The sequence below is a fragment of the Sphingobacteriaceae bacterium genome, from assembly GCA_016715905.1.
Classification (GTDB): Bacteria; Bacteroidota; Bacteroidia; order B-17B0; family Aurantibacillaceae; genus Aurantibacillus.
Genome location: JADJXI010000005.1, coordinates 230,687 through 346,029, shown reverse-complemented (window position 1 = coordinate 346,029; position 115,343 = coordinate 230,687). Strand labels below are relative to the sequence as shown.

The window sequence follows — 115,343 nt, the reverse complement described above, 5'->3', positions numbered from 1 at the left end:
TCCAATAAGGGTAAATTAGCATATTACTGATTTTGCTTTTGAGTAGGGGGGTTTGATTTTCAGGTTTACCCACTACTACTTTACTCTTTAACACCAAAGTATCTAATTTCTTTTTTTTGTACCACTCCCAAACATGTAGATCAGCAGAAGGTATATTTACTACAGCATATTTTTCAGGATATTTTGCAGGTTCCCAGCGCCAACGCTCTAAGGCCATTTCCATCTGCCGAATGGTAGTTTCCTTACTAAGATTCAATGCTTGCTTGGTGTATTTCCCTAATTTTCCATCCGGATCCAAATTAAATTTCTTTTGAAAAGACTTTAATGCTTTCGCTAATTTCAAACTATCATTCAGTTTAAGGGAATCATTATAATCGCCGGTTGCTCGTAATCTTTCGATTAATTTATTTCTCCACTCGACAGTGTCTTGTATTCCTACAAATGAAATACTATCCCATTCCGCATCTTTGTTTTCCATTAAATAATTGCGGAATGCTTTTTGTAAAAATTTATAGCCTAAATGTTTTGGTTCTAAAGAGTCATAAGCCTGTTTTATTTTTTTGTTTTGGATTCCCGATTTTAATATAGAAATCCAATTGGTATCTAACTTTTGTGGCCTCCATTCTTTCAGCAGGGTATCGGGGTTAAACCTTCCCTTGTTTAAATGTGCGCCAAATTTGAAAAAAGCATCTTTACTATACACTTCAAAAGCCGCCAGGCAGGAAGCATTGTAATATTTTTCGGTACTGTCATAAAAGTTTTTCTGCAATGAGTCTAGGGTTAATGCATGGTAATCTGGCGCAAACAATCCATACATTCTGCTATTCTTAATTACAGAAAACAAACTATCGCCTAAAGGAGATATCCTTCCGTTCTGCGTAAAATAAATACTATCCGGATTAAATATTCTTCCAAAAAAACGATACGTGTATAAACTATCGTTATTTATAATTAATAAGGTGTCGCCAAATGCGCTGTTATAATAATGTGCCAATTCTTCAAGCACCTCCTTGTTCACATTTTGAACTTTTTTAACCGGAATTTTTATGATTTCTACCTTTTTTTCTTCCTTACAAGACTGAAAAAAAAACAAGAGAATAGTTAATATGCCGACAATAATTCTCAAAACAATTTACATCTAATTTAATGTAAATTATTTAGTCTCCTTCACTTTTTTAACTGTTTTAAGATTTAATAAATTCATAGGATTACTCCCCAAGTCTTTAACATGATGATGAACAAGACGCACTACTTGATCATAATACAAGGGGATTACAGGAGCATCCTCAATAATCATTTGATCCATTTTCTGATAAAGTTCAATTTTTTTCTGATCATCATTTTCAATTTGTGCGGTTTCATACATTTTATCAAACTCAGGATTGTTATAGTGAAAATAATTTACACCTTGCGGAGAAAAATTTTTGCTATAAAATAAGCTCATGAAGTTTTCCTCATCGGCATAATCACCTACCCATGATTTTTTAAACATAGTGTATTCGCAACTGTTTACGGCCTGTTTTAACACCGTAGGTTTTTCAATACTCACCTGAATTTTTATGTTATTTTCTGATAACTGTGCCTGAATAAATTCAACTTGTTCCTTATAATTATCTGTTGCGTACATGGTAATTTCAGGCAGTCCTTTACCGTTTGGAAATCCGGCTAGCGCCAATAATTCCCTTACTTTATCCGGGCTGTAATAATAGCCTTTTACTTTAGCGGTATCGTAAGAGCGCATTCCCATTGGAATAAATCCGGCATGTGCAGGCTCACCTACATTGCTACGTAAATACTTAATCAATTTATCGCGATCAAAACCGTAATTGATGGCTTGTCGAACAGCTTTTAAACGCAATGGTGAATTTTTTACAATAGGAATACTTTCATCAATTAAAAATCCTATATAATCCGTTTTTAAAAAGGTTTGTTTTTGCAAATAAAATTTTTGTGCGTACGAATCTTTTAAGTCGCCATTCTTATCCAATACCTCATTGGTATTAAAAGCATCTGCACCACTTAACATATCAAACTTACCTCCTAACAATTCCATAAATGCTGTTTCCCTATCGCGTACAAATGAAACCGAGACTGCATCCAAATAAGGTAAACTCTTATTATTTTCATCCACTTCATAATAATTTGCGTTACGCAATAAAATCAACTTAGTTCCCTCTTCCCACAATTTAAAAACAAATGGGCCGGTGCCTACCGGGTTTCTTCTGAAATCTTGCTTATAATAATCTATTGCTTCATATGGAATAACACTAAAAAACTTCATGGTTAAAATGCTTAAAAATGCAGCAAAAGGTTGTTTCAGCGTTATTCTAAATGTACTGTCGTCAAGGGCTTCAAAACCTTTGTAATTGGTTTTTTCAGTTCGATCTATATTACTTAATAAAGTTGTTGCGCTGCTTACCTTAGGATCATATAAACGATCAAAACTAAAAACAAAATCCTTTGCATTTACTTTTCTACCCCTTCCACCTTCAAAACAAGGGTTATCGTGAAAAAAAACATCGTTTCTCAAATGAAATGTATACACCAATCCATTTTCGCTAATACTGAATTTATGGGCCAGGCCGGGTATTACATTCATTTTATCGTCCATTTGTACCAACCCGTTAAATAATTGATTAACCGGCCAGATATTTTCAAAATTAATCGCCTGTGCAGGATCTAAAGATGAAATTCCGGCCATTTCATTATAACTGAAAATGGTTTTATCATCCTCTTTAGGTTTTGACGTACATGCGCTTAAAAAAAGTGCGCAGCTTATAATTAACAACAGGGTATACTTAGGCATAATACAAATATGCCGAATAGAACATATACCTCATGTTGGTTATTCATGCAATTATGCACAAGAGCTTGTGAAAAGGATTAAGGAGCGGTAGCGGCAGGATCTTCCTTCTTTTTGGCTGCATCAAAGTCAAAACTAATGGAAATACGCCAAGTTCTTTGTAATGGATTGTTTAGCACGGTTGGAATTAGATAAGATCCGTCTATATTGATGATACTGTATTTTACTCCGGCACCAAAGGTAAAAAACTGACGGGAGCCTTTAGTTTTTGGTTCGTAAAAATAACCGGCTCTGAAGGCAAATACGTTGTTGTACCAATACTCAAAACCATTGCTGATATTGATTTCCTGCATTTCTTCTTTCATACCTCCGGGCGCATCATTAAAGGATTGCAAAATACCCTGAGCCACCGGAACATTTGGATTTTTCCCGGCTAAAATTACTTTTTCATTTGTGGCCGGATCGGTTACATATAATAATTGACCGTTGGCGTCAACCGAATACTGATAAATAGGAGGGGTTGGAACCAATAACTTATTAAAATCTAAATAATACCCAATAGTATTGTAATCATCTAAACTTACTTTTAATCCACCGCCCAATCTCAGGTTCATGGGAATAAAATTCTGATCATTTGAATACTTAATTTTTGCACCTACATTAGTAAATGCCAAACCACCATTTATAATGGCTTTTTTACTTCCTAAATCCACAAAATTACTTTTGTAAAACATGGTTAAATCTACTGCAACCGTACTAGCCGCATTCCCTTGACTACCATTAAAGAAGACTCTGCTAATGCTGGAATTAATATAACGACCGGCTAATCCTAAAGAGAAATTCTTTGATAGTTTTTGAGAAAAAGCAAGATCCATGGCCCACTCATTAGGGGTATAATCACCGGTTTTAACTCCGGTGGCATTGGTTAATTCAATATTTCCCAAACTAAAATATCGTAAAGAACCGCCAATTGCCATATTTCCCTTTTTATCTAATTTACCATATCCTGATAAATAATATAAATTAATGTCTGGCACGAGTAATCTTAACCAGGGAGTAACCGTAAATCCAAATCCAAAACGTTTTTCTGCGAATGCCAGTTTACTGCAATTCCAATGTATTGAATTAATATCGGGATCAGTAGCCACTCCAACATCTCCCATAGCACCTTGTTTGCTATCCGGACTAATTAATAAAAACGGAACAGCTGTAGTTATTGGATTAATTGTTTGTCCGGATAAAGATTGCGCGCTGATTTGCGAAACCAATCTGTTTGAAAGGAAAATCAAAACAAAAATATATATACTTAATCTCATGTACCGGATATAATTTTGGGGAAGCTAATTTACTAATTTAAAATTACTAATTTCTCTGTTTTTTCTGCTTTTTTACTGTCTTTGTCGAGTATGGCCACTTTGTAAATATAAACTCCTCTACCTAATTTATCGCCAAAGTCATCTCGGCCATCCCAATCAATTCCTTCGGGCCTGAAACCTTCACAAGTAACTGATTTTTGTAGCGTTTTTACCAGCTTTCCGTTAATAGTAAATACCTGTACGGTTACTTTTAAGGGTTCACAAGCTTGATTATGTTCTAAGTAAAATTTAGTGGAAGTGGTAAACGGATTAGGATAATTAAGTACATGCTTAAGCGCTAGCTCAGCTTTAGGTGCAACAACAAAATCTATACTCACTTTATTGGAATTATTCTGAATATCCCAAGCTTTAAAAACCAATTGATGATTTCCTTCTTTTAATTCATCAAAAGGAAAACGAACGGTTCCGGCTTGATACGTGTTTAGATTGGCTTCGTAAAAATCATTTAAAATAAAGGGCTTATTGGATTCGCCATCAAGCACAGCAGAAATATCATGTCCAATACTTGTGCCAATGGTATTAATTCCACTGCTGTCGGTTAAGTTGGCGTAAAGTATAGGTTTTTCATTGGTGGTACCTCCGTTTACGAATCGGGAGTCATTTAAAAACACTTCAATTTGCGGACCTTCATTATCTACCACGGTATTGTTTGAACCTCCGCCCACTACCACATTGGTATATGCCCCGTTGGCTTCTAAAATTCCATTAGATGCATAATAACTTATTTTTCCTGGACCATAAGCAAAACTGATGTCTTTTGGAACCATAAATGTAAAAGTGAAGTCTCCATTTTTTACCTCTGTTTTTCCACGGAACAAAACATTTTTTTGCAAATTAAAATAATAAGGTAAACCGGGCGTAACATAATAAGAACCTTCATCGTTCAACAGGCAAGTTATTTTAGTTTCCTTATCAAATACTGTAGGATAAACTAAGCCATTAAAGTTTGTGAGCTTATTCCCTAAAGTATCGGATATATATCCTTTCACCGTAACTTTTGCCAGTGCTCCCAAGGTGTCTGAGCTGGAAGGACTCAAAGTATTTGTATTAATCATGGTAGTAACCACTTTTTGATCAGGCACAGCTAAAGTTATTGCAGGATCACCAATTAGATGAAAGTTAGAGTAATTGAAATTTTGATTCAAAGTATCTTTTGTTCTTCTAATGATATCACCTAAACAAGGTCTTTTTCCATCAGGTAACTTTTTAAACATATAATCATACAATGCTGTATTTAAAGTTAAATTAGAATGAGAAAATGCCAAGCGACAAGTAGTAAAAAGGCTGATGGCTCCACCTTTACTGTTTAATAAACAAAATTCACCCGCTGAAATTCTGCCCGGATCATCATAGCGTGTAAATTCACATGTAGCTGTAACAAACAAACTTAATCGGTTAAAATTTTCCCAGTTATTAATGGTCTCTAAATCAACCAAACGTTCGGCAGTTAATCCAACCTCTCCGCCATGACCGGTGTAATTAAAAATTAAAGCTCCTTTTTTCAATCTTTTTTCCAAATCCGTTAATGCATCCGGATAGCGTTGTCCGCCCGGCGTAGAAAATTGCTGATAAGAATCGAGATAAATTTTATCTAAATTAAAACTCGGATGAGAATTTTTTATTTTTATAGCTAATTTATCGGCGTCGGCCATGTGCGTACTGTAATCTTCATCATCACCTAAAAAGATTATCCAGTTTTTCCAATCGCCAAAAACCGAAGTTTCTCCTGCTGTACAATTCGCCGGAACCGGATCTGCAATTTTAAAATCACTTTCTTTTTTGTAATAATTTTCAATTTTTGCTGTAACTGCATCTGCTTCTGCAATATTTCTACTCACAATGCGACCTACTCCGATATCCAATGACCCAATAGATTCAGGCGTATTACCTTCATTGAGATCCATCAAAGCGAAAAAATCATCTGTAGCTAAACTTTGAAGTGGCGAGAGGGAGAATGGACTTTGATAGGTAGGAATTAGCGCACTATTTGATTCCAAGCTTAAATTTTTATTATCATAAGATCCATCGCCAAATAATAATACATATTTTGGTTGTTTACCAGTGCTGAAATTACGTGTATACAACATTCTAATAAAATCACGAATGGCACATACATCCGGCATACCACTGCTGAATTCATTATAAACTTGATCTGTAGTAACTATAGCATATGATAATCCTTCGTTTTGATTATGTAAGGTAGCCAAACGTTGTGCATGAGCAACAAAAAGCGGATGAGTAACAATAATGTAATCAGCCTGCGCGATACTGTGTAAATTTTGATTTATGACTTCACCTTCAAAAGATGGCGCATAATAATCATTAGCCGGACTAACAGCATATTCCATTAATGAATCGCTAGGTGCTGTAAATTCAACACTACCGGCAAAGCTGTTGTAATCTTGTATAAAAGGATTTATATAGTCGGTTACATTCCAAACACTAAGCGAAGAACCAATTGGATTAGCAATTACGTATTTTGCTAATAAGCCTGCGCCCGTTGTTAATCGCGAATCTCTAAAATTAAACTGCTTGTCGGCAACTAACGTTCTTCTTGCATTAATGATAATTTTATCTAACCAACCTATACTAGCTGCAGTTAACTTAACCACATTAATGGCTATTGCACTACTGTTATTGTTTTGTACTTTTTGAAAATTAGACTGAACGTTGGCATAGGATGCCAGGTAGTTTGAAACGTCAACACCAAAAGTTTTCAAATTAAAATTCAAACCGTTTCCGTTTATATTAAAAAAAGTTTCAGTTGATGCGCGTCCGGCAATTGTGCCCTCGCAAATTAAAGAATCACCTACCACAAAATTACCATCTGTAAAACTAAATCCATATGAAGTATTGATATCAAAATACTCTCCAAAAAACTGACGTCCGCTTTTCATGAAATTGATTGAATTCTCTTCATGAAAATTTAAATAATCATAAGTGTTGGTAGTTGAAAAAGCAAGGCCTGAAGAGCTAGGTTGATTGAGCATTCTTTTTCCGGGTCCGATATCACAATTTAAATAGTAATAGGCCTTGTCAGAATACATACTTTGTTCATAAGAGAACTTTATGCCGTTACCTGTGTTCTTTTTCCACTTGATATTATCCTTGGCATAAAATAAAATATAATCTTCTTCATTAAATACATTATCACTTTCACCAATCACCTGAATTGAATTCTCCTCTAAGTCATCGTATCTGAAGGCTGCATTTGATTCGGGCAAGGCCACTCCCCCATTGCCATAAATTCTTATATTTTTAGGGTTAATCGACGCAACATTAATTCCGGCCTTTATTAAAAATGATCGGTCTATTTTATAAATTCCATTTTTAGTGATTGACATTTTTATCCATTTACCACCCGCCAAAATAGAGTTGTTTTTAAAAGAAGACGTTGCCTTTTGTTTAGCTCTTCTGTTTTCACTGGTGGTCTGCCAATTCACATCGTATTCAATCAATTCTTCAATTTCTCCTGTTTTAGTCTTGCGAAAAGGGTGAATCTTATGGGAATTCAAATTTGAGTGGCCAGCCAAACTATTTAAAGGTTCGGCAAAAAAATCGTTTTGTAAATAACTGGAATAGAACTTATTAATGATTACTTGCTGTTCTGCTGTAACCTTATTTGCTTTTTTAACTATAAGTGTAGGAATTGCGTTAACATCGTAATCCGTTCTTTTGGAAATAAGGAAGTAAGGGAAATTGTTTTTAGAATTATCATACTGAACATCAGTCATTTCTAATTTTAAAACAGCCGTATCTGCCAAACTTTGTCTTGTTATTCTAGAAGAGCTGATTTTTGTGTTAATATCTTGTTTTTCAGATAAATACACATTTTTTTGTCCGAAAATGAAAGAGCTAGAAAAAAAGAAAAATAATATGCAAATACGATTCAATGATAGTGAATTAGAATATGACAAACGGTCGAACAAATCGATAAAATAACGTATTTATAATTTAATTATTGTTTGGTTTTTGTTTTTGTGTTTAAAAATGAATTAATATATTTGTAGGATTAGGTTAACAAATTTTATGAATCCACGTATTCTGTTACCGTTATTGTTGTTTACTGTATGCTTTAATGAAATAAAAGCTCAGGATCCTCAATTTACGCAATTCTATTCTAACCCAATTTACCTAAATCCTGCTTTTGCCGGTACTGCCAGATGTCCGAGGATTTGCATGAATTATCGTAATCAATGGCCCAATATTTCCGGTCCTACTTATGTTACTTATTCAGGTGCATTTGATATGCATATTGATGCTTTAGCTGGAGGTATTGGAGCGCTTGTAACTACCGATGATCAAGGAAATGGTACTTTAAAAACTACAAACTTTAGTTTAATGTATGCCTATCATGCTGTTATTAATCGTGAGTTTTCATTAAAGTTTGGATTACAGGCAACTTATCTTCAAAAAACACTAGATAAAACCAAATTAAATTTTGGCGATATGATTGATGCTAGAAGAGGTTTTGTTTGGAATACACAAGAAGTTGTTCCTTCTCTGAGCAAGAAAAATGTAGACTTTTCAGCGGGTGTTCTAGGTTTTAGTAAACTTTACTTTTTTGGAATAGCTGTTCATCATATTAATCAACCAGATGAAGGTTTATTAGGCTTTTCAAAACTTCCGGTTAAGTTTACCGGACATGCAGGCGCTATGATTCCAATCGGGGGCCGCGGAAGTGACCAATTTTTATCGCCGGGTATATTATTTCAGGCCCAACAAAAATTCCAGCAATTAAATTTAGGGCTTCAGTACATAAAAGGTCCGTTTGTGGCCGGTTTATGGTATAGAAATTCAGACGCTGTTATTGCTGTAGTAGGTATTCAAAACAACAATTTTAAGTTTGGGTATAGTTATGATGTAACAATCTCAAAATTAGCGGGTAACACTGCCGGATCGCATGAAATTTCGTTGCAGATTCAGTTCGAGTGTAAAAAGAAAAGTAAGAAATACAGGACCACAAGTTGTCCTTCATTCTAAATATATTGTAACCTTTTTAAAAATTAAACGTTATAGCGTTAATTATAACCGGTGATACTATGAAAATCAAATGGATAAAAAATCGCAAAACAATGGCCTTTTTAACTGCCGCTGTTTTGTTTTCATGTTCTCAGGAGCGTTCTCCAGTAACAGGATGGGCTTATAATGATCCTATGAATGGAGGTTTTGAAAAACCTCCATATGAAGAACAAGAAACTGGTCCTGGCCTTGTGCTTATTGAAGGCGGAACATTTACTATGGGCCGTACTGAGCATGATGTAACTTATGAATGGAATAATACAGGAAGAAGAGTAACTGTTTCTTCGTTTTATATGGATGAAACAGAAGTAAGTAATTTTTCTTACCTTGAATACTTATGGTGGACCGGAAGAGTTTTTGGACCTACATTCCCTGATATTTATTACAAAGCCTTACCTGATACATTAGTATGGCGCGAAAAACTAGCATATAATGAGCCATATGTAGAGTATTATTTACGTCATCCGGCATACCGTGATTACCCTGTTGTTGGTGTAAACTGGTTGCAGGCTAATGATTTTTGTGCATGGAGAACTGATCGCGTAAACGAATTCATTTTAATTCGTGAAGGTTTAATTGATCATGTACCAAACCCTTCAGACCAGGATTATTTTAGTACAGAAGCTTATTTATCGGGGAAATGGCAAGGACAATTGAAACAAAAATTACCTTCATTTGATGAACAAAATCCAGAGAGAGATGTTCGTATGGAAGATGGTATATTTTTGCCAAAATACCGCCTCCCAACTGAAGCTGAATGGGAATATGCATCATACGGTTTAATTGGAAACACAATTGGTGAGCGTATTACTGATAGAAGAATTTATCCTTGGAACGGACATGGAGTTCGTAATGCTACCGATAATTATTTGGGTCAAATTAATGCAAACTTTGTAAGAGGTGCGGGTGATTATATGGGTGTAGCCGGGTATTTGAATGATAATGCTGATGTAACTGCGCCTGTTTACTCTTACTGGCCTAATGATTACGGTCTTTATAATATGGCCGGTAACGTTTCCGAATGGGTAATGGATGTATATCGTCCAAATACGATTCAGGACGCTGATGAGTTTCGTCCTTTCCGTGGTAATATTTTCACAACACAAAAACGCGATAGTACCACTTTAATTGGTGGAATGGGTGGAGAAATTCTAACGAATGTAGATGGACCAATTTATCAGAAGTTTAAACACAAGGTAAATGAGCCGTCTGCTCATGGTGTCACTGCTGATCCTATTGAAGTAACTGACAGTGTACTTACCATCATGACAAATGAGGCAAATGGCAATAATAATGCATCGCCGGATGGTAAAGCAGATATTCCGGGTCGTGTACAATGGAGAGAGGTTTCTACTGCCATTTCAACGGATAATTTGGATGAACGTCGTAATTATAAAACAGCAGATTATATCAATTATTTAGATGGTGATGTAATGTCAAGTATTTATTATGAAGATGGTGAAGATGCTTACGGCTCAAGAGGTGATAAGATTATGTATGAATACGCAAAAACATCTTTAGTAAATGACAAGGCCAGAGTATTTAAGGGTGGTAGCTGGAGAGATCGGGCATACTTCCTAAATCCGGGTACAAGAAGATTTTTAGATCAGCGCCAGTCTACAGCTTGGCTAGGATTCCGGTGCGCAATGGTGCGCGTAGGTAGTCCGGTTGGTTTAGGCAAATAGTTTTGTTGATAAATTTGATAAAACCCCTGAGTGAATTGCTCAGGGGTTTTTTATTTTGTACTGTGGCGATTCCTACCCCATTACCTGAGCTTTATAAGGCCTTTCTTGAATGTGACATGCAAGTGTGTACAGATACAAGAAGTATCACTAATAACTCATTATTTATTGCTTTAAAGGGTAGTAATTTTAATGCGAATACGTTTGCATTAACGGCACTTGAAAATGGCGCTAAATACGTGGTAGTTGATGAACCGGAATATCAAACTTCATCCAAACACTTTTATGTAAACGATTGCCTTAAAGCATTACAACAATTATCCAACTATCATAGGAAACAATTTACAATTCCGGTATTAGGGATCACGGGTAGTAATGCAAAAACCACACATAAAGAATTAATCAATGCAGTATTAAGCGAAAAATTTAATGTGCTTTATACGATGGGTAATTTAAATAATCATATCGGTGTTCCTTTAACTCTACTTCGTTTAAGAAAAGATCACCAGTTCGCAATAATTGAAATGGGAGCTAACCATCAAGGGGAAATCCATGAATTATGTCAAATAGCAGAGCCAACGTATGGACTGATTACTAATATTGGGAAGGCTCATCTTGAAGGATTCGGAGGAATTGAAGGGGTTAAAAAAGGAAAAAGTGAATTATATCGCTTTATACAAAAAACAAAAGGCAAAATTTTTCTGAATGGTGATGACGAGGTGTTGCAGGAATTATCCTATGGTCTGGAAAAATTTACGTATGGTAGAGGCTTACAAAATGACATTCTGGGCAAAGAGGATTCAACAAACGCATGCGTGAGTTATCGTTTCTGTGCCAAATCTAATTTCACAAATTGGGATAATATTCAAATACTGCACACAAAAATAACAGGTCAATATAATTTCATCAATTTATTAGCTGCATCGGCTATTGGTATTTATTTTGGAGTAAATGAAGAGTTAATAAAAACTGCGCTCGAAAAATACGAGCCCAACATGAACCGATCACAACTTGATAAAACAAATAAAAACACTTTAATTCTAGATGCGTACAATGCCAATCCGGACAGCATGAAAGTAGCTATTGAAAATTTCGCTTCTTTCCCCGCTGAAAATAAATTACTTTTATTAGGTGATATGTTTGAATTAGGAGAATACAGCGCATTAGAACATAAAAAAATAATAGAACTCATTAAGGAGAAGCAATTCAAAAATGTTTGTTTTGTAGGAGGCGAGTTTTTTAAATTAGCTGAAAATTCCTACCTGTTTTTTAATTCAACTGCAACATGTTTAGAATATCTTAAAAATAAAAATATTGCCGGAGCAACAATTTTAATCAAAGGTTCGAGAAGTATGAAAATGGAAACATTAAAAGAAGTATTATGATGAAGAAAAAATTTGCTCAAAATAAGTTAATCGTTTTTATAATGATCTCCATGCTCTTGGGAATTTTGGTGGGTTATTTGATAAATGTGAATATTAATCATCATCCCTTTTCCATTGATAGATCCATACTTACTTCAGTGAAATCAGAATCAGCTAAAATTGAATTAGAGCAAAAATTTGTTCAATTAGAAAAGAGTTATTTAGTGAGCTATAAAAAAAGCATAGCTTCTAATTTTTCAATCCTGAGTGATATTTTTCTTCATCTTATAAAAATGATAATAGCGCCGTTAGTTTTAGCTGTTTTAGTAGTTGGCGTGGCAAAGGTTGGTGATTTTAAAAGTGTTGGAAGAATTGGAATAAAAACAATGCTCTATTTTACCACAGCCACATTAATTGCTTTAGCACTTGGCTTGGTTATTGTTAATTTATTTGAACCCGGAAAAGTAATGCATTTAGATTTACCTGCAGCCAATGCAGATACCGGCATAAAATCAAATGCACAAAGCGCCAAAAATTTCCTAGATCACATTATTCCCGAAAGTGTGATTCGATCAATGGCTTCAAATGATATTTTACCCATTGTAGTTTTTGCTTTATTTTTCGGAGTAGCAGCTGCAGGAGTTGGCAAAGCAGGCGAACCTATAATTAAAGCATTCGATAGTTTGTCTCATGTTATGTTTAAAGTGACGAATTTCGTTATGAGCTTTGCCCCCATTGGTATTTTTGGAGCTTTAACCGCTGTGGTTATTCAACAAGGATTAGATGTATTAAGTGGATACCTTTATCTAATCTCCTGTTTTTTTGGTGGACTGCTTTTCTTTGTATTTGTTGTATTATTTGGCATAAGTGCACTTTTTAAAATTAAATTTTTCAAACTTCTTAAAGATATTAAAGAACCTATTTTACTTGCTTTTAGCACCGCAAGTAGTGAAAGCGCTATGCCTAAAACCATTGAAGCCCTGGAATCGCATGGAATTAGCAATAGAATTGTAAGTTTTGTTTTGCCTTTGGGTTATTCATTTAATTTAGATGGAAGTATCATGTATATGACATTTGCAACAATTTTTATTGCGCAAAGTTATGGGATTGAAATTGGTTTTGCTGATCAAATTCAAATGATGTTGATTTTACTATTAACCAGTAAAGGTATGGCCGGTGTACCAAGAGCCTCTTTGGTGGTGATTGCCGGAATGCTAACCCTATTTAAAATTCCAGGTGAAGGTCTTTTACTTTTACTTGCTGTTGATCAATTGCTTGACATGGGAAGAAGTGCCACCAATGTTGTAGGAAATGCCGTAGCAAGTGCTGTGGTTGCTCGAATGGAGGGAGAGAAATTTTAATTTACTGCCCTATGGTTGATGTACCATCTTTGTTCACATTTCGTAAACTAAAAGTAATAGGATATGTAGTTTTATACCTTACATATTTTCCATTTAATTGAGCCGGAATCCACTTAGTTTTCTGAATCAAACGAACTGCTTCTTCGGAACAACCACCATTCACTCCTTGTTTGATATTTATACCTGTAACATACCCATTTGTTTCAACAACAAACTCAATAACAACTGTTCCTTCTATGCTTTTCTCAACAGCTAATTTTGGATATTCGATTTGGGAAAGAATAAACTCACTTATACCATCTTCCCCGTTTTTAAAATATTCCGGCGACCTATCCGCCTTACTATAAATTACAAACGAACTATCTGCAGGTAAATTTTTTAATTTGAGTTTACTCGCTTGTTTGAAATATTTAGAATATCTATCCGGTAAAATTTTCACTGCATACCAATATGACCAAGGAGAGGCGGCTGCACTTTGCGTACGATAAAAAGAAAAATATTTAAACAATCGGGCAACTTCCAAACGAACTAAATTATTTACATTCTTCTGAAACTTAGGATTAACAGCTCTTCCTATAGAATCTAAATCGAAAAAGACCACTACATCTATAGGGTCCTTGTAGTTTAAAATTGATTTAGAAAGAGTCAATTGAGTCTCTACTATTTGTTCATGTGCAATTTTACCGCCGATTAATTTGGCTTCGTATTCCGGTGGAGTAATTAATTCCTGACTAAAGAAAGTCGAAGAAAAAAACAAACACAATAATAATAAAATATATTTCATAACGAAAGGTAAAAAATAATGCATCCAAAACAAAACCTTTTTAAAAAGTATACGTAAAATAATGCATAAGAGCTTCGCCGGCTTAGTACTTAAAAACAAATGGCGTAACCCAATTAAATAATAACCTTAAACATTGATAAATGAAAAAATTAATCTTTTTAAAAAATATTTGTTATGAAAACAAGAAATTTATTTTCAACATTGCTGGCACTTGCCCTCTATATGACCGTGAGCAGTCAGACACAAAACCACCAAGCTGAGAGAAGAACACTACAAGTACTTGGAGGTAATTCTATTCAAAAAACACAAATAGCAAAAACAACACAAGACATTGAAACAAACGCTCCTCAAAATTCCAAAATTACAGAAGTCGCTGTAAAAAAAGTATATCCTACGCTCATTAGCGAAGAGAAATCAATTGCAAAGGATAACAGCAAAAAAGAAACGATCGACAACAATACCTTTAATTATTTTAATAATGCCAATTGTTATAATTCTGCGGCATTTATTGGCCAACTTCTTGAACAAGCAGAAGCCCTAGTATTAGTCGAGAACACATTAAGACATGAAGCTGCATTAAAATCCGGTTCTGACAAAGCTCACTTATTAAAATCTGCAAACGAAATTCAAAAGCAATCTGAACTTAAATTAATCCAGGCTTCGGAAATTGCAGGAAAATTAAATCTCGAAAAATACAACAAAAATCAAATGACGGTTACTCAACTATCTGAATTCACACACGCCTCAGACCGACTTGTTGAAAAAGTGAATGAATTGAGTGATATTGCGTCTTTTGAAATTAAAATGGCAAAAGAATTACGTCAAGAAGCTTACGCCATGCACAGCACCTCTTCTAAATTAGGCGTTTTAAATAACGCAGAAGAAAAAGAAGTAAGCGCTTTAACTTCACAAGAAAAAGCCATCTCTATTCTTCAAAAATATGCAAATTTTACCGGTAGTAATTTAGCCGAAGAAGTGGCTACCAAATAATTGCAAATAAATAATAATCAAAAAAAGTCTTGTTCCAAATAACAAGGCTTTTTTTTTTAAAATTCGCTCTTTAAGTGGAATTGAATGGCTGGGAATTTTTCAGATGCCATTTGCAAAAGCCATGCGCTTTCTGCTAAAAATACAAACCTACCCTCTTTATCGATTGCTATATGCGCACTTCGATCAGTCATAAATGCATCCAAACTTTTTTTATCATCACAACTTATCCATAACGCCTTATATAAATTTAATTGCTCAAATGATGCGCTTGCATTATACTCGGCTTTCAATCGATGTTGTATAACTTCAAATTGTAAAGCGCCAACAGTTCCTATTATTTTTCTTCCATCCACTTTGCGAGTAAACAGCTGGGCTACGCCTTCATCTGTTAATTGCTCTAATCCTTTTTGTAATTGTTTTGTTTTCATAGGATCCATATTATTTACAAATCGGAAAAGTTCCGGAGAAAAACTTGGTATCCCTTTATAGTAAAACTTAGCGCCCTCGGTTAAAGTATCACCAATTTTAAAGTTGCCTGCATCATACAAACCAATTACATCCCCAGGATAAGCTTCATCAATAATAGATTTTTGCTGTGCCATAAAAGCTGTTGGGTTACTAAATCTCAATTCCTTTTTATCACGTACATGATAATAATATTTATTCCTTTCAAACACACCGGAACATATTCGCAAAAAGGCAATCCGATCTCTATGCTTAGGATCTAAATTGGCATGTATCTTAAAAATAAACCCGCTGAATTTTTGATCAGTTGGCTTTATAATTCCCATATCAGTTTCTCTATCTTTGGGCGAAGGAGCAATACTTACAAAACAATTCAATAATTCTTGAATACCGAAATTATTTACTGCACTTCCAAAAAAAACAGGACTGATTTTTCCATCCAAATAATCTGCAATATTCAGTTCGTCATATACGCCATTCAATAATTCTACGTCTGCCCTGAGCTGAACAGCAAAATCTTCTCCCACCTTTCTATCAATTGCCTTATCCTCTATATCCTTAATTTCTATAGCCTCTTCCACAGTAGTTTTACTATCCCCTGTAAATAAATTAAGAGAATGTTGGGTTAAATCATATACTCCTTTAAAAGATTTACCTATACCAATTGGCCAGGTCATTGGCCTTACCTTAATCTTTAATTCTTTTTCTATTTCATCTAATAAATCAAAAGGGTTTTGTCCTTCTCTATCCAACTTATTGATAAAAACAATAACAGGAGTATTTCTCATTCGACAAACCTCAAGCAGTTTTCTGGTTTGCGGTTCAACACCTTTAACACAATCAATCACCATAATTACACTATCCACGGCGCTTAAAGTTCGGTAGGTGTCTTCGGCAAAATCTTCATGCCCCGGCGTATCCAAAATATTCACCTTATAATTTTTATAATCAAAGGCCATTACAGAAGTGGATACGGAAATTCCTCTTTGCTTTTCTATCTCCATGAAATCGGAGGTAGTAGCTTTTTTAATTTTGTTAGATTTAACTGCACCTGCTGTTTGTATAGCGCCACCAAATAGAAGCAATTTTTCAGTTAATGTGGTTTTACCCGCATCCGGATGCGCAATAATGGCAAATGTTCTTCTTCGGGCTATTTCTTCGGCAGTGGTCAATTTTCTAAATAAGTGGCAAATATAAATATTTATGCTGCTTACTTGTTAATTAAATCCATTTTAGACTCACACTTTTGTCGATAAAGTGCTGTTTTCAACCTACGAACTTACTTAAATGCAAAATAAAATTTTATATTTGCTACTTTAAAACTATGTTGTAATGCGAATATTTTTAATCTTATTTACTCTTACTATTTTCAGTCATAATTTATTTTCTCAGGTAAAAGCCGGCGGAACCTATAAAGAATATTTTATGGAAGGTTCATACCTCATGCTTGAAGAGAATTATATTCAAGCTAAAGATAACTTCCAGGCGGCTTATGAGATTGATTCCACCAGCGCTAATATTCATTACCTGATTGGAGTATGTTATTTACGTTCGGCTACACAAAAAGCATCAGCCGAAAGACATCTTGAAATGGCTGTAAAAAGTGTAAACAAGGGTTATAAAATTGATGATTACAACGAAAAAAGTACGCCCCCTCTTGCCCACTTTTATTATGGCCAAGCTTTACATATCAATTATAAATTTGAAGAGGCTTTAGAACAATACAATAAGTTTGAAAAATTTGTAGGCCCTAATGATAAAGATTGGAAGAAAATGCTGGAGCACCACCGCATGTATTCTAAAAATGCTAAAACTGCAGTTGAAGGTCCAATAAATATTAAAATTACAAACCTAGGCGATAGCATTAACAGTATTTATCCTGAGTATAGTCCGGTTTTAAGTTCTGATGAACGCATGTTAATTTATACGACAAGAAGACCTAATACTACAGGAGGTTTAAAAGATTTTAGCGGGCAATACAATGAAGATATTGTAGTAAGCTATAAAGATGATCAAGGCAATTGGAGCTCTCCGCAATCCATTTCCGAAAACATCAATACCAGCGGAATGGAAGCTTCTATTAACTTATCAGCCGACGGACAAACCCTCATTATGTATAAAGATATTGGAGAAGGAATGAGCGGGAATATTTACTACAGTACTTTTGATGGGAAAGGATGGACAGCCTTAAAAACATTTGGTTCTGACGTAAACTCAAAATATCACGAATCGCATGCTTGTTTGAGCGGCGATGGACATGTTTTATTTTTTGCATCAGATAGACCGGGCGGTTATGGCGGAAGTGACATTTACAGATGCCTGAAATTACCTAACGGACAATGGAGTAAAGCGTTTAATATGGGTCCTACAATTAACACAGAATACGATGAAGACGGAGCCTTCATTCATCCCGATGGACATACTTTCTTTTTTGCATCCAAAGGCCACAAATCCATGGGTGGCTATGACATCATGTTTGCTACGTTAAACGAAGAAGATAGATTTGATTATGTAACCAATATGGGCTACCCGATTAACACCACAGATGACGATGTGTTTTATGTGACTTCACCTGACGGCAAAAGAGGATATCTATCATCTGCACACGAAGGAGGATTTGGCGAAAAAGATTTGTACATGATTACTATTGAAGGAACAAAAGAAAAACCATTGGCTTTATTTAAAGGACAAATTATTCCTGCGGAAGGTGAAAAACTTCCTGAAGATTTAATCATTCAAGTAACCAATAAAAACACCGGTGAAATTGTTGGTACTTACCGCCCTAAAGTGGTAAACGGCGTATTTTCAACGATATTGCCTCCGGGGGTAGAGTATAATTTTTCTTATCAGTCCGGTGATGGTGAAGAGTTTTATAATGAAGATGTTTTTGTAAGTGAAGAATTGACCTATCAGGAAATTAAACGCGAAGTTAATTTAGAGCCTGTAAAATTAATGGGTAAAGTAAAAGCAAAACATAGCACAATTAAACTTAATGCTGTTGTTTTTGATAATGCTAAAACGAAAAACCCTATGGTTGGTGCTCTACTTTCATTAGAAGAAGTAGGTGGTGAAACAAAAACATTTAACGTAAATGAAAAAGGAAAGTTTGACGGTATTGAATTAGAGCCGGATAAAAAGTACAATTTATATGCAGAAGTAGATGGTAAAAAATCTTTAACCGGAAATATTGACACGAAGGGCATTAAATCAGGTAAAGTAATTCAACAATTAGTTTACATGACAGGAAAACCTGAAGCAAGTCAACCGGCCTCAAGTGAAATCACTTTGGATATAGTGGTTAAAAATGTGAAAACTAAAAAAACAATTGCCAATGCACTTGTAATTATTACCGGAAAGAACGGTGAAAAACAAGAACTGAATACCAATGAGAATGGACAAATAAGCAATGTGAGCCTAGAAGCTGAAAACAAATACACACTAATGGCCAGTATTGAAGGTGCACATGCTGAACCCTTAACGGTAAACACCAAAGGAATTAAAGGGTCAAAAAAAATCACCAAAACAATTTTAATAACACAAGATGTTGTGGCAACAACGAATGATGGACCCAGCGGAACTGCCTCAACAAACACATCTGCTTCCCGTTACGAATTTTATTTTAAATACAATCGCAACATGAATGAAGAAGATGAAAGCTGGACAGCTTTTATTGACAGAATTGTGGAGTTAAGTCAAAAAAGAGTTGTGAAAATTAATATCCGTTCAAGTGCTTCTCGTGTACCAACACGTGCCTTTAAAAATAACAAACAACTGGCCAGCTCACGAGCAATGAACTTACAAAAGAAAATTATTGAAACCGTGAAAGAAAAAGGTGGAAAAACAAATCGCTTACAATTTGTGAGAGACCCACGCGTGGCCGGACCGAAATATCGCGGAGATCACGATCAAAGAGAGAAATACGAAAAACACCAATATGTAAAGGCCAGAGCTAAATAAAATTTAACCCTTCCCATCTACCGGAAGGGTTTTTTATTGGCAATATTTTCGCTAAAAGTATAGGACTTATTCCGATAAGAAATTTATCTTTGCTTCTCAAAATTACCATTAAATATGCCTAGTATTTCAAACAAAGCAGTGGCTATGCCGGCTTCTCCCATCCGAAAATTAGTTCCGTACGCTGAAGCGGCAAAAAAAAAGGGAATTAAAATATATCATTTAAATATTGGACAACCGGACATTGAAACGCCGGATACTTTTTTAAATGCCATAAAAAATAATAATTTAAAAGTTATTGAATACAGTCATAGTGCCGGAATAGAAAGCTACCGTAAAAAACTATGCGGATATTATGAAAAATATTCTATTCATCTTCATGAAAATGATATTATCATAACTTGCGGCGGTAGCGAAGCTATTGCTATTGCCATGATGACTTGCTTTAATCCAGGAGATGAAATTATCATTCCTGAGCCCTTTTATGCGAATTATAATGGATTTAGTTGTGCTGCTAATGTAACCGTGAAGCCGGTAATTAGTAAAATTGAAGATGGCTTTGCTTTGCCCCCAATTTCAGAATTTGAAAAATTAATTACGCCAAAAACAAAAGGCATAATGATTTGTAATCCGGGAAATCCAACCGGTAAATTGTATAGCAAAAATGAATTACTGGCTTTAAGGGATTTGGTAAAAAAGCACGATTTATTTCTACTGAGTGATGAAGTGTATAGAGAATTTTGCTACGATGGCAATGAATATTACAGCGTTATACAGTTGGAAGGAATAGATAATAATACAATTTTATTGGATTCGGTTAGTAAACGATACAGTGCATGTGGTGCTCGTTTAGGCGCTTTGATTACCAAAAATAAAGAAGTAATAGCCTCAGCTTTGAAATTTGCTCAAGCTCGTTTGAGTCCTCCTACTTATGCACAGATTGGAGCAGAAGCTGCAATTGATACTCCGCCAAGTTATTTTGAAAAAGTAATTCAAGAATATATTGCGCGAAGAAATTTTTTAGTTGAAGCTATAAATAAAATACCCGGAGTTTTTTGTCCAAACCCAAGCGGCGCTTTCTATTGTATCGCCCGATTACCTATTGATGATTCTGATAAATTCTGTCAATGGCTCTTAGAAGAATTCTCTTACGAATCACAAACTGTTATGTTTGCACCGGCCACCGGTTTTTATTCTACTAAAGGAGCGGGGAAAAATGAAGTACGAATTGCCTACGTATTAAATTTAGCCGATTTAAAAAATGCCGTTAAATGTTTAGAAGAAGCGTTAAAAATTTATCCCGGGAGAACAAATTAATGAAAACCAAAAAATTAAATATTCACATTGCCCTTTTAGTATTCTATTTGGTTGGTATTATTTTGTGTACATCATGCACGGATGAAAAAACCCCTGTTCCAACAAATCCCGATTCTATTCCTCCAAAAAAAGAAATGGGTTATCAAATTAGTAAAGATCCTGTTGTTGGGAATGGCGAAGGTTTTGCCGGTATATTTAATGTTCCTGAAATGCTTGCACTTTGCGTAAAAGATTCGGCGCCTGAAAAAGAATTGGCTTTGCGTTATGCACAAGCCTTTACTAAACTGGAAATGGAATTATTAAAATTAGAAATTAATTCTAAAGGTTCTCCGGGATCAATTGCCTACAACAACAATCCCATGAATTTTGTATTTGAATGCATTTATTTAATTGACAGCATACCCAAAAAACAACCTAAAGATTGCCAGGTTGTGGTATTAGAAGCCAGCACCATGTACATATATAATTTTTACGGAGAATATAAAAATTTGTATCTGGCGTATGAACAAATTAAAGATGATTTGAAAGCGCATCATTTAGAACAGGTTGGGCCTATGCGTGAATTCTATGTGACTGATCCAGTAAGAGAAAAAGATTCAACCCAATGGCTCACCCGAATTCTGGTGCCCATACAATTTAAAAAGTAAGTAGTGTTGATTAAGTTGGAAAATCTTGATTAGTACAGCTATTTACTCTTTTGAGTTACTGCTCTAAACTCGTATTTCAATTTAATTATCCGAATGGATTTATTGATATAATCACGAACAACCAATGAGCTCAATAAATTATCTGAACTATTGGTAATATAACTTAATTCTTTTTCCAGTACTTCATTTTTATACTGCTTTTCAGTTAGCAACTCATTATTTGCATCGTATTCATAGGTGATTTTAATTGTAATTTCCTTATTGGCATTTCCTTTAAAAATTGCTGAGCTCAAATGTGAACCAACGTATTCATAATTTTTTTCTTGTTTAATCCAGGCTGCTGCAGTGTAATACTCCGTTGTGCTTTTTGTTCTCCCCAAACTGTCAAAATAAATAATCTGCTGCTTATACGGACGTTGTTCGTTGTTTAAATGAAAACAATGTAATTGTTGATCGGAATATTTTTTATAAACAAAACTATCCTGACTCAATAATAACTGTCCCCCTAATATAAAAATAGATTTATCGGTGCTATTATTCGTTTCCCGATAACGCATTTCTTTCACCAAATTATTCAATGAATCATACCTGTAATATCTGCTTTCATAAAACAAAGCACCATCATGATATCTTTTTAAACTTAAATTAGCTTTATTATAAAAATAGGTTGTACTAACCGTATCATATAAATATTCACTCTTCGTTTCAGTAACCGTGTGATATCCTTTTTTTCCTTTATTATGAACACTAGCCGTAATTTGCTTTTCAATGGTTTTCACTATTGTGGTGTAATAAAATCGGCTTAATTTTCCATTGGTATCAAACTCATAGGTCTCCACCAAATTTTTATCCACAGCAATTTCAAAATCCTTTTTATCTACAATCTCAAAAGTAATTTTGTTTACGTTTTTCTGCTTAATTAACTCGGCGTTGAAATTATGTGTTTTCTCAAAAGCGGTTTCAGGAGTTGGAATTAAAATTTGAGACTTTCCGCAAAGAAAAAGAAATACAAAAGCGCTATTTAATATGGTCTTCAATTCGTTTTTTAACATCGGTCGCCTTTTCCAATGGTAAATCGCAAGTATTGTTTTTACAAACATAAATTAGGGTTTTACCCGATACATACCTGTTTTTAACCAAAGGCAAGGATTCCTCACCTCTTGCTGTTGCTAAAATCGCATTTGTTATGCCCTGTTTTGAGACTTCCTGAATCATTTCATCAACATGTTTACCAACAATTGCTATTTCAAAAAACGGATATAATTCAAATAAGGCTAGTTGTAACCAATTGCTATAACCCGGCGGATATCGCTTGGCTTCTTCCATAACATGGGCAAGCATTGAATTTGCCCTTTCAATATACACAGAGATCCCAAAATACTTTCCCATTTTAAATAAATTCAAGGCCATTTGAGAATTGGAAGAAGGGATTACATTATCAGAAATCTCTGTGGTTCGAAGCATTAAGTCACCTTTTGAATCGGCATAAAATAACAATGAACTTTCCGGATTATTAAACTCTTTCAAAGTAAAAGAAACTAACTGCTCAGCTTTAATTAAATAATCCCTATTTGAGGAAATAACATAAACGTCCATCAAAGCAGAAATAACAAATGCATAATCATCAAGCATTGCGTTTACCTTACAGTTTCCATTTTTGTATATCCTCCACAAACCTCCATCTTCTCTATACATTTGTTTTAGGATGAAAGAAATGATATCAATAGCCGTTTTTTTATATTTTTCTTTACCAGACATTAAAAAAGCTTTACAAAAAGCAGAACAGGCTAAGGCATTCCAGGCTGTTATCGTTTTATCATCTAAAAGGGGTTTGGGTCTTTTTTGTGCAAGTACCAGCAATATACCGCGACACCGATTATCTATCTGTATTAATTCATCAATTGAAATTCCATGTTTTAAGGCGAGTTCATTTCGTTTGGGATTTCGCATCAAAATATAATTTCCATCTTCCCAATATCCAACTTCATTTACAGAATACAATTCGGCAAACAAATCAAAATCATCTTTTAAATGCTGTTTTAATTCTTCTTTTGTCCACACATAATATTTCCCCTCTTCTCCTTCACTATCTGCATCATAAGCCGAATAAACACATCCCTCCTTACCCATCCATTCATCCTCAATAAACAATAATGTTTGTTCGGCTACATTTTTAAACTGCTCATTTCCGGTTTGACAATAAGCTTCCAGGTATAAACTAATCAGCTGTGCATTATCGTACAACATTTTTTCAAAATGAGGCACTTTCCAATATTTATCTACACTATATCTCGCAAATCCTCCTCGTAACTGATCGTAAATACCCCCATCGCTCATGTGTTGCAAAGTTTGCTTTACATGTTTTAGAACCTCATCATTCTTAGTTATAATAGCGTAGTTTAATAAAAATTGATAATTGCCCGGCATGGGAAATTTAGGAGCTCGGTTATCACCACCGTATTCCAAATCGAAACCGGATTGCCATTTTCTAATTAGCGCATTCAACTCTTCCCGGCTTAAAACAACATTTTCATTTTTAGAAGTGTTTAATAATTCGGCCTGTTTCATACCCGCACTTAACTTTTCGGCATATTCCTCCATTTTTGAAGCTTCCTTACGGTAAACCTGCTCCAATTGCATTAAAATATTTTTCCATTCTTTTTTATTAAAATAGGTTCCCCCATAAACCGGTTTTCCGTTGGGCAGGGTAAAACAATTTAAGGGCCAACCGCCATGACCGGTCATTAATTGAACCGCGCCCATATACAACATATCAATATCACTACGCTCTTCACGATCTACCTTTATACACACAAAATTTGCATTCATGATATCAGCAATTTCCCGGTCTTCAAAACTTTCTTTCTCCATTACATGACACCAATGACAAGCACTATAACCTATGCTAAATAAGATCAATTTATTTTCAAATTTTGCCTTGGCTAATGCTTTTTCCGAATAAGGCAACCAATGCACCGGATTATAGGCATGTTGCAATAAATAAGGACTACTTTCATGGATTAAACTATTCGGAATTTCAGACATAGAAAATTAATATTATTGTAGGAATTAACGTAAATTTACTCAGGCTTTCTGTTATTAAAAAACATATTTCGTTATTTTTGACAGATTGCTAAATTTAGTATGAAAAAACTCTATTGGATAATACTCATTGGCGTAGCATTAATTGTTCTTATTATTACCGTTCAGGTGATGAGAGGCACAGCGCCCATTGAAATTTACACCGAAAAAGCCGGTACCCGAGATATTATTGAAATTGTATCAGCCACCGGTAAAATACAACCTGAAACTGAACTTAAACTCAGCAGTGATGTAAGTGGTGAAATAACAGAAATGTTGGTTAAAGAAGGTGATTCCGTTAAAAAAGGAACCTTATTATGCAGGATAAAACCAGACTTATATGTAAGCGCTATAGACCGAATGAATGCTACGGTTAATACCACTAAGGCAAACCTAAGCACTGCTAAAGCTCAATTAGAACAAGCCAAAGCCACTTTAATAAATGCCGAAAGTAACTTTAATAGAAATAAAAAACTTTTAGAGCAAAATGCAATTTCTCAAATGGAATTTGATGCATCCAAAGCTCAATACGCTTCTGCTAAAGCCAATGTAGACGCCTTGGAAGCCGGAGTAAATGCCGGTGTATACAATATTCAAAGTACCGAAGCTTCATTAAAAGAAGCGAATACCAATTTAGAAAAAACATTTATTTATGCTCCGGTGGATGGAACCATTTCTAAATTAAGTGTAGAGAAAGGTGAAAGAGTGGTTGGCGTTAGTGGCATGCAAGGCACAGAGATTTTGCGTTTGGCCAACCTTAATGAAATGGAAGTGAGTGTTGAAGTGAATGAGAATGATATTATCAAAGTACACAAAAATGATACTGCTATAATTGAAGTTGACGCTTATATGGATAAAAAATTCAAAGGTGTTGTTACTGAAATTGCTAATTCCTCCAATAGCAACGGCATTTCAATTGATCAGGTTACCAATTTTGTGGTGAAAATCCGCCTTTTACGTGATTCTTACAGCTATTTAATTACCGCTCGCAATCCTGTACCCTTTCGCCCGGGTATGAGTGCCAGTGTTGATATTCAAACTACGCGTGTTAACCGAGTAGTTTCTATTCCAATACAAGCCGTAACTACCCGAAATGCAGATACACTTAAAATGAAAGAGGAGGATGAATGGGCAGCAAAAGTAAAAAATGAAAAAGAAGAAAAAGCGAAACAAAAAGCAGAAAAAAAATTGGCGGAGATTGTTTTTGTAATGGTTAATGGTACAGTAAAACAGAAAATTGTAATTACAGGTATTCAAGATAATGATTTTATAGAAATTAAAAAAGGATTGGAAAATAATGAAGAAGTAATTTGTGGCCCTTATAGTGCTGTATCTAAAGTATTAAAAGAAGGAAGCAAAGTTAAATTAGTGAAGAAAGAGGATTTATATAAAAGTGAACTTTAATTGCCTTACATCCTCCACATAGAAACTGCTACAACTGTTTGTTCAGTTACTTTAAGTCATGAACACCAAATTCTTTCCACTAAAGAAATAAACACCGGTTATACACACGCCGAAAATTTACATGTTTTCATTCAGGAAATCCTTAAAGAAACAAATATTCAAACCTCACAACTGCATGCGATTGCCATTAGCAAGGGACCCGGGTCGTACACCGGACTTCGGATAGGCACCAGCTCAGCCAAAGGATTAGCATTTGCTTTACAAATTCCATTAATTGCAATTGACACATTAAAAGCATTGTCGGTGTCTGTTTTAAAAAAAACAGATAAAGAAACACTGCTTTGCCCGATGTTAGATGCCAGAAGACAGGAAGTGTACACAGCAATTTACGACATTAACTTAAAAGAAATTATTTCGCCCTGTGCGCAAATTGTTACTGACGAAAACTTTAGTTTTTTTCAAATGAACAAACCCATTGTTTTTTTTGGGGATGGCATGGTGAAACTTCAACCTGTATTGGAAAAAATTGATAATGCATCTTTTCTAAAAAACATAGTGCCTTCAGCCGAAAACATGGTGGAATTAGCACTTAGTAAATTCAAACAAAAAGAATTTGAAGATACCGCCTATTTTGTTCCGAATTACATGAAAGAATTTTACACCACATTTAAGAAATAAATAGTTTTATGCGGATGAAAAAATTATTTTTTTTACATCTCTTCTTATACATCTTTAATAATTCAACTTCGCAAATTTTAACTGGTGTAATTCTTGAGGCAAAAAGTAATTCTCCTGTATCATTTGCATTAGTATATTGTGATAAGAATAAAAACAGCTTAAGTTGTGACGCAGATGGAAAATTCAGCATTGCAATAAGTAATTGTGATAGCCTTCACATTCGGATGTTGGGTTATGAACGAAAATCCATAGCATTACAAGGAATAAATTTGAACCAAAAAATTATCGTTTCACTCAAACCGGATGGTATAGGATTGAATGAAGTGGTTATTTTACCCGGTGAAAATCCGGCGCATAAAATAATTCGAAAAGTAATCAAAAACATGCCCAAGTACGATATTGCTAATTATCCATTTTATTCCTGCAACACTTACGCTAAAACGTATTTTACCTTATCAGATAAAAACGGAAACGAAAATTTTTATTCAGAAATGAAGCCTAACGAAATGACAAAAACACTGAACAGGCATTATTTGTTTTTCATTGAATCTGTTACTGAAAAAAAATACAATTATAAAAACAAACATCAGGAAAAAATTCTGGCGTCTAAAGTTTCAGGATTAAAGCAATCTCCATTTGGCGCTTTCGCTACGCAATTGCAATCCTTTACTTTTTATGATGAAAACATTGAATTAATCGGAATTAAATATTTAAATCCCTTAATCAAGGGAACATTTAAAAGATATAACTTTTACTTAAAAGATACTTTGCTACAAGATAAAGACACTATATTATTAATTAGTTTTCAGCCCAAAAAGAAAATTCATTTTAAAGCCATGCGTGGAGTACTTTTCATTAACTTGAAACATCATGTTTTGTATAAGGTGCAGGCCGAACCGGCAGAAACAGAGAAGAATAGTGCCGGAATAAAAATTCAACAAACTTATAAGCAAATTGACTCTACTCATTGGTTTCCTGTTCAGTCTAATTCAGAATTATTAATGTCTTCTGTGAATTTGTCGGAAAATCAAAGCGACAAATCAACCGTGATAAAAGGAGTTAGTAAAGTTTATGTAAATGAAATAAATTTAGACTCCATCATTCGATTTAAAAACAAAAGTGTACAGATTATCACCGATGAAAATGCGCACAGCAAAGATGAATTATTTTGGCAAACACATCGTGTGGATTCTTTAAATTCAAAAGAGAAGGAATCTTATAAAGTAATTGACAGCATTGGCAAAGTAGCTAACCTCGATCGGAAAATGATTTTTTTAAATACTTTAATAAATGGCAAACTTCCTATTGGCTATTTTAATTTAGATTTAATGCATATTCTTCGAATAAATCAATACGAAGGAGCCCGATTAGGATTGGGAATAAGCACTTCCGATAAAATATCACGATGGATTTGCATTGGTGGTTATGGAGGATACGGTTTTATAGATCAACAATTAAAATATGGATCTTTTTTAAGAATAAATTTAGATAAACATAAACGAAATTTTATGGAGGCTCAAGTTTTCTCTGACATTGAAGAAAGCGCAGGTACATTTTATTTTGGAGAAAACAACTCTTTAATGAATACTCAAAAATTAAGAGCTTTATTAATTGAAAAAATGGATAAAGTTAACTCCGCTGCATTTCAAATTCAACTGCAGCCTTTTGCCGTACTTCGCACAAACGCTTTTTTAAAAGTGAAAGAAAGACGTTCTGACTTTGGTTTTAAAAAAGATAGTTTGCCAAGCGCATATAAATTCGTGAACAACACCGCAGGAATTCAGCTCCGATTTAGTCCCGGAGAAAAATACATAGAAAATTTTGGGAAATTAATGCCCGTTCAAAATAAATGGCCGGTCATCTATTTGAATCTTACAAAAAGTATACCTGAACAAATAGATGTATATCAAGGGGAATTTGACTATTCCAAAATCGATCTAAAGATAAATCAGGTAATTCAAAATAAAATACGCGGATACTTTTCTTACGAAATTCAAGCCGGTAAAGTATTTGGAGATGTCCCCTACTCTTACCAATACAATAACACAGGTTCCCGTGTTAAAGTTTTTTCGTTGAGTATTGAAAACACGTTTGAAACGATGTTTCTTAATGAATTTATCAGTTCTGAATACGCTTCCATTTTTTTATGTTGGAATTCGGGGAAATTATTTAAAGCAGGCAGTAAATTTAATCCAGAGCTTGAATTGGTTCACAATTACGGGATAGGAAATTTAAATAACAAAGCTCAATTAAGAATTGTAGAATTGAACGACATGAGCAAAGGTTATACCGAAGCCGGAATTCGGATTAAAAATCTGTTCAAATCTAATTTCAGCACCTTTGGTGTTGGTTGCTTTTATAGATACGGAAACTACGAGTATGAAGAACCCCTGCAAAATTTAGTGGTGAAATTAGCTCTTGGGTTTGCATTTTAAAGCATCTAACCTGTCCTAATATTGTACTTTCTTTACCTCAAATTAGAATCTCTTCACCTCAAAAACCTGGCTTAACTTCACCTTATCTCAAACTATAATGTAATTTTATGAGGTGATAACGACAATGAATAAATCCATAATTTGGCACATTGCAGCTAGTATATGCTATTTATTATTACCGGGCATATTACATCCCGAATTTTCACTCGACTTTCATTTTGTTCATAATATACATTTTCAAAAAACATTCTTTGTAAGTGCTTGTGTACTCGCCTTTTTTTATTTCCATTATTATTTTCTTATACCGAAGATTTATGAAAAAAGTCAAGCTGTACTTTATGTACTTTGTTTAATAAGTATTGCAGCTTTGATTTGTACGTTTGCCATTTATTACTTAAAAATATTTGGTCATCATAACAGACATATATCTCGCACGGAAATAGATTTTCGGGGCGGTATTCGAAAAGTGCCAAAGCTTAAAATTCTTGCTGAAATTTTTCAATTCATACCACCTTATCTCGCGGCCATTTTCCTTTCTTTTTTGATTAGAAGTAGAATTAAATTAAAAGAAACCACCGAAGCTAAATTAAAAAGTGAACTTAATTTGTTGAAATCCAAAATTGATCCTCATTTTTTGTTTAACAGTTTAAATACAATTTACGCGTTGTCATTAGACAACTCCGTTAAAACTTCCGATGCGGTTATGAACTTATCAGAAATGCTTCGTTATGTACTTTATGAAACTTCAGAAGATAAAGTTCCTTTGAGTAAAGAACTAAAATACATTGACAGTTATATTGAATTAAACAGATTGCGCTTAAGTAATAATATTCAGCTTATTTATCATCGTCAAAATATCGGTGCAGAAAATGAAATTGCTCCGTTGGTGCTTTTACCCTTTATTGAAAACGTTTTTAAACACGGAATGGATACTGAAAAAAATCATATCTTAAAAATTGAAATTCTTGCTAACGATTCAAAGATTGAATTACAAACTTCTAATCCTATTCATTTATCGGAAAACTTAGATGAAAACCGAGGAATTGGAATTGCGACAACCTTAAAAAGATTAGACTTATTATATAACAATAAGTATTCGTATACGACCCGCAAAGAAAATAATAATTATTATCTTCAACTCATTATTCACTTAAAATGATCAAGGCAATTGCCATAGACGATGAACCCCTGGCTTTAAAGGTTATTCAGGGATTGAGTAATCGATCAGGCGCCGTTGATTTGATAGAAACTTTTACTAATCAGCAAAAAGCCAAGGAATTTCTATTTAGTCAACCGGTTGATTTATTATTTCTGGACATTCAAATGCCTGCTCAAAATGGAATATCATTTTATAAAAGTTTAAACATTCAGATTCCCGTAATTTTCACTACAGCCTATAGCAATTACGCTATTGATGGTTTTAACCTGGATGCTGTAGATTACTTGCTCAAACCCATTTCACAAGAACGATTTGATGAAAGCCTAAAAAAGGTAAAACGCACTTTAACTTCAAAAATCTGCTGAAACTAATTTATTTATTCAATTAAAAGCCGATCACTTTATACATAAAATATATTTAAGTGAAATAAAATTTATTCAATCGGACGATGACTATGTAAAAATTCATTTTATTGCCGCCAAGCCTAAACTTTTTAGGATAACCTTAAAAGAACTTCAGGCCATGCTTCCTGAAAAAGAATTTATACGCATACACCGGTCTTATGTATTACCGATTAAAGCCATTACTAGAATAGGAAGTAAATGTGCATTTGTGAATGAATTGGAGTTTCCCGTGGGGTCTAATTACGAGAGTGACCTGAAAATAAAATTCAATTCGAACACCTAATTTAGAGACTAAAACACCTCAAGTTTTAGTAATTTCACCGCTTTTCTATTTATTAATCTGCTTTTTTATTTACATTTACTTAACTTTAATTTAATTTGTTTATGAGAGCTTTATTTCTGTTAATCGCCTTGTTTTTCACAGGGTATTTTTATTCGCAAAAATGGCCGGGGTTAACTTTATACAGTAATGGAAATGCTACATCAGCTTATTTGGTAGATACAAACAATGTAAACGTAAAGGTGTGGAGCGGATTATCTGGGGGAACAGGATATTCGTCCTACCTAACACCGGGCGGCACTTTAGTTAGAAGCGTGAAAGAAAATAACGCTGTTTTTTCAGGAGGAGGATCGTCCGGCCGTATTCAGAAAGTTGATTACAATGATAATTTAGTTTGGGATTACATATATTCATCAAATACCTTTTATTCACATCACGATCATTGTCCTATGCCCAATGGCAATGTTCTATTAATTGCCTATGAATTAAAAACACAAAGTGAAATTATTGCAGCAGGGGGGCCATCTACATTAACAACCATGTGGCCTGATCATATTGTAGAAATTCAACCAACCGGGGCAACTACCGGAAGTATAGTGTGGGAGTGGCATGCTTGGGATCACTTGGTACAAAACGTGGATAATTCCAAGGCGAATTACCAAACATCCATTGTTGATCATCCGGAGTTAATTAATATTAATTACGATACTAAAAAAGACTGGATGCATTGCAATGGAATTGATTATAACCCCATGCTCGACCAAGTAATTTTAAGCGCGCATAACTTACACGAATTTTATGTAATTGATCATAGCACCACCTCGGCCGAGGCTGCCGGTCATACCGGAGGCAACAGTGGCAAAGGCGGGGATATATTATACCGTTGGGGAAATCCTCAGGTATATCAGGCTACCGGAACCAAAATATTTAATGTAGTTCACGATGCGCATTGGATTCCGGAAGGTCATCCCGATGCGGGAAGAATGGTTGGATTCAATAATCAAGGGATCTCGCCTACTTCATCCTGTGTAGATCAGGTAATCCCACCGGTAAGCGGTTATAATTACACCATTGCAGCAGGTGCTGCCTATCAACCTGCCTCTTATTCAGATCGATTAAGCGGAATTGGTTACACCAGCAATGAAGGAAGCGCCGAACAACTACCCAATGGAAATCAACTCATCTGTTTAGCTATTCCCGGCAAAATTTATGAATTCACCCCTGCCGGTGTACCTATTTTTACTATTTCAACCGGAGCTAAATCTTCTCAGGCTCATCGTTACTCAACCTGTTACGTGAATAATCCCGCACCTGCGCAACCCAGCATAACGGTTAACGGCAATCAGTTAACATCTACTTCCGCCACAACTTATCAATGGTACCAAAACGGAGCGCTTATTTCCGGTGCTAATTCACAAAGCTATACCCCCTCAGGAAATGGAATATACGTAGTGAGAACGACTGATATTAACGGCTGCGTTTATGTTTATTCAAAAGGAACATCTTTTGTATTATCCCAAGATGAAAAAACAATAAATCCATTTAATGTTCAGGTTATACCAAATCCAAATAATGGAATTTTTAAATTGAATATTGTTGGTCCAAAAATTATTTCACTTAGTGTTCGGGTTTTTGATTGCTTAGGAAAACTTGTTTATGAAAAATTGAATGAACAAAATATTGACTTGTCTGAATTAAATGAAGGTCTTTACACTATACAAATACAATTAAACAATCACAAACCAATTTATTCAAAAACAATCATCTCAAAATAAATCTTTATGCCAAAAAAATTACTGCAACTAATTCTGCTTTTTTTAATCATTCATTTAAATGGCCTCGCGCAACAATGGAATGGTTATACGTATTACAGCAATACCAATTCTACAACCGGATACTTGATTGATACCAATAGTGTAAATATTAAAACATATACATTTAATGTGGGTACTGGATACTCTACGCATTTTATGCCCGGCGGCGATTTTGTGAGATCTTGTCGTTATCCGTCCAATGTTTTAACCGGTGGCGGTATGACCGGACAATTACAAAAACTGGATTATAACGGTAATTTACTATGGAGCTGGGTCTATTCTTCCGCCACTTATTGTTTACATCACGATCACTGTATTCTACCAAATGGTAATATATTGGTGATTTGTTATGATGTGCGCGATGCCAATCACCTTGCCAACGTTGGATCAACGTCTACCTTAACTTCCATGCAATCTGAAAAAATAATGGAATTAAAGCCTATCGGTTCTAATTCCGTAGAGGTAGTGTGGGAATGGAAAGTTTGGGATCATTTAGTACAAAACGTAACACCTACCTTAAGCACTTATCAGTCGTCGATAGTAAACCATCCCGAGCTTTTCAATATCAATTATCAACCTAAGAAAGATTGGTTGCATATGAACGGAATTGATTATAATCCCATTTTAGATCAAATAGCATTTAGTTCGCATAATTTAAATGAATGGTATATTATTGATCACAGCACTACAACTGCAGAAGCTGCCGGTCACAGCGGAGGAAATGCAGGTAAAGGCGGAGACTTATTATATCGTTGGGGAAATCCTGCTGCTTATCAGGCAAGCGGCACAACTATTTTAAATGTTACTCACGACGCCCATTGGATTCCTGAAGGAATTAGCAATGCCGGAAATATTTCCGGCGTTAATAATAAAGGTGTAACATCTCCAAGTAATAAAACCTGTGCCGATGAAATTGTGCCTCCGCGCTCAAATTATAATTATACAATTAATTTAGGATCTGCATTTAGTCCATCTACCTATGTTTACCGTCATCAATCAAGCGGTTATACCAGCAATATGGGAAGCGTTGAAGAATATCCGAATGGAAACCGCATGATTTGTTTAGCTACGGTTGGAAGTATTTATGAAATTGATGCCGCAGGAAATACATTATGGACTAAAAGCACATTAGGTAGCTGTCCGCAAGCACATCGTTATACTACCTGTTATCTAACAAATCCGGCGCCGGCACAACCTAGTATTTCTTTGGTAGGTAATGATTTGCAGTCCACTACAGGCGTTACTTACCAGTGGTATTTAAACGGAAATTTAATTTCAGGTGCTACCAATCAACTTTACACGCCAGCACAAGCCGGAATTTATGTAGTACGTACCACGGATGTTAATGGTTGTGTATATGTTTATTCACCCGGATTTCAATATGGTGCTCCAATTGGAATAGCTGAACAAAAAATTGACGATCTCATTCAAATTTATCCAAATCCAACTTCCGGGGAAATCTTCATTGAAACGGAATTGAAGGAATTTGAATATAAACTGATAAGCATTACCGGCGCGTTAATACAAAGTGGGAAAAATGAAGGAAGTGTAAATTTAACAACTTACGAAAGCGGCCTGTATTTTTTACACATTATTTCCAACGTGAAAGGGAGTTTTGTTAAAATGATTTCTGTCACTAAGTAAGATTTTAATTAGATTTCGCTTGACATTTATTTTATTTACATTAACTTTAACTAAATAAATAATACATGATAAAAAATTTACAAAGGATTTTCATACTAAGTTTAGCTTTACTTATTACAAACAAAGTAAAATCGCAACAACAAGAAGGATTAACCGTTTATTCCCTTCGGTCATCGAATTTAGTTCGATTAATTGATACCAGTGGTGTTATTGTAAAAACATGGGTAACCAATCAACCCACCCGATATTCTCAATACCTTGAGCCCGGAGGGGTGTTAGTGCGAACCTGTGGAACGGCCTATACCATACCGGGCGCTCATGGGGGAATGTTTTCACACGTTCAAAAATGGGATTATGCCGGAAATTTGATTTGGAACTGGCAATATTCAACCTCTACCTATTGCGTTCACCACGATATTGCCATCATGCCTAATGGAAATGTGTTAGTAATGGTTGCTGAAGTAAAAACACCAATGCAATTCGCAGCTGCAGGCGGTACTTTAACCGGCCCGGCCTATTTTTACAATGAAAAAGTGATGGAGGTACAACCTACCGGATTAACTACGGGGAATATTGTTTGGCAATGGGACATGTGGGATCACCTAGTGCAAAATGTTAACCCTTTAGGCGCAAATTATCAGCCCAGCATTGTAGATCATCCTGAATTACTGAATATAAATTTCAATGTGCAGTACGATTTAATGCATATGAATGGAATAGATTACAATCCGGTTCTTGATCAAATTGCACTTAGTTCGAGATATAAAGATGAGATATATATTATTGATCACAGCACTTCAACCGCCGAAGCGGCTACGCATAGCGGTGGAAATTCCGGTAAGGGTGGCGATTTCCTTTACCGTTGGGGAAACCCTGCAGCTTATCAAGCTGTTGGTCCAAAAATATTAGATGCACCTCACGATTCTCATTGGGTACCGGAAGGTTCTGTTGATGCCGGTTATTTTGTAGGATTAAATATAAGTGGTGTTACAACACCAAGTGCAAGAACTTGTGTAGATAAAGTATTAACGCCTAGAACAAATTACAATTATACTATAAGTCCGGGCGCTGCTTTCACTCCTAGTAATGCCAGCAAAAGATATATGTCGCCAGTTCAAATTGCGGGTTACAGTAATTCCCAACAGTTAAAAAATGGAAATCAAATGATGTGTTTTACTACCGGAAATATTTGGGAGGTGGATACCGCAGGAACAATTATTTGGTCAACTTATGTTGGACCGGGATTTTCCCCACAAGCACATCGTTATTCAGCTTGTTACATTAATAATCAGCCCCTGCCCCAACCTATCGTGTATAACTCCGGTGGATTATTAACGACCACCACTGTGGCATCGGAATACCAATGGTATTTAAACGGAAATTTATTGTTTGGTGTGACCAGCCCTATGATACTTCCAAATCAAAGCGGAATTTATGTGCTGCGTATTACCGACCCTAATACATGCGAATACCAATTTTCGCCCGGTTATAAATACACTTATATTCCTCCTCAACCTGTAGGTATTAATGATCATACTGCTGAGTTAAATACACTGCAACTTTATCCAAATCCTAATACCGGTTTATTAAATATTACCATGGAAAATTTAAGCCAGTACAGCGTTGAAATTTTTAATATCGGAGGTGAACGAATTTATAACGGAGAAAATATTAAACAAATTGATTTAAGTAATTTTTCAGACGGCCTGTACTTTTGCAAAATAACCGCTGAAAAAAATAGTATAACTAAAAAAATAACTTTAATAAAATAAAACAAAATGAAAAAACACAACTGGTTAATTCTTTTCGCGCTATTCATTTTTGGAAGCGCTTCAGCGAAAAAAGTAAAATTTGCAGTAGATATGGGTTCTTATACAATTAGCCCAAATGGTATTCATGTAATGGGTGATTTTCAGGTAGCGGCAGGCTATTCCTTAAACTTCGACCCGGCATCCATCCTAATGACACAAGTTGGTGCAACAACTATTTATACTGTGATTGTTACTTTGCCAGCATTTCAAAAATATGAATTCAAATTTGTTAACGGCGATCAGAGTTATGAAGTAGAATTTGTACCTGAAAAAGCAAGAGTAGGTTATAATTTTAATGACAATCGATGGATGTTTGTTGACTCTCTCCAAAATGACACTTCTTTTTTAGGAGCAGTAAAATTTAGTGAGAATTCACCGGCCGGTAAAACTCTTTTACGCTATGTAGTGGATATGCAATACGCTACTCCTGTTCCAACCACCGGCGTGCATTTAGGAAGTACTTATCAGGGAAATGATCCGGCCACAACCAGATTAACTAACTTAGATGGAACCAAATATGAAATTATTGCTTATTTGAATACGGGAGTACAATCCTTTAAGTATTATAATGGTAATAATGCCGGCACTACGGAAACTGTTCCGGGCGCCTGTGCTACAAGTAGTTTAAGAACTCATAATTTACAAGCCGATACTATTTTACCAACTGTATGTTTTTCTAGTTGCACTGCCTGCATGGCACCACCGGCCAGTATTTCCGAAAACTCAATACAATTCTCCCGTTTAAAAATTTCACCAAATCCGGCTTCTGATTATATAAACATCATTAAACCCAATCAAAATTCGGGTACTTTAGCTATTGTAGACATCAGTGGGAAATTAGTAAAAGAAATAAAGATCGAAGATGAATTAACAGATTCAGTTAATATTGATATTTCTGATTTGTCCAATGGCGTTTATCAGATTTATTTTGGAAGTCAAAACCAATATTTTCACACTAAGTTGATTAAAAATTAATGTGAATCGGCTTTCTTTAAATCACTTATCATTACAAACAAGGTGCATTAAATTTTGCACCTTGTTTTTATTGTTTAGTTTACATACTAAGGCGCAAACCTTTTATCAATTAGACAGTATACAGTATATTGAAATTTATTTCTCACAATCCAATTGGGATTATCAATTGGATACTGCTAAATCAGGGAGTGAAGCTTATATCAAAGCTGATTGGGTAAAAATTAACGGAGAATTATTTAACAATGTAGGCGTTAAATATAAAGGCAATAGCTCCTATAACATCGCTTCCATTAAAAATCCGTTTCATATTGAATTAGACACCTATCAGGAACAAAATTACCAAGGAATTACAGATATTAAATTAAGTAACAATTATCAGGACCCTTCATTTATTCGTGAAGTATTATCTTACAACCTATTAAGTAACTACATGGATTGTTCTCGTGCAAATTTCGCCAAGGTTTATATTAACGGTGAATATTATGGCGTATACACCAATACGGAAAGCGTAAATAAAAAATTATTTACTAATTATTTTTATTCGGCAGAAAACACAAGTATTAAATGTAATCCAATCACTAATCCCGGAACCACAACCAAATGCAATCTTCGTTATTTGGGAAGTGATAGTTCATTATATACTAATTTTTATGAGCCGGATGAAAATAGAGGATGGAATAAACTCGTAAAACTTTGCGACTCAGTAACCAATTACCCATCCTCTTTAAAAAATAATATGGATGTAGATAGGGTAATTTGGATGCTCGCGTTTAATAGTGCTTTAGTTAATTTAGACAGTTACTCAGGCGCATTTTGTCAGAATTATTATTTGTATCAAAATGATGAAAATAAATTTATTCCCGTTATTTGGGATTTGAACATGAGTTTTGCCGGATTTCCTTTTGTGGGGAGCAGTACAGTTAGTTTAGGGAGCGCAAACATATCACAGTTAACACAATTATCGCCCAACATTCATGCTACAGATATACACTGGCCACTAATCAATAGAATTCTTGAAAATTCTACCTATAAGCGTATGTATGCCGCCCATTTAAAAACAATCATTAACGAAATGATTGCCACCGGCACTTATACTCAACTCGCTACCACTTTTCAAAATCTGATTGACACTTCTGTACTCTCCGATACACACAAAACCTATTCTTATACTAATTTTCAGAACGGACTTAATGCTAATGTGAGTGTAGGCTCATACTCTGTTCCCGGTATTCAAACTTTAATGAATGGTAGAAACGCGTATTTACAAACACAACCTGAATTCACTTTACAAGCCCCTTCCCTCTCCATCATAAGCAATTCAAGTCCGTCCTTATTTTCAAACATTTATTTTAATGTTACCGTAAATAACGCAACTAACACCTGGCTTGCCTACAGAACGAGTGGAAAAAATAGTTTCACCAAAATTTTGATGACCGATGACGGAAATCAAAATGACGGAACAAGTGGTGACGGAGTTTTTGGCGCAAGTTTTATCTTAAACAGTAACCATATTGAATACTATTTTTACTCAGAAAATAATGATGCCGGAATATTTTCTCCGGCCAGAGCAGAACATGAATTTTACGAAATAAATTTATGGCCCACTCCTCAGGTTGGCGATTTGGTCATTAATGAGTTTTTAGCAAATAACGAAAGTGATGTGAAAAACGAATTTCATTTGGCAGAAGATTGGATAGAATTATTAAATACCTCCAACAACACAATAAGTTTGAGTAATTGTTTTTTAAGTAATGAAGACGATACACGTTCCAAATACACCTTTCCTCTTACCACAACCTTAGCGGCCAAAAGTTTTCTGATTGTGTGGGCAGACAATATGTTGCTTCCCGGAAACCAATTGCATGCACCTTTTAATTTGGATGAAGATGGGGGAAATGTAATACTCACTTACGGGTCGGGGAAAATTATCGATCAATATGCCTACCCTAATCAAGCCAAAGATATATCCAGCGGAAGATGCCCGGATGGGCACGGACCTTTTTTATCACAATCTTTACCAACCTACGCTCAATATAATTGCGTAGTAGGAATTGGTGAAAATTTAATACAAACAAAACAATTAATTGTTTATCCGGTTCCCTCAGATAAATACTTAAATATTAAAAGTGCTTTAAAGTCGGATCAAATTCATTTGTACAACATTAACGGTCAGTGTATACTTACTAGAAATATAACAGCTATAGATCAAATTGATGTATCTGATTTACCAAATGGCATGTACTTTTTAAAGAACAGAAATAATGAATGTAAAAAAATCATCATCCAACATGAATAAGATAAAATATACAACGGTAATACTATTGAGCTGCTTGATCCTGGGGATTCAATCTTGCAAAAAAACGGCCGGAGAAGGCGGCACTTCTTCCATAAAAGGCAGCATTATAGTGGAAGACTGGAATAAATCCTTCACCATTAAAAACGGTGAATACCCGGGTATGGATGAAGATGTTTATATTATTTATGGAGATGATGTTAATTATGGTGACAGAACTCGTGCAAATAATAACGGTGAATTTGAATTTAAGTATCTTCGCAAAGGGAAATACAAAATTTACGTTTATAGCGAAGATAATAAATTACAAGCGGTATCCGGAACAATTTCCGTTGAAAAAGAAATAGAAATCACAAATAACAAAACTCAGTATAATATTGAGCAATTCAGAATATACAAGTAAAATGTCAAAAATTTATATTATACTTCTGTTACTAACAACTAACCTTTTCTTGTGTGCTCAGAAGAAAAAGGAAATAAAGAAATTAGGAATACGTTCGGTTACGGTTACCGATATACAGGGCAATAAATCTATCACGGATAGTAAAACCATTTACGATTCCAAGGGACAGATATTAGAAGAGATTAATTATAATAAACAAGGCACACTTAAATCGAGTATTAAATATAAATACAATAAAGAAGGCGATGTAATAGAGGAAAGCGAATACAATGAAAATAACGCATTAAAAGAAAAACGAACATTAAAATACAATGTTTTAGGTGAAAAAATAGAAGAAATTACTTCTGACGTGAATAATAAACAGATAAAAAAAGTAATTTATAGCTATGACATGAAGGGTTTGAAATCCGAGAAAAAAATATATGATGCCAATAACCAACTCATTTCTACTAAAAAATACCTTTACACATACAAATTAAGCAAAACTGAAAGCGACTGAAGATATATTAAATAAGTATGCTAAAATAACGCTTAAAGAAATGGAAGGCGTTAAATTAATGAACAGAACAGATACCAAATTCTGTTTTACAGCTAAACATTTAAATGAAATTCTTACAGAATTACAAGATCAATACAATTGTGTAGAAATTGAATCAAAACGCATTTCAACTTACCAAACTGTATATTATGACACTTCTGAATTTAAATTATATCTGCAACATCACAATGGAAAATTGAACAGATTTAAAGTAAGAAAGAGAGACTATGTAGATTCTAATCTATCTTATTTAGAAATAAAACAAAAAAACAACAAAGGCAGAACAATAAAAGTCAGAATTAAAACACAATCTGCAAATTTACAAGATGATAAAAATAGTGAGTTTATCAGCCACAATTTACCGTTTTCTCCTTCACAGTTACTTCCTGTCATTCGAATTGATTATGGTAGAATAACATTGGTAAACAAAATCTCAATGGAAAGAGTAACTATTGATCTTGGATTGAAATTTATCAAGAATGGAAACACGATTTCCATGGATGATTTGGTTATTGCAGAAGTAAAACAAGAAAAGAAAAACAAATCACCTTTTATTCAAAGTATGTTAAAGAGGAGAATTTTTGAAGGTGGAATAAGTAAATATTGCATGGCAATTGCACTTACCGAACCTAAAATCAAGGCCAATAATTTCAAAGAAAAAATAAACACACTCAATAAAATTACAAAAAATGACCTTACTGCAAGTAGCTACAGAAGCGTTGAATAATGAGATAATACCTCAGGACACCAGCGAACTTATTAAAATGCTCGAAAAATTTTCAGCCAGATTTACTATTAATATTATTTCGGTATTTCTGCTTATCCGATTAATTTATTACAAAACATACAAAAACAGCGAGTACTTCTTTACTTATTTTATTTTTAATATCGTAATATTCTTAATCAGTTTTTTACTGAATAAAGTAGAATTGAGTATGGGGGCGGCATTTGGTTTGTTTGCGGTTTTCAGCATGCTTAGATACAGAACAGAGGACATCAGTATAAAAGACATGTCCTATTTATTTCTAGTAATAGCCATGGGCTTAATTGCCGCCGTTACAAAAATTAAAAATACTTCTGATACTTATGAGTATCTCTTTTTAGGGTTAATTAATGCTTTGATATTAGCAATTACCTACTTAATTGAAACAAATATATTTTTCAAAAAAGAATCCTCTAAAATTATCAATTACGAAAATATTGAATTAATAAAAGAAGAAAATAGAGAGAAATTGATGGAAGACCTCAGAATCAGAACCGGCATTCCAATTCATAAAATTACAATAGGAAAAATTGATTTTTTACGCGACTCAGCACAGATAAAAGTATATTATTACGAAAAGAAATAATGATTAAAAAAGGGGGCATAATTTTATTGGTATTTACAACTTTAATTGTAAAGAGCCAATACTATAATGAAGATGCCTCATTATGGTTGAACGCTGAAATTGAAAAAGAAATTTCCAATTCAATGGATTTGCGCTTTAAAATTCAAAACAGAATAAATAACAATTTTAGTCAGTATAGTGCCGGTTCAATTTCAGCAGGTATAAAATATAAACTGAACAAAAATATTCATTTTTCAGCTGATTACATGCTGAGAGAAAAGAAACGAATAGAACAAACATTCAGCACCAGGCATCGTTTTTACGCAGCTATCTATATAAGAAAAAAAATTAATAAAATTCAATTCACCTATAGAAACCGAATACAAGCTCAATTAAAAAATTACAATAGCAGCGAGAAAGGAAAAACTCCCTCTATATATAATAGACATAAGCTAAAGGTAAAATATGAGTTGAACAAAAGAATTGACCTTTCTGCTTCCCATGAAATTTACGTACCACTATTTAAAAATAATCTCATAACAGATAGGTTCCGTTCCGGAATAAGTTTATGTTATAAAATAACGAAGAAAAGTTCCTTAGAAATAGCTTTCTATTACCAACAGGAACTTTTTGCAAACAGACAATTGCGTAAAGATTTTATTTACGCCATTATTTATCAAATTGCCCTATAATCTTTTAAGTAATATCAGTCTCATTTATTTTAATTATTGTAAATTTAACCTGAACTAATTCCGGATTAAATGAACTTAATTTTAGAAACAGAAAGGTTTATTCTGAAAGAAATTAATATAGAACATGCCGATGACTTATTCGAAATGGATGCCAACCCGGCCGTTCATCAGTTTATTGAGAACAAACCACTAAAAACAAAAAAGGAAATTTATCCAATTATTGAAATGATTAGGGCTCAATACACAAAATTCGGAGTTGGCAGATGGGCTGTTATACAAAAAACAAATAAGGAATGTGTAGGCTGGGCCGGTATAAAATTTTACGCCGAACCCATTCATACCTACCTGAACTTTTATGATTTAGGTTACCGATTTAAACAAAAATATTGGGGAAAGGGATTTGCTACTGAAACGTCGAAGCAAATCGTTCATTATGCCTTCCATACACTCAAGCTAAATCAATTAAATGCGCATGCAGATGAACAAAATATAAAATCAAATAAAGTATTGCTTAAATGTAATTTTGAATTGAAGGACAATTTTTTATTGGATGGGAAGAATATTAATTGGTACGAATTATCAAAATCTAAACCCGGTAAATGAATTTACTTCAAAGCATAAACGCAAATTCAAAAAAATGGATTTATATACTTGGCGGACTTGGAGTAATGGCCCTTGTTTTATTTGAGGCCCGGGGTGAAGGCGACTTTAATATTTTCTTAAATGCATCCAAAGATCTCTTAACCGGTAAAAATATTTATACAGAAACTTACTATAAATGGTATCACTATTATTACGATTTAAGTTTTGCATTATTTCTTTACCCTTTCAGTTATTTTCCATTTTATATCGTAAAAGTATTGTGGCTGTTTGCTAATGTTTTTTTCACCTTTAGAATATGGAAAATCATACAATATTACTTATCATTTGAAAAATCAGGATTAAACAATAAATTGCTTTTCAGCTTACTTTCTTTTGCTTTTGCCTTGCCCTTTCTTAGAGATAACTTTCATTTGGCGCAAGTAACTACTTTTATTTTGTATTTATGTTTTGAGGGAATTTTTTTTCTAGAGAAAAATAAAACACTAAAAGGTAGTTTACTAATTGCATTAGGAATAAGTATCAAATTACTTCCCCTTATTTTAATACCCTACCTTATATATAGAGGAAATTTTAAAGCCATAGCTTATATTTTACTTTGGTTTATTGTTCTGGCTATTTTTCCCGCAATTTTTATAGGTATTGATCAAACCATCTTTTTACTTCATCAACGCTGGATTCTATTAAATCCAGGCAATACAGAACATATTTTAGACACAGCTGAAAGAAGTTTTCACTCCTTATCTACCTTGTTTGCTACTTTATTTATTAAAGACTGTGGTGACATTTATGCCCTTAAAATTCCCAGAAACATTGCAGATGTCTCCATTGAAAATTTGAAAATATTGATTAATACAGCTCGAGTAGTACTTATTTTGTTATCGTTATACTTTTTTAAAACAAGGCCTTTTCATAAAAGCAAGTCCAACTTAAATAAGCTATACGAATTGTCTTATCTATTTCTACTCATACCCTTAATTTTCCCGCATCAACAATTTTACGCTTTCTTATTTACTACTCCGGCATGCATTTATTTGCTTTATTATTTTTTCAGGAAATATAACTCTGACAACATCAAGCAAGCTAATTCATTTCGAAGAAGAAAAATAACATTAATAATCTTATTGATTATAATATTTAGTTTAACCGGAAGTCATTTCTATTTAGGTCAGTTTAATGATTATTATGATCATTTTAAAACTTTAACCTATGGCGCTTTACTTATTATTCCTGTACTAGCTTTTTGTAGTCCTGAGAAACTAAATGAACAAACCCGATTAATAGAGAAAAATTAAATAGTGAACAACAAGAGTTCTTCCCATAATTTTTTTACCGGTAGTCCCATCACGTTATAAAAACTTCCTTCAATTTTTTCGATACCCACAAATCCAAGCCAATCCTGTACACCATATGCACCGGCCTTATCATATGGCTTGTAAGTATTCAGATAAAAAGCAATTTCATTATCGTCAAAATTTTTGAAGTATACATGACTCGCATCGTAAAACGTTTTCGATTTGCCTTGGGTTTTTAAGCATACCGCGGTATACACTACATGCATTTTACCACTAAGCTCTCTCAGCATTGTCATTCCCTCTTCAAAATCAGCAGGCTTATTATAAACCTTCTTATTACACCACACAATGGTATCCGAAGTAATCAGCAATTCTTTCTCAGTAGAAAATGTATAAGCTTTTGCCTTTTGTTCAGCCAGATAAACACAAATTTCATGTTCTTGCAAATTCACAGGCCATTGCCCTTCATCCACATTCATTGGTTTAACAGAAAAATTAAATCCTAAGCTTTTGAGAAGCTCCTGCCTGCGCGGTGAAGCCGAACCCAAAATAATATCGTATGGAAAATTTGAAATAAACTTTTGAATATCCATATTAATAATAGAAATAAATAATACTAAAACTTAATCCAAAAAGCATGATGACTTTTAGCAACAAACTAAGTCGTTTAAACTGAAGTGAAGATTTAGCCTTTATTAAAAGAAATTCTAAAAGTAGTAATGGTGAAATTAGCAAAGTTGAAATATATATAATTTGTATACTCATAATGATTCGATTTGCCTTAAATGTATTGTAAACTACAAACATTAATAAAATTGTTACAATAAGCAGTATGAAAAAAGCAGTCATTTTCGCAAATGGCTTCCCCCATTTTATAGGTAAAGTTGCTCCTCCAGTTTGTTTATCACCCTCAAAATCTTCAATGTCTTTTAGAATTTCACGGGCTAAACTGGTTAAGAAGGCGAAAATTGAAAATATTAAAATTACTTTAAAACTTTTCAAAATAGCAATAGAATGTATTGCATTAAAATCAGGTATTAGTTTTTCCATCAAACCAATTTCATAAACAAGCGGAATAAAAGAAACAGCAGCAGTAAGTATCGAAACCACTATATTTCCGATCAATAATGATTTTTTGAGATTGGTGCTGTAAAACCAAAGTAAAGCAGCAGCCGAAAAATGAAAAATAGAAAGGCGCAGGTAACCGGCTTTTAAAGAACACCAAACTCCCAAAAGTAATCCGGCAATTGTAAAAGTCAGATGCATAATAATAGCTATTCGCCTCTTTATCACTTTATCTAAAACAACGGTGTCCGGATGATTAATCAAATCAGTTTTAACATCAAAATAATCGTTTATTACATATCCAGCCGCGGCAATTAAAATAGTACTGAAAACTAACACTCCAAAAAACCGGTCATTCACAAACAAATTTAAATCATGGTCTGATAAAACTTTTTGTAAAACAAAATACCGTAAAAAGTATTGAGTTAATGCTATCATGATAAGATTTTCTATTCTTACCAGCTTTAGAACAGCGATATATGGATTATTTAAAATTTTGCTCATTTATTTCACCATTGAGAAATTTCCCAAGTGCCCTGGGCCCTCATTATTTGTTCAATTATATCCCTTACACAACCTTCTCCGCCTTTCGCCTTTGATACGTATAAGCTAATTTCCTTGATTTCAACTGCTGAATCGGCCGGACAAACGGCTAAACCGGCTGCTTGCATAACTTCATAATCCGGCAAATCATCACCCATATAAAGTACTTCATTGGAAGTTATTGAATTTTCCTTAAGATATTGATTAAAACAGTCTAATTTATTTTTTACATTAATATAAATATCCTTTATTCCGGCTCTGGTTAATGCCGCTTTAACTGCAATATTATTACCCCCCGAAATCACTACAATATTATATCCCTTTTTTATTGCTAAATGCAAAGCATAACCATCTTTGCCATACATATTCCTTACCATTTCGCCGTTTTCGAGAACCAGCACTTTACCATCTGTAAATACCCCATCAATGTCAAACATTAAGGTTTTTATACGACTCAATATTTTTTTATAGTTTTCCTTTTCCAACTTTTTTTTGAATTAATGTTGTTATTGCATTATAAACTTCTAACAATTCTTTTTTATTTTTTAATTTCTGCTGATGTAATTTAATGGTTTCTTTATCATTCCTGATTGCCGGGCCGGTTTGTGACTTTAATGCTCCTAAGTTAATGGCTTTTTCAAGGGTTTTTAATTGCAAGGGTACAAATAAATGTTTGTTGTTGTTCAGCTTTTCTTCATTTAATAAAAGCTCAACAGAAGAAAAAAGTGCATTCCCAAAATTATTAATGAATACGGCACATAAATGATATAATTGTCTGTTATTCGTATTCACAACTGTAACCGAATCAGACAATAATTTTGCTAATTTCTTTAATTCCTGAAGTCCTGACTTATTTTCAGCTTCAATCATTAATGGAATTTCTTTCCAATGCAATTTATCCTTTTTAGAAAAAGATTGAAGTGGATAAAGCACACCCTTAATACCTGATTTATTTTTTAAACGAATTAGCGCTTGCGACCCTGATGTGTGACAAACTATTGCAGATTCTTTATGAGGGTGTAAATAAGCTGAAATACTACTGATATGCGAATCACTTATACAAACAAAATAGAAATCGGCATTTTGAGGTATATTCGATTTGCCGGAACTAATTTTACATGAGAATGCTTTTTCAAATTTGGAAAGTTCTTTTGAGCTTTTATGATTCCAAACTACAAGTTCAAACTTTAATTTAGAAAATTGCATGGCCAAATGCCAGGCCAGATTACCACAGCCCAGAATAACAATTTTTTTACCACTAATATTTGGCATACTACTTGGTTTGTAGTCTGAATTTACGAATTCTTTCAATGATTGCAATACCCGTGCCTATTGCCATGATTATGCAGCCCAACCACAGTATATTTATATAAGGAAAAATAAAAGCTTTGAGTACAATAAAATCTTTGGTGTTCCCTACTCTTTCGCTCATTGTGATTTCAACGTGTCCCTCTTCCGGATCAATTTTCCAAAAAACCAATTTCAATCCTAACTCATCAATGATATCTTCCTGCGGTATAACCACACTGTTTTTGATGATGTATTTTGGATAGGCATAATAAGTATTTGATTTATTATCTAAAGCTCTTAATACGGCCGTTACAATTAATAAAGAATCATTTTTTTCATACTGCTCTTTGCCAATATTTGTTTTTAAAGAATCAATAATAACCAAGGCATTAGAGGCAAAAATGGTATCCCCAACATGTCCGATATAATTTTTAGCCTCACCGTAGGTTTCTTTATTCTCATCCGTATTCGCTTTTAAATCTGCATAGGTTACATGAGTATATACATCCCTATTCAAATAATGTTTAGTATCCGGTTCAGATGCCTGACCCATTATTGGATTATCTTGCACAAAGGGCGTTAAAGTGAAATCGAATTCCGGCTTATTGTCTTTTCCGGGCTTTAAGTAGTTCACTTCAAAATACACATTTATTCCTTCCCGTCTTTTCTTGGCATAAGTTACCCAATACGGACCCATAGGTAAAGTATCACCTTGCGTAAGTACAATACTTTCATTTTCATCAAAACCTTCGCCTAAAGCCGACATGCTTTTTCCGGATGTGTTTTTAGAAATTGCGGTTTTTTTAGAAGTAGAAATCAAGGCTCCCAATAAAATTAAAGCAAATCCCAAATGTGCAATAGCCGAACCACTCTTGGTAATTTTACCTTTCAAAATATTAATCAAATAATCGAAATTGGAAAACACAGAAAAGAATCCTGCAAAAATAAGCAAGGCGTACATGATTTTTTGCCCGCTAAATACATTTTCGCCCAAGAAATAAAGAGGAATTGAAGTAGATAAAGTAAATAAAAAAGACAGAATCATGCTATAAGAAATGCGCTTTAAGAATTTTTTAGTTTCTGTTTTCTTATATTTTAAAAACAAGGCACCTCCCATTAAAAAACAAAGTAGTATAGCAAAAGGAATCATCCAATCATTATACATGTCGGGTTTTGGTGGTGCGTACTCCAAACCAAATAATTTGTTGAGAACAGGAATAGATGTAAAATAAGTAATGATTAAGGAAGAGAGTAAAAAAATAAGTGAACCCATAAAAATCCAGAATTCTCTGGAAAACAATTTTTCTTCTTCCTTTTGTTTTGGAAAAGTTCTATAATACGAGTTGGCTACTAAAACCGCAGATGAAATTAGCCAAGCCATTAAAATAATTCGCTTATATCCATACATCACAGCAACAAACAATAAGAGGAAAGAAACCGCTATATAAGAATACCGGTGTAATTTATCTTCAATCAATAAGGCTACGGTAATTAAGATAAAAGTAAGCACATACATGACCAATTGACCGGTCATACCTAAATCTGTAAATGCATGTACTGAAGCGTTGCCTAATATTCCACTTCTGGTTAAAAAGGTTGAATACAACACTAATAAAAAAGAAGCAATGGTTAAAAAATGTGTGGTAAATAATGAACCCCCATTGTTGCGGTTAATAATCATGGTATGCCCCGCTGCCACCAAAACCAACCAAGGAACCAAAGAAGAATTTTCAACCGGATCCCATGCCCAAAACCCTCCGAAACTCAAGGCTTCATAAGCCCAGGCACCGCCCATTAAAATACCTACTCCTAAGATCAAAATACCAAAAAACGCCCAAGGCAAAGTTTTTTCCTGCCACTCGGAATATTTTTTTCTCCATAGTCCGGCTAATGCAAATGCAAATGGAACAACAGTTGAGGAGAAACCCAAAAATAAAGTAGGCGGATGAATCGTCATCCAGTAATTCATTAATAAGGGATTTAATCCTCTTCCGTCAAGCTTGGCCAGATAATTAGGGCTTTTTACAAAAGGTAAATTACTAAACTGCTCGTGCTCGCGTAATAATAAAAACGGATTGCTTCCTATTTTATAATCAAAGAAGTAATTACCTAAAAGCATACTGGCCAAAAAAACCTGCACAAGTGCCATAATGCACATCACACTCGCTTCCCATTCCCCCCCTTTAATAGTGAGATGCAGAAAAAAAGCTAAAACAATATTCCAAAATGTCCATAATAAAAAACTTCCCTCTTGTCCTTCCCAAAAACAAGACAGAATAAATTTCATGTCCATGCTCTTATTACTATGTTGCCATACATATTGATATTCAAAATAATGATTAAATAACATGAAAAACATGGTGGCAATAATACCAAGTACGCTAATGGCATGAATCGAAAAAAACAATCTTGCTGTTTTAAGATATTCTTTATTAGAAGTAGATAAAAAAAAGGAAAGGCATGAAATAAACGCCGCAACAAATGACACGGCAATGAATGCATGTCCCAGCTTCCCTGCCCACAAGTGTTCGCCAATATAGTTTACTTCAGTCAAAATAAATTATTCTACCTTTGGCGCCGCATCATTATACTTACTCGGACATTTCATTAAAATATCGTTGGCATGAAAAGCATCTCCCTCCATTTTTCCAATCAGCACAATTTGTTCACTTTTTTCAATATCCTGAGGGGGGCTTTTATGCAACACCACTTGCCTTAATTCCCCTTTATTATCCGTCATGTGAAAGCTGCATAAATCTGCATTCACTTTAGGTTCGTAAACCAATTCCTGACTTTTATCTAAAACACCTACCACATGATATTCCACATCCGGGTTTTTCATAGCTTCTTCAAAGTCTGCGTAAGTAGTTGTGTTTTTTAAAGAAACCATAATTACAGCAATGGCTATTGCAATAATTAATAATCCTATTAAGTGTAGCTTTTTCATAATCTATTTACGAATTTCTTTTTCGATTTTTGATAATTTTCTTTCAATATAAATCAGGAATAAAACTATACAAACAAAAATAATAGATAAAACGCCTATCACTACATATATCTTACCTTCACTACGCATAACATCAGCCATTTCAGGACCGTTAGTTTGTCCCTTGGTAATAAAAGAGATTAGGGTGAGCATTATTATTAATAATTTATGATTCATTCCATTTCAATTTAATATTTGTAAACCTATTTTTTATTTCAAAAAGCCAATAACCAAAAAATACCCAACCGATAACAGCCGGGTAAAATATTAAGCGCATATTACTATTTAAGTCATATTTACCAAAAGCCGGATTTCCACCATTTCCTGGATGCAATGAATCTGTAATCCGAGGCAATATCATAATAAATACGTTCATCATCACAAATGCAAAAATATTATAAACGGCTGCTAATCTTGCTTTTTTATTTTCATCGTCAACGGATGATCTTAAAATGAAATAAGCCAAGTAGATGAGAATACTGATGGCCACACCGTTTAATTTAGGATCTTGAAAAGTCCACCAGGTTCCCCAGGTATATCTGGCCCATAAACTTCCGGTTGCTATACCAGGCAAGCAAAGAAAGAGACCTATACTTGCTGCATCATTGGCTTTCGCATCTATTTTAATATTGTAAGAAAGTAAAAAACGAATGGAATGAATCAACGAAACACTCATCATAAAAAGCATGGCAAACCAAATTGGCACATGATAGTACACGTTACGAATGGTTTCATTTAAAATATCCAAACGAGGCACTTCATTCATTAACCCAAAAACGAGCGAATACAAGATTAAAATAACTGAAGCAATTTTATACCAGTGTTTCATGATTTTTTTACGGCTAAATAGCACAGAAATAATACCTTAAATCTGAGAATTTAGTCTCGCCAAAGATACGGAAATAATAAAAAAGAAAGGGCCAAAGTAAGGACATTTAAAGCGGCTAAAATCCAGATTAGGCCAAAATCAATGCCGGCCCATTCAATTCCATCAACCGCCTGTTTACTTGCTTTAATGGCAACAATAATGAGCGGTAAAATTACCGGAAAACTTAATATGCTCATTAAAGCAAAATTGCCTCCGGCCTTTGTGGCAATTGCGCTCATTAACGAAAGGGAACCGGCTAATCCTGTAGATGCCAGCAGCAAAATCAATAAAAATAAAGGTAGATTTTCAACCTCATTTCTCACAAAAAAAGAATAAAAGAAAAAGGTAATGAGTGATAAAATCATCATAAAAAACATATTATACGCTACTTTATTGATGATGAACTTTTGTGGAGAATAATGCAAATAATTGAAAAGAGCACTTCCTCCGGCCTCCTTTAAAAAACTTTTACCACTAATGGAAACAGATGTGAATAAGGTGATGATCCAAAATAAGGCATTCCAAGTTGGTTTATCCAATTTACCTTTAAAGCAAAGTACACTGGTAAAAATGGTTCCGGCAATGTAAACAATAACACCGCCAAGTGTAGACTTTTGCCTGAACTCCAATAAAAATTCCTTTTTCAGAAGTGCATACATTTTTATTTCTTATTAAGTTTTTTAAGCTTATTAAAAATTATAAAATTAGCAATGGCCACAACCAAAAATAAGGAGCCAATCCAAACTTTTCCTCCAATGATTTGAAAAATTCCTCCAACTGCAAATAAGCCAACGGAAACGTATCCTAACCAATTTTTTGTCATACTGAAAATATAAGTTTAAAAAAAAAACCTCCCTAAAAGAGAGGTTTAATTTTTTATTTCTTTTTATCAAAATCAACCACTATAGGAGTGGAGATACACAACGATGAGTATGTACCGATTATACGACCGATTAATAACGCAAATATAAATCCTCTGATACTGTCGCCACCAAATATAAAGATTACTAATAGTACGAAAAATACAGTTAACGAAGTTAAAATGGTACGGCTTAATGTACTATTTAATGCATAGTTAATTAATTTGTTACGTTCTTCACCGAATACATCCGCTTTTCCACTTTCGCTTAGTCGCTCTCTAATCCTGTCAAACACAACCACAGTTTCTGTCATAGTATATCCCATAACCGTTAAAATCGCCGCGATAAAATCCTGACCAATTTCTAGCGAGAAAGGTAATAATCCATCAAATATTGTGTAGAAAGATAATACAATTAAAACGTCGTGGAATAAAGCCACAACCGACCCTAAACCATATTGCCATTTACGGAAACGAATAACGATATAAATAAACATCATTAAACAAGAAAATAAAATGGCTCCATAAGCGCCATACACAACGTCAGTTGCAATAGTTGGTCCAACTTTTTGTTGCTGTATAATTTCAGCCCCTGCATTAAGTTCACTAAGACCCGCGTTTAATGACTTTTCAACTTCGTCATCTACGGTTGGTCCGTTTTCTGAAACTCGGAAAGTGGTAGTAATTTTCACTTCACTTGAACCATTACCAACAGTTTTTACAACCGGTGCCTCGCCAAATTGTTTGGCCAATGATTTCTTTAAATCTTCGGTATTGATATCCTTATCAAAACGTACCTGATAAGTTCGTCCACCTTTAAAATCCACACCCAAATTCAATCCTTTATTTTTAAAGAAAAACACAACACCCACAATTATAATTAACGTAGAGAAAGCATAATATAATTTACGTTTTCCTACGAAGTTGATGTTTACATTTTTAAAGGCATTACGAGTAAAGTTGTTATCAAATGGAATTTGCATTTTGCGCTCCAACATCCATTCAAAAATTACACGGGTAATTAATATAGCTGAAAATAAAGAGGCTAAAATACCTACACAAAGTGTAGTCGCAAAACCTTGAACCGGTCCGCTACCAAAAATGTAAAGAATAATACCCAATAATAATAGAGTAACGTTAGAGTCGATGATGGAAGACATGGCGTGTTTGAAACCTTCTTTAATTGCTTGATTGGTTGCTTTGCCTAAGGCTAATTCCTCACGTACACGCTCAAAAATTAAGATGTTTGCATCCACGGCTAAACCTATGGTTAATACGATACCGGCAATACCCGGTAAAGTTAAAACTGCGCCCATACTGGTTAGTACGCCCATTATAAAGAACATGTTCGCAATTAGGGCAATATTGGCTACAATACCCGCCTTATTATAATAAGCCGCCATAAAAAGTAAGATAACGGCTAGGGCTATGGCGAAACTAAATAATCCCGATTCGATATTTTCAGGACCCAAAGTAGCGCCCACAATACTTTCTTCAACAATATGAGCCGGTGCCGGTAATTTACCTGCACTTAAAATAGCCGCTAAAGCGTCGGCTTCCGCATCTGTAAAGTTTCCGGTAATTTGCGATTGACCACCTGAAATTTCAGAATTCACGCGAGGGGCAGAATAAACCATGTTATCCATAACCACGGCTACACAACGGCCTTTATTTGCACCGGTAATTGTTTTCCATTTTTGAGCCGCTTCGCTATTCATGCTCATGCTGATTAATGGAACACCACCACTACGTTGATCATAATCTTTACGAGCTTCAGTAATTATATCACCGCTTAAGGCAGCTCTTCCTTTGCTATCTGTAATTTTAATTAAAAATAATTCGAAATAACTGGCAACAACTTTTCCTTCTTGCTTTTGTTCAGTTTCCTTAGCACTCCACATGAATTTTAATTTAGAAGGGAAAATATTTTTGCCCTTTAAAATTCTTAAGTACTCATTTACTTTAGCTGTATCGGATTTGGTATACGAACGTCCAATACTTGCTCCTTCAGCCCAACTTTTTGGTTGTCCTTTTTCATCATAAACGATGTTTGGACGAAGAGGCGAATACATCGAGAATAAAGGGGCTCTCTTTAAAAAATTCTTAAGTGCAGTATCCTGGGGGTTCACACTTGTTGTGGGAGCGGCATTCGCCAAACTATCTTTAACTTTTAAGCTATCGTTAGTTGTATTGTTTGTATTTAATGAATCGGATGCCACTGAAGCAGAATCTTTTTTTGCCAATAATGTTTCGGCAAATAATTCTTTGCGTAATGCAAAATTGGCCTTATCCATTAATTGAGCAATTTCGCCGTTTTCATAAGTTTCCCAGAATTCGAGATTTGCAGTTCCTTGTAATAACTCACGTACACGCGCTTTATCTTTTACACCCGGTAATTCTACCAAAATACGGCCACTTGCTTCCAACTTTTGAATGTTGGGTTGCGTTACACCAAAACGATCGATACGACTGCGGAACGTTTTTTCGGCATTACCTACCGCTTCGTCAACACGCTCGCGTAAAAATTTAATCACTTCATCATTCGTTGAATTATAAGAAAGTTTTCCTTTATTCTCTATGCTTTGAAAAATAGGTGCTAAACGTCCTTGACCATTTGTGTTTTTAGTATACACTTTATTAAAGAGTGTAATAAAATCATCATTGTTTTTTACACCCAGATTTTTTTGTGTTTCGGCAAGCGCGTTATTGAAAGGAATATCTGCACTGTTGTTGCTTAATCCTTTGATGATATCGATTACAGAAACTTCAAGTGTAACGTTCATTCCTCCTCTTAAATCCAATCCCAGATTTAATTCATTCTTCTTACATTCTTCATAAGTATACTCAGCAATTAAAATATCATACACCGGAATTTTTTTCATAGAATCCAGGTAACGGTCGGCGATATAACTTTTCACCGAATCGATATACTGAACTTCTTTAGAAACATTGCCCGAAGCAAATTCTTTAGCGGCAGATTTTATTTTAGCCGAGTTTACATAATTGTCAGCATATGCTGTCGCTTCTTCTTCAACACCCCGTGTTACCCAAGTAAATGAAAGATAAAAAACACAAGCCAGTGTAAGCAACACGGCAAATATTTTAATGGCACCTTTGTTTTGCATAAATTCTAATTTCTATAGTATAATCTTAATAAAATTAAGGGTGCAAATATATTATTTTGCCTTGTAAAAGTCGATAGTTTAGTCAATTTTATTTAAATACTTGGAAATCAAATCTTTAATACGAAATCCATTTGCTCAAAAAAACCTATAGTTTACTCTTTATAAAACAATTTAAATTTGAATATCATTACATTTGTAAGATTTTGAAAAGTTGGGAAGAAATTGGATTCGTAATTATAATTGTAACCAAAATCAATTAACTAATTGATATTTAAGCATATAATATATTATACTTTTAATGAAGAACCTATTCTATATTAAATTTTTTCTTCTTTTGCCTTTGTTGCATATTTGTCAAACCGGTCCTGCCGGTGTATTAACATCTGCAAATAACGTGCTTTGGCTAAAAGCCGATGTAGAAACCTTTAGCGATGGTGGAGTTACTCCATCAGTAAACGGAGGCTTGGTTGAACAATGGAACGATCAATCGGGTAATGGTATAAATGCGATTGAAGTTAATGGAACAAATCAACCTACATTAGTTACCGCTATCTTTAATAATCAACCGGTTTTAAGATTTGATGGGACAAATGATAGAATTTTAGCTTCCGGGGTAACAACTTCATCAAGTGTTGCTACGGTGTTTGTAGTCACAAAGTATACTTCATTAGGCTCCTCCAATCCTGGAATTGCTCAAGGCTCGCCGGTTGGACAAGCTTTTTCTACAACAGCCAATAACAAAAGTATTGGTATTTGGATTAACTCTGCTAATTCTATAGTTTGGGGGCGCGGAGTTCAAACCAATAATACACAATGCAATATTTCACAGGTTACAGTTGTTAATCCAAATACAGGATACATAATTGCTAACCGTTATAATGGAGCCGGTACCATTAATCAATATGTTAGTAATGCTGCGGCCGGAAATGTTGCTTATAATAGTACGCTCAAATCCTGGACAGAATTTGGAATCGGTCGTCAAGGAGCGGAAACTTTAAATGGAGATATTGCTGAAGTTATTGTTTATAATGCTTCAGTTAATCATGCGCAAAGACATATAATAGACAATTATCTGTCCTCAAAATATAATTTACCATTAAGTTCAAACGATTTTTATGCCGGCGATACCCCTGGCAATGGCGATTATGATTTTGAAGTTGCCGGCGTTGGACAGGATGCTTCCGGGGGGAATAATTCTGCAGCTTCGTCAATTAGCGGAGGGTTAGACATTACGCAAAATGTTGCTTTTGGTAACGGAGAATACTTGTTATATGGCCATCAAACCGGTACTAATACTGTTGATTTTGTGGATATCGGTGGAATGAGCGCTGGTCCCAATAGAGCCAGATGGTCAAGAATCTGGTATTTGGATTGGACTCATGTTGGTGGCACAAACGAATCGGTAAATCTAACCTTTGATTATACAGATGTGGGTACAGGCGGTTTACCGGTTGCTCCTTTGAGTAATTATAAACTGCTTTACCGTGCAGGTTTAGCAGGGGCTTGGACTGAAGTAATGAATGCCAGCAGTATTGTTGGTGATAGAGTTTCTTTTAATGGTTTAGTATGGAATACCCAAGGTGATGGATATTATACTATTGGCACACTTGATCATACACAAAGTCCATTACCTATTACCTTATTAAATTTTAATGCAAAAAATATAACAGAAGGTGCACTTATTAATTGGTCAACAGCACAAGAAAAAAATTCATCTCATTTTGAATTAGAGAAAAGTGAAAACGGGATTGACTTCGTAAATTTGGCGAAAATTAATTCTAAAGCTTTTAATGGAAATAGCAGCGCTCAAATTGACTATGAGTTCATCGATTTAAACCAAACAAGTGATGTAAATTACTATCGTTTAAAGCAAGTGGATTTTGATGGCACTTATTCCTTTAGCCAAATCGTTTCTTTATTAAAACAAAAAGAAAAAAATGCCATTACCTTTTCTATTTATCCAAATCCAAATCACGGAGAATTTAAAGTTGACATTCATGGAATTGAAAACAATCATCGGGTTAATCTTTTCTTGCACGACCTCCAGGGCAAATTAATTTATTCAAATAGCTTTCTGATTCAAAAAGCAAATTCAGGTCATTTCAACATCATTCCGGAAAATAAATTGGAAAATGGAATCTACCTCTGTACTTTAAAGGTGGAAGAAATAAGTTTTCAAATTAAAGTTGTGGTGAATTAAAGGAACGTATATTATTTTTTGCTTACCCTGCCTTTCATTTATTTTAAACATTTAATTAAAACTTACACATCTTATTTTTTGTTGGTTCAATAATTAAAACATTCATTTTCTATCAGGGTTTGATGAACAAACATTCAATTTAGGAAACCAATAATTCTTTGTTTTGTTACCTAAAACAATCTCAATAAAACAAAAATAAATACATCATACTGATTTACAGCCGTATATCACAAATGTTTTTAACAAACTTCATTCTTAAAAAATTTAAAATTCAGTACAAACTTATCACAAATTCACTATTTTTGGTTTCGTCCTAAATGCCTTTAAATAATGCTCAGTAAACAAATTTCATATATATATATTAGAAAATTTACTTATGTAAGATTTTTTGCGGTTTTCTTGATTTTTCAAATTAATAATTTATATGGGCAAAGCGGTCCTGGTGGTGTTGGCAGTAGCGCCAACAACAAAGTATGGTTAGATGCCAATAGAGGGTTAACTTTAATTGGCGGTTTGGCTGATGTTTGGGCTGATCAATCAGGTAACGGTTTTAATGCAACTGCTAATGGAGCAACTGCTAGGCCAACTTTTGTAGCAGCGTCTGTAAACGGGTATCCATCATTAGATTTTGATGGCACTAATGATGAAATGTGGATCCCTGATAATGCAGCTTTGGACTTAACTGCCTGGCATATTTTTATTGTTCCAATAGTTGACCTTCAAAAGAATTATAATGCCTGGCTTGTAAAAGGAGATGATGCTCAAGAAAACTTTGAAATGTTAAGCTTTAGTAATGGCAACATACATACTCCAACAAGATATACCGATGCAACAAGAACATCACCAAGCACAGCGGCTAATCAAGTATCAAATGCAACATTCAGAATTATAGAATACTCTTATTCATCAGCTGTTGGTCGGGATATATATACCAATTACACCAATGTACATACCGACAATGAAAACAAAACTCCTGCTACAAATAATTTTCCAATTTATGTAGGAAATGAAAAAGCAACGGCCGGACGATTCATCAACGGAGATTTGGCCGAGGTCATTATTTATAATGCACCTATAAACTCAGCACAAAGAATAATTGTGAATAATTATCTTTCTGCAAAATATGGACTTACTTTAGGCTCAAATGATATTTACGACGAAGACAACGCAGGCAATGGCAATTATGATCATGATGTTGCGGGAATTGGACGTGTAGATGCCAGTAATATTCAAAACGACTCACAAGGTTCAGGAATTGTACGAATTCTTAACCCAACAGGTTTAGGCAATAATGAATTTTATATTTGGGGACATGATAACGGAGGATTAGGGTCTTGGTTTACTAATGATTATCCGGCCGGAGAAGGTTTACAAGGACGTTTGGTACGAGTATGGCGTGGATCAGAGCAAGGAACAATAAATAGCTTTTCTGTACGATTTGATTTAACTGGATTAGGTCCGGTTTCAGCAAGTGACCTACGTTTATTAATTGATGTAAATAATAATGGATTATTTGCAGATGAAACCGCCGGCGGCGGAGGGGTTATAAATGGAGCAACCGCATTAGGCGGTAATGTTTACGAATTCACAGGCATAACCGGTTTAAACAATAATATTCGATTTACACTGGGAACAAGTGATATTATTTCAACTCCTTTGCCTGTTGAATTGGTTAACTTTACAGCAACTCCACTTCAAAAAAACATAGAATTAAACTGGTCAACCTTATCCGAGAAAAATTTTGACTATTTTGAACTTCAAAAGAGTAAGGACGCAACAAACTTTAAAACCATTGCCCATATTAAAAGTAAATCAACTAATTTAATTAGCAACACCAAATTAAACTACAATTTTATCGATGAATTACCTTATGAGGGCATGAATTATTACAGATTAAACCAAGTAAATACTGATAAATCTTCGAGTTTTAGTGAAGTTATCAGCATACCCTTTTTAAACCCTAAACAAATTCAATTTAATATATATCCCAACCCTAATAGCGGCGAGTTTGTTGCAGATATTAGTGGAATTGAAAACAATCACCAAGTTACAATAAATGTTACAAACACTGAAGGCAAACAAGTGTATTCGAAAGATTTTTTCATTAATAATTCCGAGAAAATAAATATTGTACCAAAAGAAAAATTGGCGAACGGTTTATACACTTGCACGCTAATAATTGAAGAGATTTCCTATTCCAAAAAAGTTTTGATTAAATAAAAACCTTGAAAAAAATTATCATAAAACTCTTACTTTCATTCAGCTTTTTAATTCTGATTTTTTTTGGCTCTTGCGTTAAAAAAATTATCACCATTCAAAAAGGTGATAAGGCTTACGAAAAAGGGAATTATTATGAAGCCCGCAATTACTACGAAAAAGCAACACAAATAGATTCGGCCAGTTACTACGCCAATTTAAAAATGGGGCTCATCCTTATTGAAGATTTAAATGAAATTGACGAATCATTACCCTATTTACAACGAGCAGTAAGGCATAGAAGAAAAAAAGATACCATACCGGATATATTAAAAGCCTTTGGTGACTATTGCTTTTATGCGGGAGCCTATAATAAAGCGCAAAAATTCTATAAAAACATTGATGATGTTATTATTGATAATGGGATAAGGAGTGATGTAGACCATCGAGTTGAAAATATCGGCTTTGCTTTATCCCACCCAGATAAAAACAAAAAATCTATTGCCACTATTATGAACTTGGGCTATCAGGTAAACTCCTATTTTGCCGAATACAATTCGGTTTTTGATCATAATGAAAAACGTTTTTACTACACGGCCAGAAGACCTGAAAATACCGGATTTTCCTGTGATAAATGGGATGGGAAATATTTTGAAGATATGTATGTAGCTGAACATATTAATCGTTTTAATTTTTCTGAAGCAGAAAACTTTACCAAACACGCGCATGAAGTATCACAAATAAAAAACACAAAAAAACATGATGCAGTTGTGGCTATTTCAGATAATGACAGTATTTTATTTTCTTTCAAAAACAATTTGATTTATATCTCTAAGTTTGAAAACGGTAATTGGACTGAACCGGAGAAAATGGATAAGAAGGTAAATAAGGGCAAGTATCAAAATCATATTTCCATTTCACCGGATAATAAAAATATTTATTATTCAAGCAATAAGCGTGGGGGTTATGGTGGACTGGATTTATATGCTATACATTTACAAAATGATAATACCTGGACTAAACCGATAAACTTAGGTCCGGAAATTAATACGCCCGAAGATGAAGAAAGCGTTGAAATACTTCACGACAACAAAACCATACTTTTTGCTTCCAAAGGTTTACCCGGATACGGAGGTTATGATATGTTTATGATTAAAAAAGAAGGACAGGATGCTTATTCCCAACCTGTCAACTTGGGTCCACAAATTAATTCTCCTTCTGATGATATTTACATGAAATTGGACAGCACGATGACAGAAGGTTTCATTTCCTCTTCACGACGAGGCGGATACGGTGACATGGATATTTATCGTTTTTATTTTTTGAATAAACCGAATTTTAATAAATGTAATAGCAATATTGCTGAATTAGACAGCATACTTAACCAAAGTATCAGTTCAAAAATAAAATTGAATGATTCTGCAAAAATTGATGTGTCCGGAATTAAGGAAATTTATTCTCATCCTGTATTATATTATTTCTGGAAATTTGATAATCAAATTTTACAATGCGACACCTCCTTTAATTATATCACAGCCGATAAAAAAGGTGTACATCAACTCGACTTGCAATTTGTGGCTCAATGCGATACTTGTTATGAACGATTAACCTATTGCTTTAGTAAATCGTTAACAGTATATGACAAAGAAATTTCAGATACCCTGGAAGAAAAACCGATAGATCCGTTGGCAAGTATCACCTTAAATCCAATATATTTTTATTTCAATAAATTCAATATCAGAAACGATGCCAAACCCGTATTAAATGAAAATATTGTTCAACTCTTAAAACATGAAAATGCCAGAATAAAAATTTACGCACACTGTGATAGCCGAGGTTCCCATCAATATAATTTAATGTTAGCGGCCAAAAGAGCGGAAGCGGCGGTAAATTATTTACTCAAAAATAATATTCCCAGAGAAAGAATTGTAGCCTTGATACCACTTGGAGAACAAGAAATTAAAAACGGTTGTGGTGACGGAGTAAAATGTTCAGAAAAAGAACATCAGCTAAACAGAAGAGTAGATTTTCAATTAGAGTCAATAAACTTAAAGGATTAAAAAACTCCAGGTTATGTACAATTAGTGTACAACAACTTTTACCTTGTATTCAATTTCTTCCAATAAAAGAGAACAGAAATAAATTCCGGATGCTAATTTATTTTCAGGTATAATTTGCAGTTTAGCATTATCATGTATATTAAAATTGGAGTTGTAAACCAATTTACCATTCATGTCTCTTAATAATATTTCAACTTGGTGATTATTGTATGTAGTCAAAGTAAAGTGAACTTTTCACAAGAGAGTGTTTTAAGTTTAATTTAAAGTTAAGTTAGTTTTTTGATGTTTCATAATTTTTCTCATTTTTTCATATTCCTCCCTTCTTTTTTTTAATGAATTTTGTTTGATTTTTTCTCTTTCTTTTAAAATTAGTTCTCCTCGTCCAAAATAAACATCAGCAGGCGTTAGATTTTTTAAAGACTCATGATAACGAGCATTGTTGTAATTTTCCACGAACTTTTCAATGGCCGCAATTAATTCTTCCGGTGAATAATAATTATCAAGCTTCACAACGTTTTTCATTGTTCGGTGATAACGTTCAATCTTGCCTTGCGTTTGCGGATGCATGGGTCTGCCGTGTACCTGATCCATTCCATGATTGTCTTTCAAATATGTTTTGAGTTCGCCTGCAATGTAACATGAACCATTGTCGGATAATAATCTGGGCCGTTGTTTAGTTACAATTCTTGCTTTTATAATTGCTCTGTCAACGGTTCTTTTACGTCCTGCACTTTCATTCCTGCACAAAGCTCCCAGTGTACAATATAACGGCTGTAATCATCTAAAACGGTACTCAAGTAATACCAACCCCATCCAATTATTTTAAAGTAAGTAAAATCAGTTTGCCACATTTGATGAACGAATCCTGTTTTGTTTGTAAACTCATCTTTAGCTGCTAAAAAAATATGCTCGGGTGTTGTTATCAGTCCTCTTGCTTTTAAAATCCGGTAAACACTCGATTCAGAAATAAAAATTTGTTGTTCATCGGTTAATTTGTGCGCAGCTCTCTTGACGATAATTCAGGACACTCTAAAGCAAGCTCTACAACTAAGTTTTTTGTTCCCGGGGTATTGTGTTCCACTGCCTGTTAGAAGTGCGCTTACAAGGCTCTAAACCATCAATACCATTGTCGGAATAGGATTTGTACCAATTGTAAAACGTGCTTTTGTTTAAACCGATTTCGCGAAGCGTTTTATTAACGCCGATTTCGGAACGGACAACAATTTTGATTATCTCTTGTTTTTCGGAAGCTGTAAATCTCATATACTTTTTGAATTTTACAGATTCTCCAATATGTTCAAGCTTTTTTTTACGATATCATAGCGCAATACTAAATCAGCTACGGTTTCCTTTAGCTTTTGATTTTCTTTTCTGAGCTCCGCTACTTCATCACTGGTTGCTTCCTGGTTGTATCCCCTGATAATCTCTTCTTTCCCGCTTCTAAAAACTCTTTGTTCCATTTATAGAATTGAGATGGGTTAATGGAATACTTCCTGCATAATTCAGCTACTGGCATCTCAGCTCGTATAGCTTCCATTACAATATTTATTTTTTGTTCTGAACTAAATATTCTTTTTGATTTACGACGTATCTCTTTTATAAAGTTCTCCGCTGTTTGTTTTTTCTTTGTTTCCATAGTATTATAAATTTATTGTTTTTCTGGAAACACTCTCTTAGTTTTAGTTAAATTTAGTCCACTTTATGCTGACGATTTACATATCAACTTACTCCCGCGATCTTTTAACCAAGAATTCAATTTAACTAATCTTAAGTGAATCGAGTCAACGAAATGATTACCTTTATAGTCCTCCCCTGAAAAGTTTTTAAAAAATGCCTCTGAAAATAAATAATCATCTTTTCCTTTAAACACATCCCAAACATTTATTTTATCGTAAAAAGTATAATTAACTTGGTTATTTAATCTCACCAGAAAATTTCTACCGCCAAAATTATTATTAATGTAATCATTTTTTTTATCCTGAAAACTTCTATCAAACCAGGTATTAATTGATAATAAAGTGTCTTCAACGGGTTTGCTATATCCAAATAATTGAAATTTTGATTCCGTCAGATTAAAACAGCTATCAATCAGTGATCCTGATAAAAAAAGTATCACCAATGCACTCATTAATATTTTTACTTTATTCTTCAATTAAAATCTAAAATAAATGAAAGGATTATAATTAGTAGTTGTAATCATTGCCATTGAAAGTAAAAATACCGCGAAAGAGATTATTAAAAGGGAAATATGAATGCTTGCGGGCTTAACAATTGGGGAGTAAAAGACTTTTTGGAGTGCCTTGCCAAAGGGAAGGAGAACAAAAAAAGAAAATAAAGAGCAAATAATTAGGTATGCCATAAATTGTTTTTGATATATAGGATGCGAAATTCCAGATTTAAACGGTATAACCATGTGAGAAATTATTTTACCCGCAATTTGTAGGCTTTCGGCCCTGAAAATAACCCAACCTATGACCACAATTACAAACGTAGTGACAAGCGATATAAACTTAAAAAATTTAATTTGATAATATTTAGTAATTCGTTCGATAATAAGCCAGAAACCATAGTAGGCACCCCAAACAATAAATGTCCATGATGCACCGTGCCAAAATCCGCTAAGTATAAAAACAAACCATAAATTAAAATATAAGCGAGAACTTTTTTTAACGCGATTACCCCCCAGAGGTATGTAAATATAATTCCGCATCCAATTGCTTAAAGTAATATGCCATCTTTTCCAAAACTCAGTTACGCTTTTAGATATATAAGGATTTTCAAAATTTTCCGGAAAAATAAATCCGAACATCCTACCTAAACCTATAGCCATATCTGAATACCCGGAAAAATCAAAATAAATTTGAAAAGTATAGCATAATGCTCCCATCCAACAATCTAAAGTGCTTAATGTAGAAACATTAGCATTAAAAACGTAATCTGCCACTACACCTACATTATTTGCGAGTATTACTTTTTTAGCTAAGCCTAAAGAAAATCTGTAAAATCCATAAAGGAAATTATCCAAATTTATTTGTGAGGTCCTATCTGTAATTTGTTCAGCAATTTCTTTATACCTAATGATTGGGCCTGCTATCAACTTAGGAAAAAGTAAAATATACAACTGATAATTCAAGAAGTTATCTAAAGGCTTATGCTCTTTCCGATAAACATCAATCATATACGTGACACTTTCAAAGGTATAAAATGAAATTCCAATAGGGAGAACAACTTTCATCCATGTTATTTCTCCTGCACCAAAATTGCCCAAAAGAAAATTAACGTTCTCAATAAAAAAATTACAATACTTAAAATAAAATAATAGGCCAAAATTTAAGAATAATGAAGATATTAAAAGTGTATTTCGTAATCTAAGATTACTCGACTTTGCCATCCTGCCAACTATATAAAAGTCAATAGTTGTTGTCAAAAGAATAACGAAAATAAATCTAGGCGCCCCCCAACTATAAAAAAAAACACTTACAAGTAAAAGAAATGTATTTTTGTATTTATAAGGTAAAATAATATAAAGTAATAGCACAATTGGCAAGAAGTAAGTGAGGAATATTATGCTACTGAAAACCAATGTACAAATATCTACATTATTTTGATCTTTTCTTAAAAGCGTGAAATAGAGTGAGAATGAAGAAAAATCAGAGCTCGAAACTCCGCTTTCGCTCTGTTTCTCACTCTGATTTTGTACGGATGAAGGGACTAAGAAAGGTTTTTTATCATAGCATAAAGTATTCTTGACAGTTCATCTGCCTTTTTCAAATATGTTTCAAAGGATGAGGAATCAATTATTTCAAGATCATGAAGCATATCGAATATTGCCACACATTCAAAAACTGAACCCCTTGCCGTAACGAAATAGTTCTTGCGATCAGGTTTTGAAAACTTCCCCGAACCCTCAGCAATATTTAAAACAATACTAAATGAAGCCCTTCCAAGTTGATCCTTTACATAATAATCTAATTTACTCTTCAATATCAGATTTTTACAATCTAAATGAAAATTTTTTGCCTTTTTATATACCTCAAGATTTTGAAAATCAAACATTATCTTAAAAAGCGAGAATGAGAGTGAGAATGAAGAAAAATCAGAGTTCGAAACTCCGCTTTCGCTCTGTTTCTCACTCTGATTTTGTACGGATGAAGGGACTCGAACCCCCACGCCTTTCGGCACCAGATCCTAAGTCTGGCACGGCTACCAATTACGCCACATCCGCATTTTTTGCTTTACAAATTTACGAAATAATCCTCAATTTGCTTTAACCTTAATCAGTTTTGTAGTTGATTTTTCGGACCCTTTAACGAGATTTAATAAATAAACACCCTCCTCTAAATGCATCAAATTTAGCTTCAAGTCTTTTTTTCCGGAATTTACTCGTGTGGAAAATACAATTCTTCCCGTTAAATCCTGAATACTTAACTCAACATTTTCCAAATTATCGTTGGATTGAATAAACACGGATTCACTTACCGGGTTAGGAAATATTTTCGCTCCTAATAAATTTGGAATCTCATCTATTCCTATCACTTCTGAATTGGTAGTTACCTTTTCCCTTACAACATTTAATATCTTTTTCTTATTGCCTATTGCATCATTGTCGTAAACAAAGGCTACAATATGCATGTTATCGGGATTATATTTTGAAATTCCGGTTGGGGTGGGAACAGAATAGACATAGAGTTTAGAAAAAATTTCGCCTGTACTTACACTCGGGGTTATTAATCCCCCTAATCCATCAGTTCCGTCAAATGCATGAATCAAAACATTTTCATGTTTAAACCTCCAGGCATCCAATACCCAGGCATTTTGTGGCAAAGAATAATAGCCCGACAAATAATAAGGCGACCAGGGCACATTGTAATAATTACTCAATTGATTATAGCCATTCACCAATGTATTGGTTTTATTGCCGCAAACATGGTTTTCAACTAAATAAACGCCGAGTTTATAGTCACCTTTAACGTCGCCGTAAAATTCAGCTTTTGCCAAAAAAGAAAGGGCTTTAGTTATAGTAGAATAATTTATATTTTCTAATGAAACTTTAACCGGACTTACCTTTACACCTTCAGCCAATAATTTGTCATAATAAGATGTTCGGTTTACAGCCGTTGAATTAATATCGTATTGAAAAGCCCGATCGAAAAGTGAAGTGGATGAGTTTTTCATAAACGTATTTACTAAAGTAGCAGTAGCCGGTTCGGTTAATTGATCGTTGTGATGAATATTCACCACAACTCCACCCAATGCCTGCATGGATAAAGCGCGTTCTTGCGCATCCGGACTTTCCGGATCATTAGCACTCACAAATTGTTCCATTAAAACAGTTTTTGGAGGAGCACTGTTCATAACCGTTATATTCATTTTTAAAGTGTCATTCACTAAATTTTCATCCGCACTTCCATTCACTAAACTAATCCAGGCTTTAACTTCATATAAACCCGGTGATGTAACGCTTAGTGTTTGCGGAAAAGAGAAAGTTGCAGATTGCTGACTAGTTAAGGAACTTGTTAAAGCAAAGGATTGAGAAACAACAGAAGAATTACCATATTTATAATTCAGGGTGAGTGAACTAATATTTATTGCGCCGGTATTTTTTACGGCTAGTGTAATATTTTGAGCGGTTTGAGATAAAAAATATTTATTCATGCGAATCTCGCTCAACGCTGCGTCTTTTAAATAAGTTAAGTTATTTACTTCAATATCATCAATCCACAATTGAAATTTATCCAATGAATTATTTCTGAACGCAAATCTTAATGTTTGTCCCTGAAATGAACCTAAAAAAATCGATCGTTTTGTCCATTCGGTATTTTCACCACTCCCCAAAACAGAACTACTTAATATTGAAAATAATTTATCGCCAATAGTAAAATCATTTGCAGTTAATGAGCCTGATTTATTGGTGCCATATACTTCATATCCGTCCCGATTATTCCCATCCGGACTTTTGGCACGCCAGGATAAAATAGTATTGGCTTGTATAGTTACTGAAGGAGTAATTACCCATTCGTCGGAGACTTGAGCCGCATTATCTAACCAACTTGTGCTAATTAAAAAAGTGTCGTTTTCTAATGGATTAAAAGCCACAATCCAACCTTTGTTTTTTAATTCAGGTACCTGAAAGGGGGCGTTGTAATTTGGTGAAGTTCCGATATTATTCGGATAATTATCATCAATTACACTAAAACCGGATGGTACAAAGGTGTAGGAATTTACCAGATTACCACTGGTGTAAGAAGTAAGACTTAAGGTATTAAATTTTTGAGATAAAATTATTTGAGCCTTTGAAAGACTTATTGAAAAAATTAAAATTATACTTAATACGATTCTCATGGGGCTATCATTATTCTATCGGTTCCATCAAAAAGGGGTGATTGAATGCTTAATACTTTTAAAGGAGTATTTCCGATTGTTTGAGCTGAGTGAACGGTGTTTTTAGGAATAAAGAATGCATCTCCTTTTTTAATTTTCCAATTAACATCACCTACCTGCATATTTGCCTCACCATCCAAAACCACAATATTCTCACTATGAAACTGATGTTTATGTGCTTTTACGCCTTTTTTAATTACTATACAAAAGGTACTTGACAAACTATCACCAAATAAGAACCGACTGTAAATATTATCTGTTTTTGAATTGTTACCAATAGTATCCGTATTCATTTCCATTTTTTGTGCATTCACTTTAGTATTGCCTAAAAATAAAAACGGTATGAGCAGAAAAAATTTCATCAATTATTCTTCACCGGTTGTGGCACCACATTCACTACAGGTGCTTGACCCAACATTTGAGGCGTAATCATTGGTAAAACCTTTTTCACATCCGCATAATTCGGATTGATTTGCAAGGCTCTATCCCAAGAGGCTTTGGCCTGTACATATCTTCCGCTATTAAAATAAGCTCCACCTAAATTATACCAACCTTCGGCATTACTCGGGTCTAACACAGTAGCCGCGCGATAATGTATAGCAGCACTATCCATACGTCCGCGTTGAAAGGCCATGGCTCCTCTATTCTTTAAATCATTATAATAAACCATGTAATAATTTCTTAAATATGGATTATTAGGATAAAGACGCTCAGCCATTTTCCAATAATAAAGCGCTTCAAAATCTTTTCTCAATTTAAAATGAGCTAATCCAAGATTTAAATATCCGTTTACGTAACGGGGATGCAGTTCAATAGCGTGCTTTAAGAATTTAATTCCTTTGTAAAGAGCAGCTTCACGCTTATTACTGTAACCACCTTGTTTCACTTCTTCATCAGTAATTTTCAGGGTACCATTATAATCGTTGTATTTAGTAGAATCCTGGCCGGGAATATTAATTCCGGTTACTTCTTTGGTATCCGCCAAATCAACCCAACGTGCTCCGGCGTTACCCAACACCAATACCGAGTGCGGCTTATGGGTTACATCTTTCAAGAATAAAGTTACGTCATTCTTCCAGTCCCAATTTCTTTCCCAGGTTTTGCATCCGTATAAGAAGCCAACCACCAGCAATAATACGGAGAGTGTTGATTTACTTAATCCGGGAGAAGCTTTATATAACTTATCAAAGATCCAGAGCAAGAAATAACCACTAAGAATCGCGAAACCGATGGAAGAATGGAAAATCAAACGTTCACCCATTGTAGCACCAATATCCATTAACACGTTTCCAATCAGCAATGCGAAGAAAATGTAAGTCATCAATGCAAAACCAATAACATGTTTTTTTAATGTGTAATAAACGGCTGCAACCACCATACCCAAGTGTAATGCTAAGGATAGTAAGAAATCCCAGCTGGTAAAGTGACGATACTCTATGGTATTGTAAGAATAATCTGATGAAAGCGGATGTGGGAATATTTGCAACCAAATATATTTCATGAGTACATAAACTTTTGTAGCGAAACGTTCTTCGCCATTTGCTAATAAGTACGGATTATTTAAAATTTCCGTATCGGGTACACCTGGTTTTAATTTTACCGCCATTAAACGCATGGCCAGATAAAACAGCATCACAAAATAGAACCAACTCATTAGTGTTTGGAAATTCTTTTTCTTGTTTGCACCTAACATGAATATTCCAATCAATATATACAAGAATGGGAATAACCAGAATGATTTTATAGGTTTAGAGTCCGGTCGGGCATGCATATCGAAATCACGTTTTAAATACAACATGATAGCCGCACAAATCACAAACACTATTCCAATTCTGAACGTTTGTTTAAACTCCGGCGTTTTAGTAAAGGTTTTTATATCAAAATCATTTTCAGTGAAAGTATAAACCGCCATTGGAACTAAGAATAACAACATGATGGCATATTCTTTAGAAAGCAAGGCGAGTAAAAACATAACAGAAGCCCAAATTAAATCACTTCGCTTCTTCGTTTCGAGATATTTAAAGGCATAGAGAAAAGTTAATGAAACAAAAATGAGTGAGAAAATTTCATCTCTTGATTTTACATTAGCAATAGCCTCCGAGTGTATCGGATGCATGGTAAACAGTAAAGCAGCAATTAAAGCTAAATCCTGGTTTTGTCGGAAAAAACATTTTGAAAATACCAGAAATAAAAATACACAACCCAATGCAAAAGTCCAGATGTTATTGAAGTGACGAACCTTTGCGCCATATACCTGGCAATCTACTTCATTAAATACTCCATCCACATTCAAATCTTCCTCAAAATCATTTTTAAAGTTTTGGTTCTGATCCCAACAGGTGTAACATTCATTGGCTTGAACTATACCGTCATTATTCAAGTCAATAAATTCATTGTATTCATAATTAGTTTCCGGTCTACCACAAGGGGTTATATAATTCACCTGTTCTTTGTCGAGCACTCCGTTTTTATTGGAGTCTTCCACCTTCATATACAAACCCGTTCGATACGGATGAATAAATTGCTGTTCAATAGCAAAACTTACAACAGAAAGCGGACGATAACGACCTCCGGCTAACTGATCTGTAGCACACATCCTACGGTAAAAACTCTCGTAAGCATCTTTGGTTAAAATATCTTTTATCCCTCTAAAGCCTTTAATCACGTGGTCATTTTGATGGATAATAATACCATCATCCAACGCATACTCTCCATTGATAGAAGTGATGTAAAAAGTAAAGCCAATAATGCCCACCAACACCATGGCCATTTTATGTGTTAAAAAGGGGAAATATTTAAAAGTGTGTGAAAGCTCAGGGAAAGTTGGAGCTTTAAGTCCTTTCACGTTACCGCTTGATGCTTTTGAAGGCTGTGCCATAGATTAATTTTATCAGAATTACAAATATAACGGCAAAAAGAACACATATCATATAAAAATTGTCTAATTTTCACAATATTTTTCTTAATTTGCTTGGTTCATGGCTAAGTCTAAATCTTATTGGTATTTCACCTTTGCCGGACCGGTTTTTATAGCCATTGCCTTTTTTATATCCGGATTAAATACAAAAACCATTTACGATTTAGCAAACGAAGCAGGAAAAAAGATAGAAGCTAAAGCCAATTTATGTACCAAGGTTTTAACCCGTTTAATCGACTCTTCGGAAAACATTAAGCGTGAAGAATATTATCGCCTGTTTGAAAAAGAAAAAATTGGTGTTTATCTCTTAAAAAACGGGACCGGTATCTTTTGGAACAATTCCCAAATTCCCTTAAGTGACACCTTACAAACCGGCCAAAGCTCAAACGGTTTACTGGTAGTTAAAAGAGGTTATTATCTTTTCACCAAGGTTAAAAAAAATAACTTGGTTGCCTTTTCGCTTTGTTTAATTAAACCGGACTACGATGTTCAAAATAATCATTTACAAAATCACTTTACAGACTGGACCGGCCTACCCGAAAACATCAATTTAATTAGCGAACCCGCTAATGAAAAAAATGTAATTGTAAATGGAAAAACTCTTTTCTCAATAGAAAGTCAAGACGAACTTACCAAATTTTCCAGGCACCAAGGCATTTGCAGTATTATATTCTTTACCGGATTGTTATTTATCTTTCTTTCACTGTTACTATACATCAAAAGAAATCCAACCTTTAAAAATTCCCTTATTGCCATTTTAATATTGTTCATCGGAAGACTGTTTCTTTATTTTTCAATTTTCCCGTCCTTTTTGGAAGAAACCTTTTTATTTGATGTGCGGGTTTTTGGTAATGGGCAATCCTATTTAAATAAAAACCTGGCCGATGTTTTTTACAACTCTACCTTTTTGTTTTTTATATCGCTGGCCTTATTTTTTACCTTAAGTAACCTTCAAACAAAATTTAAAAAGATAATCAGCTTAATTTCAATCGCAATTTTACTGATCTTGTCTGTTTATCATTTTAATGAAAGTATTCGCTCATTTGTAATTAATTCCACATTATCCTTCGATCTTTTAAATGTTTTAAATCTAAATGCGCCTACTCTATTTACCTTATTTTCTTTGGTGGTAACTTCCATGGCTATCTTTTTATTCCTGCTCAAATCCACCGTTTATTTCAATCTCAAAAAGTTTAAAGGCAGTGTTTGGTTTAAACTATATTTATCACCTGTTCCAGTGATACTTTTCTTATTCAGCGAACAACCCACCTTATTTCAGGTGACTTGGTTGTTTTTATTTGCATTAATTTTATTGGCACTTTTAAAATTGCAGTTCCAAAAATTCTCCTTAGGACTTGGATTATTAGTAGCATTTATGTCGGCCACCACGGCCGGCATATTCAATCATTACATGATTTTAAATCAAAAATCGGAACTCAGTTTTTTAGCCGATAAGTTAAGTGAACGACAAGATTCATACCTGGAAAATGAATTTGCAGATATTCCTGAAAAAATTAAGGACGATAAAAATTTGGAAGCTTTAATATCGCTTTTACCCGAAACGAAGAAGGAAATAGATCAATACTTAAAATTAAAATATTTTAAAGGCTACTTTAAAACTTATAATGTTGAATTTTCCTTATTCAACAGTGATTGTAAACCTTTATTAGAACCGAATATGCCTATTTTATTGAATGAAGGTTTTTTTGAAGATCAGATTAAATTTTATTCAGACACAACGTACAGCACGTATTTATTTTTTGCCAGCGGTTATAATCGTAACACCCGTTATATTGGTAAAATCGAAAAATTAGGATTGAATTTATATATCCTAATGGAGAAAAAACAATTTGAAGAACAAGGAAGTTTTCCGGATCTTTTATTGGATGCTTCGCAGCAAAAACACGATAAGCTGAAAAATTTACCACACGCCGTTTACAGGGCTGGACAAAGAACCAATAAATATGGTGAAATAAATTATCCATACAATCTTATTGACTCTACAACTTTAGCTAAAGCTGAAAGTGAATACAGCCATCATTTCTACACACCTGATAATTCCTCTGCCATTATTATCAGTGAAAAAATAAAAAACTGGGGATATATTTTTACTTTTAATTCTTACCTGTTTTTAATTTTTTCTTCATTCAGCTTTTTCAGTTATTTTGTTTATTCCATCTTTTTCACCCAAAAGTTTAATACCGCTTCTTTAACCAGAAGAATTCAAAGCGTAATCATTATCCTGCTTTTATTGGCTATGTCGGCAGTAGGTATAACTTCCGGGAAGTTAGTTACCGGACAATTTGAGGCTGAAAATGTAAAACAACTGGAAGAAAAAACACAAGCCATTATCAATGAATTTACTACTCAATTTGGAAAACCCGATGAATTATTTTCTACCGCACAACGAGAGCTTATTAATTTAAAGCTTCAAGAATTTTCACATTTATATCATTCTGATATTAGCTTTTTTGACAGTGAGGGCGGATTGTTTAACACCAGTCAAATGAAGCTATATGAACTGGGCTTAGCTGCACCCATTGCTAATCCGAAAGCCTATTTTGCCATTAAAGAAAATAAAACTTCATCGATGTGTGTAACTGAAAAGGCAGGCACTTTAAATTATCTTTCTTTGTATACCCCGGTGTTTAATGAACAAAATAAATTAATAGGCTTTATCAATCTACCTTATTTCGCTCGTCAAAATGATTTAACCAATGAGCTTTCTAATATTATTAGTGCCTTAATTAATGTATATGTCATTTTATTTGTAATAAGTATAGTGGCAGGTTTAATTTTGGCAGGCTATATAACTAAGCCGCTTCGTTTAATCAAACAGCAAATTTCAAATATTACTTTAGGAACTCGAAATGAAGGCTTGAAATGGAATAGCAACGATGAAGTAGGAAAATTGGTGAATGAATACAATCAAATGTTGCTGAAGCTGGAGCAAAGTGCAAACTTATTGGCGCAAAGTGAACGTGAAGGCGCATGGCGTGAAATGGCGAAACAAGTGGCCCATGAAATAAAAAATCCACTAACGCCCATGAAGTTGAATCTGCAATATTTACAACATGTAATGAATTCCAATCCGGATGATTTTAAAGAGAAATTTACCAAGGCAAGTAACAGCATTATTGAACAGATTGATACACTTGCAGCAATTGCTACTGAATTCAGCAATTTTGCTAAGTTACCGGGGACTAACTTATCCTCTATTAATATTTTGGAGGTTATTCAATCCAGCGTAAATTTATTTGACAGAAAAGAAGCGAATATTGTGTGTGACTTTCCGATGCAGGAATTATGGGTAACGGGTGATAAAGAACAAGCCCTGCGCGTTTTTAATAATATTCTTAAAAATGCCATACAAGCTTGTAAAGATTCGGAACAGCCGCTCATACGCTTAAATGCCGAGGTTTATCCAAATACGTATGTCATCAGAATTAGTGATAACGGTTGTGGAATTCCTAATGAAATGAAGGACAAAATATTCACCCCCAACTTTACAACCAAAAGCTCCGGATCAGGCTTAGGTTTAGCCATGGTAAAAAATATTATGAGCAGTTTTGGCGGAAAAATATGGTTTGAGTCGGAAAAAGAAAAGGGAACAACTTTTTACGTTCAATTTGACCGAGCAGACTAAAATTACAGAAGCAAAAAGTTAATTAGTGATGATGACCATGTGGGCCATGCACATGTCCATGATCCAATTCTTCCTGACTAGCATCACGTACATCCAATACTTCTCCAACAAAATGTAAATCCATTCCGGCTAAAGGGTGATTAAAATCCATTTCTACGTGTGCGTCGGTAATTTCAAGTACACGGCCAACCAATTGATTTCCGTCTTGATCATTCATTTCAATATCCTCCCCTAATTTCACTCGAGTATCATCAAATTTACCATCAACAATAAATGATTGTTTATCTATTTTAACCACATAATCTTTTTCGAAAACACCATATGCAGATTCAGCCTTAATTCGGAAATCAAATTTATCGCCCTTTTGTTTACCATTTAAATTCCCTTCGAACTCCGGGAGTACACCACCAAACCCATTTAAAAAAACAAAAGGTCGGTCTGGAGCTGTTTGTTCAACTAACTCTTCTTGCTGACCCTCTTTATTAGCAGTTAAATAATAAGAAACAGATACTACTTTGTCTTCGGCTACTTGCATAATTAATTTTTTTTGAAATTACTGTTTTTTCGTAATAATAACAATGCTTATTCAATATTTCCTTATTGCAGATTTTTTTCCAATAAATAAATAAACTTCTCTTTACTTAAATTTTCCTTTATTTCACCGGCCATAGTCAAGGAAACAGCTCCGGTTTGCTCACTAACAGAAATGGCTAACGCATCGGTTATTTCGGTAACACCTACAGCCGCACGATGCCTCATTCCGAAATGTGCAGGAAAATCCTGTCGTTCAGTAACCGGTAATACACAACGCGCAGCCACTAATCGATTATCTTTAATTATTGCGGCACCATCATGTAAAGGAGAATTTTTAAAAAATATATTTTCCAACATCCGAGAGGAAATGGCGGAATCAATTGCATCACCGGATTGTATTATTGATTTTAAATCGCTTTTTCTGGCAATAATAATAAGGGCTCCTGTTTTTGTTGCACTCATTTTATAACAGGCGTCTGCAATTTCAAAATAATTTAAAGGAATAAAATTGGAATCGGTACTGAAATTTAACTTAAAAATATTTTTAATCTTTACATTTCGTAAAAAATCATTGGAGCCGATGTAAAGCAAAAATTTCCGGATTTCCTGTTGGAATACAATCATGATAACAATAACTCCAACGTTTACAAACTTCCCTAAAATAGAGGATAATAAATTCAGCTCGAAAGCATTTATAACAATGTAAGCCAGGTATATGAATGCGATTCCGATAAATATATTGATAGCAGAAGTTCCTTTAACCAAATTATAAACAATGTAAAGAATTATTGCTACCAGAATGATATCAATAAAATCTGTAATACCGAAATTTATAAACTGTATGAATTGAATTATCAAAATAAAATTTATTTAGCATTAATTTTCTCGTACATCTGATGAACCAAGCCATCAGATAAACCAATTTGCGGTACAAACACTTTTTCGATATCTCCGTGTTTCATGATAAATAAAAATATTTTTGCGGCCGGAACAATTACGTCAGCCCGATCAGGCTTTAAATTTAAACGCTCAACTCTTTCTTTAATCGAATAGGAAGATAACATTTCGTGCATGGATTTAAGTTTTTCGTAGCTCAAATGTTTGGTATCCTTTTTGCCACTCATTTTATAAATTTTATTGATATTACCTCCCGAACCAATTGCCGAAAGTGGATGTATACCATACGTTACTTTTTTAATCCAAGTTTTAAGTTCATCCCAAACCTCTTTATCAATTTTATCCAATAATAAACGCACAGTGCCTATATTAAAAGACTTTGCAGCAACCACTTTTTCATCATAATACAAGGTTAGTTCTGTACTTCCACCACCCACATCAATATACAAATAGGCATGACGTGGATTCAACATTTCAGCAATACGATTGGAAAACACCAATGCTGCCTCTTCTTTTCCGTCTAAAAGCTCAACATCTAATCCGGATTCTTCTTTTATTTTAGCAATTATTTCTTTTCCGTTTGAGGCATCTCGCATGGCGCTGGTTGCCACAGCTCTGGTTTTTTCTACCCCGTACGCTTTAATTAGCTGATGAAAACCTTTTAAGGAGCTCACCAAGCGATTAATTTTTAATTCAGAAATCTTACCGCTAATAAACACATCTTCACCTAAACGTATAGGCATCCGTATTAATTCTTCTTTATTATAATGCGGTTTTCCGTCCACTTTATAAACTCTGCAAAACAATAAACGTATTGCATTACTTCCAATATCTATAGCTGCAAAAACCATTTTTTAAATCTTTTTTTTTTGTTTAACGTTCAAAAACTCGGCACTATCTCGTTTTAAGTACTCATATATTTCATCCTGCACCCGTATTCGTTTCTCCCCTCGTTTTGTTTTTTTGTAAATATTTTCTTGCTTCTTATCTATTAATCTCACTTTCGTATTTCCGCTTAATTGGATATTCACAATATCTTTTATTTGTTTGCGGATCAATGGGTCGCGAATAGGAACAGCTACTTCACTTCTACTATCCAAATTTCTACTCATCCAGTCTGCCGATGAAATGAATATTTTTTCATCACCCCGATTATGAAAAATAAAAACGCGAGTATGTTCTAAGTATTTGTCTACAATGCTATACGCTTTTATTCCATCACTCCAGCCCGGAAGTTCTGTTACTAAAGAACAAGCGCCTCGAATAATTAAAGTAACAGGTACGCCTGCTTTGTTGGCCTCATAAAGCATACTAATCATCTGCCTATCTACCAAACTGTTTAATTTTAAAAAAATACCGGAAGGTTTTTTCGCTTTGGCTGCTTTAATTTCATTTTCAATCAGCTTAATTAATTCGGTTCGCATAAAAAAAGGTGCAACCAATAACTGTTTGAACTCATAGATTTTAAAATTATTTTCGTAAAATTCAAAAACTTTCTCTAAATCGTCGGTTATCAGTTTGTCTGCAGTTAATAAAGAAAAGTCGGTATATACCTTTGCCGTTTTTTCATTAAAATTTCCTGTACCTATATGCGCATACTTAAAAGTTCTGCCTTTTTCTAATGTTGAAATCAAAATACATTTAGAATGCACTTTTAATCCTGGAACTCCGTAAATTACTTTGGCTCCTTCTTCTTTTAGCTTATTGGCCCAATAAATATTATGTTCCTCATCAAAGCGAGCTTGCAATTCAACTAACACGGTTACTTGCTTTCCGTTTTTTACCGCATTGATTAAAGCGTTTGCTATTTTAGAAGAGTCTGCAACCCGATACAAGGTAATTTTTATACTTTCTACAATGGGATCAATGGAGGCTTCACGTAATAAATTTATGATATGGTTATAGGTGTGATAAGGATAATGCAATAACAAATCTCTTTCTTTAATAACTTTTAAAGTAGTAAATGGATTATTAGCTAAATATTTATGCATTAATTCGGGAGGATGTTTATAAATTAATTTATTATCACCCAGATTCGGAAAATTAATGAAGTCCTTAAAATTATGATAACGCCCCCCGGGAATGGCATTGTCCTTTGTAGCCATACCTAATTTTTTCATAATGTAACGCAACATCTCCGAACTCATTGCAGCATCATAAACAAAACGTACCGGCAAACCTTTTTTACGGGCTTTTAAACTCTTTGAAATCTTTTCGAGGATACTTTTACTCAAATCACTATCGATATCCAATTCGGCATCTCTAGTTAGTTTTATGTTGTATGCCTCAACCGTTCTATAACCGAAAACATCAAAAATCTGATCGGTATTAAAGCGAATCACATCATCCAGCAAAATGATGTATTTTTTATTTCCTTGATCCGGTAATCGAACAAAGCGACTGATGATTTTAGAAGGAATTTCAATTAACGCATATTTATTCTTTTGTTTATTCAAAATGGATTCCAACTTTAAATACATGTAACTGGCTTTATCCTTCATGTACGGAAACTCCTTCTGATCATCAATCATTACAGGAAACAAAGTAGAACTTACAACCTGATTAAAATAATTACGGACAAACTCTTGCTGATTTTGTTTTAGTTCCTTTTCATTAATGATGAATACATCATTTTCAGCCAACTCTGACTTCAACTCACTATAAATTTCTTCAAAGGTGATTTGCTGTTGAATTACTTTACGCTGTAGTCGACTTAACAACTCAGCAGGATCTTCATCATAAAAAGCCAATGCTTTTTTTCCCAATTTACTCAAACGTTTAACTGTGGCAACTCGTACTCTGTAAAACTCATCTCGGTTATTACTGAAAATTCCCAGAAATTTTAATCGCTCAATTAAAGGAACCGATTTGTCGGCTGCTTCTTGCAAAACACGCTCATTAAACGAAAGCCAACTGATTTCGCGATTGATATAAGGCATATTTTTTTTAATGCTCATAATTTACGCGTTTTCTTTAAAGTCCTTTGGAAAATGAAAATAATTGAGTTGACCCTTAGCATTATTTATATCCGACCAATTTTTAATACTGAACTGGATACTTACAATACCGCAGGTAGGAACATTATCCATAAAAACATCTTCGTTTAAACTGTTCACTAATTCGGTTATTCCCGGATTATGCATAAACAGCATAGGCCTTTCAATATCTTTGTTCAGCTTGCCTATAAAACTTAATATTTTTTGTGCTTTAGCCTCATAAAAAGATTCTGTAATACTCAGTTTTTCGCTGGCGTATTCAAATTCACGGGCAAATATAAAAGCCGTACTCAAAGTTCGGGTGGCATAACTAGCCACTATTAAATCCGGCGGTAACTTTTCCATTTTAAACCACTTGCTCATTCTATAAGCATCGGCATAACCCCGGGCATTTAGAGGTCTATCTATGTCTTTTAGGTTGTCAGTTCCCCATTCACTTTTTGCATGCCTGACTAAAATTAATTCTTTCATTCAATTAAAATTTTACACTTGTTTTTAAACAATTGAAAAATGCAGTCAAATAAAAAAAATAAAAACCATAAATTCACCATAATTTAAGGGAGGTTATGAGCAATAATTCAACAGTTAAATGCCCCAAATGCGGTAATGATTTTGAAGTGGCGGAATCTATGAAAGCCGCTATTCAGGATAAACTAAAAAAAGAGGCGGCAGATTGGAAACTGAAAAAAGATGAGGAATTCAAAAAGAAGGAAAAGGAATTGCAAAATCAATTGAAAGATTCTTTAAAAAAACAAAAGGATTTTTTGGAAGAAAACATCCGAAAAACACTTAATTCTGATTTTGAAAATAAACTCAAGATTTTACAGGAAACTAATCAGGAATTTGAAAATAAATTAAAATTATCGAGAGCCAAAGAACTTGAATTTCTTAAAAAAGAACAGGAATTAAAAACCAAAGAGCAGGAATTTGAACTTGAAATGCAGAAACAAATTAATGCGCAACGCCTTGTCATATCTGAACAAATTCAAAAACAAGAGCAGGAGAAAAATTCTTTGAAATTAAGGGAATATGAGAAACAATTGGAAGATCAGAAGAAGCTGATTGAGGAAATGAAGAAAAAATCTGAGCAAGGCAGCATGCAATTGCAAGGTGAAGTACAGGAATTAGCTTTAGAAGATTTATTACGTGAAAGTTTTCCGCAAGATGAAATTGAAGAAGTAGCCAAAGGAATTAAAGGAGCAGATTGTACATTATTTGTGAAAAACAGTGCCGGAAAAACCTGTGGTAAAATAATTTACGAAAGTAAAAGAACCAAAAACTTTGCTGCTGAGTGGATTGAAAAATTAAAAAACGACATGCGTGCCCAACAGGCAGATATTGCCGTAATTGTAAGCGAAGTTTTACCTAAAGACATGAATCATTTTGGATTTAAAGACGGAGTTTGGATTTGCAGATTTGCTGAAGCACGGGCGCTAAGCTTTGTGTTAAGGGAAAGTTTAATAAAAATTCATAGCGCCATGGTAACTCAGGAAAATAAAAGCGATAAAATGAGTTTGCTTTACAATTATTTAACCGGACTGGAATTCAGGCAGAATATTGAAGCTATTGTAGAAGGTTTTTTAGCCATGAAGGACAGTATCACCCGCGAAAAGCTACAAATGGAAAAAATTTGGAAGGAAAGGGAAAAACAATTAGATAAGGTTTTAAGTAACACCACTCAGTTTTATGGATCTGTGAAGGGCATTGCCGGAAACGCCATTGATGACTTAAAATTGTTGGATTAAGAGTACAATTGCTCAATTATCCTTTGTTTTTTGCCTTTAGCTTGAGCGCTCAGCTATTCAAGATTAAATCTTTATTGGTTTCTGTGTTTATATTGGGGTATTCATAAACGTTTTAGCACCTAGAACACGCTTAAAAAATCACAAATTTTAGCCATTTAAGCGTTAAAATTCACTACCTTTAAAAGTCGCAAATTATGAGCAGGAAGAGCCTATTACTTATATTATTATTGGGGTTTAAACTTATTTTAAATGCTCAGTTTAATTACGGCCATCAAATGGATTTTGGCAAAAACAGAATTCAGCTTCAAAAATTTGTTTGGACGTATTACGACTTTGAAAGATACCGTGTGTATTTTTACCAGGGAGGGAATGAAATTGCGAAATATGTTTCCGTATCCGCAAACCGACAAATTCCTATTTTAGAGAAACGTCTGGATCATCAAGTTGATGATAAAATAAATATCATCGTTTATAATAATCAAGAGGATTTTAAACAAAGTAATTTAGGATTGAGCAGCGAAGAGCAAAGTAACACCGGTGGCGTTACCCGAATAATTGGCGATAAAGTTAGCGTATTTTATAACGGTTCGCAGTCTGATTTAGACAGACAAGTTTGTGCCGCATTAGCCGAATTGATGGTAAACCAGGTGCTTTATTCAGGAAATACGCGCGATATGATCCGAAATTCTACCCTACTCAATTTACCCGAATGGTTCACCGCCGGACTCGTAAAGTGGTTATCAGAAGGATGGACTTCTTATAGTGATAACTTACTTTATGACGCACTTAAAAATAATCATTTCAGCAATTTTAATAAATTAACCGGTAAGCAAGCGGCCAATGCAGGACACGCGCTTTGGTATTTCATTGTGGATACTTACGGAGAATCACAAATACCTTCTCTGTTATACATGACCAAAATTTATCGTTCCCCCGATCATGGTTTTACCTGGGTATTGGGTACTTCACAAAGCAATTTGGTATATGATTTAATTGATGCGCAAAACAGACATCTATTTATGTTTAAAGATTCTACCCGAAGATCTCCGATCAGAAACAACAGCATCATTAAAAAATATAAAGAAAGCAAACATTATTACCAACCCAGAGTAAATGGTGATGCCACTCAAATAGTTTATGCAACCAATGAACTTAATCAACTTCGAGTGTACTTAAAAGATGTTGAAGGTAAAAAGCAAAAACGTATTTTAAAATACGGTCCAAAAGTTGAACAGTTGGACGATTACAATTACCCCTTGTTGGAATGGCACCCCAACAACAAAATTGTAGCCATGGTGTATGAAAGAAGAAATCAACTCATTTTGCACACTTATGATACAGAAACAAAAGAAGTAGTAAAAAGAAACTTACCCGGCTTTGAAAAAATAAACAGTTTTTCTTTTAGCCCCGATGGGAAAAAATTAGCATTAAGCGGAATTAAAAAAGGGAAAGGACAATCTGATATTTTTGTATTTTCATTAAACAGCAGCGGAATTGAACAACTAACCAATGATATTTGGGATGATAATCATCCGGTTTTTGTAAAGGGAAATAAATATTTGGTTTTTGAAAGTAACAGACAAAACGACACTATAAATGCAAAAGACGACGCTAATTATTTTGTCAAAATAAAAAGAAACAAAGATTTGTTTATGGCTAAATATCCTTTCACTTCCAAAGTATTAGTGAGAGTAACCAATACCCCTGAGACCAATGAAACCAAAGCACAAATTTACAAGAACAACTCGGTTACTTATTTAGGTGATAAAAACGGAATATATAACCGATACATTGCTGAATTTGACAGCAGTATAGCTTATGTAGACACCACAGAACACTATCGTTATTTTTTCAATTCAAAGCCGGTTACTAATTTCGACAGAAACATTTTAGATCAGCAAATCAACACCAAAGGAACTCATGTAACTGAGGCTATAACTTCCAAAGGAAAAGACATGCTTCTTCTGAGTACACTACCCGAACTCACCGCAGTTAATCAAAAAGAACCCGTAAATACCTGGTACAAATACGCTCCGCGGCCTATTATCATGGACCCTCAGGATTACATTGAATTAAAACCTTCAGAAGTGCGGACTCCGGAAAAAAATGAAACCGGTAAAAATAACAATGGAATAGATTTTGACAATTACACTTTTGCAGGAGAAAATGCCCCGAATGCTAAAAATAAAAATGAGAATAACGGTTCAGATAATATATCAAATGCCGATTCGTTAAGAAAAAAGCACGGCAGCAATGCATTCCGATTTCCCATTCAAAAAAACTATTATACGTCATTTTACAGTGATTATGTAGTTACCCAATTCGATAATTCCTTTCTTGCAAATAATTATCAGTTTTTTGCCGGAGGGGGTTCTCCCGTTTATTTAAATCCGGGCTTTAACTTTCTGACTAAAATTGGTATCAGTGATTTATTTGAAGACCAGCGAATCACAGGCGGATTCAGAATAAACCCATCCCTGGATAACGAGTTTATGCTAAGCTGGGAACAAAGAAAAAAATTATTCGACCATCAAATATTAGTAGACCGTCAAACCTTTGCCAGAGTTCCGGTGCTTACTGATTTTGCAGAAAATATTTTTGCTAAAATTAATACCCATATTGTAAAATATTCGGTTAAATACCCTTTTAATCCCGTTTCAGCCACGCGACTTTCTATCATGTATAGAAACGATAAGGCAAACTTTTTATCCAACGGTGATTTAACTTTGCCCGTTAAACCTGTTTTTCAGAATATGGCCGGTGTGCGTTTAGAATATATTTTTGATAACACCCGAAAAGTGATGTTGAATATTTTTAACGGCTGGCGTTTAAAAGTATGGACCGAATATTGGGGGTTTTATGACACCACCCGAAGAAATTTATTTACTTCCGGATTTGATATCAGGCATTATCAAAAAGTACACCGCCAAATCACATTCTGTAACCGATTTGCCGGAGGTAACTCCTTAGGAACCGATCGTTTAATATTTTATTTAGGCGGAGTAGATAATTGGTTGAATCCAAATTTCAATAACAACATTAATATTGTGAAGCCTGAGCAATACGGATTTCAAACTTTAGCCACAAATATGCGTGGATTTAATCAAAACATCCGTAATGGAAATAACTTCTTAGTTTACAACTCTGAATTAAGAATACCTATCATTCGATATTTCACTAATAGAAATCTAAGATCTGATTTCTTAAACAATTTTCAGGTTTGTCTTTTTGGAGATTTAGGAATGGCCTGGTACGGCACTAATCCACTAAGTGATGACAATGTACGAAATGTAAAATCGTATTACCAGGAAGGTACGGGCGTTATAATTACGGTAGTGGATCCAAAGAATCCATTAGTAGGCGGTTATGGATTTGGTATTCGATCAAGATTATTAGGTTATTTCTGTCGTTTAGATTTTGGATGGGGAGTTGATGCCTTTCAGGTTCAAAAAAGAATAGTTAATTTTTCACTGGCCACCGATTTCTAATGAATGAACTCGTAATACTTCTTATCGTTGGATTAATTGCCGGTTTTTTTAGTGGCTTAGTTGGCATAGGCGGGGGAATCATTATCGTGCCGGTATTGGTTTACTTTTTAAATATGGATCAGAAGATGGCACAAGGCACAACCTTGTTCATGTTTTTATTTCCCATTGGCATTTTAGGCGTTTATAATTATTACAAAGGCGGTTATGTGGATTATAAAAATGCCCTTATTATTGGCTTAACCTTTGTATTGGGCAGTTATTTAGGAAGTAAATTGGTAATTGGTATTGACACCAAAATCGTAAAACAAATTTTCGGAGCCATGTTGGTGGTAGTTGGTATAAAAATGTTGATGAATAAATAATGAGTAAAAACAAAATAAAAGAATTAGCTAAATCTTTATTTCCGAAAATTCTGGAGATACGCAGACATATACATGCCCACCCCGAACTTTCTTTTCAAGAATTTAAAACTTCTGAATTTATTCAAAAACATTTAACAGAAGCCGGCATTCCTTTTACTACCGGACATGTTAAAACCGGAATCATAGCAATAATAAAAGGGAAAAATCCGGATAAAAAAACCATATTGCTTCGAGGAGACATGGATGCACTTCCTATTCAGGAAAAAAATAAAGTAAGTTATTGTTCTACAATTGACGGAGTGATGCATGCTTGCGGACACGATGTACATAGCAGTTGTGTTTTGGGTGCCGCTATAATTTTAAATCAATTAAAAGATGAATTTGAGGGTACAATAAAAATAGTTTTTCAACCCGGAGAAGAAGTATTGCCCGGTGGGGCAAAGTTAATGATTGAAGAAGGTCTTTTAGAAAATCCAAAAGTAGATAAGGCCATTGCCTTGCATGTTTATCCAAGTATGGAAGCCGGAAAAGTTGGATTCAGAAAAGGAATGTATATGGCCTCAACCGATGAACTTTACATTACCGTAAACGGAAAAGGCGGACATGCGGCCATGGTCAATGAATATGTAAATCCTTTATTAATCGCTTCCGAACTTTTACTGGAAATTAATATTGCGTTTATGCACGCACACAGCCTAAAAGGAACTCCCGGTGAAAATATTCCAACCGTAGTGGCTTTCGGAAAAATTGAAGGACAAGGAGCAACCAATATTATTCCTAATGAAGTGAAAATTGCCGGCACCATGCGAACCATGAATGAAGAGTGGAGAAATGAAATACACAACCGATTAAAAAAAATAGTGCAGGATAAATCAGAATTATACGGCATTACTTCAGAAATAAAAATTGAAAAAGGTTATCCCTTTTTGGTGAATGATGAAAATTTCACAGAAGATTGCATGACTAACGCCATTGATTATTTAGGTAAAAATAATGTAGAAGAACTTCCCTTAAGAATGACTGCCGAAGATTTTGCTTTTATCACCCAAAAAGTTTCCAGCTGTTTTTTCCGCTTAGGAACCGGAAATCAAAAAAAAGGAATTAATTCAGGCGTACACACCGCCACCTTTGATATAGATGAAAGTGCTTTGGAATGTGGAACAGGATTACTCGCTAATCTGGCTTTCCAGGAAATGAATAAATAATTATTTCCCCGTATTTTCCTTTGCAATAGTGATGTAAACCGGAAAGTGATCACTGTATCCGCCGATATACGATCCACCCGCGTACGTTCTGTTCGGATATCCTTTAAAATTTCCGTAATCGCTCTTTAAAAATGATTTATTAAATATTCTCACTTTGTAATATTGCCAAGATTCATAATTACCAGAAACCCAAGCGTCACTCAATAAAGTTTGATCAAATAAATTCCAACTATCTCCCCAAGCCAAACTTCCTATTCCTTCTTTAAATGGAGTTTCCATCGGATTAAAATATTTATTGGAATCTCGCTTTTTTAAATCACCATATGTTTTTACCACTTCTTTCACACTCATATTATTTGGATCATCGTTTAAATCACCCATAATAATTACTTTGTTTTTTGGATTCAAAGCTGTAATGCTATCCGCAATATGCCTCGACACTCGAGCGGCCTCGTTTCTGTTTGGTCGACTACCCTGTTCCCCTCCTCTTCTGGATGGCCAGTGATTTACTAAAACAGTTAGAGGCTCCCCAACAAAAGAACCACTAACCACTAATATATCTCTGGTTTTATGGGCTGTATCTGTAACCACTTTAACATGATACGATACAGCTTTGATTACTTTAAAATAATTAGGATTATAAATAAAAGAAGGATCAACACCCCGAGCATCCGGTCCTTCAATATGAACGATCTGATAATTGCGGGATGCTATTCTTTTTGATTTTACTAAATCTTCAACTACGCTTTTATTTTCAATTTCACACAACCCTAAAATGGCTAATCCGTCGGGCGACGCATCGGTTCCCATCATGGCAATCACTTCTGCCAAGCGATCAATTTTAGTCCAGTATCTTTTTCCATTCCACGCATTCGTTCCAACCGGAGTAAATTCCTCATCATTTTTCCATTGGTCATTTAAGGTGTCGTATAAATTTTCCACGTTCCAAAAACCAATATTGGCTATATAGTACTTTTTACTTTTATCTAATTTCTGTGCTTCGGTAGGAATAGCAATTAAAAGTAAAAGAGAAAAAATTAAGCTTAATTTGTTCATTTGCATAACGCCAAAAGTAATAAATTAAAAATACACATGCTTAATTCGAGTTCAATACAAAGCAAATTCTACATCAATTTAAATTGTAATAATATTATTTTTTGTTAATATTTAGTTAACAACCCCAGTATCCTAAAGTCCTATATTTGATTCGCAAATTGACCTTGGAGTGAAAACCCTTGAAGAAAGATAAATTGGTTCTCAATTATTTTTTCCGAAGCCGCTCGCTAATTAAACTGAAAGTCAACAATGAAATCACATAAATTATTAATAGCTGTTTTGGTGTTATTTTCCATAACTACTATTGCACAGGAAGAACCTGTAAAAAGCGGAATTGACTCTACGCATATCCACGACTTGCAAAATGACAGCAATTCTACAAAATTCAACATACCTATATTTAGCACTTCAGGTGGCGATGTAGATGCTGATTTAGAACAACAGGATGTATCGTCTTTACTTTCTTCGAGCAGAGATGTTTTTTTACAATTTGCCAGTTTTCAGTTTGGCGCTTCACGTTACAGAACCAGAGGATATATGGCCGAAAATCAACAGGTCATGATTAACGGAGTAAATGTAAACAATGTAGAAACCGGATTCAGTTCATGGAGCAATTGGGGCGGCTTAAATGATGTTACTCGATATGTAGAAACCAGATTCGGAAATTTTAGTAATCGATTAGGATTTTCAGGCGCAGGAGGCTACATTAATATTGAGTCCAAGGCTTCTTCATTTCGGAAGGGAACCAGAGTATCTTATGCCAATTCTAATAGAATATATGGGCATCGGGTAATGCTCACGCACTCAACCGGCATGATGCAAAATGGATGGGCTGTTACAGCCAGTGCATCTTCCCGTTACGGAAATCAAGTTTATATTCCGGGCACCTATTTTAATGCAAGCGCTTTTTATTTATCGGTAGATAAAAACATAAACGATAAACACCTAATCAGCTTTACCGGATTTGGTGCGCCAATTGAGCAAGGACGTTCCAGCGCAGCGCAATTAGAAGCTTATCGTTTAACCGGAACTAATTATTATAATGATTCCTGGGGATATCAAAACGGAAAAGTGCGCAATGCTTCTGTTAAAAAAGTAAACCGACCCATGCTCATGTTGTCACACATCAATAAAATATCGAGCACAGCGCGCATGACCACTTCCTTATTTTATAATTTCGGTAAATCCGGTTTAACAGGATTAAACTTTAACGATGCGCAAAATCCAAGAGCTACATACTATAGATATTTGCCAAGTTTTTATTATTTAACCGGCGATAATGCAACCGGTGATGCCTTAACCTATAAATGGGAAAATAATATTGATGGTATACAGCAAATAAACTGGGATAATTTAATTGCATTGAATAAAGCCAATTTATATTCTGAACCCGGCGTTATAAATACTACAGAAACCAGAGCCCGCTACATATTAGAGAATAGAGAAGAGAAATTAAAAAATGCCGGTTTTAATGTGGTATATAATGAATGGATGGGAAATATTTTTTTAAGTGTAGGCGCTAATGGAAATATTTACAGAAACAGAAGATACAAAACGGCTGAAGATTTGTTGGGCGCCAGTTTTTGGTTGGATGTTGATCAGTTTGCGGAGAATTTGGGAGTTGACCCTAATGTTATTCAAAATGATATTGATAATCCAAACCGAAAAATTCGACAAGGTGAGAAATACGGATATGATTACTCCACCAATATAAATAAAGGAGAAATTTGGGCACAGGGAGAATATACCATGAAAAATGTGGATGCCTATTTAGGTTTCTCATTCACTAAATCTCAAATTTGGAGGGAAGGTTTTATGGCCAACGGAAAATTCCCAACCACCAGCAAAGGAAAAAGTGATGTGATGGATTTTAACAACGTTGGCGTAAAAGGAGGTTTAACTTATAAAGTAAGCGGCCGTCACTTTTTAACGGTTAATGCTTCCTTCCTAACACGTGCCCCTGAAGCTGCTAATATTTTTATTTCACCAAGAGTAAGAAATGATTTGGTTAAAGGTATTACACAAGAAGAAGTTATAAGTTCTGATTTTAATTACCTTATTAAATATCCAAACTTTAAATTCAGATTTACTGCTTATTCCACATCCATCAATAATCAAACCTGGGTAAGAACGTATTGGCACGATAGTTATAACAACAACGTAAATTTAATTATGACGGATGTGGATCAAAAACATCAGGGCATTGAAATTGGCGTAGAAAAAACTTTATTTACCGCACATCGATTACAAGCAGCGTTTGGTTATGGACAGTTTTTATACAATAGTCGCCCCGTTTTACAAGCCTGGCAGGATAACAATGCCACTGAAATTTTTAAAGAACGCACAACTTACTTAAAAAATTATAAAATTGGCGGTGCTCCGCAAATGGTTACCGGGGTTGGTTACAGTTACAACGGTAAAAAATTCTGGTTCGCCGGTATTAATTTTAATTTTATTGATGAGATATATATTGAACCAAATCCCGACAAAAGAACAGCTGAATCCGGCGGAAAATTTCAAACCAATGAGTTAGAACAAGCCGATTTAGTTATCGGACAAGAACAATTACCAAGCTATTATACGGTAAATTTAAATGCCGGAAAATCTTTCCGTATCAGCAAAAAATATTATTTGCGCTTTAATGGCAGTATAAATAACTTATTAAATAACAAAAATATCATCACCGGTGGCTACGAACAATTGCGTTGGGATACCACCATATTAGATCAATTTCCAAATAAATATTATTATATGACCGGTATTACCTATATGGTTATTGTTAACTTCTCATTTTAAAATAAAAAATAACAGCAATGAAAAAATATATTTTATATCCAACTCTAATTCTTACGGGAATAGTGCTATTTACGTTTTGTAAAAAAGAATACGACCACCCTCCTCTAAAAAACGTTAACGCTTCAGCTCAGTTAACCGTGGCCCAACTCAAGGCTCGTGTTCCAGCATCTTCCACATTTTATAAATTCGGAATGGGCGATACTAATTTATATGGCACGGTTTTAGCCGACGAAACCAGTGGAAATATTTATAAGCAAACTTTTATCATGGACGATAACGGAGGTGCGATTCAACTCAATATGCAATTTACAGGTGGTTTTGCGGTAGGAGATAAAATTCGAATTAATCTAAACGGACTTTATTTAGTAAACGCAAATAACATGATTTATATTGATTCCGTTGATATAGGCAAATCTGTAGTAAAACAATCATCCGGCAATATTGTAACTCCAAAAGTTGTAACTATTACCGAAATATTAGCAGGAAGCGTTCCCTCAAACTCCAATAGTTTACAATCTCAATTAGTAAGAATAGATAATGCTGAATTTGTAGAAAAAGGAATGCCCTTTGCCGATGCAATTGGTAAAGCATCACTAAACAGAACTTTAAAAGTTTGTGGCGGTACAAATTCCGTAACAGTAAGAACTAGTGGTTATGCCAATTTCGCTGCCAAACCAATTCCATCCGGCTCAGGGTATATGGTGGCCATCGTTACTCAATACAATTCAACTATGCAATTAACCATTCGTGATTATCAGGAAATACAAATGAATGCGGCCGGTTGTCCCCCCCCTTCATTTACCCTGGCCCCACCGGTAGCTTCATTGAATGAAAATTTTTCGAGCATAGGTTCTTCAAACTCCACTTTCACTACGAATGGCTGGATGAATTACGCCAGCATTGGAAATGCACTTTGGAAAACCAACATTAACGGTGCACTTAAAGCCATGAAAGCTTCCGCCTTTAATAGCGGCGATGCCAATAACGAAATGTATTTTATTTCTCCACCAATTATTTATACGCCAACAATGACTTTGTCCTTTAAAACAGCATTTGGCTTTTGGGATAGTGGCCATCCGAATGCTATTACGGCTTTAGTTTCAACTGATTTTACTGGAAACAATGCCAATACAGCAAATTGGACTCCGGTTGTTGGAGCCGTTTATGCCGCAGGTACGGGTAGCTTTTACCCGAATGCCACCACTAATTCCGGTGTTTTAACCCTTAGCAACACCAGCATTCTAAACGGTTACTCCGGAAATTTCTTCGTAGCTTTCAAATATACCGGCAGCACAACCTATAATTCCGATATTTATGTAGACGATGTAATTGTTCAATAAAACTCAGTTTCTAATTCTAAACCCGGTTAATCACCGGGTTTTTTTATTCACAAAAAATCGTACTTGTTTAAAAGTAGATTTTTAAGACTAAAGAGAGCTTTGTAACTTCATCACTTATGGCGAAAAGTGCAGATAAGGAAACCCCCCTCATGAAACAATACAATAGCATTAAGGCGAAGTATCCCGATGCTATTTTACTCTTCAGGGTTGGTGATTTTTATGAGACTTTTGGGGAAGATGCAATCAAAACCTCAAAAATTGTAGGTATTGTTTTAACCCGAAGAGCAAATGGTGCCGCTTCACATATCGAATTGGCCGGTTTCCCACATCACTCACTCGATTCTTATTTACCTAAATTAGTACGTGCCGGATACCGCGTTGCCATTTGCGATCAGTTGGAAGATCCCAAAATGGTGAAGGGAATTGTGAAAAGAGGAATCACCGAAATGGTAACTCCCGGCATCAGTTTCAATGATAAAATTTTGGATCATGCTCAAAATAATTTTTTGGCCTCCCTTTATTTAGACGGACAGATGGCCGGATTATCGCTTTGCGATGTTTCAACCGGAGAATTTTTAGTAGCCGAAGGAAATATATCCTATATCGAAAAATTAATTCAGAATTTTAAACCCGGGGAAATTCTTTTTGAAAAAAATAAAAAAGTTTTATTAAATGATTTGTTGGGTGAGAAGTTTTATTTATTCGGTTTAGAAGATTGGGCCTTTACTTTCGATTTCGGAAAGGAAAAATTATTAAATCAGTTTGAAACACTTTCCTTAAAAGGATTTGGTATTGAAGAAAAAACATTAGCCATTACTTCCTGCGGAGCTTTATTGCATTATCTTGGAGAAACCAAACACGATAAATTAAAACATATTAATAAAGTAAGTCGTGTTGAAGAAGATGATTATGTTTGGCTGGATAAATTCACCATTCGGAATTTAGAATTGTACGGTGCAAATCACGAAAACGGAAACAATTTGGTAAATGTAATCGACAAAACAAATAGTCCGATGGGATCACGTCTTTTAAAAAGATGGATTGCCCTACCCCTAAAAAATATAGAAAAGATTAATGAAAGATTAGAAGTAGTTGAATATTTTAAAAATAATGAAGAAGAACGCCAAAAATTAGTTGATTTGTTAAAAGAAGTGGGTGATTTAGAAAGATTGATTTCTAAAACCGCTGCTTTGCGCGTTAATCCCCGGGAATTAGCACACTTGAAAAGAGCATTGGAAATTATTGCAGAATTGAAAGCCATTGCGAGTACATCCAATAATTTACAGGTTCAAAAAATCGGAAATCAATTAGAACTTTGTGCTGAAGCCAAAATTAAATTGGAAAATGAATTACATCCGGAAGCACCAAACAATCCCTTAAAAGGGAATGTAATTAATAAAGGAGTTCATCCCGAATTGGATGAATTAAGAAACATTTCTTTCAGCGGAAAAGATTATTTATTACAGATTCAGAAAAGAGAAATTGAAAATACAGGAATCTCTTCTCTTAAGATTGCATACAACAACGTGTATGGGTATTATTTAGAAGTAACTCATGCGCACAAAGACAAAGTGCCGGCAGATTGGATGCGGAAGCAAACACTAACCACTGCCGAACGTTATATTACACCTGAATTAAAAACCTACGAAGAAAAAATATTAGGCGCAGAAGAGAAGATTTTAAAATTGGAGCAAGATTTATATTTGCAGCTACTGGAGTCGCTTACACCTTATATTGTTTCCATTCAAAAAAATGCTGCACTTATTGCAAAGCTCGATGTATTGAGCGGTTTTGCGCAATTAGCCAATGAAAATAATTACAGCAAACCAGAGTTCAATGAAGGATTCGCTATTGATATTATCGAAGGTAGACATCCGGTTATAGAAAAACAATTACCGGCGGGAACTGAATATGTAAGTAATTCCGTTTATCTGGACAATGATTCCTGCCAAATCATGATGATTACCGGTCCGAATATGAGTGGAAAATCAGCGCTCCTACGTCAAACTGCACTCATTGTTTTACTCGCGCAAATCGGTTGTTATGTGCCGGCTGAAAAAGCGGCTATGGGAATTACCGATAAAATATTCACTCGTGTAGGTGCAACCGATAATATCAGTTCCGGTGAATCTACTTTTATGGTAGAAATGAATGAAACGGCCAGTATTTTAAACAACCTGAGTAAACGCAGTTTGATTTTACTAGATGAAATTGGAAGGGGAACTTCTACTTACGATGGCATTTCCATTGCCTGGAGTATTGCCGAATATATTCACAATCAACCCGAGAAGAGAGCCCGTACTTTGTTTGCCACACATTATCACGAATTAAATGAAATGCAAACTTATTTTCCGAGAATAAAAAACTACAATGTTTCGGTGAAAGAAAGCAATCATAAAATAATTTTTTTACGCAAGCTCATGGAAGGTGGTAGCGAACACAGTTTTGGTATACATGTGGCTAAACTCGCAGGTATGCCTAATGTTGTAGTTGCACGTGCCGGGGAAATTTTGAAAAAATTAGAAAAAGAACATGAATTAGAACCCGCCGGAGAACATGAAATGCACCTGAGTAAAAATTCAAAAACGAATTCTGAGTTGGAAAATATTCAGATGAGTTTATATCAGCTGAATGATCCGGTATTAGAACAAATTAAAGCCGATATTTTAAAAACCGACATCAATACACTCACACCCGTTGAAGCTTTATTTAAACTGAATGAAATAAAAAAATTGGTGGGTGGATAAAATAATGCTCGTGAAAAAGAAATTTATCTGGTTCCTCTTATGTAACAAATAGTATTGAGGTTAAAGTTTATTTGAAATAAAAAGCTTCAAGAAAGTTAATTTTCTTTGTTGTAAAATTCTTTCTCATCACTACTATGATACTCATTTATAATTTGTTGAAGTCTTATACAAAAATCAGTCATCGTTTTTATTTCTCCAATAGTAGCTGCATGTTCTCTATCCATCACAATTACGCCACCTTTACCGTCTGCTTCAATATGGTAAGGATGATTACATTCAAAAAACAATAACAACTCTTCAGAAAATAAATTTTTTAGTTGTTTTCTCCTCTTACCTCTTAAGACAAATCTGCTACTAAAGTCTCGGTGCGCATTAATTTCAATTTCTTTGCTATATGCTAAAAAACTCAAGCGTTCAAATAAATCTTTTTTCTCCAACGTAAAAGCAGGAATACTTAAGGGAACTTTTATGTAAACAATGGTACTGTGCACGTCTTCTCGTGCAATAAAGGCTCCTTCAGAATATTCAATATCAAACAACATCAAATTACTATTCGCATTGGCTAAAGTATTGAAATAATAACTTGCTTGTCTTCTTTGAAAATAATGAAAATGGTTTAAAAAAGAAACGTCATTGTTAATTTCTGGTACGAATGTCCAGTGCAATTCATTTGTAAATTCTTCTAATAATTTAATACGCTTACTTTGTCTTGCATCAACGTCAATGAAAGGCACAAATTGTAACACCCTTCTTAAAGCAAACGGATGCGAAGTGCTTGTGTGTTTCGATTCAATTCCAATTAATTTAAATTCAACATCATTTATGCCAAATTTATCTTCATACATGTTTAAACTTTCAAGCACCGTATGATCCACAAATTTACATTGTTTAAAATCAACTATTATTTCTTTAGAGTCGCCAATTTTATCAATCGCATTTTTTAAGCGGAAAAAATTTAAAAACGAGCAATAATATTTCACAGTAATTAAAATTCTATTGCCCTCTAGCTCATGAATACTAATATTGTTCGTGAATAAATATCTAAAGAACAAAACAAAACTTTTTGCTAAAATCACATGGATGAGAAGTGTAGCCAAAGTCCCAATTAATATTCCACTTATTAAATTCGTTGTGAGTGTACTAACCAGTGTTATAAGAAAGATAATAAATTGAGGTCTCCCAATTTTAAACATTTTAATAAACACATTAGGCGATGCTAATTTATAACCTGTTGCTACCAAAATTGCAGCTAAAGCTGGATACGGAATATGTTTTAATTGTTCTTGAAATAAAAAAATAAACAGTAATAAAAAAATAGCGTGAAATAAATTTGCAAATTTATTAGTGCCGCCATTATTCACGTTAACAGAACTTCTCGCAATGACAGTAACAACATTTAGCCCACCTAAAAAACCAGAAACAATAGTTGCAATACCCAATGCTCTTAATTCTTTATCCGTGCTAGAATGTCGCTTTTTAGGGTCTAGTTTATCAATTGCTTTTATGCTTAATATAGATTCGATACTTGCGATTAAGGTAATTGAAAGCACAGCCAAAATAAATGTGTAATTAGTTATTTTGGAAAAATTAGGTTTCGGGAAATTGCTTAGGGCATCATTTGGAATATTGAGTAAGTATTTAGCTTCAAGCGGATGCTCAAGGTTTGGTTGACTTTGAATATAATAAGCAAAAGAAACAGAAATTATAACGATCCACATAGGTGCGGGTACTAAATGGAAATATTTATTTCTTAGGGTTGAGTAAAAAAACATGATGGCCAAGCTCAAAAGGCCTGCGGTTGCTGGAGCTCGTAAATTTTCGTTTGTAAAAACACGAACGAGACTTTCTGGAATTTTCGCTAGTAAATGCAGCGTGTTTCCATGAGAATCTAAGTTGCCCAGCATGATATGGGCTTGTTTGCTTATTATAATAATACCTATGGCAGAAAGCATTCCTTGTAAAGCCGGCGCGGAAAAAAAATTGCCAATGTTTCCGATTTTAATAAAAGATAAAATAGTAATTATCACACCAGAAAAAATAATTGCTGCTAAAGCGTATAAGTAACCCTCTTGTAAATTTCCATTACCTAAAACGGTTATGGCTCCTAAAACTGCAACTACCAGGCCATTGCCGGGACCAGTGATGGTTACGTTTCCTCCACCTAATACAGAAACAATAATTCCGCCAACTATTGCAGAAATTACTCCTGAAATAGGTGGTGCGCCAGAGGCAATTGCTAATCCCAAACCAAGAGGTAAAGCCACCAATGAAACTACAAAGCCTGCAAATAAATTAGTAGGAATTGACTTAAAAAGAGCTATAGTTGAACGTTTTGACACTTAGCTAAATATACTAAATGTGCTCGAGAAATTTTATTTTAAAATTGACCTTATTAATTGTAAAATCGGATGGATTGAGGCTAGATTCATTCGTAATTAAATATATAAAATAAAAAAAACTGTAAACAAAAAAATCAGAGTTCGAAACTTCGCTCTCGCTTTGTTTCTCGCTCTGATTTTTGTACCCGAAAACTTCACTATATCGAACTTTTTGGAAGGAATAAGGGCTATTTATGAATTCCAGAAAAGTATCTTAAATAAAGATCGATAATTGTTAATTGAAAAATTAATCGAAAAAAATCCAAAAGTTAATTTACTATTTTTTAATTACTTCAATGAATAAACTGAAAAGTATAAATGTGAAGGAAAAGAAGAGGAGAAAATCTCCAATATTTCTAATAATGTTTGTTATAGCTGATAGCCCCTAATAATTTATAACCCCTTTTAATGTGGAGTCTTTATTTCTTAAATCTAGTCCACCTTCATAAACAGATTTTAAGTTTACAAGAAAAAAAGACCAACCCCGGTCACATCCAAGCCGAATTCCTTGTTTAGATTCATCGTCTTTTGGGATATTTTTTTGTGTTAGTTCTACTATAACATTCTCGTTTTGCGCGGACAAGGTAATGTCGACTATGCAATTGCCCGCAAAGGTGAATTGGATGAAATCCTTACCGTTTACTTCAATAATTTTACCATATTCAGTGATATCATATAAATACCAATTCCATTCATAAGTAAATCCGTTCTCTATAGACTTATCTTTGGCTATTGGTTTTTTATTAAGATCATAAAAACTTGCTTTGCTTAAAAACCATTTTTCAATTTCTGAAGCTTTTGTCCACGCATTATAAATAGAAGGGAGCTTTGCCTTTATTGCTATTTTTCTTGTAAACGTTGTCCAGTCAAAATCTTTCATTTTATTTTGGCTTCGTATTATTTATAAAACTGAAGATAAAGTATACAAAAGTAATAATGAGAAAAACTATATTCACTGGCCTTGCAAATGGCGGAGCCCCTTCCGGCCAAATTTGCCCTAATAAAACTATTGAGTTTAGAATTAAAATTATAAATAAAATTATCTTCTTTTGTTTTTTCACAGAGTTTGAGGCTAGGTAATTATTTTTTTAGCTTAATATCAATGTTTAAAATTCGCTTATTGTTTAAGGCAATTTGGTTTATAATATACTTTTTGTACACCTCTTTGTTTTTACTTTTGTTAGCCATTTTTAGCTGATCGCTTAAATAGTTACCGTATTTTTTAAGTCCTTCTTTTTGAAAGGTTAATAGTTTTTGTGTTAAGGTTTTTTTATGATTTGAAATCGGCATGGTTTTATTCCTTAATTATTTTTTTAGTTGAATTACCAATTTTAACAATATAAATTCCAACGGAAAAGTCAGAAATATCTATCACCTGATTTTTCATATTAATTTTTCCATTCATTAATAATTTCCCAGTCATATCTAAAACAGCATATTCTTGCCCTACAATTTTTTCATCTCCATTTATATTTACTAAGTGCTTTGTAGGATTTGGATATAAATTAATTTGCGAGTCAAAATTATTTTTTTCATTCAATCCAACCGTTGAACCGCTCAAGTAAACTTTCCAATATTGACTTGGGCCTGGATTAAAACAATCTTTATATGAACCCGTTCCTTGACACACAACCACTAAATCTAATTTGCCATCTCCGTCCATATCCATTGGCGACCACCCTTGATTCCCTGAATCAAAAGTGCCTTGTTCGCTAAAGACATTAAAACCAAAATTATGGCCAGAAAGTAGCATTCCCCCAGCTGGCAATGACCAATTAATAAAATTTGTCTGAAATCCTGTGCCTGCATTCAAATGTACTTTCCAGTATTGACCTGGACCTGGATTGAAACAATCACGATAAGTGCCTGTACCCTGACTAGTAATAACAAAATCTGTTTTTCCATCTCCATCAATATCAGAAATTATCCAACCTTGATTATTAATATCATAAGTTCCATTATAAGCAATACTATTATAACCATAATTATGACCTGATAAGAATTGGCCGCCTGTTGGTAAAGACCAATTTATTGCAGTGTTGGAAAAGCCCGAACCGTTATTTTGATAAACTTTCCAGTACGAGTTAGAGTTTGGGCTAAAACAGTCTTTATACGTTCCGGTTCCTTCACAAACAAGAACCATCTCTGGTTTCTTATCTCCATCCATGTCAACTAAGCTCCATCCCTGATCGGAAATATTTGCTGTTCCACCATAAGAAATTGCATTAAAACCATAATCATGTCCAGATAAATAGTTTCCGGCGTATGACGGCAATGTCCAATTCGTAGCAGTAGTTGCAAATCCGCTTCCGGTATTTAAATACACTTTCCAATACGGATTTGCACCCGGAGCAAAACAATCCCTATAAACACCTGTTCCTTCACATACAACGACTATATCCGGTTTACTATCCCCGTTAACATCCATTGTACTCCATCCTTGATCAAATTGAGCCGGGGAGCCGCTACCGGCAATTGCATTCAACCCATATTCATGTCCACTTAAAAATTGTCCAGTAAAAGGAGGTAATACCCAATTTATAGCAGTAGGCGAGAAGCCGCTGCCTGTATTTAAATGAACTTTCCAATATGGATTTGCACCCGGGGCAAAACAATCTCGGTAAATGCCGGTTCCTTCACAAATAATTATTAAGTCGGGTTTACCATCACCATTTATATCCATTGTTGTCCAACCTTGATCAAATTGACTAGGTGAACCAATATCCGAAAGTGAATTAAATCCATAATCATGGCCACTAAGAAATTTGCCAGCATTAGGTGGTAGTAGCCAATTTATTGCAGTGTTTGAGTAGCTAACGCCAGTATTTAAATATACCATCCAAAACGGATTGGCTCCTGGATTAAAAGAATCTTTATAGGTACCATTACCTTGACTGGTTATTACCAAATCCGGCTTACCATCTCCATTCATATCAATAGAAGACCAACCTTGATTCGCATTATCATAAGAGCCGACATCATTTAAAGCATTGAAACCATAATTGTGCCCACCTAAATTTTTCCCACCTTGAGGAAGAGACCAATTTATTGATGTAGTTAGAAACCCTTGTGATCGTAGGTTGGGATGAATTAAAAATAAAAGAAGAATAGATATGGAAATTACCTTTTTTTTGTTCTTAATGATTATATTCATAATTGTTAGTTTAATAAAGATTATTTTTTTTGGTTTATTTTTTTAAACATCCGCAGTATACTTCCCTTTTATCACCTATACCGCTTAAGTGAACTTCTTTATATATAATTTGGCTATTTTTTATTTATTTGCATTTTCACAAAGCATTTCTACTGTATTATACGCCTCATCTAGAAACATTTTGCCGTAGCTTTTTCCGTCATAAGTTTGTGTAATAAGTCCGCCATATAAAAAGCATTTCCCGTTTTTATCTTTATATACTACTTGTATTGAAATGCTTTTCTTCAGTGGTATGCCTAAACCATTCTTATAAACTTCCCACTTACCATCAACAGCTGTGCGCAATGGAGTGCCAAATTCGTCTCGTTTGAATTCTTTATTTACAATAGAAGTGAAATTAGCATCGGCATATGCGCCTTTCTTGACTCTAATTTGATCAAGCCCACGACGATTAGCTTGTTCTCTAGCCTTTTTAAAATATTCTTTTGCTTCATCTGTTATAACCAATCGAATTGAATTCGAATAATATTCTCCCAAAGACCGTATACTAAACTGTACATTATATGTTCCATTAGGCAATTTTTCAAGCTCTTTAAAATATTCTGAATATTCGGAGTGCTTAGGTTCATTCATAGACTCAATACTTGGGAATAAATCATAATATCCATAAGGTTTATCACCTTCCATTTTGTTAATAACCGGAATTACAATTTTTATTTCATTAATGTTCTCATTGTCAAATTTCAATTTAAAAGTTGTTGATGGTATCCCTTCCTTTCCACCCAATTCACTTGTTTGAATGCCTCTTAGGAAGTAACTGGCCTTACCAGGAAAATAAAACGCTGCATAAAGTGCCTTACCATTTTCCCATGTTGTTGCATATTTGAGCCCGGATTCACCACCTGGAGTGATTTTTTGATTGAAAAGCAATAGTTTAAAAAAATGTTCCTTTTGAAAGGCATCTGCCGGTATCTTTTGTAGAATTTTATTGTAATTTGAATTCACCTTATCAGCAATCGCTACAAGTTCCGGTAGGCCAGGTGAAATAAACACAGCTCCATCATAGAAATTTTTTGCGGTTTTCGCGCACTTGTACTGTACTGCCAAATCAGAATCATCTGAATATTCAATCATTTGATTAATGACAGGTATCAATTCACGCTTTATATAATTTGGATATTCAGCTTTGTAGCTGGAAATATCATTAAAGTTTCCGAAACGCCACTGATCATTTGCTTGTTTTGATAAGTTAATGTATTCATTCAGAAGGTTATTGGTTTTATCAAAATTGTCAGGTAGAATACCTTGGATCATTTTTTCACTTTCAATATAAAGCTCAGGGTACTTTTTTTCCTTTACTATTGGAAATAGCCCACCCATCTTGGGTTCCATTTTCAATAATTCACTTTTTATTTCATCAATTCTTTTTTTAGCCTCTTTATTTGCGTTTATTTGCTCGGCTGTAGCATCGTTTCCCGGATTAGATTTTTGACCATTTTCACTGGTTGTATTTTCAGATTTATTAGTGTTATTCTCTGCTTTTTCGTTTTTCGTTTTCAGTTTATTTTTCAATCCACCAATGCTTATTTGCGCGTTGGAAACATTGCACATTATAAGCAATGCAATAATTGACATGATTTTTTTCATTAGAAATGATTGTTATGGGTTCGATACCAAAAATAAACTAAATTCGTTTAAGCTTACTAAGCGATTAGTATTTGGTGACTTGGATTAGTATTCGGAGAAATCAGGAGGTAAATGCTGTTTTGGTAAAAATAATGCACAAGGATAAACGTCCATTAGGTATTTGTCTCAGTGTTTTTTGTCCTTAGCCGTGTCATGGGGATTGTCTTATTACCGCTTAATATTTTGTCAATATATTTATCGGTAGGCAAAAGGGATGCCTGAATACGCCTTGCATAGCGTATACTACTGAGAATGTCGTTGTTTTTTTCTTCGAGGTCTAATTTTAATTTTTCTATGGTCTCAAGTTGCTTTTTTGTGAATTTATTCCAAAAGAACTGCCCCTCAATAATTGTATAAATAAGATTAATTAAAAAAAGGAAATGAATATTCCGTGCAATATATTTTACTGCTGGAAAAGAGTTGGGATCTAAAGGATAAATGCTAAAATAAGTAAGTCCAAGAATATTCATTGATAAATAAAAGAAGTAAACTTTAAGATAATTCTTCTTGGTTAAATGAAGCCCAAAGTATTTAATTTTTAAATTTTCCATAGCGCCTGTGACAAGGCCAGCAAATTTAGCATTATGCTTTAGTAGAATAGAGTTTTTTAAGCCCCCAAACGAGTGTCGTTATAGCAGAAAGTCCGATTAAAATTCTCAGGAAATCTGTCCCTATGGTTCTTTCGTCACCCATTACTATTTGAATAATGTCTTTACCTACTGTCCCGTTTAAAACTGAGTTCATGGCACCGAACACGGTTAAGACTAAGCAAACTGTAAAAACTGTTTTCATAATTGTGTGTTTTTAATTGTCCTACTTGTTTGGCTTTTCGGTGTCACCCCTTGTTATTGGGTTTGATACCAAAAATAAATTAAATACTATCAATGCTATGAAGCGATTAGTATTTGGTGACTTGGATTAGTATTCGGAGAAAAGTAAGGACGAAAATATTGAAGCCGGAAAAAAGAGGTGTTATTGTTGAAAATCGCTAAACATGCTATTCCTTTTGGCTCTGGAAACCGGAATTTTATCGCCGGTAGTAAGTGTAATAAAATTGTTTTTTACTTCAAATACTTTTACATATGCTGTATGAATAAGATGTGATTGATGGACGCGAATAAATTTTTTGGAATGTATTAATTCATGTTCAACATACTTTAAGGTTTTAGAAACTGTAATATAAGCACCATTATTTTTTGTAAATATTTTGGTGTAATTACTTTCAGCCTCACACCTTATAATGTCTTTTAAGTCTAACAAAATGTAGCCAGTACTTGTAGGTACTTTTATTTTTTTACTTGAATCATTAGTATCTACGGCTATTAAATCTTTAAGCACGCGCCCAACAATTTCTTTAAAATCAATTGGATCTATAGGTTTTAGTAAATAACCAAAAGCTTTATTTTTAAAAGCTTCAAGCGCATAATTATCATGTGCTGTGGTGAAAATAATTTTGTAATCTCCTGCATTTACTTGTTTTAAGATTTCTAAAGATTTACCATCTTTTAAATGAACGTCAATAAATAAAATATCAACTATATTTTCGTTTAGATAGTTTACTGCCTCATTGATGTTATCAATTTCCGCCATTACTTTAATATCAGGGAAATATCTGGCTAGATAACTTTTTAAAGTTTCCCTGGCGAGAATTTCATCTTCAATAATTAGGGCCTTAAAAATCATGAATATATTTTTACTGTTACCACTGTTAGTCCATCTTTTCTTTCAAATTGAATGGTATTTAATTCATTCAAAAGTTTTAATCTTTCTTCTGTAATTTTTAAACCATCACCATACATAATTTCGTTTTCAAATCCTTTGCCGTTGTCTACAATTTTAATTTCCAAATATAATTCACTTTCAGAAACAATAATAGAAATCTTTCCATCCTTGGATAAAGAAGGCATAATGCCATGCTTAATAGCATTTTCAATAAAAGGTTGTAACAATAATGAAGGTACTAATCGTTCTTTTTGATAAGTATTCCTCACAATTTCAATACTCATTTCTGATGGGAAGCGAAGTTTTTCTAAAGAAATATAATTCTCTGTTATCTCCAACTCACTTTCTAAACTAATATGCGGGTTTTGATTAGCCCATAAAGTTTGTCTCATAAATTTAGCAAAACGCGATATAAAAATATTGGCCTTTTCAATATCACCCTTTGAAACAATACCTTGTATGGAATTTAGAATATTAAATACTAAATGTGGATTTAGTTGACTAATTAAGGCTTGAGACTTTAACCTGGAAATTGTTTCATTTAATTTCGACTTCTTTTTAATTTGCTTTACTATTAAATACACGGAATAAGTAATTGCCATAATGATGATCAATAACATCAAAAGAATGAACCAATTCTTTTTCCATACCGGTTTTTCAATAGAAAATGAATAAGAAATATCCGTTGAGTAGTCGATGCCATTATTTGTAGCGCTAATAATGAATTTGTAATCTCCCGGATTTAAAGAAGAATAATTTATTTTGAAATCAGGCGTATACTGATATACGTTGTTAACTCCAATTAACTTGTATCTGAATTTTAGTAATTTATTGGTATAGGAAATTCCGGAAATAACAAAGTCAATGTTATTCTCATTGTGTTCGAAGGCCCTGTTATTATCTGATAATATTTTACCATTCACCCAAACATTTTTTATGGATACAATAGGGAAGGATTTAACAGTGTCATTCTCCAGATCTTCAAATATTATATTACTAGTTAGATAATAGGCTCTCCCATTATAGATATAAATTTTTCTTAAACCCTTAAGGATTGTAGTAGAAATATTAATAAGCTTGTTTCCGTTTTGTATTCGATATTTATGAACTCCAATATTTGTGGCGACGTATAAAATATCTTTATTAATCTTAGCATCAAATATGACATTAATATCCAAATCATCGTTAAAGCGTATTCGTTGAATTTCTTTTCCCAATAAATAAAACGATCCATTACTACAGGCAGCATATATATTACCCTTATAACTATTAACTGAAACGACAGCGGATGGCAAATCGTAGTTCGCAATTCGTTTATAATTAAGTACGTCGTAAACCACTACGCCCTGACTTGTTCCGAATGCTACCCTACTCCCATCAATTTGATGATTGCAATTTATGCGTGATAAATAAATTTTCTCTTTGGTGGTCTCTGTAATCGTATAATTAGTATTGTTAAATAAAAAGAAAGAATTCAAAGCCTGTATAACTGAGATGCTATCATTTAAATTCAAAAAATTCGCGGCAGCCAATAATTTATCAGAGCTGTAAATGCTTTTAAGCTTTTTTGAATTGGGCGAATATTCATACTTTACTCCATTAGAGAAGAAGTGATATGTACTTTTGTACTTATTAATATTTGAGTAGGGACCGCTACCGTTCAATACTACTTTGTTAGTCAACGAATTTATTTGTCCATTATCGTATCCAACTAATTCGCATTGATCATCCTTAAAAAAATAGTTGAGGTTTTGTTTTTCATTATTCTCATAGATTTTTAAAATATTGAAGTTGCTGATATGAAATACTCCATTTTCGCGGGTTGTAAACCAATACCCGCCCTCATGGTCTTTTAAAGTAGAGGTAACCGTGTTGCCATCCAAGAAGTGATCTTTTAATGAAATGCTATCCGCATATAGTTTATACCCAAAAACACCACCGTTTACAGTACCAATCCACAAGATTGAATCTATTGCTTTTACAGAAACCGCTCGCGTTGGCGTCAATATATTATGAATTGCATGGTCATTATTTAATACCCTCACATAAGCACCATCTATTATGGCCCATGTGCCGGAATTTATCTTTGTAGTGTAGGGCGCTTCAGCTGTTTCTTGCTTTTCCTTTAGCTTGTAAATATGTTCTACTCCCTCTAATGAATGCCTAGTAAGAAAATTCATTTTACTGCTATCGAATTGTGTAAGAAACGACAGGATTTTATCTTCAATGAATACTAGATTATTACCACTTCGATTAGTATTTAAATTGTGACTATCTTTATAAATAACATTGCCTTTTTTATCAAAAAAAAGTCGACCTGATAATGTGCCTAAATATAAGTTCTCTTTTTTATCTAAAATAATTGAATAGATTCTAGGAAATCCTTGAATGTATTTTGCAACTATGTTGTTTTTATTAAAGGTGATGATACTGTCCTTTTCAATGTAAAATACTTGCGCGAACCTACACTCGCCGTAAATTCTACCATTAAACTGTTCAGTTAAATGATACACTTCGTTATGAGGCAGACCGTGAGAAGAATTGAATACGGTAAATTTTCTTCCATCGTACTTTACTATACCGTTATTTGTTGCCATCCACAAGTAATGATTCCTATCTTCAATAATTTGATAGATTTCATTTGTTGGCAAACCATTATCCATATTTAATATCTCCTTTTGATATAAATCAAAAGATTGACTAACTAGGATTTTAGTTGATACAAAGAATAAAAGAAAAGAAAATATAATTCTGATAATAATATTCATTCAGATGTGAAGTTAGGCATAATTGTATATATTAAAGAAGTCGTTAAATTGATTCAAAGGAGACTATCCTGCTTTTTTCTATGTCCCAATGAAACATAGGTGGCCCGACTTCTGTTTTGAAAAGGGAAAGCTCATCTACCGGATAAAAAATCTCTTTCTTTACTTTCAACTGGAATTGACACAAATTGGGGGTTGTTTCTTGCGTCATCGTAAGAATAAAAAAAAGGAAAAACGAAAAATGGTTTTTTTTGTTTTTCAAAATCTTTACAAATAGTGTTTGACAGTTTTTTCAAAACAAAAAAGGCCTCACTTTCGTGAGGCCTTTTTCATTCATCTGTACCCGGGACGGTTCCGATAGCTATCGGAATTGAACCCGTACGACTGTTAAGGTCACAGGATTTTAATCCCGATAACTATCGGGACTGCGTGTCTACCGCAAAACAAAAAAGCCTCAGAATATCTGAGGCTTTGTACCCGGGACGGGACTTGAACCCGTACGACTGTTAAGGTCACAGGATTTTAAGTCCTGCGTGTCTACCAATTCCACCACCCAGGCAATTGGATTTTTAATAAAATTCCCCGGGAAATATACCGGGGAATTTTGGAGCGGAAAACCGGTCTCGAACCGGCGACCTTAACCTTGGCAAGGTTACGCTCTACCAACTGAGCTATTTCCGCTTTTATTTAAAAGAACAGCCATTTTGATGTTATCAGAATGGGAGGGCAAATGTAGAAATTTTTTGGTTCTTAACAAAAATAATATCCATTAATATCACCTTAATAAACAATTATTTATACCCTTAAAATACGAATATAAAGGAGAATAACACCTTATTTCTGTACAATAAACTTGCCGCTTTTTGCAGTTAATTGCTCCCCAAATACCGTGTAATAATATAGTCCGTTACTCCAGTTTTGTACATTCAGTTTCAAATCAGTAGCAGTTAAATCACGATTCTTTAAAACTTCTGCCCCATTAGAATTGTATATAATTAAATTATATTTTTCATTGCTGGCTTTTGGTATATGCAGGTTTAACTCTGCATTGGATGGATTAGGATAAACTTTCACAGCTTGATCAAGCGCAAGACCATTTTCATTGACTTCACTTGGTCCGCCTAACATACACCAGGTTGATCTTCTTCGTTCATCACGCTGAAACATCAAATGATCAGGACCGTTTCCTTTTCCTGCGGAAATCAAATAACCTCTACCAAAATTATTAGATGTTGTTGGTACAGCAACTCCCCAACCTCCGGCCACAAAAACATCTAAAGTATCATCATTATCAAAATCAGCCACAATGGGGGCATGATCTAAATTAAATGCCGGATTGCCATAATGCGCTCTTAAATCCATATCCCATATCAAACTACCATTGTTCCCATTCAAAGCAATTAAATGGCCGTTATTTGTAGCGAAAATTACATCCAAATAATTATCGTTGGTAATGTCAGATAAAGCAGCTCCTCTGAAGGTGTAACTGGAGTTTGGAATATTATACTCCCACTTTACTGTTGCATTATTATTTAAGGCTGTTATTTTTGAACCATTCGGATAAATGATGTCGCAAAGACCATCATTATCAATGTCAGCCAATGAAACCGGAGCGTAACCATTTCCCGATCCTTTAAATTTCCAAATATTGGTCCCGGTTTCACCATTTATACAATGTAAAGTGTCGTTCCATCCGCAAATTAATAACTCCGGTTTCCCATCAAAATTAAAATCAGCCGTTGCTGTTCCATGATATAAATGATTGTGTACAGGATATGCCCACATTTTTGTCAGATTATCTCCTCTATAGGCAAATACACTATCCTTGTTATTGAAATTCCAGGTTGCTACCACAAAATCAAGCTGTCCGTTATTATCCAAATCATAAACTGTTGGAGCAGTTTGTATCCATGAATTTGGATCAACATTAAATTCCCATTTTTGTGTACCTAATTCTGCATCAAGTGCAATTACCCAACCACCAAACTCTCCGTGAATAATTTCTTTCCGATTATCATTATCTAAATCTGCTACAGTAGGCGGTGAATCACTTCCTTTAGTATTGGCAATCCACTTAATGGCTCCGTTTGGTCCATTGAAACAATAAGTTTTCGGATTGCATGAGCTGGCTAAAACTACGTCCTGAAATCCGTTATTATCCACGTCGTAAATCAGTGGAGCCACATCATTGCATCCGTGGCTGCCCAAAGGGCTGGTATTGTATTTCCAAAGCAAAGAACCATCCTCTCCATTTAGGGCATATACATTACTGTCATTTCTATAACAACTAAAAACTATTTCGAGTCTGCCATCGGCATCAATATCTTTTGCGGCTGCCTGGCCTGCCGCAAAATCATTGGTATTAAACCACCATTTAATTTTTGGCACTTGGCAATAAGCGTTTGAAAACCAAAATGCGCTTGTGATTACCCAGAAATATAATATTGTTTTTTTCATGTCTTATAACTTACAACCAAATCTAAGGATAATATTTTTATTTCCTAAAGGTTAATTGTTATGAATATAAAGCCTGCTTTTCACCTGCTACCTTAAAAATGGTATTTATAAAAAGGTTGGAGTGAATTAAATTTGTGCTACTCAAATATAACTAACAATGAAAAATTTATTTATCACATTAACACTTTTATTAATAACCTTAATTTTTACCAATTGCAAAAAAGATACCAAAGAACCTGAACCTATTGTTATTAATAATCCGGCACCCACGCCATCTTATACCATACCTACTTCCTATAATTTCGCAAACGCTTCATTTACATCCTCTACACAAAGGTTAGAAATGATGGGTGAATTGATTAATTTAATTAAAAGCACGCACACTACAACCTCACCTACTCAACCCACAATTAGTGCCGCTGTTTTGCAAAATATGTTTGTAAATAGCGCCTCTCCTTTTTCGACCTCTTCTTTAAATATTAACGGTTTACAAATTAAAGATCAAACCAGTAATTCATTTATGTTTGTGACAGAAACGGAAGCCAATTTTATTGAAGCGCAGGCAGCCAGTATTACTTCAGCCGCTAATCCTACAACGAGTACTGCATCATCCGGGACAAAGGGAAAATTAGTTTCTCCGGCACGTGCCGTTTTGGTGAATGCCAATGGTTATGAATATAAGGAAGTAGTAGAAAAAGGATTAATGGGCGCTTGTATATTTAATCAAGCTATGAGTAGAATAAATAATATTGCTTCATACGATAATTCAACAATCACCAATAGTATAACTGCGCAAGAAAAGGCATGGGATGAAGCATTCGGATATTTTGGTGTACCGCTGTCCTTTCCTACTTCCACTATCAATTTAAAATATTGGGGAAATTATTGTAATGCGGTAAACGTAGCCATTGGTTCTAATTCAACAATCATGAATGCATTTTTGAAAGGAAGAGCTGCCATTAGCAATAAAGATAATACAGCAAGAGATGAGGCCAAAGCAATAGTTGTTTCTACCTGGGAAAAAGTTGGAGCTGCAAAATGCATTAGTTATTTAAAAGCCGCTAAAAATAATTTAAGTGACCAAGCTACTTTGCATCATGTTTTGTCAGAAGGTCACGGTTTTGTATTAGCATTTAAATACAATACAGCCAAAACAATTTCTGACGCAGATATTAATTTATTACTCAGTTATTTTGGTAATAATTTATATAATATCACTACAACCAATATCGATTTGGCTATTGCTAAACTCGAAAGCGTTTTTTCATTAAATGCATCTTTAATTCCTTAATAATTCCGGAAAGGTAATTGGATTGCGCGGAACCTTGTTTTCTTTATTAAACATTTTGATGTTCAATTAATTACATAAACATTATACCCTTTTTAGGGGATAGAAATTCTTGATCTAAGTTTATATTTTTGAGCGGATTATGAATACAAAATTCTTTCGGCAATTAACCGTTCTTACTCTTTTGGGTTTATTGTGTTTTACAGTTTCCTGTAGAGATAAAAAAAAGAACAATGAACCTGAGGAACCTGAAGATGCTTTTGATAAATCGGGCATGCTCATAAACTATGCTGATAATATTATTTTACCGGCTTACCAATCTTTTAGCATTTCATTGGATAGTTTAAATCAAGCCTATTCCGTTTTCAAAAACAATCCTGATCTCCCAAATCTACATGCACTTAAATCTAAATTTGTTGTTGCTTATACCAAATATCAACGATGTGATTTATTTGAATTAGGTCCTGCTGAAAACACAGGCATACGGGGGAATTTTAATATTTTCCCAACAGATACGCAGCAAATTAAAACTAACATAAGCACGGGTATTTATGATTTTTCCGCTATCAGTAACCTGGATGCCAAAGGTTTTCCTGCACTCGATTATTTATTTTACGGCAAACAAGAAACCGTTATAGTTGCTTCTTTTACAAACACCAACACCAAACAATATGTTACGGATCTTCTAAATGAAATGACGGGTAAATGCAATACCGTTATTACCGGATGGAACAGCTCATATCGCAATTCATTTATTAATTCTTTAGGAACTGATATTGGCAGCTCCATTGGCCTATTGATTAACCAGCTTAATTATAATTTAGATTACCTCAAAAATGCAAAAATCGGAATTCCATTAGGGAAAAAATCTTTGGGCATAGCCTATCCGGATAAATGTGAAGCTTTTTACAGCAGCAGCTACTCGCTCAAATACGCAATTGAAACGCTGGATTTAATTGAACGAGTTTATAACGGAAAGTCGTTAAACGGAAGTAACAATAAGGGATTTGATGATTATTTAATTCATTTAAAAGTACAACACACCAGTGGTACGCTGAATGATGCGATACAAACACAATTTAGTTTAGCCCGAACAAAATTAATGGCCATTGCTGAACCTTTGAGTACACAAATGACAACTAACCCCACAGTAGTTGATGCCGCTTATGCCGAATTGGTTAAACTTTTGGTTTTATTAAAAGCTGATTTACCATCTTCTTTAGGCGTTGTAATTACCTATCAAGACGGTGATGGTGATTGAGAAAATTAAAAAATATTTAACCAGCCAAGTTAGTATCGCACCCTTGGTAATATTCCGAATTGCATTTGGAATATTAATGAGTGCATCCATCATTCGCTTTATTTATATGGGTTGGGTAGAAAAAATGTACATCTTACCCAAAGTGTATTTTCCGTTTTTTGGATTTGAATGGATTAAACCATTACCTGCACTAGGTATGTATATCGTATTTGGATTACTTTTAATTACGGCTTTATTTATTCTTATTGGATTTTTATACCGCATTTCAACAATTTCCTTTTTTCTGCTTTTTACTTATGTTGAATTAATTGATAAAACAAATTATCTCAATCATTATTATTTTATCAGTCTAATTTCATTAATACTAATTTTTTTACCGGCCGGGAAGGCTTTTTCTTTAGATAATAAAGTATTTAAAAGGAATGATATAAAATCAACTTACCGCTATTTTATTTTTCTGCCCCAACTGCAAATGTTTACGCTTTACTTTTTTGCAGGCGTAGCAAAAATTAATTACGATTGGCTAATTGAAGCTCAACCTTTAAAAATTTGGCTTCCGGCTTATTCGCACTTTCCATTCATCGGTTCACTTTTGGAAAAAACATGGATAGCTTACTTTTTCTGTTGGTTTGGTTGCATTTATGATTTATGCATTGGATTTCTGTTATTCAACAAACGAACTGTTTATTTTGCTTATTTCTTAGTTATTGTATTTCACATGGCCACTTCTCTTTTATTTAATATTGGTATGTTTCCATATATCATGATGACAATTACCATCATTTTCTTTAAGGAGAAATTTCATATTGCTATTTTAAATTTTCTCGAAAAAATAACTAACTATTCAACAACAAACCGGATTGAAAAAAATAATTCTTTACATCCCATCATTAAATATGCTTTTATCGTTTTTTTTGTTGTTCAGTTTTTAATGCCTTTTCGTTACGCTTTATATGATGGCAAATTATTTTGGACAGAACAAGGTTATCGTTTTTCATGGCGTGTGATGTTAATGGAAAAAGCTGGCACTGCCTTTTTCTTTGTGGAAGACAAAAAATCGGGAAAGCGTATTGAAATTGACAATAAAGATTATTTAACCTACATGCAGGAAAAAATGGTGTCTACTCAGCCTGACATGATGATTGATTACGCCAAATTTTTAAAAGAAGAATACAACAAAAAAGGATTAAGTGATATTCAGGTAAAAGTACAAAGTTATGTAACCCTTAACGGTAGCGGAACCAGAGAGTTTATTGACCCCACAGTTGATTTAAGTTTGGAAACTAATAATATTTTCAAAAACAAAAATTGGATTAGAAGCTATTGAAAAAGAAATTAAGCATATTTATTTTTTCATTAACAATTTTTACTTCGTTTTCACAAGTAAAGGACAGTACTTTGTCAAAAAAACAAATTTCATTGGATGAAATTGAAATTAAAAGTAGTCGCGAAAATAAATTTGGCATTTCTAAGCTTAACAATATTGAAGGAACAACCATTTTTGCCGGCAAAAAATCAGAAGCAGTTTATGTACAGGATTTAAACGCCAATTTAGCAAGCAACAACAGCAGACAAGTGTTTTCTAAAGTAGCCGGAATTAATGTTTTTGAAAATGACGGTTCCGGAATTACCATTAGCATTGGTGGCAGAGGATTAAATCCTAATCGAATATCTAATTTTAACACCCGGCAAAACGGTTATGATATTTCTGCCGATGCATTAGGATATCCTGAAAGTTATTATACCCCGCCTACCGAAGCTATAGAGCGCATTGAAATTTTACGCGGCGCTGCAGGATTGCAGTTTGGCACACAATTTGGCGGTTTAATTAATTATAAATTTGCTGAAGCCCCTAAAGATAAAAAAATAGCCACTAACCTTTCACAAACCGGAGGCTCCTACTCTTTTTTAAATTCATTCAATCAAATTTACGGGCACGTTTCTAAAATTGATTATAATACGTTTTACCTCTATAAAAATTATGGTGGATGGAGAAAAAACTCAAACCTAATATCGCATAATGCATTTGCTTCGGTTCGATTTAATATTAATGATAATCTATCTATCAAGGGAGAATACACCCATTTACAGTATTTGGCTAAACAAGCAGGAGGTTTAACCGATAAACAGTTTTATAAAGATGCTTCATATACAAACAGAAATAGAAATTGGTTTAAAGTAAATTGGAATTTAATGTCGATTAGTTCTGATTACAAAGTGAATGATTTTGCTAAAGTAAGTTTTTGTGGATTTGGTTTATTGGCGGGACGCGATGCTTTAGGTTTTTTAGGGAGACCGGATAGAAGCGACGACACCAGTTTAAACAGAAATTTATTGAGCGATACCTACAAAAATTTTGGTGCAGAAGTAAAATATTTACAACGCTATATTTTAAATGATTACAATAGTCATTTTTTAATTGGCGCCAGAGTTTACCAAGGTTTAACCGATAGAAAACAAGGAGATGCCGACAAATCCGATCAAGCCAATTTTAAATTTTTGAATCCCGATTTATTAGAAAATTCACATTATTTATTTCCATCTTCCAATTTCGCGCTATTTGCAGAAAATATTTTTCAGTTCAACAGAAATTGGAGTGTAACCCCCGGCTTACGTTATGAAAAAATAAACACATCAGCCAACGGATATTATCGTTTAATTTACAAAGATTTGGCCGGTTCTGTTTTGTTAGATGCTAAAGTAAAAGAAGAAAAACAAAATATACGTGATTTTATTTTAGCCGGAATCGGAACGCAATATAAAACCGGATGCTGCATTGAGCTTTACGCAAACTTCAGTCAGAATTATCGTTCCATTAATTTCAATGACATGAGAGTACTCAATCCTAACTTTGCTGTAGATCCAAATTTAAAAGATGAACGGGGATTTACCACTGATGCCGGTATGAGAGGTTCATATAAAGATTTAATTTATTTTGATTTGAGTTTTTATTTTTTGAAATACAACAACAGAATAGGCACCATTATAAAAACAGATAGCAATACTTATAATTTAATCAGATACCGGACTAACGTGAGTGATAGCAGAAATGTTGGAGCAGAAGCTTTTTGTGAATTAGACTGGATTAAATTAGTAAATAAGTCGGCTAAACATAAACTTTCAACCTTTGTAAATCTGGCTTTTACAGATGCAAGATACATTAACAGCAAAGAATCAGCATATAGAAATAAGATTGTAGAATATGTTCCAAGCATCATATTCAGAACCGGTATAGCTTATGGATGGAAAGGATTTCATTTAAATCTTCAATATTCATATACTTCTGATCAATACTCCGACGCTACGAATGCAGAGTCATCTGTATCCGGTATTTATGGCACAATTCCGGCCTATTCAGTGGTAGATATCTCAAGCGGTTATAAATTCAAAAAGTTTAGCGTGAGTACCGGAATTAACAACGCCCTTAATTCACTTTATTTTACCAGAAGAGCAGAAGGATATCCGGGTCCGGGAATTATTCCTGCAGATCCAATCAATTATTATCTCAATTTAAAATTGCATTTTTAATTTTATAATAAATTTCATACCTTGAGGAATGTCCTTTTTTAATATTCCCATTATTCAGTTTTTACTATTCGGAAACTTTTTTGTTGGAATTTGTGCGGTTGGCCTGAGCATAGAAACATCTTATCGACAAAATTTAGCATTAAATCCAATTTATTATTACCTGCTCGTTTTTAGTGGCACCGCCTTATATTACACAAAAGCATTTCTTCATAAATCATCCGGATATCCGGATAATGAACGAGATCAATGGTATAGCAAAAACAAAAAGTTAACTTTGTTTACCCAGTTCTTTTTTATCGGCATCCTTTTGATATGCGGGATACTTTTTTTTGCATCTAATTCAAATAAAATAAGTGAATTAAATTCTATACAACTGTTTATGTTGCTTCTTTTCCCCTTTGTGGCATTATTATATTATGGAATTAATTCAAAACTAAATATCAGAAAATACGGTCAACTTAAACCTTTTTTAATTGGTTTCGCCTGGGCCGGAATCGTTACTATTTACCCAATCATTTTCCAATCCCTCGGAGACGAGAGTTCATTTAAACTTTCTCAAAACAGGGTGCTTTTATTTATCGAAAATTTTATTTTTATTTCCGTATTGTGCATTATGTTTGATATAAAAGATTTCAAAGAAGATTCTGTGTTTCAACTAAAAACGTATGCAGTTTCCCAAGGTATCAAAAAAACAATATACTTTATTATTATTCCATTAAGTGTAATTGGAATAATAACTAACATTTTATTCGTGATTCTAAATCATTATCCGTTGATACAAGCACTAAGCATTAACATTCCATTGTTATTGGGCATTTATTTTTCGTTTAAACTGCTTAAACACAAAAGAATTTTATACTATTTGTTTTTTATTGATGGTTTAATGCTGGTGAAAAGTTTATGCGGAATTGCCGCATCTCAATTCAATTAAAAATCTTTTTACCCAATATCACTAAATCCCTTGGAGTTCCGTCTATTATAGCCAAACCGGGTAAATGTCCCCATTCTTCAAAATTAAATTTCTTAAACAAAGCTATACTGCTTTCATTGTGTCCGAAAATAAATCCAAGAAGGGTATGAACTTGATAGAGATGCGCATTTTCCATTGCGTACTGCAGACATATTTTACCCAGACCTCTGTTTTGAAAATCTTCTTTAATATAAATACTGATTTCAACTGTGCCACTGTAGGCTGGTCTGCCG

General features: G+C 34.1%; 84 protein-coding genes, 3 tRNA genes and 2 pseudogenes (2 of these 89 running past the window's edge). 42 read left to right on the top strand and 47 right to left on the bottom strand.

Annotation, left to right across the window (positions count from 1 at the left end):
- The 4 genes from IPM51_09315 to porU all read right to left on the bottom strand — a co-directional run.
- Positions 1 to 1,126, bottom strand: the 5' portion of a protein-coding gene (locus tag IPM51_09315; GenBank protein MBK9284504.1) for a L,D-transpeptidase family protein. The gene continues 551 nt to the left of window position 1, outside the view; the window shows 1,126 of its 1,677 coding nt (coding positions 1-1,126); its start codon is at positions 1,124 to 1,126; the stop codon falls past the left edge of the window.
- Between the two features lie 27 nt (positions 1,127 to 1,153).
- On the bottom strand, positions 1,154 to 2,806 hold the full coding sequence (locus tag IPM51_09310) for an ABC transporter substrate-binding protein (protein ID MBK9284503.1): 1,653 nt from the start codon (positions 2,804 to 2,806) through the stop codon (positions 1,154 to 1,156).
- 77 nt (positions 2,807 to 2,883) lie between these two features.
- Positions 2,884 to 4,119, bottom strand: coding sequence for a type IX secretion system outer membrane channel protein PorV (porV, locus tag IPM51_09305; GenBank protein ID MBK9284502.1), 1,236 nt, complete (start codon positions 4,117 to 4,119; stop codon positions 2,884 to 2,886).
- A gap of 32 nt (positions 4,120 to 4,151) precedes the next feature.
- Complete coding sequence (gene porU, locus IPM51_09300; protein MBK9284501.1) at positions 4,152 to 8,072, bottom strand: type IX secretion system sortase PorU; 3,921 nt, start codon at positions 8,070 to 8,072, stop codon at positions 4,152 to 4,154.
- A gap of 136 nt (positions 8,073 to 8,208) precedes the next feature.
- On the opposite strand from porU, the gene IPM51_09295 reads away from it, so the two are divergent.
- The 4 genes and pseudogenes from IPM51_09295 (at position 8,209) to IPM51_09280 (ending at position 13,608) form a co-directional block, all read left to right on the top strand.
- Entirely contained in the window at positions 8,209 to 9,162 is a 954-nt protein-coding gene (locus tag IPM51_09295; protein MBK9284500.1) for a type IX secretion system membrane protein PorP/SprF, read from the top strand.
- 59 nt (positions 9,163 to 9,221) lie between these two features.
- A pseudogene (locus tag IPM51_09290) lies at positions 9,222 to 10,298 on the top strand (SUMF1/EgtB/PvdO family nonheme iron enzyme).
- Positions 10,299 to 11,002: 704 nt separating this feature from the next.
- The gene (locus IPM51_09285) at positions 11,003 to 12,268 is read left to right on the top strand and encodes a UDP-N-acetylmuramoyl-tripeptide--D-alanyl-D-alanine ligase (GenBank protein MBK9284499.1); all 1,266 of its coding nucleotides are present in this window, start codon (positions 11,003 to 11,005) and stop codon (positions 12,266 to 12,268) included.
- Complete coding sequence (locus IPM51_09280) at positions 12,268 to 13,608, top strand: dicarboxylate/amino acid:cation symporter (GenBank protein MBK9284498.1); 1,341 nt, start codon at positions 12,268 to 12,270, stop codon at positions 13,606 to 13,608. Before IPM51_09285 ends, IPM51_09280 begins: the two co-directional genes overlap by 1 nt.
- 1 nt (position 13,609) lies before the next feature.
- On the opposite strand, the gene IPM51_09275 is transcribed toward IPM51_09280, so the two are convergent.
- Positions 13,610 to 14,392: an energy transducer TonB gene (locus IPM51_09275; GenBank protein ID MBK9284497.1), complete on the bottom strand. Its 783-nt coding sequence runs from the start codon at positions 14,390 to 14,392 to the stop codon at positions 13,610 to 13,612.
- Positions 14,393 to 14,566: 174 nt separating this feature from the next.
- On the opposite strand from IPM51_09275, the gene IPM51_09270 reads away from it, so the two are divergent.
- Positions 14,567 to 15,382 (top strand): hypothetical protein, encoded by an 816-nt coding sequence (locus IPM51_09270; GenBank protein ID MBK9284496.1) that lies wholly within the window; start codon positions 14,567 to 14,569, stop codon positions 15,380 to 15,382.
- 56 nt (positions 15,383 to 15,438) lie between these two features.
- On the opposite strand, the gene IPM51_09265 is transcribed toward IPM51_09270, so the two are convergent.
- Positions 15,439 to 17,019, bottom strand: coding sequence for a peptide chain release factor 3 (locus tag IPM51_09265; GenBank protein ID MBK9284495.1), 1,581 nt, complete (start codon positions 17,017 to 17,019; stop codon positions 15,439 to 15,441).
- 160 nt (positions 17,020 to 17,179) lie between these two features.
- Here IPM51_09265 and IPM51_09260 point away from each other — a divergent pair, with 160 nt between their 5' ends.
- From IPM51_09260 to IPM51_09250, 3 genes are all read left to right on the top strand, one after another.
- Positions 17,180 to 19,804, top strand: a complete 2,625-nt coding sequence (locus tag IPM51_09260; GenBank protein MBK9284494.1) for a PD40 domain-containing protein — start codon at positions 17,180 to 17,182, stop codon at positions 19,802 to 19,804.
- A gap of 114 nt (positions 19,805 to 19,918) precedes the next feature.
- Positions 19,919 to 21,118 (top strand): pyridoxal phosphate-dependent aminotransferase, encoded by a 1,200-nt coding sequence (locus IPM51_09255; protein MBK9284493.1) that lies wholly within the window; start codon positions 19,919 to 19,921, stop codon positions 21,116 to 21,118.
- The gene (locus IPM51_09250) at positions 21,118 to 21,765 is read left to right on the top strand and encodes a hypothetical protein (GenBank protein ID MBK9284492.1); all 648 of its coding nucleotides are present in this window, start codon (positions 21,118 to 21,120) and stop codon (positions 21,763 to 21,765) included. Before IPM51_09255 ends, IPM51_09250 begins: the two co-directional genes overlap by 1 nt.
- 38 nt (positions 21,766 to 21,803) lie before the next feature.
- Here IPM51_09250 and IPM51_09245 read toward each other — a convergent pair whose 3' ends face one another.
- Positions 21,804 to 22,802 (bottom strand): hypothetical protein, encoded by a 999-nt coding sequence (locus IPM51_09245; protein MBK9284491.1) that lies wholly within the window; start codon positions 22,800 to 22,802, stop codon positions 21,804 to 21,806.
- Positions 22,783 to 24,810 (bottom strand): thioredoxin domain-containing protein, encoded by a 2,028-nt coding sequence (locus IPM51_09240; GenBank protein ID MBK9284490.1) that lies wholly within the window; start codon positions 24,808 to 24,810, stop codon positions 22,783 to 22,785. Before IPM51_09240 ends, IPM51_09245 begins: the two co-directional genes overlap by 20 nt.
- A 99-nt stretch (positions 24,811 to 24,909) precedes the next feature.
- On the opposite strand from IPM51_09240, the gene IPM51_09235 reads away from it, so the two are divergent.
- The 18 genes from IPM51_09235 to IPM51_09150 all read left to right on the top strand — a co-directional run bounded on the left by IPM51_09235 (position 24,910) and on the right by IPM51_09150 (position 44,599).
- A complete protein-coding gene (locus IPM51_09235; protein ID MBK9284489.1) occupies positions 24,910 to 26,250 on the top strand; it encodes an efflux RND transporter periplasmic adaptor subunit in 1,341 nt (446 codons plus the stop codon).
- A complete protein-coding gene (tsaB, locus tag IPM51_09230; GenBank protein MBK9284488.1) occupies positions 26,251 to 26,928 on the top strand; it encodes a tRNA (adenosine(37)-N6)-threonylcarbamoyltransferase complex dimerization subunit type 1 TsaB in 678 nt (225 codons plus the stop codon).
- Between the two features lie 14 nt (positions 26,929 to 26,942).
- On the top strand, positions 26,943 to 29,363 hold the full coding sequence (locus tag IPM51_09225; protein MBK9284487.1) for a carboxypeptidase-like regulatory domain-containing protein: 2,421 nt from the start codon (positions 26,943 to 26,945) through the stop codon (positions 29,361 to 29,363).
- A gap of 124 nt (positions 29,364 to 29,487) precedes the next feature.
- The gene (locus IPM51_09220) at positions 29,488 to 30,522 is read left to right on the top strand and encodes a histidine kinase (GenBank protein ID MBK9284486.1); all 1,035 of its coding nucleotides are present in this window, start codon (positions 29,488 to 29,490) and stop codon (positions 30,520 to 30,522) included.
- Positions 30,519 to 30,887, top strand: coding sequence for a response regulator (locus IPM51_09215; GenBank protein MBK9284485.1), 369 nt, complete (start codon positions 30,519 to 30,521; stop codon positions 30,885 to 30,887). Before IPM51_09220 ends, IPM51_09215 begins: the two co-directional genes overlap by 4 nt.
- A 13-nt stretch (positions 30,888 to 30,900) precedes the next feature.
- Positions 30,901 to 31,209, top strand: a complete 309-nt coding sequence (locus IPM51_09210) for a LytTR family transcriptional regulator (protein MBK9284484.1) — start codon at positions 30,901 to 30,903, stop codon at positions 31,207 to 31,209.
- 101 nt (positions 31,210 to 31,310) lie between these two features.
- A complete protein-coding gene (locus IPM51_09205) occupies positions 31,311 to 32,981 on the top strand; it encodes an aryl-sulfate sulfotransferase (GenBank protein ID MBK9284483.1) in 1,671 nt (556 codons plus the stop codon).
- 6 nt (positions 32,982 to 32,987) lie between these two features.
- Positions 32,988 to 34,664 carry an aryl-sulfate sulfotransferase gene (locus IPM51_09200; GenBank protein MBK9284482.1) on the top strand — a complete coding sequence of 559 codons (1,677 nt, stop codon included), beginning with the start codon at positions 32,988 to 32,990 and terminating at the stop codon, positions 34,662 to 34,664.
- A gap of 65 nt (positions 34,665 to 34,729) precedes the next feature.
- A complete protein-coding gene (locus IPM51_09195) occupies positions 34,730 to 36,436 on the top strand; it encodes an aryl-sulfate sulfotransferase (protein MBK9284481.1) in 1,707 nt (568 codons plus the stop codon).
- Between the two features lie 6 nt (positions 36,437 to 36,442).
- On the top strand, positions 36,443 to 37,450 hold the full coding sequence (locus tag IPM51_09190) for a T9SS type A sorting domain-containing protein (GenBank protein MBK9284480.1): 1,008 nt from the start codon (positions 36,443 to 36,445) through the stop codon (positions 37,448 to 37,450).
- A gap of 61 nt (positions 37,451 to 37,511) precedes the next feature.
- Positions 37,512 to 39,746 carry a CotH kinase family protein gene (locus IPM51_09185; GenBank protein ID MBK9284479.1) on the top strand — a complete coding sequence of 745 codons (2,235 nt, stop codon included), beginning with the start codon at positions 37,512 to 37,514 and terminating at the stop codon, positions 39,744 to 39,746.
- Entirely contained in the window at positions 39,739 to 40,146 is a 408-nt protein-coding gene (locus IPM51_09180; GenBank protein MBK9284478.1) for a hypothetical protein, read from the top strand. The genes IPM51_09185 and IPM51_09180 overlap by 8 nt, the downstream gene beginning before the upstream one ends.
- 1 nt (position 40,147) lies before the next feature.
- Positions 40,148 to 40,645 (top strand): hypothetical protein, encoded by a 498-nt coding sequence (locus IPM51_09175; protein MBK9284477.1) that lies wholly within the window; start codon positions 40,148 to 40,150, stop codon positions 40,643 to 40,645.
- Positions 40,646 to 40,685: 40 nt separating this feature from the next.
- The gene (locus IPM51_09170; protein ID MBK9284476.1) at positions 40,686 to 41,411 is read left to right on the top strand and encodes a polyphosphate polymerase domain-containing protein; all 726 of its coding nucleotides are present in this window, start codon (positions 40,686 to 40,688) and stop codon (positions 41,409 to 41,411) included.
- Positions 41,374 to 42,033, top strand: a complete 660-nt coding sequence (locus tag IPM51_09165) for a DUF4956 domain-containing protein (protein MBK9284475.1) — start codon at positions 41,374 to 41,376, stop codon at positions 42,031 to 42,033. The genes IPM51_09170 and IPM51_09165 overlap by 38 nt, the downstream gene beginning before the upstream one ends.
- The gene (locus IPM51_09160) at positions 42,033 to 42,704 is read left to right on the top strand and encodes a DUF2490 domain-containing protein (GenBank protein MBK9284474.1); all 672 of its coding nucleotides are present in this window, start codon (positions 42,033 to 42,035) and stop codon (positions 42,702 to 42,704) included. Before IPM51_09165 ends, IPM51_09160 begins: the two co-directional genes overlap by 1 nt.
- Before the next feature lie 69 nt (positions 42,705 to 42,773).
- A complete protein-coding gene (locus IPM51_09155) occupies positions 42,774 to 43,307 on the top strand; it encodes a GNAT family N-acetyltransferase (GenBank protein MBK9284473.1) in 534 nt (177 codons plus the stop codon).
- Entirely contained in the window at positions 43,304 to 44,599 is a 1,296-nt protein-coding gene (locus IPM51_09150; GenBank protein MBK9284472.1) for a DUF2029 domain-containing protein, read from the top strand. The genes IPM51_09155 and IPM51_09150 overlap by 4 nt, the downstream gene beginning before the upstream one ends.
- Here the strand turns inward: IPM51_09150 and maf are convergent.
- From maf to secDF, 11 genes are read right to left on the bottom strand one after another with little or no spacing between them, the layout of a single operon-like run.
- A complete protein-coding gene (maf, locus tag IPM51_09145; protein MBK9284471.1) occupies positions 44,596 to 45,192 on the bottom strand; it encodes a septum formation protein Maf in 597 nt (198 codons plus the stop codon). The genes IPM51_09150 and maf overlap by 4 nt on opposite strands.
- Position 45,193: 1 nt before the next feature.
- A complete protein-coding gene (locus IPM51_09140; GenBank protein MBK9284470.1) occupies positions 45,194 to 46,168 on the bottom strand; it encodes a geranylgeranylglycerol-phosphate geranylgeranyltransferase in 975 nt (324 codons plus the stop codon).
- 5 nt (positions 46,169 to 46,173) lie between these two features.
- On the bottom strand, positions 46,174 to 46,692 hold the full coding sequence (locus tag IPM51_09135) for an HAD hydrolase family protein (protein ID MBK9284469.1): 519 nt from the start codon (positions 46,690 to 46,692) through the stop codon (positions 46,174 to 46,176).
- Positions 46,673 to 47,479, bottom strand: coding sequence for a DUF2520 domain-containing protein (locus tag IPM51_09130; GenBank protein ID MBK9284468.1), 807 nt, complete (start codon positions 47,477 to 47,479; stop codon positions 46,673 to 46,675). Before IPM51_09130 ends, IPM51_09135 begins: the two co-directional genes overlap by 20 nt.
- A 1-nt stretch (position 47,480) precedes the next feature.
- On the bottom strand, positions 47,481 to 50,051 hold the full coding sequence (gene ccsA / locus IPM51_09125) for a cytochrome c biogenesis protein CcsA (GenBank protein ID MBK9284467.1): 2,571 nt from the start codon (positions 50,049 to 50,051) through the stop codon (positions 47,481 to 47,483).
- Between the two features lie 6 nt (positions 50,052 to 50,057).
- A complete protein-coding gene (locus IPM51_09120) occupies positions 50,058 to 50,444 on the bottom strand; it encodes a cytochrome c maturation protein CcmE (protein MBK9284466.1) in 387 nt (128 codons plus the stop codon).
- Between the two features lie 3 nt (positions 50,445 to 50,447).
- On the bottom strand, positions 50,448 to 50,660 hold the full coding sequence (locus IPM51_09115; GenBank protein MBK9284465.1) for a CcmD family protein: 213 nt from the start codon (positions 50,658 to 50,660) through the stop codon (positions 50,448 to 50,450).
- The gene (gene ccsA, locus IPM51_09110; protein MBK9284464.1) at positions 50,650 to 51,315 is read right to left on the bottom strand and encodes a cytochrome c biogenesis protein CcsA; all 666 of its coding nucleotides are present in this window, start codon (positions 51,313 to 51,315) and stop codon (positions 50,650 to 50,652) included. Before ccsA (IPM51_09110) ends, IPM51_09115 begins: the two co-directional genes overlap by 11 nt.
- Positions 51,316 to 51,362: 47 nt before the next feature.
- Positions 51,363 to 52,010: a heme exporter protein CcmB gene (locus IPM51_09105; protein ID MBK9284463.1), complete on the bottom strand. Its 648-nt coding sequence runs from the start codon at positions 52,008 to 52,010 to the stop codon at positions 51,363 to 51,365.
- A 2-nt stretch (positions 52,011 to 52,012) separates the two neighbouring features.
- On the bottom strand, positions 52,013 to 52,174 hold the full coding sequence (locus IPM51_09100) for a hypothetical protein (protein MBK9284462.1): 162 nt from the start codon (positions 52,172 to 52,174) through the stop codon (positions 52,013 to 52,015).
- A gap of 53 nt (positions 52,175 to 52,227) precedes the next feature.
- Complete coding sequence (secDF, locus tag IPM51_09095; GenBank protein MBK9284461.1) at positions 52,228 to 55,335, bottom strand: protein translocase subunit SecDF; 3,108 nt, start codon at positions 55,333 to 55,335, stop codon at positions 52,228 to 52,230.
- Positions 55,336 to 55,633: 298 nt separating this feature from the next.
- On the opposite strand from secDF, the gene IPM51_09090 reads away from it, so the two are divergent.
- The 3 genes from IPM51_09090 to IPM51_09080 all read left to right on the top strand — a co-directional run bounded on the left by IPM51_09090 (position 55,634) and on the right by IPM51_09080 (position 61,791).
- Complete coding sequence (locus IPM51_09090; GenBank protein MBK9284460.1) at positions 55,634 to 57,535, top strand: T9SS type A sorting domain-containing protein; 1,902 nt, start codon at positions 55,634 to 55,636, stop codon at positions 57,533 to 57,535.
- A gap of 330 nt (positions 57,536 to 57,865) precedes the next feature.
- The gene (locus IPM51_09085) at positions 57,866 to 59,755 is read left to right on the top strand and encodes a T9SS type A sorting domain-containing protein (GenBank protein MBK9284459.1); all 1,890 of its coding nucleotides are present in this window, start codon (positions 57,866 to 57,868) and stop codon (positions 59,753 to 59,755) included.
- Positions 59,756 to 59,760: 5 nt separating this feature from the next.
- Positions 59,761 to 61,791: an OmpA family protein gene (locus IPM51_09080; protein MBK9284458.1), complete on the top strand. Its 2,031-nt coding sequence runs from the start codon at positions 59,761 to 59,763 to the stop codon at positions 61,789 to 61,791.
- Between the two features lie 21 nt (positions 61,792 to 61,812).
- Here the strand turns inward: IPM51_09080 and IPM51_09075 are convergent, their stop codons facing one another.
- The 9 genes and pseudogenes from IPM51_09075 to IPM51_09035 all read right to left on the bottom strand — a co-directional run bounded on the left by IPM51_09075 (position 61,813) and on the right by IPM51_09035 (position 71,050).
- Positions 61,813 to 62,010, bottom strand: a complete 198-nt coding sequence (locus tag IPM51_09075) for a T9SS type A sorting domain-containing protein (GenBank protein MBK9284457.1) — start codon at positions 62,008 to 62,010, stop codon at positions 61,813 to 61,815.
- A gap of 36 nt (positions 62,011 to 62,046) precedes the next feature.
- A pseudogene (locus IPM51_09070) lies at positions 62,047 to 63,427 on the bottom strand (IS3 family transposase).
- A gap of 63 nt (positions 63,428 to 63,490) precedes the next feature.
- Positions 63,491 to 63,943, bottom strand: coding sequence for a hypothetical protein (locus tag IPM51_09065; GenBank protein ID MBK9284456.1), 453 nt, complete (start codon positions 63,941 to 63,943; stop codon positions 63,491 to 63,493).
- Positions 63,944 to 65,374, bottom strand: coding sequence for an MBOAT family protein (locus IPM51_09060; protein ID MBK9284455.1), 1,431 nt, complete (start codon positions 65,372 to 65,374; stop codon positions 63,944 to 63,946). It lies immediately after the preceding gene.
- 128 nt (positions 65,375 to 65,502) lie between these two features.
- Positions 65,503 to 65,847 (bottom strand): four helix bundle protein, encoded by a 345-nt coding sequence (locus IPM51_09055; GenBank protein MBK9284454.1) that lies wholly within the window; start codon positions 65,845 to 65,847, stop codon positions 65,503 to 65,505.
- 87 nt (positions 65,848 to 65,934) lie between these two features.
- Positions 65,935 to 66,016: transfer RNA gene (locus IPM51_09050), tRNA-Leu, on the bottom strand.
- A gap of 32 nt (positions 66,017 to 66,048) precedes the next feature.
- Entirely contained in the window at positions 66,049 to 68,133 is a 2,085-nt protein-coding gene (locus IPM51_09045) for an Omp28-related outer membrane protein (protein MBK9284453.1), read from the bottom strand.
- Positions 68,130 to 68,534 carry a cupin domain-containing protein gene (locus tag IPM51_09040; GenBank protein MBK9284452.1) on the bottom strand — a complete coding sequence of 135 codons (405 nt, stop codon included), beginning with the start codon at positions 68,532 to 68,534 and terminating at the stop codon, positions 68,130 to 68,132. Before IPM51_09040 ends, IPM51_09045 begins: the two co-directional genes overlap by 4 nt.
- The gene (locus IPM51_09035; GenBank protein ID MBK9284451.1) at positions 68,534 to 71,050 is read right to left on the bottom strand and encodes a tetratricopeptide repeat protein; all 2,517 of its coding nucleotides are present in this window, start codon (positions 71,048 to 71,050) and stop codon (positions 68,534 to 68,536) included. The genes IPM51_09040 and IPM51_09035 overlap by 1 nt, the downstream gene beginning before the upstream one ends.
- A 100-nt stretch (positions 71,051 to 71,150) precedes the next feature.
- Between IPM51_09035 and IPM51_09030 the strand changes: the two genes are divergently transcribed.
- Positions 71,151 to 74,735 carry a HAMP domain-containing histidine kinase gene (locus IPM51_09030; GenBank protein ID MBK9284450.1) on the top strand — a complete coding sequence of 1,195 codons (3,585 nt, stop codon included), beginning with the start codon at positions 71,151 to 71,153 and terminating at the stop codon, positions 74,733 to 74,735.
- A 22-nt stretch (positions 74,736 to 74,757) separates the two neighbouring features.
- Here IPM51_09030 and IPM51_09025 read toward each other — a convergent pair whose 3' ends face one another.
- From IPM51_09025 to IPM51_09005, 5 genes are all read right to left on the bottom strand, one after another.
- Positions 74,758 to 75,270 (bottom strand): FKBP-type peptidyl-prolyl cis-trans isomerase, encoded by a 513-nt coding sequence (locus IPM51_09025; protein ID MBK9284449.1) that lies wholly within the window; start codon positions 75,268 to 75,270, stop codon positions 74,758 to 74,760.
- 62 nt (positions 75,271 to 75,332) lie between these two features.
- Positions 75,333 to 76,121 carry a TIGR00159 family protein gene (locus tag IPM51_09020; GenBank protein ID MBK9284448.1) on the bottom strand — a complete coding sequence of 263 codons (789 nt, stop codon included), beginning with the start codon at positions 76,119 to 76,121 and terminating at the stop codon, positions 75,333 to 75,335.
- A 14-nt stretch (positions 76,122 to 76,135) separates the two neighbouring features.
- Positions 76,136 to 77,017: an exopolyphosphatase gene (locus IPM51_09015; protein MBK9284447.1), complete on the bottom strand. Its 882-nt coding sequence runs from the start codon at positions 77,015 to 77,017 to the stop codon at positions 76,136 to 76,138.
- A gap of 3 nt (positions 77,018 to 77,020) precedes the next feature.
- Positions 77,021 to 79,123, bottom strand: a complete 2,103-nt coding sequence (gene ppk1, locus IPM51_09010) for a polyphosphate kinase 1 (protein MBK9284446.1) — start codon at positions 79,121 to 79,123, stop codon at positions 77,021 to 77,023.
- Positions 79,124 to 79,126: 3 nt separating this feature from the next.
- Positions 79,127 to 79,633 (bottom strand): histidine phosphatase family protein, encoded by a 507-nt coding sequence (locus tag IPM51_09005; protein ID MBK9284445.1) that lies wholly within the window; start codon positions 79,631 to 79,633, stop codon positions 79,127 to 79,129.
- Between the two features lie 95 nt (positions 79,634 to 79,728).
- Here IPM51_09005 and IPM51_09000 point away from each other — a divergent pair, with 95 nt between their 5' ends.
- From IPM51_09000 to IPM51_08985, 4 genes are all read left to right on the top strand, one after another.
- The gene (locus IPM51_09000; GenBank protein MBK9284444.1) at positions 79,729 to 80,907 is read left to right on the top strand and encodes a DUF2130 domain-containing protein; all 1,179 of its coding nucleotides are present in this window, start codon (positions 79,729 to 79,731) and stop codon (positions 80,905 to 80,907) included.
- A gap of 194 nt (positions 80,908 to 81,101) precedes the next feature.
- Positions 81,102 to 84,395, top strand: a complete 3,294-nt coding sequence (locus tag IPM51_08995) for a PD40 domain-containing protein (GenBank protein MBK9284443.1) — start codon at positions 81,102 to 81,104, stop codon at positions 84,393 to 84,395.
- Positions 84,395 to 84,757 carry a sulfite exporter TauE/SafE family protein gene (locus IPM51_08990; GenBank protein MBK9284442.1) on the top strand — a complete coding sequence of 121 codons (363 nt, stop codon included), beginning with the start codon at positions 84,395 to 84,397 and terminating at the stop codon, positions 84,755 to 84,757. The genes IPM51_08995 and IPM51_08990 overlap by 1 nt, the downstream gene beginning before the upstream one ends.
- Positions 84,757 to 85,962 carry an amidohydrolase gene (locus IPM51_08985; GenBank protein MBK9284441.1) on the top strand — a complete coding sequence of 402 codons (1,206 nt, stop codon included), beginning with the start codon at positions 84,757 to 84,759 and terminating at the stop codon, positions 85,960 to 85,962. The genes IPM51_08990 and IPM51_08985 overlap by 1 nt, the downstream gene beginning before the upstream one ends.
- Here the strand turns inward: IPM51_08985 and IPM51_08980 are convergent, their stop codons facing one another.
- A complete protein-coding gene (locus tag IPM51_08980; GenBank protein ID MBK9284440.1) occupies positions 85,963 to 87,018 on the bottom strand; it encodes an endonuclease/exonuclease/phosphatase family protein in 1,056 nt (351 codons plus the stop codon). It lies immediately after the preceding gene.
- Between the two features lie 249 nt (positions 87,019 to 87,267).
- On the opposite strand from IPM51_08980, the gene IPM51_08975 reads away from it, so the two are divergent.
- The 3 genes from IPM51_08975 to mutS all read left to right on the top strand — a co-directional run bounded on the left by IPM51_08975 (position 87,268) and on the right by mutS (position 93,901).
- Positions 87,268 to 89,814 carry a hypothetical protein gene (locus IPM51_08975; GenBank protein ID MBK9284439.1) on the top strand — a complete coding sequence of 849 codons (2,547 nt, stop codon included), beginning with the start codon at positions 87,268 to 87,270 and terminating at the stop codon, positions 89,812 to 89,814.
- Positions 89,815 to 89,831: 17 nt separating this feature from the next.
- Positions 89,832 to 91,154, top strand: a complete 1,323-nt coding sequence (locus IPM51_08970) for a choice-of-anchor J domain-containing protein (GenBank protein MBK9284438.1) — start codon at positions 89,832 to 89,834, stop codon at positions 91,152 to 91,154.
- Positions 91,155 to 91,270: 116 nt separating this feature from the next.
- On the top strand, positions 91,271 to 93,901 hold the full coding sequence (gene mutS, locus IPM51_08965; protein MBK9284437.1) for a DNA mismatch repair protein MutS: 2,631 nt from the start codon (positions 91,271 to 91,273) through the stop codon (positions 93,899 to 93,901).
- Positions 93,902 to 93,996: 95 nt separating this feature from the next.
- Here the strand turns inward: mutS and IPM51_08960 are convergent, their stop codons facing one another.
- From IPM51_08960 to IPM51_08905, 12 genes are all read right to left on the bottom strand, one after another.
- Entirely contained in the window at positions 93,997 to 96,240 is a 2,244-nt protein-coding gene (locus tag IPM51_08960) for a SulP family inorganic anion transporter (protein ID MBK9284436.1), read from the bottom strand.
- A 424-nt stretch (positions 96,241 to 96,664) separates the two neighbouring features.
- Positions 96,665 to 97,159 carry an SRPBCC domain-containing protein gene (locus IPM51_08955; GenBank protein ID MBK9284435.1) on the bottom strand — a complete coding sequence of 165 codons (495 nt, stop codon included), beginning with the start codon at positions 97,157 to 97,159 and terminating at the stop codon, positions 96,665 to 96,667.
- A gap of 200 nt (positions 97,160 to 97,359) precedes the next feature.
- The gene (locus IPM51_08950) at positions 97,360 to 97,569 is read right to left on the bottom strand and encodes a hypothetical protein (GenBank protein MBK9284434.1); all 210 of its coding nucleotides are present in this window, start codon (positions 97,567 to 97,569) and stop codon (positions 97,360 to 97,362) included.
- A gap of 4 nt (positions 97,570 to 97,573) precedes the next feature.
- Complete coding sequence (locus tag IPM51_08945) at positions 97,574 to 99,433, bottom strand: T9SS type A sorting domain-containing protein (protein MBK9284433.1); 1,860 nt, start codon at positions 99,431 to 99,433, stop codon at positions 97,574 to 97,576.
- A 120-nt stretch (positions 99,434 to 99,553) separates the two neighbouring features.
- Positions 99,554 to 101,080, bottom strand: a complete 1,527-nt coding sequence (locus IPM51_08940; GenBank protein ID MBK9284432.1) for a hypothetical protein — start codon at positions 101,078 to 101,080, stop codon at positions 99,554 to 99,556.
- A gap of 152 nt (positions 101,081 to 101,232) precedes the next feature.
- The gene (locus tag IPM51_08935; GenBank protein MBK9284431.1) at positions 101,233 to 101,670 is read right to left on the bottom strand and encodes a hypothetical protein; all 438 of its coding nucleotides are present in this window, start codon (positions 101,668 to 101,670) and stop codon (positions 101,233 to 101,235) included.
- 31 nt (positions 101,671 to 101,701) lie between these two features.
- Positions 101,702 to 101,911 (bottom strand): DUF378 domain-containing protein, encoded by a 210-nt coding sequence (locus IPM51_08930; GenBank protein MBK9284430.1) that lies wholly within the window; start codon positions 101,909 to 101,911, stop codon positions 101,702 to 101,704.
- 180 nt (positions 101,912 to 102,091) lie between these two features.
- Complete coding sequence (locus IPM51_08925; protein MBK9284429.1) at positions 102,092 to 102,802, bottom strand: response regulator transcription factor; 711 nt, start codon at positions 102,800 to 102,802, stop codon at positions 102,092 to 102,094.
- Positions 102,799 to 105,609: a histidine kinase gene (locus IPM51_08920; GenBank protein MBK9284428.1), complete on the bottom strand. Its 2,811-nt coding sequence runs from the start codon at positions 105,607 to 105,609 to the stop codon at positions 102,799 to 102,801. The genes IPM51_08925 and IPM51_08920 overlap by 4 nt, the downstream gene beginning before the upstream one ends.
- A 471-nt stretch (positions 105,610 to 106,080) precedes the next feature.
- A tRNA-Leu gene (locus tag IPM51_08915) sits at positions 106,081 to 106,165 on the bottom strand.
- Between the two features lie 46 nt (positions 106,166 to 106,211).
- Positions 106,212 to 106,287: transfer RNA gene (locus IPM51_08910), tRNA-Gly, on the bottom strand.
- Positions 106,288 to 106,440: 153 nt separating this feature from the next.
- A complete protein-coding gene (locus IPM51_08905; protein ID MBK9284427.1) occupies positions 106,441 to 108,063 on the bottom strand; it encodes a VCBS repeat-containing protein in 1,623 nt (540 codons plus the stop codon).
- A gap of 157 nt (positions 108,064 to 108,220) precedes the next feature.
- On the opposite strand from IPM51_08905, the gene IPM51_08900 reads away from it, so the two are divergent.
- The 5 genes from IPM51_08900 (at position 108,221) to IPM51_08880 (ending at position 115,071) form a co-directional block, all read left to right on the top strand.
- A complete protein-coding gene (locus tag IPM51_08900) occupies positions 108,221 to 109,354 on the top strand; it encodes a DUF4856 domain-containing protein (GenBank protein ID MBK9284426.1) in 1,134 nt (377 codons plus the stop codon).
- Between the two features lie 139 nt (positions 109,355 to 109,493).
- Positions 109,494 to 110,612, top strand: a complete 1,119-nt coding sequence (locus IPM51_08895; protein MBK9284425.1) for an imelysin family protein — start codon at positions 109,494 to 109,496, stop codon at positions 110,610 to 110,612.
- A complete protein-coding gene (locus IPM51_08890) occupies positions 110,602 to 111,939 on the top strand; it encodes an HTTM domain-containing protein (protein MBK9284424.1) in 1,338 nt (445 codons plus the stop codon). Before IPM51_08895 ends, IPM51_08890 begins: the two co-directional genes overlap by 11 nt.
- A gap of 71 nt (positions 111,940 to 112,010) precedes the next feature.
- Entirely contained in the window at positions 112,011 to 114,140 is a 2,130-nt protein-coding gene (locus tag IPM51_08885; protein ID MBK9284423.1) for a TonB-dependent receptor, read from the top strand.
- Positions 114,141 to 114,168: 28 nt separating this feature from the next.
- Positions 114,169 to 115,071 (top strand): hypothetical protein, encoded by a 903-nt coding sequence (locus IPM51_08880; protein ID MBK9284422.1) that lies wholly within the window; start codon positions 114,169 to 114,171, stop codon positions 115,069 to 115,071.
- Here IPM51_08880 and IPM51_08875 read toward each other — a convergent pair.
- On the bottom strand, positions 115,064 to 115,343 hold the 3' portion of the coding sequence (locus tag IPM51_08875; protein MBK9284421.1) for an N-acetyltransferase. The gene runs 221 nt beyond the window's last position; 280 of the gene's 501 nt are visible here — the last part of the coding sequence; its start codon lies beyond the right edge, outside the window — the gene reads right to left on this strand; the stop codon is at positions 115,064 to 115,066. The two genes, IPM51_08880 and IPM51_08875, sit on opposite strands and share 8 nt — an antisense overlap.

Coding starts and splice junctions, on each gene's coding strand:
- IPM51_09310 (MBK9284503.1), bottom strand. CDS start 2,806: ATGCCTAAGTATACCCTGTTGTTAATTATAAGCTGCGCACTTTTTTTA.
- porV (MBK9284502.1), bottom strand. CDS start 4,119: ATGAGATTAAGTATATATATTTTTGTTTTGATTTTCCTTTCAAACAGA.
- IPM51_09295 (MBK9284500.1), top strand. CDS start 8,209: ATGAATCCACGTATTCTGTTACCGTTATTGTTGTTTACTGTATGCTTT.
- IPM51_09285 (MBK9284499.1), top strand. CDS start 11,003: ATGCAAGTGTGTACAGATACAAGAAGTATCACTAATAACTCATTATTT.
- IPM51_09280 (MBK9284498.1), top strand. CDS start 12,268: ATGAAGAAAAAATTTGCTCAAAATAAGTTAATCGTTTTTATAATGATC.
- IPM51_09275 (MBK9284497.1), bottom strand. CDS start 14,392: ATGAAATATATTTTATTATTATTGTGTTTGTTTTTTTCTTCGACTTTC.
- IPM51_09270 (MBK9284496.1), top strand. CDS start 14,567: ATGAAAACAAGAAATTTATTTTCAACATTGCTGGCACTTGCCCTCTAT.
- IPM51_09260 (MBK9284494.1), top strand. CDS start 17,180: ATGCGAATATTTTTAATCTTATTTACTCTTACTATTTTCAGTCATAAT.
- IPM51_09255 (MBK9284493.1), top strand. CDS start 19,919: ATGCCTAGTATTTCAAACAAAGCAGTGGCTATGCCGGCTTCTCCCATC.
- IPM51_09250 (MBK9284492.1), top strand. CDS start 21,118: ATGAAAACCAAAAAATTAAATATTCACATTGCCCTTTTAGTATTCTAT.
- IPM51_09240 (MBK9284490.1), bottom strand. CDS start 24,810: ATGTCTGAAATTCCGAATAGTTTAATCCATGAAAGTAGTCCTTATTTA.
- IPM51_09235 (MBK9284489.1), top strand. CDS start 24,910: ATGAAAAAACTCTATTGGATAATACTCATTGGCGTAGCATTAATTGTT.
- IPM51_09225 (MBK9284487.1), top strand. CDS start 26,943: ATGAAAAAATTATTTTTTTTACATCTCTTCTTATACATCTTTAATAAT.
- IPM51_09220 (MBK9284486.1), top strand. CDS start 29,488: ATGAATAAATCCATAATTTGGCACATTGCAGCTAGTATATGCTATTTA.
- IPM51_09215 (MBK9284485.1), top strand. CDS start 30,519: ATGATCAAGGCAATTGCCATAGACGATGAACCCCTGGCTTTAAAGGTT.
- IPM51_09205 (MBK9284483.1), top strand. CDS start 31,311: ATGAGAGCTTTATTTCTGTTAATCGCCTTGTTTTTCACAGGGTATTTT.
- IPM51_09200 (MBK9284482.1), top strand. CDS start 32,988: ATGCCAAAAAAATTACTGCAACTAATTCTGCTTTTTTTAATCATTCAT.
- IPM51_09195 (MBK9284481.1), top strand. CDS start 34,730: ATGATAAAAAATTTACAAAGGATTTTCATACTAAGTTTAGCTTTACTT.
- IPM51_09190 (MBK9284480.1), top strand. CDS start 36,443: ATGAAAAAACACAACTGGTTAATTCTTTTCGCGCTATTCATTTTTGGA.
- IPM51_09180 (MBK9284478.1), top strand. CDS start 39,739: ATGAATAAGATAAAATATACAACGGTAATACTATTGAGCTGCTTGATC.
- IPM51_09175 (MBK9284477.1), top strand. CDS start 40,148: ATGTCAAAAATTTATATTATACTTCTGTTACTAACAACTAACCTTTTC.
- IPM51_09170 (MBK9284476.1), top strand. CDS start 40,686: ATGGAAGGCGTTAAATTAATGAACAGAACAGATACCAAATTCTGTTTT.
- IPM51_09165 (MBK9284475.1), top strand. CDS start 41,374: ATGACCTTACTGCAAGTAGCTACAGAAGCGTTGAATAATGAGATAATA.
- IPM51_09160 (MBK9284474.1), top strand. CDS start 42,033: ATGATTAAAAAAGGGGGCATAATTTTATTGGTATTTACAACTTTAATT.
- IPM51_09155 (MBK9284473.1), top strand. CDS start 42,774: ATGAACTTAATTTTAGAAACAGAAAGGTTTATTCTGAAAGAAATTAAT.
- IPM51_09150 (MBK9284472.1), top strand. CDS start 43,304: ATGAATTTACTTCAAAGCATAAACGCAAATTCAAAAAAATGGATTTAT.
- maf (MBK9284471.1), bottom strand. CDS start 45,192: ATGGATATTCAAAAGTTTATTTCAAATTTTCCATACGATATTATTTTG.
- IPM51_09140 (MBK9284470.1), bottom strand. CDS start 46,168: ATGAGCAAAATTTTAAATAATCCATATATCGCTGTTCTAAAGCTGGTA.
- IPM51_09130 (MBK9284468.1), bottom strand. CDS start 47,479: ATGCCAAATATTAGTGGTAAAAAAATTGTTATTCTGGGCTGTGGTAAT.
- IPM51_09120 (MBK9284466.1), bottom strand. CDS start 50,444: ATGAAAAAGCTACACTTAATAGGATTATTAATTATTGCAATAGCCATT.
- IPM51_09115 (MBK9284465.1), bottom strand. CDS start 50,660: ATGAATCATAAATTATTAATAATAATGCTCACCCTAATCTCTTTTATT.
- IPM51_09105 (MBK9284463.1), bottom strand. CDS start 52,010: ATGTATGCACTTCTGAAAAAGGAATTTTTATTGGAGTTCAGGCAAAAG.
- IPM51_09100 (MBK9284462.1), bottom strand. CDS start 52,174: ATGACAAAAAATTGGTTAGGATACGTTTCCGTTGGCTTATTTGCAGTT.
- secDF (MBK9284461.1), bottom strand. CDS start 55,335: ATGCAAAACAAAGGTGCCATTAAAATATTTGCCGTGTTGCTTACACTG.
- IPM51_09090 (MBK9284460.1), top strand. CDS start 55,634: ATGAAGAACCTATTCTATATTAAATTTTTTCTTCTTTTGCCTTTGTTG.
- IPM51_09085 (MBK9284459.1), top strand. CDS start 57,866: ATGCTCAGTAAACAAATTTCATATATATATATTAGAAAATTTACTTAT.
- IPM51_09055 (MBK9284454.1), bottom strand. CDS start 65,847: ATGTTTGATTTTCAAAATCTTGAGGTATATAAAAAGGCAAAAAATTTT.
- IPM51_09045 (MBK9284453.1), bottom strand. CDS start 68,133: ATGAGAATCGTATTAAGTATAATTTTAATTTTTTCAATAAGTCTTTCA.
- IPM51_09040 (MBK9284452.1), bottom strand. CDS start 68,534: ATGAAATTTTTTCTGCTCATACCGTTTTTATTTTTAGGCAATACTAAA.
- IPM51_09035 (MBK9284451.1), bottom strand. CDS start 71,050: ATGGCACAGCCTTCAAAAGCATCAAGCGGTAACGTGAAAGGACTTAAA.
- IPM51_09030 (MBK9284450.1), top strand. CDS start 71,151: ATGGCTAAGTCTAAATCTTATTGGTATTTCACCTTTGCCGGACCGGTT.
- IPM51_09025 (MBK9284449.1), bottom strand. CDS start 75,270: ATGCAAGTAGCCGAAGACAAAGTAGTATCTGTTTCTTATTATTTAACT.
- IPM51_09015 (MBK9284447.1), bottom strand. CDS start 77,017: ATGGTTTTTGCAGCTATAGATATTGGAAGTAATGCAATACGTTTATTG.
- ppk1 (MBK9284446.1), bottom strand. CDS start 79,123: ATGAGCATTAAAAAAAATATGCCTTATATCAATCGCGAAATCAGTTGG.
- IPM51_09005 (MBK9284445.1), bottom strand. CDS start 79,633: ATGAAAGAATTAATTTTAGTCAGGCATGCAAAAAGTGAATGGGGAACT.
- IPM51_09000 (MBK9284444.1), top strand. CDS start 79,729: ATGAGCAATAATTCAACAGTTAAATGCCCCAAATGCGGTAATGATTTT.
- IPM51_08995 (MBK9284443.1), top strand. CDS start 81,102: ATGAGCAGGAAGAGCCTATTACTTATATTATTATTGGGGTTTAAACTT.
- IPM51_08990 (MBK9284442.1), top strand. CDS start 84,395: ATGAATGAACTCGTAATACTTCTTATCGTTGGATTAATTGCCGGTTTT.
- IPM51_08985 (MBK9284441.1), top strand. CDS start 84,757: ATGAGTAAAAACAAAATAAAAGAATTAGCTAAATCTTTATTTCCGAAA.
- IPM51_08980 (MBK9284440.1), bottom strand. CDS start 87,018: ATGAACAAATTAAGCTTAATTTTTTCTCTTTTACTTTTAATTGCTATT.
- IPM51_08975 (MBK9284439.1), top strand. CDS start 87,268: ATGAAATCACATAAATTATTAATAGCTGTTTTGGTGTTATTTTCCATA.
- IPM51_08970 (MBK9284438.1), top strand. CDS start 89,832: ATGAAAAAATATATTTTATATCCAACTCTAATTCTTACGGGAATAGTG.
- mutS (MBK9284437.1), top strand. CDS start 91,271: ATGGCGAAAAGTGCAGATAAGGAAACCCCCCTCATGAAACAATACAAT.
- IPM51_08955 (MBK9284435.1), bottom strand. CDS start 97,159: ATGAAAGATTTTGACTGGACAACGTTTACAAGAAAAATAGCAATAAAG.
- IPM51_08950 (MBK9284434.1), bottom strand. CDS start 97,569: ATGCCGATTTCAAATCATAAAAAAACCTTAACACAAAAACTATTAACC.
- IPM51_08945 (MBK9284433.1), bottom strand. CDS start 99,433: ATGAATATAATCATTAAGAACAAAAAAAAGGTAATTTCCATATCTATT.
- IPM51_08940 (MBK9284432.1), bottom strand. CDS start 101,080: ATGAAAAAAATCATGTCAATTATTGCATTGCTTATAATGTGCAATGTT.
- IPM51_08935 (MBK9284431.1), bottom strand. CDS start 101,670: ATGGAAAATTTAAAAATTAAATACTTTGGGCTTCATTTAACCAAGAAG.
- IPM51_08930 (MBK9284430.1), bottom strand. CDS start 101,911: ATGAAAACAGTTTTTACAGTTTGCTTAGTCTTAACCGTGTTCGGTGCC.
- IPM51_08925 (MBK9284429.1), bottom strand. CDS start 102,802: ATGATTTTTAAGGCCCTAATTATTGAAGATGAAATTCTCGCCAGGGAA.
- IPM51_08920 (MBK9284428.1), bottom strand. CDS start 105,609: ATGAATATTATTATCAGAATTATATTTTCTTTTCTTTTATTCTTTGTA.
- IPM51_08905 (MBK9284427.1), bottom strand. CDS start 108,063: ATGAAAAAAACAATATTATATTTCTGGGTAATCACAAGCGCATTTTGG.
- IPM51_08900 (MBK9284426.1), top strand. CDS start 108,221: ATGAAAAATTTATTTATCACATTAACACTTTTATTAATAACCTTAATT.
- IPM51_08895 (MBK9284425.1), top strand. CDS start 109,494: ATGAATACAAAATTCTTTCGGCAATTAACCGTTCTTACTCTTTTGGGT.
- IPM51_08890 (MBK9284424.1), top strand. CDS start 110,602: ATGGTGATTGAGAAAATTAAAAAATATTTAACCAGCCAAGTTAGTATC.
- IPM51_08880 (MBK9284422.1), top strand. CDS start 114,169: ATGTCCTTTTTTAATATTCCCATTATTCAGTTTTTACTATTCGGAAAC.